Annotated in this window: 101 protein-coding genes, 2 pseudogenes and 2 riboswitches (1 of these 105 cut by a window edge); of the genes and pseudogenes, 52 read left to right on the forward strand and 51 right to left on the reverse strand. The window is 69.0% G+C overall.

Annotated features, from left to right (window positions below):
- The 9 genes and pseudogenes from ACFU5V_RS08590 to ACFU5V_RS08630 all read right to left on the reverse strand — a co-directional run.
- Positions 1–1407: pseudogene (locus ACFU5V_RS08590) on the reverse strand (ATP-binding cassette domain-containing protein); the annotation flags it as partial.
- 3 nt (positions 1408–1410) lie between these two features.
- Positions 1411–2268, reverse strand: a complete 858-nt coding sequence (locus ACFU5V_RS08595; RefSeq protein ID WP_378698450.1) for a branched-chain amino acid ABC transporter permease — start codon at positions 2266–2268, stop codon at positions 1411–1413.
- Between the two features lie 22 nt (positions 2269–2290).
- Positions 2291–3508, reverse strand: a complete 1218-nt coding sequence (locus ACFU5V_RS08600) for an ABC transporter substrate-binding protein (RefSeq protein WP_378698452.1) — start codon at positions 3506–3508, stop codon at positions 2291–2293.
- Between the two features lie 117 nt (positions 3509–3625).
- Complete coding sequence (locus ACFU5V_RS08605; protein ID WP_378698454.1) at positions 3626–4450, reverse strand: SDR family NAD(P)-dependent oxidoreductase; 825 nt, start codon at positions 4448–4450, stop codon at positions 3626–3628.
- A 63-nt stretch (positions 4451–4513) separates the two neighbouring features.
- The gene (locus ACFU5V_RS08610; RefSeq protein ID WP_378698456.1) at positions 4514–5572 is read right to left on the reverse strand and encodes a YbhN family protein; all 1059 of its coding nucleotides are present in this window, start codon (positions 5570–5572) and stop codon (positions 4514–4516) included.
- Positions 5573–5598: 26 nt separating this feature from the next.
- The gene (locus ACFU5V_RS08615; RefSeq protein ID WP_378698458.1) at positions 5599–6381 is read right to left on the reverse strand and encodes an SDR family NAD(P)-dependent oxidoreductase; all 783 of its coding nucleotides are present in this window, start codon (positions 6379–6381) and stop codon (positions 5599–5601) included.
- 64 nt (positions 6382–6445) lie between these two features.
- Entirely contained in the window at positions 6446–7330 is an 885-nt protein-coding gene (locus tag ACFU5V_RS08620; RefSeq protein WP_378433790.1) for a universal stress protein, read from the reverse strand.
- 46 nt (positions 7331–7376) lie between these two features.
- Complete coding sequence (locus ACFU5V_RS08625) at positions 7377–8912, reverse strand: CHAD domain-containing protein (RefSeq protein ID WP_378698460.1); 1536 nt, start codon at positions 8910–8912, stop codon at positions 7377–7379.
- A gap of 45 nt (positions 8913–8957) precedes the next feature.
- On the reverse strand, positions 8958–9857 hold the full coding sequence (locus ACFU5V_RS08630) for a pseudouridine synthase (RefSeq protein WP_378433792.1): 900 nt from the start codon (positions 9855–9857) through the stop codon (positions 8958–8960).
- A 96-nt stretch (positions 9858–9953) separates the two neighbouring features.
- On the opposite strand from ACFU5V_RS08630, the gene ACFU5V_RS08635 reads away from it, so the two are divergent.
- Positions 9954–12041: a CocE/NonD family hydrolase gene (locus tag ACFU5V_RS08635; RefSeq protein WP_378699059.1), complete on the forward strand. Its 2088-nt coding sequence runs from the start codon at positions 9954–9956 to the stop codon at positions 12039–12041.
- A gap of 40 nt (positions 12042–12081) precedes the next feature.
- Positions 12082–12960, forward strand: a complete 879-nt coding sequence (locus ACFU5V_RS08640; protein ID WP_378433793.1) for an oxidoreductase — start codon at positions 12082–12084, stop codon at positions 12958–12960.
- A 21-nt stretch (positions 12961–12981) separates the two neighbouring features.
- Here the strand turns inward: ACFU5V_RS08640 and ACFU5V_RS08645 are convergent, their stop codons facing one another.
- Both ACFU5V_RS08645 and ACFU5V_RS08650 read right to left on the reverse strand, forming a co-directional pair.
- Positions 12982–13404: an organic hydroperoxide resistance protein gene (locus ACFU5V_RS08645; RefSeq protein WP_378433794.1), complete on the reverse strand. Its 423-nt coding sequence runs from the start codon at positions 13402–13404 to the stop codon at positions 12982–12984.
- Between the two features lie 6 nt (positions 13405–13410).
- A pseudogene (locus ACFU5V_RS08650) lies at positions 13411–13857 on the reverse strand (MarR family winged helix-turn-helix transcriptional regulator); the annotation flags it as partial.
- 73 nt (positions 13858–13930) lie between these two features.
- A riboswitch (TPP riboswitch) is annotated at positions 13931–14035 on the forward strand.
- 49 nt (positions 14036–14084) lie between these two features.
- Here ACFU5V_RS08650 and ACFU5V_RS08655 point away from each other — a divergent pair.
- The 4 genes from ACFU5V_RS08655 (at position 14085) to ACFU5V_RS08670 (ending at position 18358) form a co-directional block, all read left to right on the forward strand.
- On the forward strand, positions 14085–14849 hold the full coding sequence (locus ACFU5V_RS08655; protein ID WP_378433796.1) for a 3-oxoacyl-ACP reductase: 765 nt from the start codon (positions 14085–14087) through the stop codon (positions 14847–14849).
- A 1-nt stretch (position 14850) separates the two neighbouring features.
- The gene (locus ACFU5V_RS08660; RefSeq protein ID WP_378698462.1) at positions 14851–16146 is read left to right on the forward strand and encodes an LLM class flavin-dependent oxidoreductase; all 1296 of its coding nucleotides are present in this window, start codon (positions 14851–14853) and stop codon (positions 16144–16146) included.
- Between the two features lie 84 nt (positions 16147–16230).
- Positions 16231–17676 (forward strand): CitMHS family transporter, encoded by a 1446-nt coding sequence (locus ACFU5V_RS08665; protein WP_378433806.1) that lies wholly within the window; start codon positions 16231–16233, stop codon positions 17674–17676.
- 340 nt (positions 17677–18016) lie between these two features.
- On the forward strand, positions 18017–18358 hold the full coding sequence (locus ACFU5V_RS08670; protein ID WP_378433799.1) for an Lsr2 family protein: 342 nt from the start codon (positions 18017–18019) through the stop codon (positions 18356–18358).
- Positions 18359–18436: 78 nt separating this feature from the next.
- Here ACFU5V_RS08670 and ACFU5V_RS08675 read toward each other — a convergent pair whose 3' ends face one another.
- On the reverse strand, positions 18437–18841 hold the full coding sequence (locus ACFU5V_RS08675) for a C40 family peptidase (protein ID WP_378433800.1): 405 nt from the start codon (positions 18839–18841) through the stop codon (positions 18437–18439).
- Positions 18842–19120: 279 nt separating this feature from the next.
- Here ACFU5V_RS08675 and ACFU5V_RS08680 point away from each other — a divergent pair, with 279 nt between their 5' ends.
- Entirely contained in the window at positions 19121–19342 is a 222-nt protein-coding gene (locus tag ACFU5V_RS08680; protein WP_378433801.1) for a hypothetical protein, read from the forward strand.
- On the opposite strand, the gene ACFU5V_RS08685 is transcribed toward ACFU5V_RS08680, so the two are convergent.
- Entirely contained in the window at positions 19339–21663 is a 2325-nt protein-coding gene (locus ACFU5V_RS08685) for an ATP-binding cassette domain-containing protein (protein ID WP_378698464.1), read from the reverse strand. The two genes, ACFU5V_RS08680 and ACFU5V_RS08685, sit on opposite strands and share 4 nt — an antisense overlap.
- Positions 21664–21795: 132 nt before the next feature.
- Here ACFU5V_RS08685 and ACFU5V_RS08690 point away from each other — a divergent pair, with 132 nt between their 5' ends.
- Both ACFU5V_RS08690 and ACFU5V_RS08695 read left to right on the forward strand, forming a co-directional pair.
- Positions 21796–22560: an ABC transporter permease gene (locus ACFU5V_RS08690; RefSeq protein ID WP_378698466.1), complete on the forward strand. Its 765-nt coding sequence runs from the start codon at positions 21796–21798 to the stop codon at positions 22558–22560.
- 102 nt (positions 22561–22662) lie between these two features.
- Positions 22663–24279 carry an FAD-dependent monooxygenase gene (locus ACFU5V_RS08695; protein WP_378698469.1) on the forward strand — a complete coding sequence of 539 codons (1617 nt, stop codon included), beginning with the start codon at positions 22663–22665 and terminating at the stop codon, positions 24277–24279.
- On the opposite strand, the gene ACFU5V_RS08700 is transcribed toward ACFU5V_RS08695, so the two are convergent.
- Positions 24248–26272 carry an APC family permease gene (locus ACFU5V_RS08700; protein WP_378698471.1) on the reverse strand — a complete coding sequence of 675 codons (2025 nt, stop codon included), beginning with the start codon at positions 26270–26272 and terminating at the stop codon, positions 24248–24250. The two genes, ACFU5V_RS08695 and ACFU5V_RS08700, sit on opposite strands and share 32 nt — an antisense overlap.
- Before the next feature lie 104 nt (positions 26273–26376).
- Here ACFU5V_RS08700 and ACFU5V_RS08705 point away from each other — a divergent pair, with 104 nt between their 5' ends.
- From ACFU5V_RS08705 to ACFU5V_RS08715, 3 genes are all read left to right on the forward strand, one after another.
- Positions 26377–27264, forward strand: a complete 888-nt coding sequence (locus tag ACFU5V_RS08705) for an arginase family protein (protein WP_378698473.1) — start codon at positions 26377–26379, stop codon at positions 27262–27264.
- A 151-nt stretch (positions 27265–27415) separates the two neighbouring features.
- Positions 27416–29869, forward strand: a complete 2454-nt coding sequence (locus ACFU5V_RS08710; RefSeq protein WP_378698475.1) for an ATP-dependent Clp protease ATP-binding subunit — start codon at positions 27416–27418, stop codon at positions 29867–29869.
- Between the two features lie 105 nt (positions 29870–29974).
- Positions 29975–30760, forward strand: coding sequence for an IclR family transcriptional regulator (locus ACFU5V_RS08715; RefSeq protein WP_276138126.1), 786 nt, complete (start codon positions 29975–29977; stop codon positions 30758–30760).
- A 36-nt stretch (positions 30761–30796) separates the two neighbouring features.
- Here ACFU5V_RS08715 and ACFU5V_RS08720 read toward each other — a convergent pair whose 3' ends face one another.
- The 4 genes from ACFU5V_RS08720 to ACFU5V_RS08735 are packed head-to-tail and all read right to left on the reverse strand — an operon-like array spanning position 30797 to position 35433.
- On the reverse strand, positions 30797–31792 hold the full coding sequence (locus ACFU5V_RS08720) for a 2-hydroxyacid dehydrogenase (protein WP_378698479.1): 996 nt from the start codon (positions 31790–31792) through the stop codon (positions 30797–30799).
- Positions 31789–32727 carry a hydroxymethylglutaryl-CoA lyase gene (locus tag ACFU5V_RS08725; protein ID WP_378698481.1) on the reverse strand — a complete coding sequence of 313 codons (939 nt, stop codon included), beginning with the start codon at positions 32725–32727 and terminating at the stop codon, positions 31789–31791. Before ACFU5V_RS08725 ends, ACFU5V_RS08720 begins: the two co-directional genes overlap by 4 nt.
- Positions 32724–33977: a CaiB/BaiF CoA transferase family protein gene (locus ACFU5V_RS08730; RefSeq protein WP_378698483.1), complete on the reverse strand. Its 1254-nt coding sequence runs from the start codon at positions 33975–33977 to the stop codon at positions 32724–32726. The genes ACFU5V_RS08725 and ACFU5V_RS08730 overlap by 4 nt, the downstream gene beginning before the upstream one ends.
- Positions 33978–34002: 25 nt before the next feature.
- Positions 34003–35433, reverse strand: coding sequence for a GntP family permease (locus ACFU5V_RS08735; protein WP_378698485.1), 1431 nt, complete (start codon positions 35431–35433; stop codon positions 34003–34005).
- Between the two features lie 150 nt (positions 35434–35583).
- Here ACFU5V_RS08735 and ACFU5V_RS08740 point away from each other — a divergent pair, with 150 nt between their 5' ends.
- Both ACFU5V_RS08740 and ACFU5V_RS08745 read left to right on the forward strand, forming a co-directional pair.
- A complete protein-coding gene (locus tag ACFU5V_RS08740) occupies positions 35584–36591 on the forward strand; it encodes an AraC family transcriptional regulator (protein ID WP_378698487.1) in 1008 nt (335 codons plus the stop codon).
- Between the two features lie 253 nt (positions 36592–36844).
- Entirely contained in the window at positions 36845–37933 is a 1089-nt protein-coding gene (locus ACFU5V_RS08745; protein ID WP_378432686.1) for a 3-deoxy-7-phosphoheptulonate synthase, read from the forward strand.
- Here ACFU5V_RS08745 and ACFU5V_RS08750 read toward each other — a convergent pair whose 3' ends face one another.
- The 4 genes from ACFU5V_RS08750 to thpD all read right to left on the reverse strand — a co-directional run bounded on the left by ACFU5V_RS08750 (position 37934) and on the right by thpD (position 42401).
- Entirely contained in the window at positions 37934–38581 is a 648-nt protein-coding gene (locus tag ACFU5V_RS08750; protein ID WP_378432687.1) for an alpha-ketoglutarate-dependent dioxygenase AlkB, read from the reverse strand.
- 158 nt (positions 38582–38739) lie between these two features.
- On the reverse strand, positions 38740–39045 hold the full coding sequence (locus ACFU5V_RS08755; protein ID WP_378698489.1) for a hypothetical protein: 306 nt from the start codon (positions 39043–39045) through the stop codon (positions 38740–38742).
- 121 nt (positions 39046–39166) lie between these two features.
- Positions 39167–41317, reverse strand: a complete 2151-nt coding sequence (locus ACFU5V_RS08760) for an MMPL family transporter (protein ID WP_378432688.1) — start codon at positions 41315–41317, stop codon at positions 39167–39169.
- A gap of 172 nt (positions 41318–41489) precedes the next feature.
- Positions 41490–42401 carry an ectoine hydroxylase gene (gene thpD, locus ACFU5V_RS08765; RefSeq protein WP_378432689.1) on the reverse strand — a complete coding sequence of 304 codons (912 nt, stop codon included), beginning with the start codon at positions 42399–42401 and terminating at the stop codon, positions 41490–41492.
- A gap of 145 nt (positions 42402–42546) precedes the next feature.
- Here thpD and ACFU5V_RS08770 point away from each other — a divergent pair, with 145 nt between their 5' ends.
- Both ACFU5V_RS08770 and ACFU5V_RS08775 read left to right on the forward strand, forming a co-directional pair.
- Positions 42547–43194, forward strand: a complete 648-nt coding sequence (locus tag ACFU5V_RS08770; protein WP_378432690.1) for a LysE family translocator — start codon at positions 42547–42549, stop codon at positions 43192–43194.
- Positions 43195–43415: 221 nt separating this feature from the next.
- Positions 43416–43841 carry a VOC family protein gene (locus ACFU5V_RS08775; RefSeq protein WP_378698491.1) on the forward strand — a complete coding sequence of 142 codons (426 nt, stop codon included), beginning with the start codon at positions 43416–43418 and terminating at the stop codon, positions 43839–43841.
- 12 nt (positions 43842–43853) lie between these two features.
- On the opposite strand, the gene ACFU5V_RS08780 is transcribed toward ACFU5V_RS08775, so the two are convergent.
- Positions 43854–44885 carry an AraC family transcriptional regulator gene (locus tag ACFU5V_RS08780; protein ID WP_378432691.1) on the reverse strand — a complete coding sequence of 344 codons (1032 nt, stop codon included), beginning with the start codon at positions 44883–44885 and terminating at the stop codon, positions 43854–43856.
- A complete protein-coding gene (locus ACFU5V_RS08785) occupies positions 44882–46069 on the reverse strand; it encodes a pyridoxal phosphate-dependent aminotransferase (protein ID WP_378698493.1) in 1188 nt (395 codons plus the stop codon). Before ACFU5V_RS08785 ends, ACFU5V_RS08780 begins: the two co-directional genes overlap by 4 nt.
- A 120-nt stretch (positions 46070–46189) precedes the next feature.
- Here ACFU5V_RS08785 and ACFU5V_RS08790 point away from each other — a divergent pair, with 120 nt between their 5' ends.
- Positions 46190–46789 (forward strand): carboxymuconolactone decarboxylase family protein, encoded by a 600-nt coding sequence (locus ACFU5V_RS08790; RefSeq protein WP_378698494.1) that lies wholly within the window; start codon positions 46190–46192, stop codon positions 46787–46789.
- Here the strand turns inward: ACFU5V_RS08790 and ACFU5V_RS08795 are convergent.
- On the reverse strand, positions 46764–47684 hold the full coding sequence (locus tag ACFU5V_RS08795; RefSeq protein ID WP_378698496.1) for a sigma-70 family RNA polymerase sigma factor: 921 nt from the start codon (positions 47682–47684) through the stop codon (positions 46764–46766). The genes ACFU5V_RS08790 and ACFU5V_RS08795 overlap by 26 nt on opposite strands.
- 277 nt (positions 47685–47961) lie before the next feature.
- Here ACFU5V_RS08795 and ACFU5V_RS08800 point away from each other — a divergent pair, with 277 nt between their 5' ends.
- Genes ACFU5V_RS08800 through ACFU5V_RS08835 form a run of 8 tightly spaced genes read left to right on the forward strand, consistent with a single transcriptional unit; the run spans position 47962 to position 56071 of the window.
- Positions 47962–49032 (forward strand): ABC transporter substrate-binding protein, encoded by a 1071-nt coding sequence (locus tag ACFU5V_RS08800; RefSeq protein WP_378432696.1) that lies wholly within the window; start codon positions 47962–47964, stop codon positions 49030–49032.
- A 38-nt stretch (positions 49033–49070) separates the two neighbouring features.
- Entirely contained in the window at positions 49071–50159 is a 1089-nt protein-coding gene (locus ACFU5V_RS08805) for an ABC transporter substrate-binding protein (protein WP_378432697.1), read from the forward strand.
- Positions 50156–50992 (forward strand): ABC transporter ATP-binding protein, encoded by an 837-nt coding sequence (locus tag ACFU5V_RS08810; RefSeq protein WP_378698499.1) that lies wholly within the window; start codon positions 50156–50158, stop codon positions 50990–50992. The genes ACFU5V_RS08805 and ACFU5V_RS08810 overlap by 4 nt, the downstream gene beginning before the upstream one ends.
- Entirely contained in the window at positions 50985–51860 is an 876-nt protein-coding gene (locus tag ACFU5V_RS08815) for an ABC transporter permease (RefSeq protein WP_378432699.1), read from the forward strand. The genes ACFU5V_RS08810 and ACFU5V_RS08815 overlap by 8 nt, the downstream gene beginning before the upstream one ends.
- 24 nt (positions 51861–51884) lie before the next feature.
- Positions 51885–53228, forward strand: a complete 1344-nt coding sequence (locus tag ACFU5V_RS08820; protein ID WP_378698501.1) for an LLM class flavin-dependent oxidoreductase — start codon at positions 51885–51887, stop codon at positions 53226–53228.
- Positions 53225–54445: an MFS transporter gene (locus ACFU5V_RS08825; protein ID WP_378698503.1), complete on the forward strand. Its 1221-nt coding sequence runs from the start codon at positions 53225–53227 to the stop codon at positions 54443–54445. The genes ACFU5V_RS08820 and ACFU5V_RS08825 overlap by 4 nt, the downstream gene beginning before the upstream one ends.
- A 13-nt stretch (positions 54446–54458) precedes the next feature.
- Positions 54459–55448, forward strand: coding sequence for an LLM class F420-dependent oxidoreductase (locus tag ACFU5V_RS08830; protein ID WP_378432703.1), 990 nt, complete (start codon positions 54459–54461; stop codon positions 55446–55448).
- Positions 55449–55507: 59 nt separating this feature from the next.
- Positions 55508–56071, forward strand: a complete 564-nt coding sequence (locus ACFU5V_RS08835) for a GNAT family N-acetyltransferase (protein ID WP_378432704.1) — start codon at positions 55508–55510, stop codon at positions 56069–56071.
- Between the two features lie 7 nt (positions 56072–56078).
- On the opposite strand, the gene ACFU5V_RS08840 is transcribed toward ACFU5V_RS08835, so the two are convergent.
- The gene (locus tag ACFU5V_RS08840; RefSeq protein WP_378432706.1) at positions 56079–56747 is read right to left on the reverse strand and encodes a DUF3239 domain-containing protein; all 669 of its coding nucleotides are present in this window, start codon (positions 56745–56747) and stop codon (positions 56079–56081) included.
- Between the two features lie 37 nt (positions 56748–56784).
- Positions 56785–58464 (reverse strand): DNA repair helicase XPB, encoded by a 1680-nt coding sequence (locus ACFU5V_RS08845; protein WP_378698506.1) that lies wholly within the window; start codon positions 58462–58464, stop codon positions 56785–56787.
- Positions 58465–58637: 173 nt separating this feature from the next.
- Here ACFU5V_RS08845 and ACFU5V_RS08850 point away from each other — a divergent pair, with 173 nt between their 5' ends.
- The 7 genes from ACFU5V_RS08850 to ACFU5V_RS08880 all read left to right on the forward strand — a co-directional run bounded on the left by ACFU5V_RS08850 (position 58638) and on the right by ACFU5V_RS08880 (position 68809).
- The gene (locus ACFU5V_RS08850) at positions 58638–59399 is read left to right on the forward strand and encodes a hypothetical protein (protein WP_378698508.1); all 762 of its coding nucleotides are present in this window, start codon (positions 58638–58640) and stop codon (positions 59397–59399) included.
- 147 nt (positions 59400–59546) lie between these two features.
- Positions 59547–60758 carry an ROK family protein gene (locus tag ACFU5V_RS08855; protein WP_378698510.1) on the forward strand — a complete coding sequence of 404 codons (1212 nt, stop codon included), beginning with the start codon at positions 59547–59549 and terminating at the stop codon, positions 60756–60758.
- 285 nt (positions 60759–61043) lie between these two features.
- Positions 61044–62111, forward strand: coding sequence for a PhnD/SsuA/transferrin family substrate-binding protein (locus tag ACFU5V_RS08860; protein ID WP_378698511.1), 1068 nt, complete (start codon positions 61044–61046; stop codon positions 62109–62111).
- Positions 62108–62977 (forward strand): ABC transporter permease, encoded by an 870-nt coding sequence (locus ACFU5V_RS08865; RefSeq protein WP_378698512.1) that lies wholly within the window; start codon positions 62108–62110, stop codon positions 62975–62977. Before ACFU5V_RS08860 ends, ACFU5V_RS08865 begins: the two co-directional genes overlap by 4 nt.
- A complete protein-coding gene (locus ACFU5V_RS08870; protein ID WP_378432714.1) occupies positions 62953–63684 on the forward strand; it encodes an ABC transporter ATP-binding protein in 732 nt (243 codons plus the stop codon). Before ACFU5V_RS08865 ends, ACFU5V_RS08870 begins: the two co-directional genes overlap by 25 nt.
- An 11-nt stretch (positions 63685–63695) precedes the next feature.
- Positions 63696–65057 (forward strand): LLM class flavin-dependent oxidoreductase, encoded by a 1362-nt coding sequence (locus tag ACFU5V_RS08875; protein WP_378698514.1) that lies wholly within the window; start codon positions 63696–63698, stop codon positions 65055–65057.
- On the forward strand, positions 65054–68809 hold the full coding sequence (locus ACFU5V_RS08880; protein WP_378698516.1) for an ABC transporter ATP-binding protein: 3756 nt from the start codon (positions 65054–65056) through the stop codon (positions 68807–68809). The genes ACFU5V_RS08875 and ACFU5V_RS08880 overlap by 4 nt, the downstream gene beginning before the upstream one ends.
- Positions 68810–68846: 37 nt before the next feature.
- Here ACFU5V_RS08880 and ACFU5V_RS08885 read toward each other — a convergent pair whose 3' ends face one another.
- Entirely contained in the window at positions 68847–69830 is a 984-nt protein-coding gene (locus ACFU5V_RS08885) for an alpha/beta hydrolase (protein WP_378432718.1), read from the reverse strand.
- Between the two features lie 147 nt (positions 69831–69977).
- Positions 69978–72296 (reverse strand): helicase-associated domain-containing protein, encoded by a 2319-nt coding sequence (locus ACFU5V_RS08890; RefSeq protein ID WP_378698518.1) that lies wholly within the window; start codon positions 72294–72296, stop codon positions 69978–69980.
- 60 nt (positions 72297–72356) lie between these two features.
- On the opposite strand from ACFU5V_RS08890, the gene ACFU5V_RS08895 reads away from it, so the two are divergent.
- On the forward strand, positions 72357–72545 hold the full coding sequence (locus tag ACFU5V_RS08895) for a hypothetical protein (RefSeq protein ID WP_015888783.1): 189 nt from the start codon (positions 72357–72359) through the stop codon (positions 72543–72545).
- A 67-nt stretch (positions 72546–72612) separates the two neighbouring features.
- On the opposite strand, the gene ACFU5V_RS08900 is transcribed toward ACFU5V_RS08895, so the two are convergent.
- From ACFU5V_RS08900 to ACFU5V_RS08910, 3 genes are all read right to left on the reverse strand, one after another.
- Positions 72613–73197: a transglycosylase family protein gene (locus ACFU5V_RS08900; protein WP_378698520.1), complete on the reverse strand. Its 585-nt coding sequence runs from the start codon at positions 73195–73197 to the stop codon at positions 72613–72615.
- A gap of 8 nt (positions 73198–73205) precedes the next feature.
- Positions 73206–73419, reverse strand: a riboswitch (cyclic di-AMP (ydaO/yuaA leader).
- Between the two features lie 234 nt (positions 73420–73653).
- A complete protein-coding gene (locus tag ACFU5V_RS08905; RefSeq protein ID WP_378442542.1) occupies positions 73654–74031 on the reverse strand; it encodes a YccF domain-containing protein in 378 nt (125 codons plus the stop codon).
- Between the two features lie 60 nt (positions 74032–74091).
- Positions 74092–74331, reverse strand: coding sequence for a hypothetical protein (locus ACFU5V_RS08910; RefSeq protein ID WP_378698522.1), 240 nt, complete (start codon positions 74329–74331; stop codon positions 74092–74094).
- Positions 74332–74500: 169 nt separating this feature from the next.
- On the opposite strand from ACFU5V_RS08910, the gene ACFU5V_RS08915 reads away from it, so the two are divergent.
- A complete protein-coding gene (locus ACFU5V_RS08915; RefSeq protein WP_378442546.1) occupies positions 74501–74911 on the forward strand; it encodes a cold-shock protein in 411 nt (136 codons plus the stop codon).
- A gap of 64 nt (positions 74912–74975) precedes the next feature.
- Here ACFU5V_RS08915 and ACFU5V_RS08920 read toward each other — a convergent pair whose 3' ends face one another.
- The 3 genes from ACFU5V_RS08920 to ACFU5V_RS08930 all read right to left on the reverse strand — a co-directional run bounded on the left by ACFU5V_RS08920 (position 74976) and on the right by ACFU5V_RS08930 (position 78004).
- A complete protein-coding gene (locus ACFU5V_RS08920) occupies positions 74976–75461 on the reverse strand; it encodes a DUF2771 domain-containing protein (protein ID WP_378698524.1) in 486 nt (161 codons plus the stop codon).
- Between the two features lie 6 nt (positions 75462–75467).
- On the reverse strand, positions 75468–77138 hold the full coding sequence (locus tag ACFU5V_RS08925) for an MFS transporter (protein ID WP_378435142.1): 1671 nt from the start codon (positions 77136–77138) through the stop codon (positions 75468–75470).
- Positions 77139–77209: 71 nt separating this feature from the next.
- The gene (locus ACFU5V_RS08930) at positions 77210–78004 is read right to left on the reverse strand and encodes a glutaminyl-peptide cyclotransferase (protein ID WP_378698526.1); all 795 of its coding nucleotides are present in this window, start codon (positions 78002–78004) and stop codon (positions 77210–77212) included.
- Between the two features lie 38 nt (positions 78005–78042).
- On the opposite strand from ACFU5V_RS08930, the gene ACFU5V_RS08935 reads away from it, so the two are divergent.
- From ACFU5V_RS08935 to ACFU5V_RS08945, 3 genes are all read left to right on the forward strand, one after another.
- Complete coding sequence (locus tag ACFU5V_RS08935) at positions 78043–78894, forward strand: DUF3027 domain-containing protein (RefSeq protein ID WP_378698528.1); 852 nt, start codon at positions 78043–78045, stop codon at positions 78892–78894.
- Between the two features lie 176 nt (positions 78895–79070).
- Positions 79071–81638, forward strand: coding sequence for an ATP-binding protein (locus tag ACFU5V_RS08940; RefSeq protein WP_378699061.1), 2568 nt, complete (start codon positions 79071–79073; stop codon positions 81636–81638).
- Positions 81628–82170, forward strand: coding sequence for a phosphatase PAP2 family protein (locus ACFU5V_RS08945; RefSeq protein WP_378698530.1), 543 nt, complete (start codon positions 81628–81630; stop codon positions 82168–82170). The genes ACFU5V_RS08940 and ACFU5V_RS08945 overlap by 11 nt, the downstream gene beginning before the upstream one ends.
- A 30-nt stretch (positions 82171–82200) precedes the next feature.
- Here ACFU5V_RS08945 and ACFU5V_RS08950 read toward each other — a convergent pair whose 3' ends face one another.
- A complete protein-coding gene (locus tag ACFU5V_RS08950) occupies positions 82201–82452 on the reverse strand; it encodes a DUF2530 domain-containing protein (protein WP_378698532.1) in 252 nt (83 codons plus the stop codon).
- 76 nt (positions 82453–82528) lie between these two features.
- On the opposite strand from ACFU5V_RS08950, the gene ACFU5V_RS08955 reads away from it, so the two are divergent.
- The 3 genes from ACFU5V_RS08955 to ACFU5V_RS08965 all read left to right on the forward strand — a co-directional run bounded on the left by ACFU5V_RS08955 (position 82529) and on the right by ACFU5V_RS08965 (position 86028).
- Positions 82529–83983 (forward strand): NCS2 family permease, encoded by a 1455-nt coding sequence (locus ACFU5V_RS08955; RefSeq protein ID WP_276143770.1) that lies wholly within the window; start codon positions 82529–82531, stop codon positions 83981–83983.
- 33 nt (positions 83984–84016) lie between these two features.
- Positions 84017–84448 carry a MarR family winged helix-turn-helix transcriptional regulator gene (locus ACFU5V_RS08960; RefSeq protein ID WP_015888795.1) on the forward strand — a complete coding sequence of 144 codons (432 nt, stop codon included), beginning with the start codon at positions 84017–84019 and terminating at the stop codon, positions 84446–84448.
- A gap of 248 nt (positions 84449–84696) precedes the next feature.
- Complete coding sequence (locus ACFU5V_RS08965) at positions 84697–86028, forward strand: MFS transporter (RefSeq protein WP_378435174.1); 1332 nt, start codon at positions 84697–84699, stop codon at positions 86026–86028.
- A 13-nt stretch (positions 86029–86041) separates the two neighbouring features.
- On the opposite strand, the gene ACFU5V_RS08970 is transcribed toward ACFU5V_RS08965, so the two are convergent.
- From ACFU5V_RS08970 to ACFU5V_RS08995, 6 genes are all read right to left on the reverse strand, one after another.
- The gene (locus tag ACFU5V_RS08970; RefSeq protein ID WP_378435154.1) at positions 86042–86896 is read right to left on the reverse strand and encodes an FAD binding domain-containing protein; all 855 of its coding nucleotides are present in this window, start codon (positions 86894–86896) and stop codon (positions 86042–86044) included.
- Positions 86893–89268 (reverse strand): xanthine dehydrogenase family protein molybdopterin-binding subunit, encoded by a 2376-nt coding sequence (locus ACFU5V_RS08975; RefSeq protein ID WP_378698534.1) that lies wholly within the window; start codon positions 89266–89268, stop codon positions 86893–86895. Before ACFU5V_RS08975 ends, ACFU5V_RS08970 begins: the two co-directional genes overlap by 4 nt.
- Positions 89265–89789, reverse strand: a complete 525-nt coding sequence (locus ACFU5V_RS08980) for a (2Fe-2S)-binding protein (RefSeq protein ID WP_378698536.1) — start codon at positions 89787–89789, stop codon at positions 89265–89267. Before ACFU5V_RS08980 ends, ACFU5V_RS08975 begins: the two co-directional genes overlap by 4 nt.
- A 96-nt stretch (positions 89790–89885) precedes the next feature.
- Positions 89886–91010 carry a VWA domain-containing protein gene (locus ACFU5V_RS08985; protein WP_378698538.1) on the reverse strand — a complete coding sequence of 375 codons (1125 nt, stop codon included), beginning with the start codon at positions 91008–91010 and terminating at the stop codon, positions 89886–89888.
- On the reverse strand, positions 91007–91900 hold the full coding sequence (locus tag ACFU5V_RS08990) for an AAA family ATPase (protein WP_378698540.1): 894 nt from the start codon (positions 91898–91900) through the stop codon (positions 91007–91009). The genes ACFU5V_RS08985 and ACFU5V_RS08990 overlap by 4 nt, the downstream gene beginning before the upstream one ends.
- A 61-nt stretch (positions 91901–91961) precedes the next feature.
- Entirely contained in the window at positions 91962–92801 is an 840-nt protein-coding gene (locus ACFU5V_RS08995) for an SDR family NAD(P)-dependent oxidoreductase (protein ID WP_378698543.1), read from the reverse strand.
- A 70-nt stretch (positions 92802–92871) separates the two neighbouring features.
- Here ACFU5V_RS08995 and ACFU5V_RS09000 point away from each other — a divergent pair, with 70 nt between their 5' ends.
- On the forward strand, positions 92872–93678 hold the full coding sequence (locus ACFU5V_RS09000; RefSeq protein ID WP_378435164.1) for a TrmH family RNA methyltransferase: 807 nt from the start codon (positions 92872–92874) through the stop codon (positions 93676–93678).
- A gap of 2 nt (positions 93679–93680) precedes the next feature.
- The gene (locus ACFU5V_RS09005) at positions 93681–93971 is read left to right on the forward strand and encodes a DUF2537 domain-containing protein (RefSeq protein ID WP_378699063.1); all 291 of its coding nucleotides are present in this window, start codon (positions 93681–93683) and stop codon (positions 93969–93971) included.
- A 12-nt stretch (positions 93972–93983) separates the two neighbouring features.
- On the opposite strand, the gene ACFU5V_RS09010 is transcribed toward ACFU5V_RS09005, so the two are convergent.
- Positions 93984–94769, reverse strand: coding sequence for a DUF6928 family protein (locus ACFU5V_RS09010; RefSeq protein WP_378698546.1), 786 nt, complete (start codon positions 94767–94769; stop codon positions 93984–93986).
- A 72-nt stretch (positions 94770–94841) separates the two neighbouring features.
- Positions 94842–95699 (reverse strand): septation protein SepH, encoded by an 858-nt coding sequence (gene sepH, locus ACFU5V_RS09015; RefSeq protein ID WP_378698548.1) that lies wholly within the window; start codon positions 95697–95699, stop codon positions 94842–94844.
- A 291-nt stretch (positions 95700–95990) separates the two neighbouring features.
- On the opposite strand from sepH, the gene ACFU5V_RS09020 reads away from it, so the two are divergent.
- Positions 95991–96476, forward strand: coding sequence for a nucleoside deaminase (locus ACFU5V_RS09020; protein ID WP_378435170.1), 486 nt, complete (start codon positions 95991–95993; stop codon positions 96474–96476).
- Between the two features lie 64 nt (positions 96477–96540).
- On the opposite strand, the gene serC is transcribed toward ACFU5V_RS09020, so the two are convergent.
- Both serC and ACFU5V_RS09030 read right to left on the reverse strand, forming a co-directional pair.
- Positions 96541–97662 (reverse strand): phosphoserine transaminase, encoded by a 1122-nt coding sequence (gene serC, locus ACFU5V_RS09025; protein WP_378698551.1) that lies wholly within the window; start codon positions 97660–97662, stop codon positions 96541–96543.
- Between the two features lie 41 nt (positions 97663–97703).
- Positions 97704–98834, reverse strand: a complete 1131-nt coding sequence (locus ACFU5V_RS09030) for a citrate synthase 2 (RefSeq protein WP_378698553.1) — start codon at positions 98832–98834, stop codon at positions 97704–97706.
- A 270-nt stretch (positions 98835–99104) separates the two neighbouring features.
- Here ACFU5V_RS09030 and pdxH point away from each other — a divergent pair, with 270 nt between their 5' ends.
- From pdxH to ACFU5V_RS09055, 5 genes are all read left to right on the forward strand, one after another.
- Positions 99105–99776 (forward strand): pyridoxamine 5'-phosphate oxidase, encoded by a 672-nt coding sequence (gene pdxH / locus ACFU5V_RS09035; RefSeq protein WP_378699065.1) that lies wholly within the window; start codon positions 99105–99107, stop codon positions 99774–99776.
- 42 nt (positions 99777–99818) lie between these two features.
- Positions 99819–101105, forward strand: coding sequence for an MFS transporter (locus ACFU5V_RS09040; protein WP_378431801.1), 1287 nt, complete (start codon positions 99819–99821; stop codon positions 101103–101105).
- Positions 101106–101157: 52 nt separating this feature from the next.
- A complete protein-coding gene (locus ACFU5V_RS09045; RefSeq protein WP_378698555.1) occupies positions 101158–102120 on the forward strand; it encodes an aldose 1-epimerase family protein in 963 nt (320 codons plus the stop codon).
- 428 nt (positions 102121–102548) lie between these two features.
- Complete coding sequence (locus tag ACFU5V_RS09050; RefSeq protein WP_124394967.1) at positions 102549–103844, forward strand: citrate synthase; 1296 nt, start codon at positions 102549–102551, stop codon at positions 103842–103844.
- Between the two features lie 47 nt (positions 103845–103891).
- Positions 103892–104254, forward strand: a complete 363-nt coding sequence (locus ACFU5V_RS09055) for an FKBP-type peptidyl-prolyl cis-trans isomerase (RefSeq protein ID WP_015888813.1) — start codon at positions 103892–103894, stop codon at positions 104252–104254.
- A 29-nt stretch (positions 104255–104283) separates the two neighbouring features.
- Here the strand turns inward: ACFU5V_RS09055 and ACFU5V_RS09060 are convergent, their stop codons facing one another.
- Together ACFU5V_RS09060 and ACFU5V_RS09065 are read right to left on the reverse strand one after the other, a co-directional pair.
- Complete coding sequence (locus ACFU5V_RS09060; RefSeq protein ID WP_378698557.1) at positions 104284–105624, reverse strand: sensor histidine kinase; 1341 nt, start codon at positions 105622–105624, stop codon at positions 104284–104286.
- On the reverse strand, positions 105621–106337 hold the full coding sequence (locus tag ACFU5V_RS09065; RefSeq protein ID WP_378698560.1) for a response regulator transcription factor: 717 nt from the start codon (positions 106335–106337) through the stop codon (positions 105621–105623). The genes ACFU5V_RS09060 and ACFU5V_RS09065 overlap by 4 nt, the downstream gene beginning before the upstream one ends.
- 82 nt (positions 106338–106419) lie before the next feature.
- Here ACFU5V_RS09065 and ACFU5V_RS09070 point away from each other — a divergent pair, with 82 nt between their 5' ends.
- A complete protein-coding gene (locus tag ACFU5V_RS09070; protein WP_378698562.1) occupies positions 106420–107337 on the forward strand; it encodes a mechanosensitive ion channel family protein in 918 nt (305 codons plus the stop codon).
- 29 nt (positions 107338–107366) lie between these two features.
- On the forward strand, positions 107367–108707 hold the full coding sequence (locus tag ACFU5V_RS09075; protein ID WP_378698565.1) for a cryptochrome/photolyase family protein: 1341 nt from the start codon (positions 107367–107369) through the stop codon (positions 108705–108707).
- Between the two features lie 21 nt (positions 108708–108728).
- Here ACFU5V_RS09075 and ACFU5V_RS09080 read toward each other — a convergent pair whose 3' ends face one another.
- Positions 108729–109937 (reverse strand): MFS transporter, encoded by a 1209-nt coding sequence (locus ACFU5V_RS09080; protein WP_378698567.1) that lies wholly within the window; start codon positions 109935–109937, stop codon positions 108729–108731.
- Positions 109938–110035: 98 nt separating this feature from the next.
- On the opposite strand from ACFU5V_RS09080, the gene ACFU5V_RS09085 reads away from it, so the two are divergent.
- A complete protein-coding gene (locus ACFU5V_RS09085; protein ID WP_378698569.1) occupies positions 110036–110602 on the forward strand; it encodes a TetR/AcrR family transcriptional regulator in 567 nt (188 codons plus the stop codon).
- Positions 110603–110606: 4 nt separating this feature from the next.
- Here ACFU5V_RS09085 and ACFU5V_RS09090 read toward each other — a convergent pair whose 3' ends face one another.
- Both ACFU5V_RS09090 and ACFU5V_RS09095 read right to left on the reverse strand, forming a co-directional pair.
- Positions 110607–112541, reverse strand: coding sequence for a propionyl-CoA synthetase (locus ACFU5V_RS09090; RefSeq protein WP_378698571.1), 1935 nt, complete (start codon positions 112539–112541; stop codon positions 110607–110609).
- Between the two features lie 63 nt (positions 112542–112604).
- The gene (locus ACFU5V_RS09095) at positions 112605–113642 is read right to left on the reverse strand and encodes an alpha/beta hydrolase (RefSeq protein WP_378698573.1); all 1038 of its coding nucleotides are present in this window, start codon (positions 113640–113642) and stop codon (positions 112605–112607) included.
- A 146-nt stretch (positions 113643–113788) separates the two neighbouring features.
- On the opposite strand from ACFU5V_RS09095, the gene ACFU5V_RS09100 reads away from it, so the two are divergent.
- Positions 113789–114004, forward strand: the 5' end (the start) of a protein-coding gene (locus ACFU5V_RS09100; RefSeq protein ID WP_378698575.1) for a GPP34 family phosphoprotein. The gene runs 459 nt beyond the window's last position; the window shows 216 of its 675 coding nt (coding positions 1–216); it begins with the start codon at positions 113789–113791; its stop codon lies off the right edge, out of view.

The raw sequence follows: 114004 nt of genomic DNA on the forward strand, positions 1-114004 counted from the left end.
CCACCGACCTGGCGACCTCGAGCAGCCTCCGCATTCCCAGGGGGAGTGCGGTCGCGGTCTCGTCGCGCAGATGCGACAGTCCCACGACGTCGAGTGCGCGTTCCGCCTCGGCGATGTCGGCGGCGCGGACCCTGTGATGACGGGGAAGCCGCAGCACGGTCGAGAACATCGATACCCGGTCGGTGCTGTACCGACCGGAGGCCACGGCCTCGAGGACGGTGACGCCGTCGGGGATGTCGGGTGTCTGGAATGTGCGTGCCACGCCGCATCCGGCGACCCGTTCCGGCGCCCTGCCCTGGACCTCGGTGTCACCGATCAGGATTCGACCGCTGTCGGGGCGGTAGAACCCGCAGATCATGTTCAGCATCGTGGTCTTTCCCGAGCCGTTCGGTCCGATCAGCGCGGTGATGCTGCCCGGTTCCGCTCGCAGCGACGCGTCGTCGAGTGCCTGGTTGCCGCCGAATGCCTTCGAGATGCCGTCGACGACGAGCACCTGCCCCGGCATCGGGTCCATCGCCGGTCGATCCGTGCCTGCGGGGCGAGCGCGGGTGCCACGACCGGTCAGGCCCGCCGCGCGGTCCAACCGCGCCGTCGCCTGTGTGGCGACCTTCGCGAGGCCGCCACTGAGGAGGACGCCGCCGAGGATCAGGAATCCGCCGTAGAAGACGAGGGCGTACTGCTGGAACTCGGACGACTGGTTCGGGCCGAGTTGCATGATCGCCGCCCCGACCGCCGCACCGTAGACGCTGGTCGCGCCCCCGAGGATGCATGCCGCGAGAACTGCTGTCGCGAAGGTGAATCCGAACGCTTCGGGGGAGACGTACAGGTCGATGTTCGCGAACAGGGCGCCCGGGAGGCCACCAGGTTCCGCAGGACCGCGAACCAGAGGATCGCGACGATGACGACCACCATGTAGAACCGGTCGGCATCCACGACTTCACCGAACAGGGTGGCCGGTTCGATCCCGCTGAGTCCGTTGCGGCCGCCGGTGGTGTCCCCGAAGACGGCGATGATGTCCGGGACGAGCAGGACGAGGAAGAACGACGTCATCGCCAATGACCAACTGCCGAGCCGCAATCCCGGGATTCCGGTCACGATGCCCACCGCGAGCGCGACCAGCCCGGAGGCGGTCAATTGCAGCACGATGTCCGTGTATCCGGCGATGGACATGAGCCCGGCGGTGTACGCCCCGGCCGCGTACATCGCGGCCTGGCCGAGCGCGAGTTCCCCCGCGTAGCCGAGGCTGAGATTGAGGCCGCTGACGACCAGCGCGAGGATGCAGGCGAGTTGCACCTGGCGGGACAGCGCGAAGCCCAGACCGAATTCCGGCAGGAACAGCACGAGGAGGCCGACGGCGAGCGGGAAGAGCCAGCCCGGAGCCGATCGAATCAGGCGCCACAGTGCCATTGGTTACACCACCCGTTCTCGCGTCCGGCCGAACAGTCCGGCCGGACGCACCATGAGGATCGCGATGAGGACGACGAAGACCGCGATGTTGCTGTACTGGCTGCCCAGTTCGAGAGCGGCGAACGACTCGACGAGTCCGACGGTCAGGCCACCGACCAATGCGCCGGGGAGCGAGCCGAATCCGCCGATCGCCAGTGCGACGAAGCCCTTGATCGCCAGCGCCGAACCCAGCGTGGCCACCGCGAATGTCTTGGGACCCACGAAGAGCCCGAGGAATCCGGCGAGCGCGCCGGAGAAGGCGAACGCGCCGAGGGCCAGCGCCCGGACGTTGACACCGCGCAACAGGGCGGCTTCGCGGTCCTCGGAGATGCCCAGGAGGGCGAGACCGGTCATGGTCCGGGTGCCGGCCCGGCCGAGGACGACCACCAGCACGACCGCCAGAATCAGCAGCGCGATCTCGACCGGATACGTGCGGCCGCCGAGGACCGTGATCGGGTCGTTCGAACCGAAGAACGGGACGGTGAGCGGTTCGCTTCCCCAGATCAGCTGCGTCGCACCGTTGATCAGGGTCGCCGCGCCGAGCGTGGTGACAAGCTGATTCTGGTGATCTCGGACCGGCCGGACCGCGACGATCTCCTCGATCCCGGCCAGGATCGTCACGGCGACCGTGGCCGTTACCGCGACGACGAGGATGGGCAATTTCAGGGTGACCAGGCCGGTGTAGGCGACGAAGGTGCCGACCATCATCAGCTGGGCCTGAGCGAAGTTGAACGTGTGGGACGAGATGAAGACGATGTTGTAGCCGATCGCCACGAGCGTGTAGACCGCCCCCAGCGCGAGGCCCGACCAGACGATGGTCACCGGTTTCTCCTGTGCTCGGGTGTCATGCGCTCGGGTTTCCGTACTGGCCGTTCAGGAGTGGGCTCGGCGGCACGAACTTGTACGCCTCGTCGCCGGGTTTCGACGCGTGCGAGTCGGCCGTGAAGTGATAGGACGGGGAGAACGCGGTCTCGGCGCTGTCGAGCACGTCCTGGTTCTCGAGCGCCTCGGCGAGGGCTTCGGGATCGGACGAGGATCCGGCCTTGTTCGCGGCGGCCACGACGAGCGGCAGTGCGTCGTAGTTGTCGGCGAGGATCAGCGTCGACGGGATGTCGCCCATCGCCTTCATGTTCTCGACCATGGTGTTGACGGCGGTGTCGTTCGCGTCGTAGACCGTGCTCGACAGTACGTGCATGACCAGGTTCGCCGTGGCCGGAGTGCCGAGCACGCCTTCCGGTGCAGCCTTCGAGACCAGTGACGTTCCCGCGACCGACGTGTTTCCGACGAGCGGAATGTTCCAGTCGAGCCGCTGAAGGCTCGCGAGGAGGTATCCGAGTGGTGCCCCGTAGGCGTCCACGACGAGCGCCTGCGTGCCCCGGGTCTTCAGCGACTGCAGTTGTGCGGTCATGTCGAGTGCCGCGGTGTCGTACTCCTGGGATCCGGTGCTGCTCACGCCTTCTCCGCCCAGCGCGTCTTCCATCGCCTGCCCGAACACTTCGCCGTAGGCGCTGCTCCCGTGGACGATGCCGACGGACTGGTATCCCTTGTCCTTGACGTATCGGGCGATGGTCTCGGCGTTCTCGGACGGTCCCGAGGCGAGGTCGAAGTTGAGTGGGTACTTCTCCGAGTTCGCCGAATCCTCGGTGGGCCCGATGTTGAACGAGAGGATCTTGTTCTGCGCGAGGATCGGCAGCGTCGCGGTGGTGATGGTCGACGGGCCGGAGTTGAGGAAGAGGTCGGGCTTCTTCCCTGACGCGATGGCCTCCCGCAGCGTGGACACGGCCGTGGTGGCGTCGCCGGCGTCATCGACCACGGTGATCTCCACCTGGCGTCCGCCGACGCCGCCCGCCCTGTTCACGGCGTCGGCGCTCGCTTTCGCTGCGAGCACGGACGTCTGCGCGTTGGCGGCGAGCGCACCCTGCCCGCTGATTCCGCCGGTCACGAGCACCCGGTAGGGGCCGCCGGCGGCGTCGGCGTCGTCTGCGCCCGCGCCGGAACACCCGGTGAGCGCGAGTGCGGTCGCGGCGAGCGCCGCTGTGAGAGCTGAGGATCGAATTCGCATGGGCGCCCCTTTGACGTAAGCAAGCAAGTGCTTGGTTCGGCAAAAGGTAGCAGAACTAACGGTCGATGTCCGCGGAATGTCTCACTCGGCGGGAGGATCTCGCCGAACGTGCCGATTTCAGCGAAACGACTGCCGGATCACCGGTTCTCGCCGTTCGAGGATGGTGGCGGTGTGCTGCCGGACCATGGCGTCGAGATGCTCGCCCTGCGGTGCGAGCCAGAAGTCGCCGCGGTCGATGCCCGCGAAGACCAACTCCGCGAACGTGTCTGCGTCGAGTCCGTCGGTGTCGAGCAGTTCGCGCATCTGCGTGACCATCCGGTCGACGGCCGGATGGGAGACGGCCCCGAACGGGTTGTCGAAGACGGAGGTGACGACCGGCCCGGGTGCGAGCACGCTCGCGGACACCGGGGCGTCGATCATGCTCAACTCCATCTGCAGGCATTCGGTGATCGCGACGACCGCGAATTTCGATGCGCTGTACGGCGACATCATGGGTCCGGGCGCGAAGCCGCCGACCGACGCCGTGTTGACGACGCGGCCGGTGCCACCCTGATCGAGCATCCGCGGAACGAACGCGCGGATCCCGTTGACGACGCCCGTGATGTTGACGCCGAGTGCGGCATTCCAGTCGGATTCGCCGAGTTGCCAGAGGAATCCGGCCCGCATGATGCCGGCGTTGTTGAAGAGCACGTCCACCCGGCCGAACGAGTCGAACGCGAGTTCGGCCAGGGCGTGGACGGATCGGGAGTCGGACACGTCGGTGACGCAGGTCAGGGCGCCGCCCAGGTCGGCGGCCGCGCGGTCGAGCGCGGCCGCGTCGATGTCGGCGAGCACCACCGCCATACCGCGGGCGTGCGCATGCCGGGCGATCCCCGCCCCGATTCCCGAGGCCGCGCCGGTGACGACGACAACCTGCTTCTCATCCGATTCCGGTTCCATCACCGCTCGAACGGTAGGACCGTCGCCGGCGCCCTCGGTCCGGCCCTCTCGCTCAGCGGGAGGGATTCACGTGCCGCGACCCCACAGCGGTTCGAGGTCGGGGCCCTCCTCGCCCTGCTGCGCACCCCGGAAGCGTGCCGCGAAGACGATCCAGCCGATGGCGGCCATCAGCAGGAAGCTGACCAGCCGGTACACGACGATCGCGGACACCGCTTCGGAGCCGGCCATTCCGCTGGCGGTCAGGGCGGGCACGAGCACGGCGTCCATGACACCGAGCCCCGCGGGCAGGAGGGGGATGGCGGAACCCGCGGCGTTCCCCGCCGCGTACGCGACAGCGAGGCCGGCGAACCCGGGATGGGCGCCGACCGCGTAGCACGCGAACGCGAGGCACGAGGCGTCGGCGATCCAGTTGAACAGCGACCACCCGAAAGCGCGGGCCGTGTCGCGGCGATCCATCCGGACGGCGCTCATCTGGTCGACGATGTGCTTCCACTGGCGAACCCCGGTCAGCGGAGGCTTCTTGCGCAGCGCGTTGACGCCGCGCAGCGCGGTGATGCCCACGCCCTCGAGCGCGTCGGGCCGCGACGCGGCGTACTGGGCCACGACGAGGAAGGCACACAGGCCGCCGAACGTGAAGATCAGCGAGAACGGGTTGGTCTTGGCTCCGACGAGCAGTGCGCCCGCGAGTCCGACGAGCGCCAGGCCGATCGCCTGGAGGACACCGGCCATCACCAGTTGCCACGTCGCGATCACCGGTGACGCACCCCAGAGCCGGGTCTGCCGGTACGTGAACGTCGTCGCGAGAACCGGGCCGCCTGGCAGCGTGACGCTCATCGAGTTGGACGCGAACGTCACCGCCAGCGACTGCCGCTGCCTGATGCGCACGCCCGCGACGCCCAGCAGGCAGCGCTGCACCCGGGCGAAGCTCGACATCGACGCCAGCGACGCAACGACGGCGGCGGCCACCCATCCCCATCGCAGGTCGCCGAGGTTCTGGACGCTCTCCGACAGGTCCGGCCAGATCAGGACGATCTCCACCGCGAGTACCACGACGAGCAACCCGCCGATCACCCATTCGACACGGCGCCTGCGGGGCGTCGGGCGGGTGTCGTCGGCGTCAGTCATACGCGTCCATTACACATGGCGGGTGATCAGACCGTGTATCCGCCGTCGACGTCGAGCTTCTGCCCGGTGACGAATCCGGCGCGGTCGCCGGCGAGGAAGCAGACGGCCTCGGCGACGTCGGCGGCGGTGCCGAACCGGCGCAACGGTATCCGGCTCATCGCGGCGTCGAGTGCGCGCTGATCGAGTTCTTCGGACGTGATCAGCCGCTCGGCCATGCCGTCGGTGAGCATTCCCGGGCCCACCGAGTTGAAGCGGACGCCGTAGCGGCCCTCCTCGGCGGCGAACCCCTTGACCAGTTGTTCGATCGCGCCCTTGGTTCCGGGGGAGAGGCCGTCGCGCACCGGGAAGCGGCTGGTGGCCGCGGTCGTGACGGCGACGACGGAACCGGACGCGTCCCGCAGCGCCGGCAGGGCGGCCTTGACGACGGTGAAGAACGCGACCGCCTCCTGCTCGAGATGCTCGGCGTAGTCGCGGGGCGCGACCTCGGACAGGTGGATCATCGGGACGTGTGGTCCGGCGGCATGGACCAGGATGCCGAGGCCGCCGAAGTGTTCGACGGTCTGCTTCACGACGCTCGCGACCCGGGGCTGGTCGGTGAGGTCGGCGGAGAACGCCTGCGCGGCGACGCCGCTGCCTTCCAGTTCGCCGACGAGGTCCGCGGCGACGTCCGCGTTGGATCGGTAGGTGATGGCCACGTCGTGGCCGAGGGTCGCGAGTTGCCGTGCGATGGCGGAGCCGATGCCGCCGGTGCCGCCGGTGACCAGAGCGGCGCAGGGACGTCGGGGGGTGCTGGTGGCGGGTGTCGCCATGGGGAACTCCAAGCGTGTGGGGGAATCGCGCCCCTAACCTAGCAACTGCTTGGTTCCGGCGCCGTCACTCGCTCCGGCAGATCATGACCGGGCAGGTGGCGTGATGGAGCAGATTCTGACTCGTCGAACCCATCAGCGCGCCGAGCAGCGGTCCCCGGCCGTGGCTGCCGACGACGATCAACTGCGCGCCTGCGGAGTGACGCAGGATGACGTCCGCGGCGGCGCCCTGCTCGGCCACCCGGGTGACGGACACGTCCGGGTATCGTTCCGCCTCACCCGCGAGGCCTTCGGAGAGCAGCGCCTCCTCTTCCTGCTTGACGGCGTCCCAGTCGACGAGCATGCCGGTGCCGCCGGCGCCGAGCGTGGGGGAGCCCTGCCAGGTGTGGACGGCGCTCAACGGCGCCTCGAAGAACGACGCGAACTCGAATGCGTGACCCACCGCTTCGCTGCTGAGGTCGCTGCCGTCGACCCCCACCACCACCGGACGCTGGTCCGGCGTGGTGACGTCGCCCCGGAGGACGGTCACCGGGCAGGGTGCGCGGTTGGCCACGTGCAGCGCCGTCGAACCGACCAGCACCGAACGGAACGCGCCGGCTCCCGTGGACCCGAGCACGATCAGCCGCGCCCAGTCGGCGGCCTCGAGCAGCGCGGTGCCTGCCGGACCGGGACTGATGGTCGTCTCGATCTCGAGACCGGGAAACTTCGGCCCCAGCAGCCTCTTCGCCGTCCCGATGATGGCCTCGCCGTCCTCGCGCAACTGACTGAGGAACTGCGATTCGAGCATGACCGCCGCCGGGCTGTACAGCGGACCGTCCTGCGGCAGCGCGTGCACCAGTGACAGCGTGGCACCCCACTTCGACGCGACGGAGGCGCCCCACAGGGCGGCGGCGGTGGAGGCGTCGGATCCGTCCAGGCCGACGACGACGGAATGACTGGCGGGTGTGCTCACGTCCGGTTCCCTTCGCTCACGCTGGTGGGTACTCCCCGACTGTGCCCTACTTCCAGACTTTTCGGGCCACCTTCTTCGCGCTCTTCCACTCCGGTTTCAGATCGGCTGCCAGTGCGTCGCCGCGATCGAGTTCGCACTGCAGCAGCATTCCGAGGCCCAGGCTCGATTCGGCGGAATGCTGATCCTCCGCGACGGCCGCGAGGATGTGCTCCCGTGCGACGACGGCGTCCTGGTAGTCGCCGAGCACGTCCTGAAAGCCCTTGAACTTCTTCTGTGCGCGGGCGGACGCCTTCGGTGCCAGTGAGCGCGTGGACTCGATCGCGTAGCGCAATCGTTTGGCGCGCTTGCGCGCTCGGTGCGTCAGTTCGTCCCGCTCGGCCCGGGTGGTCGCGGCCGCCGCCTTCCGCACGCGCCGGTGAACGGACTTCGACAACGTGCGCAGGGTTTTCGCGACGGTCTTCTTCGACGGGCCCGAGCCCCCGGACGCCTCGACGGCGGCGAGGAACGTGTCGAGTCCGGCGAGCAGGTCGAGGTAGCGCCGGGAGTTCAGAGCGGCCAGGGCCCCGGGCCGGGCTGCCGCGGCGAGTCCCGAGAAGTATTCGTCGAGGCGCGCCCGCACGACCTCCCGGTCGGGTATCTCCTCGGCCTCACCCAGCCGATCCACGAGCCGGCTCCACTGCACCTCGGTGTCCCGCGCCGGGCCGAGGGCCTGACCGACCCAGCGGAGTTCGGCGATCAACTCGTCGACCGTTTCCTGATCGCGCAGGCTGGATCCGTACACCTGGAGGACACTCCGGATCCGCCGGGCCGCGACCCGGAGGTCGTGGACGGACTCCTCGGGGTCGCGCCGCACGCCGAGGTCGGCCGTGACGAGAGAATCCTTCTGCTCGGCCAGATACTCCAGCAGCAGCGTCCGCGGCGCGGACTTCTTCTTCCCGCGCGCGGGGGGCGGGGTGCCGCCCACCGCGTCGCCGAGTGCCCGCCGCAACTTCGACGGCGCGTCCGAGCGGGTGATTCCGGCGTCGATCAGGCGGGAGTCTATGGCGTCGAACAGTTTTCGGTCACCGGCCGCGAGTTCGACTTCGATCTCCCGCCACACCCGCTCGTCGGTTCCGGTGCCCGTCTCGGGGACGGCGGCGATCACGACATCCGAGACGACCTCGGCGAGCGTCGTGCCCGCCGCGTCCACGAGCCGTTGGCGCTCGCGGTCGGTGCTGATGAGCGCGACCGGGTTCAGGGCGGCGCCGCGGGTGAAGGCCGTGAGCAGTTCCGCGAACTCGCGGGGCACCTCCGTCTCTGCGTGCTCGGGGTCGGGTGCCAGTTGCAGCTCGGTCCGTTCGTCCGCACCTGCCGGGAGCTTCAGATGCCAGCCGGCGTCGTCGCCGCCTTCCCGGCGGCGGAGCGTGATTCCGGCGCGCAGCAACAGCAGTTCACCCGTGTCGTAGTACAGGGCGGACAGCTGGACGGTATCGCGCCGGGGCTCACCGTCGACGCCCGGAAGCCCCGACAGCGCAGGGAGTTGCTGCTCGGATGTCGCTTCGTACTTGCGTTCCACTTCGGACACGGACGTCGCGGTACTCATGTCCCCATCCTTCCGGCTGAGTGCGCCGGGCGAAAGAAGCCGAGGTCACAGCGGCCAGTCGAGGCTCCGGACGCTCGTGAAGCGTCGCGTGACGCCGGAGCAGGGGTCGGCGAACTCGACGGAGCGGGCCAGCAGCCGCAGCGGCGTCGAATAATCGTCGGCGGCAACGTCGTAGAAATCGGGATAGAAGTTGTCGCCGTGGATCGGGATGCCGAGCGAACTCATGTGTACCCGCAACTGGTGCGTCTTGCCGGTGTGCGGCAGCAGCCGGTACCGGGCCGCGTCGCCGTGGACCTCGAGGAGCTCGATCCGGCTCTCGCTGTTGGCGGGACCGTCCGCCTCGTACGCCTTCAGGACCCCGCGTTCCTTGACGATTCGACTGCGGACCGTGGCGGGCAGGGCGAGATCGGGGTCATAGCGGGCGACGGCCTCGTACTCCTTGGTCACCCGGCGCTGATCGAACAGGGACTGGTAGTCGCGCCGGACCTCGCGCCGCACCGTGAAGATGAGCACCCCGGCGGTCAACCGGTCGAGCCGGTGCGCGGGTGTCAGTTCCGGGAGGTCGAGGTCTCGGCGCAACCGGACCAGCGCCGATTCGGCGATGTACGCGCCGCGCGGGGTGCTGGCCAGGAAGTGGGGTTTGTCCACGACGAGGAGATTGTCGTCGCGGTGGAGGATCTCGATCTCGAACGGCACCCGCTTCTCGACCGGCGGATCCCGGTACAGGAACACGAATCGGCGGGGTGCGAACGGCGTGGACTCGGTGATCGGCCGCCCGCGCTCGTCGACGACTTCGGCCGTGTCGACCTTCTCGCGCAGGCGGGTCTCGTCGTGCGGAAAACGTGCGACGAGGTATTCGAGCACGGTGGGCCACGCGCCGGTGTCCGGCATCCTCAGCCGCGTCGGGTTGAGGCCGTCGCGGACGGGAAGCGGGGCGTCGGGCACGTTCGTCACGGTAGTCGAGTGGCTGCGAAAACCCGTCGTTGACCGCAGGGGGACTCATGGTTACTATCCGGTAAGTTTGTGACGCGGGCCACCCTGATGGTCGCTGAGGCGCGTCATCGGAGGATTTTCACGGGGGTCGTGGTGATCGTGCGTCGATGGGCGTTTCGTCCGGGTGCGGTGGCAGTTGCTCTTGCGGTGGCGATGGGTCTCGCTGTCGTTCCGGCGGTGACGGCGTCGGCGGATCCGACGGGGGGAGCGGCGGCCGCCGCGTGGAATGCCGCGGTCGACGCGCCTCCCGAGTACCCGGTGATCGCGATCGACTGGGACGTTCCCATCACCATGAGTGACGGAACGGTGCTGAAGGCCAACGTCTATCGCCCCGCGGACGCCTCCGGCAAGCCGATCGACGCGAAGATGCCGTCGATCCTCAATGTCACCCCGTACACGAAGCTGGTCGGCAACGTCGTCGATTCCGTGCTCACGGTGCCCGGGCTCGACAGCACGGTCGTCGACATCGTGAACTCCTTCGATCTCGCGGGAACGCCGTTCGACGGCGTCGGCGAGTTGTCGAAGGTGCTCACCGGCGGTGGGATGCGCGTCTTCGGCGTCAACCGCGACCTCGTCCGGAACGGATACACCCAGGTGGTGGTCGATGCGCGCGGCACCGGCTTCTCCCAGGGCGAATGGCAGGCGCTCGGTCCGCTCGAGCAGCAGGACTCCGTCGAGATCATCGACTGGATGAGCAGGCAGGGGTGGTCCGACGGCACGGTCGGGATGGCGGGGGTGTCGTATTCGGGAATCAACTCGCTGCAGGCCGCGGGGCATCGGCCACCGGCGTTGAAGGCGATCTTCCCCACCGAACCGGGCAACGATCTGCTCCGCGACATCGTCGGGACGGGCGGTGGCCTCGGTGTGGGATTCATGCCGCTGTGGCTGTCACTCGTCAACGGTCTCAAGTTCGTTCCCGACGTCCAGGCGCTCGCGCAGGGGAACTTCGACGAACGGTGGCTGCAGGACCGGTTGCGCGATCCGCTGACGCTGTTCCCCGCACTGATCCAGGCGATGACCGCGTCGCAGATCGGCGATCTCGACGCCGGGACGCTGCGGGTGGCGCAGGACGGCCAGTTCTACGAGGAGCGGAAGGCGCAGGCGGGGAACATCGACGTGCCGACCATGCTCTACGGCGCCTGGCACGACATCTTCGCGAACAGCGAACCGCGGGTCTACAACGACATTCCGCTGCCCGCCGGCGAGAAGCAGCTGATCATGAGCGACGCCTACCACGTCTCGTTCGGGGGCGGCTTCGGCGAGCCGGGTGCGCCGCCGAGACTCGACGTCCTCGAACGCGCGTGGTTCGACAGGTGGCTGAAGGGCATCGACAACGGCATCGACGAGTACGGCCCGGTCACGCTGTATCAGCAGGGCAACGGCTGGACCACCACCGACCGGTTCCCGCGGGCCGGTGTCGACTACCAGCGGATGTACCTGTCGGGTGCCCCCAGCGGCACCGCCGGGCACGCCGCCCACGACGGCAGCCTGGTGCCGGCGACACCCGGCGACACGGCGAGGCTCACCGTCGCACCCGGACTCCGCGGGCTCTGCTCCCGCGACGGAACGCAGGGCACCGCCGGCGCGGCCGTCGTCTTCGGATCGGTGTGCAGCAAGGACTCCCGCTTCAACGAGGCCGAGGGCCTGACGTTCACCAGTGCCCCCGTCACACAGCCGACGGAACTGTCGGGTCCGGTCAATCTGCATCTCGAAACCGTGCTCGATGCGCCGGACGGATTCTGGGCGGTGACGCTGAACGACGTCGCACCGGACGGCACGTCGACCGCGCTCACCAACGGTGCGCTCACCGCCTCGATGCGGGCGGTGGACGATTCGAAGAGCACCAGGTCGGCGAACGGCGACTACACCGAACCGCACCACTCTCTGACGGTGGCCGCGCGTCAGCCGCTGGTTCCGGGTGAAGTGACGCCGGTCGACATCAACTTCGTGCCCACCGACGCGGTCCTCGCGCCGGGGCACCGGTTGCGCGTCGACGTGTACGCGGGCAGCGTTCCCCGGTATCTGCCGCTCGGACCGATTCTGGCGGACAGTCAGCTGAAGCCGCAGCACGTGGCATTGTCGCCGGACCGGCCGAGTTTCCTCAACCTGCCGCTGGTCGGGGCGCGGGCGTGGTGACGGGTTCACGCCGCGTCCCGGGATCCGTAGGGTTGACGGCATGACCAAGTGGACAGCTTCGGACATCGTCGATCAGAGCGGCCGTACGTTCGTCGTCACGGGCGCCAACAGCGGTCTGGGGGAGGTGGCCGCGCGGGCCCTGGGCAAGGCGGGAGCCCACGTCGTGCTGGCCTGCCGCAACACCCACAAGGGGGAGGTGGTCGCGCGGTCGATCGGCGACAACGCCGAGGTGCGACGTCTCGACCTGTCCGACCTCGCATCGGTGCGCGAGTTTGCCGCCGGTGTCGATTCCGTCGACGTGCTCGTGAACAACGCCGGGGTGATGGCGGTTCCGCAGCGCAAGACCGCCGATGGATTCGAAATGCAGATCGGCACAAATCATCTCGGACACTTCGCGTTGACCGGACTGCTGCTCGGCAAGATCACCGATCGGGTCGCCACGATGTCGAGTGCGGCACATCAGGCGGGAACGATTCATCTCGACGATCTCAACTGGGAACACCGCAAGTACAACCGCTGGAGCGCCTACGGCCAGTCGAAGCTCGCGAATCTGCTGTTCACGTACGAATTGCAGCGCAGGCTCGCCGCGGCCGGGTCTCCGGTGACAGCGGTGGCCGCGCACCCCGGCTACGCGTCGACCAATCTGCAGGCGCACACCGAGTCGGTGCAGGACAAGCTGATGGCCGTCGGCAACCGGATCTTCGCGCAGTCCGCGGAGATGGGGGCGCTGCCGATGTTGTTCGCCGCCACCGCCCCCGGCGTGATCGGCGGAAGTTACATCGGGCCGGACGGCCTGTTCGAGCAGCGGGGCCACCCGAAGGTGGTGGGCTCCAACAAGAAGTCGCGGGACGAGCAGACCGCGAAGGCGCTGTGGTCGCTGTCGGAGGACCTGACGGGCGTCGAGTACAAGTTCGGGTGACCCGACGCCCGCGCAGGATGCTCAGTCTTCGGTGACCTCGAGGGTGACGTCGATGTTGCCGCGGGTGGCGTTGGAGTAGGGGCACACCTGATGCGCCTTCTCCGTCAGTTCGAGCGCCTCTGCGCGCGGCAGGTGGGGGAGCGACACCTCGAGCGTCACGGCGAGGCCGAATCCGCCGCCGTCCGTGGAGCCGATCCCGACGCGGGCGCCGACGGCCGAGTCCGCGATGTTCGCCCCGGCCTGACGGCCGACCAGCTGGAGTGCGGAGTGGAAGCAGGCCGCGTATCCGGCGGCGAACAGCTGCTCGGGGTTGGTGCCGTCGCCGGATCCGCCCATCTCGGTGGGGATGGCGAGGTTCAGGTCGAGCCGGCCGTCGGACGTGCGAGCGTGGCCGTTGCGGCCTTCCCCGGTTGCGAGGGCTTCGGCGGTGTAGACGATCTTCATGGTTACTTCTCCTGTAGGGGTTGCGAAACTGTGGAGCGATTCGGTGAGGCGCGACAGGGTGTCGCGCAGGGCGACGAGTTCGTCGACGCCCATGCCCGTCGAGCGGGCGAGTGCGGTGGGGATGCCCTCCGCGGCGGCGCGGAGGCTCGCGCCCTTCTCGGTGAGGTGGATCCCGACCCGGCGTTCGTCGGCCGACGAACGCCTGCGTTCGACGAGCCCCAGCGCGTCGAGCCGCTTGAGCAGTGGCGACAGGGTGCCGGTGTCGAGATCGAGGGCGTCGCAGATCTCACGCACCCCGCGGCCGTCCTGTTCCCAGAGCACGAGCAGCACGAGGTACTGCGGGTAGGTCACGCCCAGCGCGTCGAGCATCGACCGGTATCGCGCCGTCATGGCCCGGGAGGCCGAGTACAGCGCGAAGCACACCTGGCGGTCGAGGGCGAGGTTGTCGGTCACCCCTGAATGGTTGCACACAACTAGGTTGTGCACAACCAAAAAGGTCATCGAGGAGATTGGCCTTACACTATTGGCCAGTGACACGGGGTGCTGCCTGGCGAGGATCCAGGCGGCTGAGAAGACACCCGTCGAACCTGAACTGGGTAATGCCGGCGAAGGGATGTCGCGGAGACGGCCGTATGCGCTCATCCGATGTCTCGTCGCCGACCGATCGGAAGGTGACAGCAATGCAGCTCGACAAGCAGATCGTCCTGGTGACCGGCGGTGGCCGGGGCCTCGGTTCCGCCATCGTGCGCTCGTTCGCGGCGCAGCACGCGCGGGTGGTCGTGAACTACCGCAACAGCCGGGAAGCGGCGGAGGAACTCGCGGCATCCCTCGGTGCGGACCGCGCGGTCGCACTCGGGGCCGACGTCACCGATGCCGCGCAGGTGGCGGCACTGTTCGCCGCCGCGGAAGAGCACTTCGGATCGCCGGTGACCACCGTGATCAACAACGCCCTCGCCGACTTCTCCTTCAACGGCGACGCACGCGCCAAGGCGGACGTCATCACGTGGGAGGCCTTCGACTCGCAGTTGCGCGGCAGCGTGCAGGCGACCCTGAACACCACGCAGGCCGCGCTGCCGGGCATGCGCTCGCTCGGGTTCGGCCGCATCGTGAACATCGGAACCAACCTGTTCCAGAATCCCGTCGTCCCGTACCACGACTACACCGCCGCCAAGGCCGCCGCGCTGTCGCTGACGCGCACCCTCGCCGCCGACCTCGGGCCCGACGGCATCACCGTCAACATGGTCTCGGGCGGGCTGCTGCGCACCACCGACGCGAGTGCCGCCACCCCCGACGAGGTGTTCGACCTCATCGCGGCGAGCACTCCGCTGCAGCGGGTCACCACCCCGGACGAGTTCGCCGACGCGGTCCTGTTCTTCGCGTCCCCGTGGTCGCGGTCGGTGACCGGCCAGAACCTCGTCGTCGACGGCGGACTGGTCAAGGACTGACATGACCGACACGAGGCAACTGCACTTCAACGCCTTCCTCTTCGGCTGCGGGCACCACGGCGCCGCGTGGCGGCACCCCGCCTCGCAGGTGGAGCGGCTCAGCGACATCGCCTACTACGAGGAACTGGCGCAGACCGCGGAGCGGGGTTGCCTCGACGCGGTGTTCTTCGCCGACGGGCATTCGGTGCGCGACCCCGCGTCCGGGGGCATGTGGTTCCTCGAACCGCTCACCGCGCTGTCCGCGATGGCACGGGCAACCGAGCGGGTCGGGCTCGTGACGACCGTGTCGACCACCTTCTACACCCCGTTCCACGCCGCGCGGATGCTGGCGTCGCTCGACCACATCAGCGGCGGCCGCGCCGGCTGGAACGTGGTGACGTCGATGTTCGACGCCGAGGCCCGCAATCACGGTCTCGAGGAGATGCCGCCGCACGACGACCGCTACTCGCGGGCCGCGGAATTCGTCGACGTGGCACTGGCGCTGTGGGATTCGTGGGAGCCCGACGCGCTCGTCCTCGACCGGGAGGGCATCTTCGCGGATCCGGCCAAGGTGACACCGATCGGGCATCGGGGAAAGCATTTCCTCGTCGCCGGCCCGCTGACCGTGCCGCACTCGCCGCAGGGGCGCCCCGTGCTGTTCCAGGCGGGCGCGTCCGACCAGGGCCGCGACCTGGCCGCCCGGTGCGCCGAGGGCATCTACGCCGTCGCCTACGACCTCGCGGCCGCGCAGAGTTACTACGGCGACGTGAAGCGGCGCATCCGCGCCGCGGGTCGCGACGCCGACGCGGTGACCGTGATGCCCGGTCTCGTCACCTACGTGGGTTCGACCACCGAGGAGGCGCGCCGGAAGAAGGCGGAACTCGACGCGCTCCTGCCCGTCGAACAGTCGCTGGCGCAATTGTCGATGTTCGTCCAGCAGGACTGCAGCACATGGGAACTGGACGCACCCGTTCCCGCGCTGCCGCCGCTGTCGGAGTTCACCGGGCCGCAGGGCCGGTACGACACGATCCTGCGGATCATCGAGAAGGACCGTCCGACCGTGCGGTCGCTGCTGGGCACGCTGGCGGCCGGCGGCGGGCACTGCACCATGATCGGCACCCCGGAGTCGATCGCCGACGAGATCGAGGTGTGGTTCCGCGGCGGCGGCGCCGACGGCTTCAACCTGATGCCGCCGCTCTACCCGCACGGGCTCACCGACTTCGTCGACGAGGTCGTTCCCGTCCTGCAGAAGCGCGGGCTGTTCCGCGCGGAGTATGAGACAGCGACCCTGCGCGACCATCTCCGGGGTCGCCGGTAGTTGCCACCACAAAGAACACAACCTTCTCTAAGTACGCAACAGTGACTGTGAGCGTCCCTCCCCCCGACACTGGCTGTTATCGCGATCACATCGCGGTGCAAGCTCGGACGAGGAGTGGCAATGCTGGTAGCACTCGGCTTTCTGATGGTGGCCGTGTTCATGTTCTTGATCATGTCCAAACGGGCCACTCCCGTGGTCGGGCTGATCGCCGTCCCGGTCGCATTCGGCATCGCGGCCGGGGCGGGCCTCGGCATCGGCGACATGATCACCGACGGGATCAAATCGCTGGCCCCGACGGCCGCGTTGCTGTTCTTCGCGATCATCTTCTTCGGGATCATGATCGACGTCGGCCTGTTCGACCCGCTGGTGAAACTCATTCTCCGGCTCGTCCGCAACGACCCCATGCGGCTCGTCGTCGGCACCGCGGTCCTGGCGATGGTGGTGTCGCTGGACGGTGACGGATCCACGACGTTCATCATCGTGACGTCCGCGCTGTTGCCGCTGTACATGAAGCTGAAGGTCAGCCCCGTCGTCCTCACGGTGGTCGCCGGCCTGGCCAACGGCGCGATGAACATCGTCCCGTGGGGTGGGCCGACGGTCCGGGCCGCCTCGGCGCTGGGCATCTCGCCGTCCGACGTGTTCGTCCCGATGATCCCGTCGCTGGTGGTCGGTCTCGTGGTCGTCCTGCTGTTCGCCGTGCAGCTCGGCTACAGCGAACGCCGCCGCATCGGCACACTCGAACTCACCGACGAGCGCCTTCTGGTCTCCGCGGGCTCCGGCCTCCGCCGCTCCACCTCGGGCTCGGGCTCCGGGGGCAGCGGTGACGCACCCCGGACGGGTGGCGGTTCCGGCGACGGCGGTTCGGACGACGGCCAGGGCTTCGTCGACGGCCTCGACCCCCAGCGGCCCACGCTGCGACCGAAGCTGTTGTGGTTCAACATGCTCGTGACCGTGGCGCTGCTCGTCGTGCTCGTGATGGACGTGCTGCCGATTCCGGTGCTGTTCATGGTGGCCGCGTCGATCGCGCTGACCGTCAACTTCCCGCGGGTCAAGGAACAGCAGGAAGCGATCACCCGGCACTCGTCGAGCATCGTCTCCGTCGTCGCGATGGTGTTCGCCGCGGCCGTGCTCACCGGCGTGTTCCAGGGCACCGGAATGGTCGAGGCGATGGCGCAGTGGCTGCTCGAGATCATCCCCGCCGCGCTGGGGCCGCACCTGGCCGTCATCACCGGCATCCTGAGCCTGCCGTTCACGTTCTTCATGAGCAACGACGCCTTCTACTTCGGCGTCATGCCGGTGCTCGCCGAAACGGCGTCCACGTACGGCATCGAGCCGGTCGAGATGGCCCGCGCCTCCATCACCGGCCAGACATTCCACATGCAGAGCCCCCTCGTCCCGGCCATCCTCCTGCTCGTCACCCTGGCGGGTGTCCCGCTGGCGGACCATCACAAGAAGGTGCTGTGGCGCGCGGCGCTGGTGTCGCTGTCGATGCTGGTGGTCGGTGTGGTCCTCGGGCAGATCCCCTGGTGACCTAGTCGTCCCCCGGTGACTTAGTCGGCGGAGTCGGTGTCGGTGGCGGGCCCCTCGGGGGTTGCGCCACCTTCGCCGCTTCAGTCGGCGCCGGAATCCTTGTCGTCCTCGGCCGGATCGGACAGCACGTCCTTGTCCGCGCCGGGGGCGCCGCTGTCGGTGCTCGTGGTCTTCGGTCCGGAAGCGTCCTTCGGTGTCATGTCCGACGGTTACCCCGACTGCGGGGTGCGCCAATCAGACGCTCGCGAGTCCGCACTGCGAAAACTCTGTCGGGGATTGGCAGGTGAACAATACTTCGACGTAGTGTTCCCCGGGTTATCGACGATGAAGGAGTGGAACTGTGGCGCGCAAAGTTGTTGTCGAACGCATCGACGACATCGACGGAACTCCGATCAAGAACGGTAAGGGGGAGACCATCCCGTTCTCGGTCGACGGCGTCGACTACGAGATCGATCTGAAGCTCAAGAACGCCAAAGAATTCCACAAGACCCTCGAGTTCTACATCGAGCATGCAACCCGGGTCGGGGGAAGGAAGCGCCGGTCCACCACTGCGGTGGATCCGTCGCAGGGCCGTGGGCAGGCGAAGGAAATCCGGGAATGGGCGACGGCACAGGGCTATGAGTTGTCCGCGCGCGGACGCATTCCCGCACAAATCGAGGAAGCGTACAACGAGGCGCACTGAGACCGCATCGTCGCGAGCGGTCGACGCCTCCGGCCACCCCTGGGCCGGGTCGGCTGGGGGCGGTCTCGGGGGCAGTCGTCAGTACCGCCGCGCTGCGTGAAACGACATGGAGTTCAAGGCCACTCGCGTGACCGGTCGCCCCGGGGCCGGGGCGTGGACGACGGTGTCGTCGCCCGCATAGATTCCGGCGTGACCGCCCCCGTAGAAGAGGACGACGTCACCGGGCTGCAGGTCGTCCCGGTCGACGGCGGTTCCGTGCAGGAGTTGCTCGTGGGTGGTGCGCGGAACCGACACGCCCGCCTGCTTGTATGCCCACTGGACGAGACCGGAGCTGTCGAAGGCGCGGTGGTCGCCGGCGCCGCGGGTGCAGGCGATGCCGATTCTGGAGGTGGCGGCGCGCAGGGCGTGGCGTCCCGGCCGCACCGGATCCGCGCGAAACGTCTGAACCAGGTGAAGTCCGTGGTTTCCGGTGTGGGGGTTCATGCCGTCGGTACTCCAGTGCGCTCGGTGTGGTGTCGCGTCTGCGGGGCGTGCTCTGCTTACAGGGTGACCCCGACACGGGCACGGCGCACCGGCTGAATTACCTGGATAGGTGCCTGTCTTCCCGCCTGGCCGCCGGGTGCGGGGGTCGTCGGCAGAACCATTCGATCCGGTCGGTTTGGTACTCGCGAGTAGTGCAACGCACCCCTTAACGTCGAGTGGGCGCATGTCAAGAGGAAAAGGTCCGCTATGTCCTGTGGGCTGGGATGGAGAATGCGGACAATGAAGATCCGGCAAACCGCGAACTGTGCATTCGGCGTCGCACGCCTGGCGTTCGATGCGGCAGCCGCCCTCCTGTCCGTTGCCGTGGCCGTGCCGGTCGCCTTCGTCGCAGGCGAGGCGAGGACGATGGCTCACACGGCGCGAGGCGACATCACGCCGGACCCCGCATCGTCGGACCGGGAGCACGTGCACGACCTGGGGACGATCGTCGAACTGAGCTAGCCGGCCCGGCGGGGACGGCGCAGCCGCAGCCGGGCGTAGGTGACGACCGCGAGCACAGCACTGATGAGCACCAGCATCGCGATGCTGAGCAGCCACCACGACGCGGCGTGCTGCCACAGGGTGTCGGGCTCGGTGCCGGTGGCATTGGTGCGCAGGTCCACCGTCGAGGCGGCGGCCGCGAACCCCCAGCGGGACGGGAAAAGCCACGACACCTGTTCGAGGACGGCGCGTCCGGTGATCGTGATCAGTCCTCCGCACATCACCAGCTGCACCATGATCGTGACCACCAGCATCGGCATCACCTGCTCGTTGGAGCGCGCCACCGAAGACAGCGCCAAACCGACGAGGACGCAGGAGCAGGTGGTGACGGCGATGTCCACGATCAGTTCGACGGAGGCGGAGGGAATCAGGCTGCCCCGGCCCGGAAAACCCTTGCCCACGAACACGATCAGCACCATGATCACCGACTGCACGATCGCGGCGGCGCAGAACACGACGATCTTCGCCGTCAGATAGGCGGACGGCAGCAGCCCGGCGGCACGCTCGCGGTGATAGATCATGCGCTCGCCGACCAGGTCGCGGATGGTCAGCGAGCATCCCATGAAGGCGGCGCCGAGGATCAGCACGACCAGGATCTGGGTGAGTTCACCGGATTCGTCGAGGCCGGACGGTCCGAACCCCGTGTCGCCGGGCACGAGCACCGCCAGCCCGCCCAGCACGAACGGCAGCAGCGACAGGAAGATCAGGTACCCGCGGTCGGCGCGGATCAGCCGCACCTGGCGGCGGGCGACGGTACTCAACTGCCTGCGCCGCGAGGTGTGCGCCGGACTGCCGAGAGGTCCCGGCGGGCTCGGGGCCGGCGCCTCCACCGACGGACGGGTGGCGCGGTAGTCGGCGAACACTCCGTCGGGGTCGGCGGCGACCCGGGCGAAGATGTCGGCCCAGTCGGTGCTGCCGAGCGCCGCCCCGACCCGGTCCGGCGGGCCCACGTAGGCGGTCTTGCCGCCCGGTGCGAGGAGCAGCACCTGATCGCACATCTCGAGGTACGACAGCGAATGGGTGACGATGACGACGACCCGGCCCGAGTCGGCGAGCCGGCGCAACGTCGCCATGATCTGCCGGTCCAGCGCGGGGTCGAGGCCCGACGTCGGTTCGTCGAGGATCAGCAGGGACGGGCCGGTGAGCAACTCCATCGCGACGGACGCACGTTTGCGTTGCCCGCCGGACAGCCGGTCGACCCTCGTGTCGGCGTGTTCGGACAGTTGCAGTTCGTCGAGGACCGTCGCGATCACCTCCTCGCGGTCCTCCCGGCTGGTGTCCGGCGGCAGCCTCAGCTCCGCCGCGTAGCCGAGCGCCTGACGGATCGTCAGCTGGCGGTGCACGACGTCGTCCTGGGGAACCATCCCGATGCGGGAGCGCAGCACCTGATATTCGGCGTGCACGCTGCGTCCCTCGAACTCCACCACACCCTCCGTCGGACGCTCCGAACCGGAGATGATGGTGGCCACCGTGGTCTTACCCGCCCCGGAGGGGCCGATCACGGCGGTGAGGCTGCCCGGCTGGGCGGTGAACGTGACGTCCTCGAGCAGGCGCCGCCCGCCTTCGATGGTGAGTCCGACGCCGTCCACGCGCAGACCGCCCGCGGTGGGAGCGACCACCCGACGGGGAACGAGTTGCCCGTCCCGCACGCCGAAATCGGTGTTGCCGATCGTGACGACGTCGCCGTCCGTCAGCTGCGCGCGCGACACCCGGGCGCCGCCGACGAACGTTCCGTTGACGCTCCCCAGGTCGTCGATCTCGAGGCCGGACGGCACGTGGTGGACGATCGCGTGATGGCGTGAGGCCAGCACATCCCGCACGACGATGTCGTTGTCGGGCGAGCGCCCCACGGTGAGGGACCCCGCCGGAGTCGCCTCGTGCGGCGGCTCTGCCGGGGCGCCGGGCGTCCCGACGCCGATCGTCGCCTCGTCCCAGCGGGCGCCCACGTCCTGCCGCGTCGCATCCGGATCCTCCACCGAGATCCGCACGATCGGACCCTCGGTCGCGTCACCCAGGCGGACGCGGACGGGGCTCGTGACGGGGACGTTCTCGCGGCGCTCGCCGTCGACGTAGATCCCGTTCTTGCTGCCGGAGTCGACGAGCTGCCAACCGTCGTCCCAGGTGAGCTGTGCATGTTCGCGCGACACCACGGGGTCGACGATGGTGACCTCCAACTGCGGATCCCGGCCGATGCGTACGGCTCTGCCCGCGCTGTGCGTGGTGCGGCCGTGGTCGGTCTCGACCACGACCCGCGGGTGTGCTGTGCTCGCCCGGTCGTCCATCGCCACGGCCTCCGGTCAGCGTCATCGGGCGTAGAGCGTCGACTCCTCCATGGTCGCACGCACTCCCCGGGCCGCGTGGGCAGAACGGGTACTCCCGAATCCCGGGGCCGCGCGTGAGGAACACTGGGCCGGGTGAGTACGTCCCTGGCGAATCCCGGTGTCGGACTGGCCGTGCTGTGCACCGTGATGGTTGTGTGCGCGGCCGTGGTGTACCGCTTCACCCGACTCGGCAGCCCACTGGTCGTGCCCGCCGCGGCGCTCCGGGGCGCCGCCCAGCTCGCCGCGGTGTCCCTGATCCTGGCCGCCGCTCTCGCCCAGTTGTGGTCCTCGATCCTCGTGCTGGTCGTCATGTTCGCGGCAGCGGTGGGAACGTCCGCCCGGCGCGCGAGGGCCGGACGGTCCGCGGCGTGGCTGGCGCTCTCGCTCGCGGCGGGAGTGGGCACCGTCCTGCCGTTGATGCTGGTGAGCCGGGTGGTCCCGCTCGACGGTGTCGCTCTCGTTCCGGTCGGCGGGATCGTGCTCGGCGGCGCGATGACGGCCACCTCCCTCGCGGCGCGGCGCGGGCTCGACGCCGTCGAACAGCGGTGGGGCGAGGTCGAGGCGGCGCTCAGTCTCGGACTCAGCGTCCGCGACGCCCGCCTGGACGTGGTCCGGTCCGCCGCCTCGGACGCGCTGCTCCCGGGGCTCGACCAGACCCGGACCGTCGGGCTGGTCACCCTGCCCGGGGCGTTCGTCGGGGTGCTGCTCGCGAGCGGGTCCGCCGTCCAGGCCGGCGCCGTCCAGATCCTCGTGCTGGTGGGGCTGCTGCTCGCGCAGACCTGCGCGGTGGCCGTGACGATCGAACTGGTGGCCAGGGAGGTCGTCCGCCGGCCGCGAGAGCATTCGATGTCCGCCTGAAAGCACCGGCTACTGCCTCCATCTGGCCCGAACCCCGGTCGATCCCGTGGTCGGTCCCGCATACTGGGCGGTGGTCGGTCCCTGCTGACGAGGCGGTGTCGTGTGGTGCATCCCGAGGTACTGGTGGTCGGAGCGGGTCCCGTCGGTCTGACGGCGGCGATCGAACTGCGCAGGCGCGGCGTCGCCTGCCGCATCGTCGATCCGCTGCTCGAGCCCCCGCAGTATGCGAAGGCGGTGGGAATCCAGCCGCGCACCCTCGAGGTGTTCGAGAGCATGGGTGTGCTGCGCAGCATCCTGGACGCGTCGATCGAGATGCTCGGGCAGATCGTGTACGTCAACGGCGACGAGGTCGCCCGGCTGGACCTGTCGCTCCCGGCGGACATCCCGTTCCAATTCATCGGGCTGCCCCAGTACGAGACCGAACGCATCCTCACCGAGCACCTGGCCACGTTCGGGACCACGATCGAACGCGGAACCAGGCTGACGGGATTCGAGCAGGACGACGACGGTGTCGTCGCCACGGTCACCGGCGCGGACGGCGACGAAACCGTCCGAACCCAGTACCTTTTCGGCTGCGACGGCGCCCACAGCGTGGTCCGCAAGGGTCTCGGCCTCACGTTCGAGGGCGGTGCGTTCGTCGAGCAGTACATGCTCGGCGACGTCGAGGTCGACTGGGCGATGCCGCGAGGCTACGGAATCCGGTCGATGCATCAGACGGACGGCGAGACCGACGACCTGCTCGTGTGCATTCCGCTGCCCGGGCGCCGCCGCTACCGGATGTCGATGCTGGTGCCGAGCGACCTCGCCGGCACCGGAACGCCGGCGGCCGACAAGATCGCGCACGGGTTCGAGGCCGGACCGGCACCCGAGCTGAGCCACATCCAGGCCGTGCTCGACCGGCTGTCGCCCGAGCCGACGCGGGCGTCGAATCTTCGCTGGTCGTCCGTCTTCCGGATCAGCCACCGCATCGTCGACTCGTACGGGCGCGGACGGGTGTTCGTCGCGGGCGACGCGGCGCACATCCATCCGCCGACCGGTGCGCAGGGCATGAACACCGGCATCCAGGATGCGCACAACCTGGCGTGGAAGGTCGCGCTGGCGGTGGCCGGTGCCGCGGCCCCCGATCTGCTGGACAGCTACGACGCCGAGCGGCGGCCCGTCGGGGAGGAGGTGGTGGGACGCACGGTGCGCAGCGCACGGGAGGGGATCGGGGCGGGGTCTTCGGATCCCGATTACGTGATCCGACGCGAGGCGCAACTCCTCATCAGCTACGCGGACAGTCCGATCGTCGGCCAACCGGCGACGAATGCGGGCCTTGCGCCCGGCAGCCGGGCGCCGGACGCCCGCGGGCTGACCCGCACCACCGTCGCGTTTCCCCTCCGGCTGTTCACGCTCCTCGCGGGATCGAACCACACGCTGCTGCTGTACGCCGACGACTCGGTCGACGCGCGCGGGCTCGAACTGCTCGAGGCGGCCGCGACGTCGGTGGACGCGGCGACCGGCGGACTCGTCGACACCTACCTCGTCGCGTCGCCTGCCGCGGAGGTCGGAGAGACGGTGCTGCCGCTGATCCGGGACCGCGACGGCGAATTCGCTCGCGCCTACGGTGCCGAGGGTTCCGCCGCGTTCGTCGTCCGTCCGGACGGCTATCTGGGATTCCGGCAGAGTCCGGTCGCCGTCGACGGCCTCACCGAGTATCTGAAGCCGACTTTCCGCTGAGCTCGACGGTCGTGGGCAGGCCCCGCCGGATGTCACCCGGCGCGGGCTTGCCGAGCGGCGCCCCGGCCCGGGTCGCCGAATCGAGCAGCCACGGCACGCTCGTGACCATCACCCCGGACGTGAACAGCAACCGGCCCTTGAGGCGCAGCGCATTCTGGTTGTGCAGCAGGTGTTCCCACCAGCGACCCACCACGTATTCGGGGATGAAGATGGTGACGACTCCGCCGGGAATCCGTTTCCGGACGGATTTCACGTATCCCACGATGGGGCCGGTGACTTCCCGGTAGGGCGATTCGAGGACCTTCAGCGGCACCGGAATCTCGTATTTCTCCCACTCCCGCTGCAGTGTCGTGGTGCCGGCGCCCAGTACGGTGACGGCCTCGAGCGTCGTCGGATGGGTGGCGCGGGCGTACGCCAGGGCGCGGGCGGTGGGTTTGTTGAGCACGGACACCAGCACGATGGTGTGCACCGCGGACGGGAGGGTGAAGCTGTCCTCGTCGACGACGAGGAGCGCCGCGGTCCGGTCGTAGTGCCGCCGAACCCCGCGCATCAGGAAGAACAGGATCGGCATCGCGATGACCACCAGGTAGGCGCCCTGGGTGAACTTCGTGACCGTGACGATGACCAGGACTGTGCCGGTGAGGAGGGCGCCGGTGCCGTTGAGCGCCCGCCTGCCGTGGATGCGACGACGTTCGCGGGAGTCGGATTCGGTTGCCAGCACACCGTTCCAGTGCCGGACCATGCCCGCCTGGCTGAGCGTGAAGGACGTGAACACGCCGAGGATGTACAGCTGGATGAGGTGAGTGACGGACGCCTCGAACAGGACGATCAGTCCGCCCGCCGTCACCGCGAGGAGCACGATGCCGTTGCTGAACGCCAACCGGTCGCCGCGAGTGTTGAGCTGGACGGGAAGGTAGCGGTCGCGGCCGAGCACCGACGCGAGCAGCGGGAAGCCGTTGTAGGCGGTGTTCGCGGCGAGCACGAGGATCAGCACGGTCGCGGCCTGCACGTAGAAGAAGCCGAAGTTGGTGGTGCCGCCGAACACTGCGGCCGCGATCTGGGCGATGACGGTGCGCTGCGGGTCGGTCTCGCAGTTTCCGGCGAACCCGATCAGATCGCACGGGTTCACCGCGACGTGCACCTTGGTGACGATGGCCAGCGCGGTGATTCCCGCGAACATCACGATCGCCGTGGCCGCCATCGCCATGAGGGTCTTCGCGGCGTTGGCGCTCTTCGGTTTACGGAACGCGGGTACCCCGTTGGAGATGGCCTCGACCCCCGTCAGCGCGGTACACCCGGACGAGAACGCGCGCAGCGCGAAGAACACGAGGGCCAGACCGGTCAGCCCGGACAGTTCCGGTTCGATGGTGTAGCCGGCGCTTTCGGCAACGGGCGTCGAACCGGCCGCGACGCGGATGAACCCCGTCACGATCAGGATCATCACACCGGCGATGAACCCGTACGTCGGGAAGGCGAACGTGGTTCCCGATTCGCGGATCCCGCGCAGGTTCATCACCGTCAGCAGCACCACGAACGCCACGGCCAGCGCCACCCGGTGCGTGTTCAGCGCGGGCACCGCCGAGATCAGATTGTCGACGCCCGCCGACACCGACACCGCCACCGTCATCACGTAATCGATGAGCAGCGCCGACGCCACCGTCAATCCCGCGGACGGGCCGAGGTTCTTCGTGGCCACCTCGTACGAGCCGCCCCCGCTGGGATACGCGTACACCACCTGGCGGTACGACAGGGCGACGACAGCGAGAAGCACCACCACCCCGACCGCCAGATACGGTGTCAGATAGAAGTACGCGAGACCGCCCAGCGACAGGATCAGCAGGATCTCCTGCGTCGCATACGCGACGGACGACAGCGGGTCGGAAGCGAAGATCGGCAGCGCCAGACGCTTGGTCAGCAACTGCTCCCCGAGATCGTCACTGCGCAGCGGGCGTCCCAGAGCCAGCCGCCGGACCGCTCGAACCAGAGCCACCACCAGTTCAGCGTAGAGCGAGGCGCTCCGCGCCTGTGCGCCTTTCTGGTTGTTCCCGCTACCCGGAAAGGCGCACGGGTGCGGAGCGCCTGCCGGATCATGGCCGTATGGACGCTGCCGGCTGGTTCCTGGTGGGTGCACCGTGGGATTGCTCCGGCTCGGCTCGTGGTGAACAGGTAGCGCCGCACGCGTTTCGGGAGGCCGGCCTGTCCGCGATGGTCGGCCGAGATCTCGGCGACGCCGCGACCGTGATCGACCGCACCGACCGGGACGAACTGACGGGCGTGGTCGCACTGTCCGAGACAGTGCGTGCAGCTCACGCGCTGTCGGGCGAACTGGCTGTCGCCATGGCGGACCTGCCGGGCCTGCGACCGCTGGTGGTCGGCGGCGACTGCAGCATTCTGCTCGGGATCTTTCCAGCGCTGCGCACGCACCTGGGGCCGGCGGGACTGTGGTTCGTCGACGGGCATCCGGATTATCTCGACGGACGGTCCTCGGACACGGGCGAGACGGCGGACATGGAGCTTGCGGTGCTCACCGGGGTGGGCAGCGAGGAATTGACCGCGCTGGCCGGGGCGTCCCCGATGGTAGCGGCGAGCGACACCGTTCTGATCGGTCATCGCACCGAAGGCCTGGACGCGGCGTCCGCCGCCGAACTGGTCGGGTTGCCATCCGACTTGCGCCGCATCGACGCGCCTACAGTCGTGCGAGATCCTGTCGCCGCAGGTCGGCAGGCTGTCGACTGGCTGGCAGGCACAGGCAACGGGGTCTGGTTGCACCTCGACCTGGATGTGCTGGACCCTGAGTCGCTCGATGCGGTGACGTACCCCCAACCGGGAGGCCTCGACTGGGATCAACTCGCCGACGTCGTCGCGCCACTGGCGCGGTCACCTCGACTCGTGGGAGTCAGCGTCGCCGACTTCCGCCCCGATCTCGATCCCACCGGCGACCAGGCGACTCGGGTGCTCGACTTTCTCGGACGCACTCTGCCGTGACAGGGAAGATCCGGGTTCCTGTCGTCGTTGGACTGGGTCGGCACCGTCATGGGCCCTCGTGACCGAGCTCACATCCGTCCGCTTCGGGAATTGATCGCAGGCTTGGCACGTTAGTTGAGTGAGTAACGCTCAACTTATAGGAGGCTGAGGAATGCCAGCATTCTTCGGGCCGGAGGGCCCAGGTCGCATCGACATCAGTCGGCTCATGAGTCGCTCCACCCAGGAGCTCATGGCTGCTGCTGCCCGCTTCGCCGCAGGTCGTGGCGACGCGGAACTCGATGCACTCCACGTTCTGCGCGTCATGACCGAACACGACCCCGTCGCCTCTCTGATGCGCCGCGCAGGCGCCGACACGTCGGCCGTCGCCGATGCCGTCGAACTGCGACTGCCTCAGGGCCGCGACACGTCGGGCTTCGCAACACCCGCACTGAGCGGTGCGCTGAAGACGGCGCTGCTCGAGGCACACCAGCTCGCGCGCGCTCTCGGTTCCACCTACATCGACCCCGAGCACCTCTTCCTGGCGCTCGCCGCCGATCAGGACCACGCCGCCGGACGCCTGCTCGCGTCCGAGGGCATCACCCCGGAACGCCTGCAGACCGCGGTGCAGGGCGGATCGGTGGAGGAGTCCCCGGACTCCGAGACCCCCACGCTCGACAAGTACGGCTTCGACCTCACCGAACGCGCACGCGGCGGCGGAGTCGACCCGGTGATCGGGCGCGCCGACGAGATCGAGCAGACCATCGAGATCCTGTCGCGCCGCACCAAGAACAACCCGGTGCTGGTCGGTGAGGCCGGCGTCGGTAAGACGGCGGTCGTGGAGGGCCTGGCCCAGCGCATCGTCGACGGCGACGTCCCCGATCGCCTGACGGGTAAGCGCATCGTGCAGCTCGACCTGTCGAGCATGGTGTCGGGCACCCGGTACCGCGGTGACTTCGAGGAGCGCCTCACCAAGGTGATCGACGAGATCTCGGCGCATTCGGACGAGCTGATCGTCTTCATCGACGAGGTGCACTCCATCGCAGGTGCCGGTGGCGGCGCCGACGGTGCGATGGACGCGGGCAACATCCTCAAGCCGAAGCTCGCCCGCGGTGAACTGCACATCGTCGGTGCGACGACGCTCGACGAGTACCGCAAGCACATCGAGAAGGATCCGGCGCTCGAGCGTCGCTTCCAGCCGGTGACGGTGGCGGAGCCAAGCATCGAGGATGCGGTGGCGATCCTGTCCGGTCTGCGTGACCGGTACGAGGAGCATCACGGTGTCCGCTACACCGACGAGGCGATCACGGCCGCCGTCGAACTGTCGGCCCGCTACATCGGCGACCGCTTCCTGCCGGACAAGGCGATCGACCTGATCGATCAGGCCGGTGCCCGGTTGCGGTTGCGGATGCCGAGCGTCGACGTCGAGGCCCTGCGGGCGAAGCTCGCGGAACTCGAACAGGCCAAGGAGCAGGCCGTCGCCGACGAGCAGTACGAGAAAGCCTCGAGCCTGCGCGACGAGGCGACGGAGGTCCAGGCGCGGATCGACGGGAAGGCCGTCGGAGTCTCCGACGTCCGCGGCTCGTCCGCGGCTCAACTGCGAGGCGCGCCCGAGGTGACGGCCGAGCAGATCGCCGAGGTCGTGTCGCGGGCAACCGGGATCCCGGCCAGCCAGATGACGGAGGAGGAGAAGGAACGTCTCCGCCGGCTCGAGGACGAACTGCACCGCCGGGTCGTCGGCCAGGACGACGCCGTGAAGGCCATCGCCCGGGCCGTGCGCCGCAGCCGCACCGGCATGAACGATCCCGACCGTCCCGTGGGCAGCTTCCTGTTCCTCGGACCGACGGGTGTCGGCAAGACCGAACTGGCGAAGGCGCTGGCCGCCACGCTGTTCGGTGACGAGAACAAGATGCTGCGGCTCGACATGAGCGAGTTCGGTGAACGTCACACGGTCAGCCGGCTCGTCGGTGCCCCTCCCGGCTACGTCGGGTACGGGGAGGCGGGGCAGCTCACCGAGCAGGTCCGCCGGAACCCGTACTCGGTGATCCTGCTCGACGAGATCGAGAAGGCGCACCCCGACGTGTTCAACACGCTGCTGCAGGTGCTCGACGACGGTCGGCTCACCGACGGTCAGGGCCGGACGGTGGACTTCAAGAACACCGTGCTGATCATGACCAGCAACCTGGGGTCCGACATCATCTCCAGCAAGTCGGGTGCGCTGGGCTTCAGTACCGGTGACGCGGAGGCGTCGGAGAAGCCGCTGCGGGATCGGGTGATGGGCCGGCTGCGCGAGTCGATGCGTCCGGAGTTCCTGAACCGGATCGACGAGATCGTGATCTTCCGCAAGCTCGACACCGATCAGCTGCACCGGATCACCGACCTGCTGCTGGACGACAGCCGGAAGCGGCTGCAGTCCAAGGGCATCGAGATCTCGTTCAGCGACGCCGCGGTCGACTGGATCGCCGAGCACGGACACCAGCCCGAGTTCGGGGCGCGCCCGTTGCGCCGGTCGATCCAGCGGGCCGTCGACGATCGGATCGCCGATCTGCTGCTCGACGACGTCCTCGTCGAGGGTGGCAGTATCGCGGTCGGCGTGACCGACGACGAGTTGGACCTCGTGGTCGGCTGATCCCCCCCAGGTGAGTGGCAAAGTGTGCTCCGGCACGCTTTGCCGCTCACGTGGGGGTAGCCGTACCCGCTCACGTGCTGGTGGGGGGCGACTATCGTCGTGGATATGCGAGCGGAAGACGGCGAATTGACCTCCAAGCACCAGCCGTTGCTGGTGCTGAGCAAGATCACGGAGATCCTCGACGCCTTCAGCCTGTCGCGTCCGTCGATGACGCTGGGCGAGATCCACCAGGCCACGGGCCTGCCGACGTCGACGGTCCAACGTCTGGTCAGCAACCTGGTGGCGCAGGAATTCCTCGACCGGTCCGGCGACCAGATCCGGATCGGCGTGAAGATGGCGTTCTGGGCGGCGACGGCCACCAAGGGGCTCGACGTGCTGGCCGTCGTCACGCCGGTGCTGAAGGAGATCCGCGACGCCACCGGTGAGACCGCCAGCTTCTTCCGGGTCGAGCAGGGTTACCGCGTGTGCGTGGCGATCGCGGAGACCGAGCACGCGCTGCGCCGGAACATGTATGTCGGAAAGATCGTGCCTCTGCCCGCGGGGTCGGCGGGCCGGGTGCTGCTCGCCTGGAACCCGGACCTCACCGAACAGGTCCTCGCCGGCCCCATCGAACCGATGACGGAGGGCACCGTCACCGACACCGACGTGCTGCGCGAACTGATCCACCAGGCGCGCGCCGACGGGTACGCCATCACGGCGGGGGAGCGGGAGGACAGCGCGTCGGGATTGGCTGCGCCCGTGTTCGATTCGTCCGGTGATGTGCTCGGCGCGCTGGCGATCAGCGGGCCCACGCTGCGCATGCCTCGCGAGCAGTGCGAGAAGTGGGTGGATCTGCTCGTCGGCAGCGCGGAGCAGGTCACCCGGACGCTGGGCGGCCGCTACCCGTCGTGAGGCGTGCTCGCGCTTCACGACGGGTCGCGGCGTCCGTCACGACGTCCACGCCTCCGGGTTGACCGGGTGCGGCGGGATCCGGTTCTGCGCCATGGCCACCGCGTTTTCGGCGCACAGCCGCGCCATCTCGGACCGTACGGCGACGGTGGCGCTGCCGACGTGGGGGAGCAGCACGGTGTTCGGCAGTTCCGCCAGTCCCGGTGCGAGCGCGGGTTCGTCCTCGTAGACGTCCAGTCCGGCGCCGGCGATCTCCCCGGATTTCAGGGCGGCGACGAGGGCGGTCTCGTCGACGACGGGTCCGCGCGCGGTGTTGACGAGGATCGCCGTCGGTTTCATCGCGTGCAGCACGCCCGCGTCCACCAGGTGCCGGGTCTGCTCGTTCAGTGGAACATGCAGCGACAGGAAGTCGCTGGTGGCGACGAGGGTGTCCCAGTCGGTGTGGGTGACGAGTCCGGCGAACTCGCCGAGTTCGGCGTCGGTCACGGGCCGGTCGCCGGGAGGCCGCGGGCAGAACTGCACCTGCATGCCGAAGGCCAGTGCCCGTTTCGCGGTGGCGCGGGCGATCCGACCGAACCCGGCGAGCCCGAGGGCTCTCCCCGAAACATCCTGGCCGAGTAGCAGGTTCGGTTCCCATCCGGTGAACTTCCCGGAGCGGACGAACGTGTCGGCCTCCACCGCCCGGCGCGCGGTGGCCATGATCAGCAGCATCGCGACGTCGGCGGTGGCGTCGGTGAGCACCCCCGGGGTGTTGCCGACGAGGATCTTGTTGGCGGTGGCCGCACCGATGTCGACGTTGTTGAACCCGACCGCGTAGTTGGAGATCCCACGGATCTTCGCGGCGGCCAGGAGGTCGGCGTCGAACGTGTCGCGGAGTTGGGACACCACGACGTCGTAGTCGCCGGACAGGCAGACCTCCCGCAGCCGGTCGGCGTCCGGAAGTTCTTCGGGCAGTTCGACGCTGCCCGCGGCGCGCAGCAGCGTGAGGGCGGGTTCGGGGATCGGGGTGGTGACGTAGAACCGGGCGCCGCTCATCGGCCGCCGCCGATGACCCACTCGAACGCGGACGCGTTGGAGCGCGCGCCCTGCGCGGCCTTGGACCGATTGGCTTCGCCGAGTTCGGCGAGGGTTTTCTCGGACAGTTCCACCAGCGAGCCGAACGTGCTGGGGTTCAGCCAGTCCGGGCGGGTGGCGAACAGCAGGTCCTCGCTGGCGGTGTTGCCGCTGGCGCCGGGCGCGAACGGGCAGCCGCCGAGCCCGCCGAGGGCGCCGTCGACGGTCATCGCGCCTGCCGCGACCGCGGCGAGACTGTTCGCGACGCCCAAACCCCACGTGTCGTGCCCGTGGAAGACGATGCCGCGTTGCGGGGTCTCGAGCCTCACCCGGGAGACGAGGGAGTACACCTCGGCGGGGACGGCTTGGCCGAGGGTGTCGCAGACGACGACGTCGACGGCGCCGTGGGCGCGCGGGTCGTTGGCGATGTCGATCACCCGCTGCTCCGGGACCCGGCCTTCGAACGGGCAGGTGAACGATGTCGCGATGCACAATTGGATGCTGCCCCCGACGCCTCGCGCGAGTGCGATCGCGGCGGGCATCGCGGCGAGGCTGTCCTCGGTGGAACGGCCGATGTTCGCCTGGTTGTGGGAATCGGACGCGGAGAAGCAGTACTGGAAATGGCGTGCGCCGGCGGCGGCGGCCTTCTCCACGTGCCGGGGCGTCGCGACCCACACCCAGCAGTGCTCCAGTTCCTCCGGGGTCAGCTCCGAGATCACCTCGACGGTGTTCGCCATCGGCGGGACGAGGTCGGGGCGGGCCATCGACCCGATCTCGAGCGCGGGCACGCCGAGTTCGAGGAGCCGCCGGGCGATCTCGAGTTTCCGGGCGGTGGGCAGCATCTTGCCGGTCAGCTGCAGTCCGTCGCGCAGGGTGACATCGCGGAGCAGAGCGCGTGATTCGAAGGATTGCGTCATGAGAGGTCACCTACCGTGTCGTTGACGAGGGAGTCGATCTGTTCCGGGGTCTTGCCGAGCAGCGTCTCGAGGACCTCCCGGGTGTGCTCGCCGAGGTCCGGTCCGACGTTGCGGATGGGCAGCGACTGTCCGCCGATCACCGGCACGATGCCGGGGAACCCGACCTGCTTCGGTTCGGCTTCACCGGTGTCGACGGTGAACTGCTGGATCATATTGCGGGCCGCGTACTGTTCGTCGCTGCAGATGTCGGCGGCGGTGTTGATCGGACCCGACGGCACCCCGGCGGTGTCGAGGATCTTCAGCGCGTCGTCGCGGGAGTACTGGATCGTCCACGCGCCGATCGCCGCGTCGAGTTCGTCGCGGCGCGCCCACCGTCCGGCGTTCGTGGACAGGTCCGGGTCGGCGCCGAGGTCCGGGCGGCCGATGGTGTCCATGTAGCGCTGGAAGATCGCGTCCCCGTTGCCGGCGATGATGATGCTGTTGCCGTCGTTGCAGGTGTACGCGTTCGACGGGGCGATGCCCTCCATCCGGCCGCCGACGCGTTCGCGTTTGATGCCGTACGCCAGGTAGTCGGGGATCAGCGACTCCATCATCGACAGGATCGATTCGTTGAGCGCGACGTCGATGATGCGGTGCGGCAGGGACGGGCCCTGCGTCCCGGCGACCTTCGCGGCCTCGCGTTGGAACAGCGCCATCACCGCCCCGAACGCCGCGTAGAGGCCGGCGATCGAATCGCCGATCGACACCCCCACCCGCACCGGTGGCCGGTCCGGGTCGCCGACGAGTTCACGGAACCCGCCGGCGGCCTCCGCGACCGCGGCGAACCCCGGCCGCTGCGACATCGGGCCGGTCTGCCCGAACGCCGAGATCCTCGTGATCACCAGGTCCGGATTGGCCTCGTTCAACGCGTCCGGTCCGATACCCCACTTCTCCAGGGTGCCGGGCCGGAAGTTCTCCAGCAGGATGTCGCAGCGGGCGGCGAGGTCGAGGACGAGTTGCCGGCCCTCCTCGGTGCGCAGATCCAGCACGATCGACTTCTTGTTCCGGTTGATCGTGCGGTACAGCATCGAGGTGTCGCCGGAGTAGAGGCGCCAGTTGCGCAGTTCGTCGCCGGTCTTCGGGCGTTCCACCTTGATGACCTCGGCCCCGAAGTCGGCGAGCATCCGCCCCGCCGTCGGTGCGGCGATGTAATTGCCCAGCTCGAGTACCCGAACGCCGTCGAGTGGCCGAATGGTGTTGTCGGAGAACATGGTGATCCTTAACTGATAGTGACGCTCAGAGAACGAGGCTCATGGGCAGGACGAGCAGTATTGCGACGACCGATGCCACCGATACTCCCACCGAACACGTCTTCAGCGTGCCTCGTGTGGTCTGACCCATCAAGGACTGCAGCAGCCAGAAGGTGTTGCTGGTGACGTGCACCGCGAACAGGGAACCGGCGCCGGCCGCGAGAGCGATGAGGACGGGGTCGAGCCCGAGGGTGGGGGCGATGGGTGCGAGGACGCCTGCCGCGGTGATGGCGGAGATCGTCACGGAACCGACGGCGATGTGCAGGACGGCGGCGATCACCCAGACCATCAGCAGGGGAGCCGCGTGATTGGCGGTGAAGTACTTGCCGAGGATGTCGCCGAGTCCGGCGGCGGCGATCGTCGCGGCGAGGGACCCGCCGACACCGGTGAGAATGAGGATCTGGCCGCTCTCGCTGAAACCGCTCGCGATCGCCTTCTGCACGCGATGCTGGCCGATGCTGAACCGGCCGACGAAGCTGGTGCCGATCAGTCCGATCAGCAACGCGATGAGCGGTTCCGACACGAACGAGACGACCGGGTTGCTGATCTCGGCGATGTCCAGGATGGCGCCGGTCGCGATGAGCAGGAGGGAGAGGAGCAGCGGAGCGAGGAGTAGGATCAGCGGACGGTCGTGCTTGGTGCGCTCGGTGGTGACGGTCGCGGCGCGTTGCGCCTGGGCGACACCGCCGCCCGCGTCCGGCCGAGGGGCGCTGCCACCGCTGCCGCCGTCGGTCCAGTCCTCTTCTTCGTCGTCGACGACCGTCTGATGGAAGTGCTCCTCGTCCTTCTCCGGGTTCCACCAACCACGGGTGAACAGGAACGACATGATGGCGACCGAGATCGCGACGGTCGGGATCACCAGGATCAGCCCGAAGATCAGCATCTTGCCGAGCGGCACACCGAGCAGTCCGGCCAGGGCGAGGGCGCCGACGCCGGGAACCATGAGGACGATGCCGCACTCGAGGCCGATGGCGAGGGCGGTGGCCATGCGGGCCGTCCCCACCCGGCCGACCTTCGGTGCGAGGTTGCGGGCGAGCGGAGCCGAGATGACGAGCAAAACGTCGAGGAAGATGGACTGCAGCAACGTCGCGATCGTCAGCGACATCGCATAGGGCATTCGTTTCGGCCCGAACACCCGGAGAAGTGTTCCGACCAGGCGCTGGATGGCGCCCATTTCTTTCAGCATGGCGCCCATCAGGACGCCGAAGGCGATCAGTAGTCCCACTTCGGCCATGATGTCGCCGAAACCGGTGCTGATGACCTTCACCGTCTCGGCCGTGCCGAGTCCCGTCGTGAGTCCGAGGTATGCGGATCCGACGACCAGCGACACCACGGGGTTGAACTTGAAACGCACGATCATCAGCACGACCGCCGCGACGGCGACCGTGGTGTTGATCAGGATTCCTACGTCTGACATGTGCGCGTCCTTCGAGGAGGCGGGCAGTGACTGGTGTCACAGGTACACCCATATTATGAGCACACACTCACGATATAAGCAATGCCGCCCCGTGTGCCTTTCTGGTTGTTCCCGCTACCGGAAAGGCGCACGGGCCTGGATACTCGACGCATGGTCGCGCTGGATCCGTTTGCGGTGGGACGGCCACCGGTTGCCGAGCGCAGGACGTCGGACGACTGGGACGAGATCCGGCACTGGTCCGACCGCGTCTACATGCCGTATGTCGTGCGTCCGCTCGGGGTCGGGCTGGCACCGAGGTCGAGCATGTACTCCACGAAGATCGGCGACATCACGGTCACCCGGTTCTCCTACGGCATCCCCGTCTCGGTCGGCGACTTCTCGCCCGACGCCGGAAACGCGCTCGTCCTCACGACCATCCGCGGGAATGCCCGGCACCACGTCGATCACGACGCCACCGCGGACACACCGGCCGGGGACACGTTCGTCGCCGACTGCAGCCGAATCGACTACCTCGTCGAGTTCTCCCCGGACCACGTGCAGCTCAATCTCACGATTCCGCACCGGGTGCTCGCTGACACGGCAGTGCGCTGGTGGGGATTCGATCCGGGAGATGTTCTCTGGCAACGCAAATGCGCCATCGGGGGCGGTGGGTCCGGCTGGCAGGCGCTGCTCGGGTACGCGATGCGGACGACCGCGGAGCTACCGGGACACGCCACGGACGGGCGTATCGGGCTCAACCTGCAGGAGTTGCTCGTCGGCCACCTGCTCACCGAGTGGGCGGCGCGGGCGGGAGTCGACCCGGACAGGACCACCGGACCGGCGGCGCCGGGCTACGTACGGCACGCGGTCCGGTACATCCGGGAGTGCGCCCGCGAACTGCCGACGGCCTCCGACATCGCCGACGCGGTGGGGGTCAGCGTCAGGACCCTGTCCGGATCGTTCCGGAAATACCTGGACACCACGCCGGCCGAGTACGTGCGTGAGCAGCGGCTTCGGGGCATCCGGGAGGAACTGCTCACCGCACCCCCCGGGGAGACCGTCGCCTCGATCGCCGGCGCGTGGGGGTACGTCAACCTGGGCCTGTTCGCGGCGTCCTACCGGCGGCGGTTCGGTGAGAATCCGTCGCAGACCAGGGCCTCCGGCCCCGTGAGTGGCTGACGAGTCCAGAGACTCGTCAACCACTCACGGGCGCGAAGCGCCACCGCCCGGGGTCGGTGTGGCGCCGATTCGGGTCAGCCGTTACTGTGGCCGTCATGCAGCGCGCATATTTCTGGTTTAGCAGGCCGGCCCCGGGTGGGCCGGTCGGCGTAACCACGCGCTGACCTCCTCCACCCCAGAGCCGGATTACAGACCGGCTCGCGGGAATCTCCACAGTCTTCGAGGGCCGGCCTGAGAACAGGAACCCGAACCCATGACTGTCACTCTCGACACCACGACCAGCAGTGATCGCCTGGACGCCCAGCGCACCGTGAGCATCAGCCCGCTGGTGGCGCCGTCTGTCGTGCGCCGCGAACACGCCCCCGACGACGTCGCGTCCGCGACCGTCCGCTCGGGCCGCGCCGACACGGTGAACGTGCTGAACGGCGACGACGACCGCCTGCTCGTCGTGGTCGGCCCGTGCTCCGTGCACGACCCCGTCGCCGCCATGGACTACGCCCGCCGGCTCGCCGCCAAGGCCGAGGAACTGCGCGACGACCTGCACATCGTGATGCGGGTCTACTTCGAGAAGCCGCGCACCACGCTGGGCTGGAAGGGTCTGCTCAACGACCCGCACCTGGACGGCACGTTCGACATCGACACCGGGATCCGTATGGGCCGCAAACTGCTGCTCGACGTGTCCTCGCTCGGTCTACCGGTCGGCTGCGAGTTCCTCGACCCGATCATGCCGCAGTACATCGCGGACCTCGTCACCTACGGCGCGATCGGTGCCCGCACCGCTGCCAGCCAGGTGCACCGGCAGCTGTGCAGCGCACTGTCGATGCCTGTCGGAATCAAGAACTCGACGGAAGGAGACGTGCAGGTGGCCGTGGACGGCACCCGCGCCGCCGCGGCGAGTCACGTGTTCCCCGGTACCGACCTCGACGGGCAGGCCGCGCTGATCCGCACGGTCGGCAACCCCGACTGTCACGTCATTCTCCGCGGCGGCAGCGACGGACCGAACTACGACGCCGAGACGGTCGCGGACACCCTCGCCCGGCTGCGCAAGGGCGGTCTGCCGGAGCGGGTCGTCATCGACGCCAGCCACGGCAACAGCAGCAAGAACCACGAGAAGCAGGTCGATGTGCTGGACGACATCGCGGCCCGTCTCGAGGCGGGCGAGAAGGGGATCGTCGGTGTGATGGTGGAGAGCTTCATCGAGGCCGGACGCCAGGACCTCACCCTCGGAAAGTCGGAGGAGCTCACGTACGGCCAGTCCATCACCGACGCCTGCATCGACTGGAACACGACGGCGGCACAGTTGGACCGCCTCGCCCAGGCGGTGGCCGCACGCCGGAAGTGATCACCGCACGCCCCGCGTCCGGAACTGGACGCTGATCCGCGGTCCGAGCGGGCGGGCACTCTTCGGTATGCAATGCTCCCAGGTGCGCTGGCAGGAACCACCCATCACCAGCAGGTCACCGTGGCCGAGCGAGTACCGGATCGAGTGCCCGCCGCCGCGCGGACGCAGCAGCAGCGGACGCGCGGCGCCGAGCGACAAGATGGCGACCATCGTGTCCTCCGTGCGGCTGCGACCGGTGTCGTCGCCGTGCCAGGCGACGCTGTCGGACCCGTCGCGGTAGAAGCACAGTCCGGACGTGGCGAATTTCTCGCCGAGTTCGCGCAGGTAATGCCGGCTCAGGGCGTCCCGCGCGGTGACCAGCAGAGGGTCGGGGAGCGGCTCGTCCTCGCGGTAAAACCGGACGAGCCGCGGTACGTCGACCACCCGGTCGTACATCTGGCGCCGCTCCGCCTTCCACGGCACCGTCTCCGCGAGCGTCGTGAACAGCTCGTCGGAACCGGTCATCCACCCCGGTCGCACGTCGACCCACGCCCCGGCCGTCAGCGTGCGGCGCCGCACCGTCGGCCCGAGCTCGCCCAGTTCCACACCGCCCGACGCGTCGTCGAACAGCGAAGCCTGGAGCGCATACCGCGCATCCGCGGAAGTCATGCGGCCATACTACCTCAAGATTCGAACGTATGTTCCCATTATCTCGAGAGGGCGGTCGCCGCTCGGACGCACCCCTTCTCGATTCGTGCTCGCCTTCTCGGGCGCAAGAAGTAGTGCGGTGACGGAGAAGTGGTGCGTCTGCCCGAAATGAGTGGCAGTTACTCGCCGTCGTCGCCGGACGCCGCCCCGTGACGGCTGCCGCCCGCCCGGTGGCGTTCGCAGATGAACCACGCGGCCGCGCCCAGGAACGGGACGATCCAGACAGCGATGAACCAGAGTGCGCCATGGAGCACGCGGGGTCTCGCCAGGACGATCGCGAGGGTCGCCGACATCGAAATAGTGAACGACATTCCGATGGTGACGAGCGCGAGAAGGAAGAGAAAGAGGAAGATGCCGAAGCCCGGCATGCAGTTCATGTTCGTCCGCCCGCATTCGCTGAGGCCGGATTCGGCGAGTGCGCTCATGGAAACGAGCGTAGTGATCGCCGCTCGGGACGCACGCCTTCTCGGTTCGTGCTCGCCTTCTCGGGCGCAAGAAGTAGTGCGGTGACGGAGAAGTGGTGCGTCTGCCCGAAATGAGTGGCAGTTACCGCGGCACGGCAGGCTCGCGGTCGTCGCCGGTGTCCACGACCGCCTTCTGCCTGCTCGGCCACCAGAAGGCGCGACCTTCGAGTGCCGACAGGCTCGGCACGAGCATCGGGGCCATGGCGAAGGCGGCGATGGCGACACCGATCGCGACGCCGAAGCCGAGTTCGGCGAGGTTGGCCAGTCCCGTGAGGGTCAGGGAGGCGAACGTCAGCGCCAGGATCAGACCGGCCGCGGCGACGGTCGGGGCGTCGTTGGCGACGGCGATCCGTGCCGCATCGCGAGGCGCGTACCCGTTGCGGAATTCCTCGCGCAGACGAGACGCGAGCAGGATGTTGTAGTCGGTGCCGATCGCGACGACGAACAGGTAGAGCACGATCGGAATGGAGAAGTCGATCCCGTCGTAGCCGAGGCCGTGCAGGAACACGAGCACCACGGCGCCGAGGGTGGCGACGAACGTGAGGGCCACGCACACCAGCAGGTTGAGCGGGGCGAGGACGGCGAGCAGGAGCACGGCGAGGATCAGTGCGATCGCGACGGCGGCGACGGGGAACACCCTGCGGGTATCCGCCGCGAGTTGGGCGCGGACGTCGACGAACGTGGACGTCTGCCCTCCCACAACGACTTCCGATCCGGGGACGGCACCGTGGGCCGCGTCGCGGATCGGGCCCTCGACGAGATCGAGGGATGCGTTCGAATAGGGGTCGTCGGCGAGCACGACGTTGACGAGCGCGGCGCGACCGTCCTGGCTCGGTCGCGGCGGCGCGACGGAGGACACGCCCTGCACTTGTGTGAGGGCAGTGACGAGCGGGGTCAGCGATGCGGGATCGAGTGGTCCGGGTGCCACGACGTATACCTGGGTGGGGCTCAGTGCACCCGCGGGGAAGGATCGGTCGAGGGTGTCGAATGCCTGCTGCGACGGCGTGTCGGACGGCAGTTCGCCCAGCGTGTTGTACGTCGACTTGTAGCCGGACGCGAAGGACGCGAGTGCGATCAGCACGACGCCGATCACGACGGCGAACACGGCCGGACGACGCCCGATCGCGGTGCCGATCGACGCGAACGGTGTGTGCGGGCTGTCGTGCCCCGGGCCGAGCGGCCAGAACAGGTGACGTCCCAGGACTGTGAACACGGCGGGAATGAGCGTCAACGCCGTCACCAGCATGACGGCCACGGCGACGATCAGGCCGGGCGCGAGCGTGGTGAGCGACCCGAGTTTCGCCAGCAGCAGTGCGGCGAACGCGACGATGACGGTGAGCGCGGACGACGCGACGACCCGCCCGACCACGTCGGTGGAGAAGACGAGCGCTTCGCGATGCGTGTCGGTGGTGGACCCCGCGGCGGCCTGCTGCCGCAGCCGTTCGCGATAGCGGAACAGCAGGAAGACGATGTAGTCGGTGCCGACGCCGAACAGGACGACCACGAGTATCGATTGCAGCGACGTGCTGACCTGGAAGTCGAACAGATCGGCGAGGACGGCGGTCAGGCCGGTGACCACGGCGAGCACCACGCCGATCACGGCGACCGGCAGGACGGCGATGACGGGACTGCGGAAGATCAGACCGAGCAGGGTGAGGATCACGATGACGGTGGCGATCGTGATGACCTTGTCCGCGTTGTCGTATGCGGCGGTCGTGTCGACCTGAATGGCGGCGTTTCCCGTCAGCCCGCTCACCAGTCCGGTGCCGTTCAGTTGCTGCTCCGCATCGCCGCGGATGACCGGCACGGCGGCGTTGACCTGGTCGTCGCCGGGTTGTCCGTCGAACACCACCTGCAGCGCGGCGGCTGTCCCGTCGGCGGACAGCGACGCAGGCGACCCCTGCACGCTGACGACTCCCGGGATCGCCGAATTCTGCAGCGACGTCGCGAGATTCAGTGCCGTCTGCTGGTCGGCGGGTGACAGCGGGGCGGCGTCGGCGCGGACGACCACCAGGCTGCCGGTTGCGCCCGACAGGCTGGGGAAATACTGGTTGCCGACGGCCTGCGCCTCGGAGGACTCGAATGAACTGGGCAGGAACGTCTGTTGATTGCCGGTGGTGTAGTCGTCGAGGCTGGGTGCGAACAGAATGACGGCAACGGCCGCGACCACCCAGGCCGCGATGACCTGCCACGGGTGTGCGACGACGGTGCGCGCGATGTAGGCAAACATCATTCCCCGTTCCGGGAGATGAAGGTTCGGCCTTCGCCCGGGGCCGGGCGGTCGAACCGTTGCCAAGCCATCGTCGCATGCACGGCGTCGCGAAGGCTACGGGTTTCGCCGTATCGACAGACCGCGGCCCCGTTCCGACATCAGGGAGCGGGGCCGCGGTACGTCATGGTGCTCGTTACCGCAAGGGGGTGAAATCCCGGCTACCGAGGTATTCGGGGCGCGGCGCGGGAGCCGAGAACGGATCCGTCAGGGTGTTCTCCACACTGTTGAACACGATGAAGAGGTTGGACCGCGCGAACGGCGTGATGTTGCCGTTCGAGCCGTGCATGCAGTTGGAATCGAACACGGTGGCGGAGCCTGCCGATCCGGTCATCGTGTCGATGCCGTATTCGTTGGCCATCCGGGTCAGTGTCGGCTGATCGGGCGACCCGGTGGGCGGAACGTAGCTGACCAGCGATTCCTTGTAGTAGTCCTCGGGCGTCTCGCCCGCGCACGAGACGAACGCGCGGTGCGACCCCGGCATGATCATCAACCCGCCGTTGTGCCCGTAGTTCTCGGTGAGCGCGATCGAGATGCTCGCGGCGCGCGGGGTGGGCATGCCGTCCTCGGCGTGCCAGGTCTCGAAGTCGGAGTGCCAGTAGAACGGGCCGCCGGTGAAACCGGGCTTGAAGTTGAGCCGCGACTGGTGGACGTAGACGTCCGAACCGAGGATCTGGCGGGCGATGCCCACCACCTCGGGGCGCCGGATGATCTCGTCGACGACGTCGCTGAGACGGTGCACGTCGAACACGGAACGGACGGCGCCGTCACCGTTCTCCCGCACGATGCGGTTGTCGCCGCGGAGAGTGTCGGTGTCGGCGAGGCGCGTCATCTCGTCGACCAGATCGAACACGTCGCGAGGCGGGATGATCGCGTCGGCGGAGTGATAACCGCGGGCGTCGTAGTCGGCAATCTGACTTGCGGTGAGCGGACCGGACCGGGCATCACCCCGTTTCGGATCGGACCAGGTGACCGGATCCCGACGGACGGTCATCGTGCACTCGTTGCGGTCCCGCGTGGGGTAGTTGTCGGCTACGGCCGTACGCATAACTCGTGTTTCACCCTTTCGGATTGGACAACGCTTTACTCTTCCGACGTTCTCACTGGTCGTCGACGAATGCAACCCGGACACAGGTCCACCGAGGCTGGACTGGACCGCGACGGCGCGTCGCCGCGATGGGATCGTGGCGAACATGATCGACTCGGCGGCGGTACTCGGTGTGGCAGCGATCGCTCTCGGTATGGTTCTCACACCGGGCCCCAACATGGTGTATCTGGTCTCGCGCAGCGTCACTCAGGGCAGGGCGGCGGGCCTCGTCTCGCTGGTCGGTGTCGCCCTCGGCTTCCTGTGTTATCTGACCGCTGCGACACTGGGCATTTCGGCGGTCTTCTCCGCCGTCCCGCAGGCGTACACCGCGCTGAAGCTGGCCGGAGCGTGCTATCTGGGCTGGCTGGCCTGGCAGGCGTTGCGGCCCGGTGGCCACACCCCGTTCGCTCCGTCACGCGTCCTGCCCCGGGATTCGTCCACCCGGCTCCTCGTCATGGGTCTGACGACGAACCTGCTCAACCCGAAGATCGCGGTGATGTACCTGGCGCTGATCCCGCAGTTCGTGCACCCCGGCGCCGGGCCGGTCTGGTTGCAGAGCCTGCTGCTGGGCGGTGTGCAGATCGTGGTCGCGCTCACCGTGAATGCGCTGATCGTCTGCGTTGCAGCAACTGTCGCGACATTCCTGTCGGGACGCCCGGTGTGGCTGCGGGCGCAGAAGTTCGTGATGGGAAGCGTCCTCGGCGGTCTCGCCGTCCACCTCGCGCTGGACCGGAGCCGGCCTGCGGTCGTCTGAGCCGGTCCTGCGACACGAAAATGATTGCTGTGGAGGATGTTCCGGTCCCCGAGCCCGGTCCCGGTGAAGTGCTCGTAGCGAGATCGTCCCGCTCGAGGACGTCGCGAAGGGCATCGAGAAGCTCGCGAACCACGAGGGAGATCCCGTGCGGATTCTGGTCGAACCCTGACGCGGACCGCGTCTCACCGGGATCTGTCGGTGCCCCGCTGTACCGTCGGGCCATGGGATACGAATTTCAAGTCACAGTGGACTCGGAGAACCCGCATACCCTGGCCAAATGGTGGGCTCGGACGCTCGGCTGGGAGGTGGAGCCGAGCGATGAGGAGTTCATCCGCGGGCTCGTGCAGGCCGGCCACGCGCAGGAGTCCGACACCATCGAATTCGAGGGTGTCCTGGTCTGGAGGGAGGGCCAGGCCATCCGCGACCCGGAGCACCCCGAGCGCCCGCGCGTGCTGTTCCAGCTGGTTCCCGAACGGAAGACGGTGAAGAACCGGCTCCACCTGGACATCAGGGTCGGGGACGCCCGCTACGAGGTCGCCGAGAAGCTCGAGCAGGCCGGTGCCACCGTGCTCCACCGGGGCCGTCAGGGGCCGAGCGAGTGGGTCACGATGACCGACCCGGAGGGCAACGAGTTCTGCGTCAGCTGACGCGCCGGCCACTCAGCGGTAGGAACTCGGGGTGCTGCCGGTCCAGCGCTTGAAGGCGCGACGGAACGCGCTGGGTTCGGAGAAGCCGAGCCGCGCCGACAGGTCCTCCACGGACTCGCCGCGCCGGAGCCCGGCGACGGCGGCGTCGCGGAGCACTTCCTCCCGCAGCTGGTTCAGCGACGTCCCGTCCTGCCGGAGCAAGCGGCGCAGGTGGGGGACGCTGATCGACAGCATCTCCGCGATGTCCTCGGCCGTCGAGGTGCGGCCCTTCATGCCGTGCTCGAGAACCCGGCGTACCTGTGCCGACGCCGTGCTGTCGTAATCACGCTCCGACATCAGCAGCGTCGGTGACTCGCGGAGATACTCCGCGAGCGTCTCCTCGGTCTGGATGATGGGCGCCCGCATCACGGAGTTGTCGAATTCGATTGCGGGAATGTCGGAATCGAATGTCACGGGGACACCGAAGATGTGATCGTAATTCTCGGCGAGCTGCGGCAGCGGCGCCGGATACGGCAGTTCCACCGCCAGCAACCGGACCCTCTTGCCCACGAGCCACGCTGCGAACCGGTGAAGAAGGATCAGCAGGAAGTCGGTGACGACGCGCACCGCCTCGACCGACGCCTGCCCGTCCCCGGTCGTCGGCGCCGCCGAGGCCGGGCGGATGTCGATGGTCATCCGGGTTCCGCCATGGACGCCGGGACCGATGTGCAACGGCGGCAGGGACGGCAGTGCGCGGAGAATGTCGGCCATCCGCTCGAGAGCGGCGGACAGGTCCGCGGTGTGGATCAGCGCGAGGCACACGAGCCGGAACGTGCCGCGGGGAACCGGTGCCGGGCCGAGACCGAACAATTCGTCGCCGGTGATCTGCCAGACGGCCTGCGTGAACGCGGTGACCTGGGCCGGCGTCAACCGGGCCAGCGGATCCCCCAGCGACGCCGTCGTGATTCCCGCCGCCGACAGCGCGGGGGAGAGGTCGGCCCCGCTGCGCGCCGACAGGTCGAGCGCCCGCCGCACGAAGTCGGCGGGGATGGTGCGGGCAGTCACGATCCGGGCTCCCCGAGGGTCCGTAGCCGCCGCGCGGCCTCCTCGAGCACGTGATCCTGTTTGCAGAAAGCGAACCGCACCAGCGGGTTCCACGGCTCCGGATGGTCGGTGAACACACTGACCGGCACCGCGGCCACACCGATGCGCTCCGGCAGTGTGCGGCAGAAGTCGATGCCGTCGCGTTCGCCGATCGCGGTGATGTCGGCGCACAGGTAGTACGTGCCGCCGCCCGAATGGACCTCGAGACCGGACGCGACGAGCGCGTCGTACAGCACGTCCCGCTTGGCCTGGAGACTGTCCCGCAGTTCCTTCACCCACTGCTGCTCGTGGCTCAGCGCGTGCGCCACCGCGGGCTGGAACGGACCGCCGCCGACGAACGACATGTACTGTTTCGCGGTGCGGACCGCGTCGATCAGTTCCGCTGGACCGCACGCCCAGCCGATCTTCCACCCGGTGACGTTGAACGTCTTCGCGGCGCTCGACACCGAGACGGTCCGTTCGTACATTCCCGGGAGGGTGGCCAGGGCGGTGTGCGTCCGGCCGTCGAACACCAGGTGCTCGTACACCTCGTCGCTCAGCACCAGCAGATCGTGCTCGCAGGCCAGTTCCGCGAGGGCGGCGACCTCGTCCGGGGTGAACACGGTGCCCGTCGGATTGTGCGGGGTGTTGATCACCAGCATCCGGGTCTTCGGTGTGATCGCGGCCCGCAGCGCGTCGAGGTCGACGACGAAGTCCTGTCCGGAGCGGGCGAGCGGCACGCTGCGCCGCACCGCCCCCGCCAGCGCGACCGAGGCCGCATACGAGTCGTAGTACGGCTCGATCAGCACCACCTCCTCACCCGGTTCGACCAGACCCAGGATGGCGGCGCTGATGGCCTCGGTGGCGCCGACGGTGACCAGCACCTCCGAGTCGGGGTCGTGGTCGAGCCCGTACCGGGCCAGACGGTCGGCCGCGACCGCCTGCCGGAGCACGGGCATGCCGGGGCCGGGTGGGTACTGGTTGAGCCCGTCCGCGATCGCTTGCCGCGCGGTGTCGAGCATGGACGCGGGACCGTCGGTGTCGGGGAAACCCTGACCGAGGTTGATCGCGTCGTGACGCACGGCGAGCGCGGTCATCTCGGCAAAGATGGTGGACGCGAACGGCTGCAAGCGCTGGACGGTGCGGTTGCGCGGCGTTGCGGGCATTACTGCAGCGTAGTCGGTGTGCCGGCGCCGGTTGCACAGGGCCGCGTCACGTTCTGCGAGGCTGCCTCGTCTTCTCTGTAGACGGCGCGCGAACGACGCCCGGTGACGATGGAGGACGCAATGCCCCGCATTCCCGCAGTGGCCCCCGCGGACGCGAGCCCGCTGGTGAAGGTCGCCTACAAATATGCTGCCCACAAGTTCGACGAGGTGCCCGAGCCGTATGCCGTGCTCGCCCATCACCGCAAACTGTTCGTCGCCTCCGCCCGGCACGAGTTGGCGGTGCAGAAGGCGTCGACCGTCCTCCCGGCGAACGTGCGGGAGATCGCCGTCTTCCGCGTGGCGTGGACGATCGGCTGCTCGTGGTGCGTGGACTTCGGCACGATGCTGCAACGCCTCGACGGCCTGGACGTGGAGCGGCTGAAGCACATCGCCGATTACGCCGACTCGCCCGCGTACAGCGAGGACGAGCGCGCGGCCATCGCCTACGCCGACGCGATGACGGCGACGCCCACCACCGTCACCGACGAGCAGGTGGCGGATCTCGAGCGGCGGTTCGGCCGGGCCGGGGTCGTCGAACTGTCCTATCAGATCGGTATCGAGAACATGCGCGCCCGGATGTACTCGGCGCTGGGCATCACCGAACAGGGGTTCGGCACCGATTCGTGCCGGGTGCCGTGGGCCGACGACACCGCCGTCACGACGGACGGTCCGGGAGCATGATCCCGGCGAACTTCTCCGGGTTGGCGATGTCGTACGCCGCGTAGACGAGACCGTCGCGGACGGTGAACCCACCCACTCGCGCAGGCGAGCTGCGGTGGGCATCGTCTCCGGTGAATCCGGCGGTGAAGTAACCGAGCTGGCCGTTGACCAGAACCAGCTCCATGGCGGTGAACACCTCCGGCCCGTACCGCTGGACGAGGCCGAGGAAGAAGCGGGCGAATTTGTCGGCGCCGCGGATGATGTTGACGGCGGTGCTCGTGGTGCCGTTGGCGTCGCCGATGACGAGGGCGTCCGGGTGCAGGGCCGCGACCACCGCGTCGAGGTCGCCGCCGGCGAGTGCCTCGAGCAGCCGCTGCACGGCGAGAGCATGTTCCTCGTCGGGAACGGCGGGTGTCGTTGCGGCAGCCGCCTTGCGGGCCCTCGACGCGAGCTGGCGCGCCGCGGGCGTCTCGATGCCGAGAATCCCCGCCACCTCGTCGAACGGCACCCCGAAGCCGTCGTGCAGCACGAACGCGACCCGTTGCGCCGGGGTGAGGGTGTCGAGCACGATCAGCGCCGCGAGGCGGTTGTCCTCGTCCCGGACGACCGCCTCCAAGGGGTCCGGCTCGGCGGACGGTGACAGCCCGGTGACGACCGGTTCCGGAAGCCATTGGCCGACATACTGTTCCCGCCGCACCGCGGCCGAGCGCAACCGGTCGAGGCAGATCCGCCCGACCACCGTGGTCAGCCAGGCCCCGAGATCACGGATGGTCGCGGCGTTCGCGTCGTCGAGTCGCAGCCACGACTCCTGCACGGCGTCCTCGGCGTCGCTGACACTTCCGGTCAGCCGGTACGCTACCGAGAGCAGATGCCGCCGGTGGGACTCGAATTCGTCGACCAGCGTCGCAGTGGGCATGCCGATATCCTACGTGCGGTCCAGACATAAAATCCGTCGTGTGCGTAACCGTTGACCCTGGTGGTGGGTCCGGACGTATGGTGTGGCGACCACACCACGTCCAGGGAGTCTGCCATGTTCCAGTGTTTCGGCTGTCGTAGCTGACCTGGCTTTTCCGCACCCCTTTTCTTCTGCACGTCCTGCCAACCCCCTCCGGCGACCGCCGGGCCGGCCGGAGTGCGCTCGCACGGCCCGCTGCTTCGTCGTTCGCGGGCATCACACACTAGGAAGACCTTCGATGATTCGTCCCCGTTTCGCGCGGACTCTGGCGGCCGCTGCCGCCCTCCTCTCCCTCACCAGTCTCGCTGTTGCCTGCTCCAAGTCCGAAACCACCACGACCGCCGACGGCAAGACCGTACTGCGCTACGAGGGCACCACGGGCCAGGTCTCGTTCCCGGAACTCGCGGCCGACCTGGGCTACTACCAGAAGGTCGAACTGAACTGGATCGGCGACACCACCAGTGGGCCGCAGAGCATTCAGAACGCCGCCACGGGCCAGACCGACTTCGGTGGGGCGTTCAACGGAGCGGTCCTGAAGCTCGCCGCGGCCGATTCTCCCATCACGTCCGTCATCGGCTACTACGGCTCCGACAAGGAGACGTTCAACGGGTACTACGTGCTCGACGGAAGCCCGATCACGTCGGCACGTGACCTGATCGGCAAGAAGGTCGGCATGAACACGCTCGGCGCGCATCACGAGTTCCTGGTGCGGGAGTGGCTGGCTCGGGAGGGCCTGACTCCGGACGAGATCAAGCAGGTCGAGCTGACCGTCGTGCCGCCGGTGAACACCGAGCAGGCGCTGCGCCAGGGGCAGATCGACGTCGGCACGCTCGGAAGCGTGTTCCGCGACAAGGCAGTCGAACGCGGCGGCATCCGACCGCTGTTCACCGACGAATCCATTTTCGGTTCCTTCACCTACGGTTCGCTGATCTTCCGCGACGACTTCATCGCGAAGAACAAGGACGCCGTCGCCGACTTCGTGCAGGGCACGGCCCGCGCCATCCGCTGGACGCAGGTGACGCCCCGCGACGAGGTCATCGCGAAGTACAAGGAGATCATCACCGGGCGCGGCCGCAACGAGAACACCGACCTCGTCGGCTACTGGAAGTCGCCGGGTGTCGCAGGCCCCGGTGGCGTGCTCACCGACCAGGAGATCCAGACGTGGATCGACTGGCTCGTGCGCAACGGGGAACTCGAGGACGGCAAGCTCACGACCGCCGACGTCTACACCAACGAATACAACCCGTACGCCAACGGCACGTACCCCGCCGACAGCGGCCCCGACGGACAAGCGCTGGCCGCCAAGTGAATTCCACCCCAGTTCCTTCCGAGAAGAAAGTGAAGTCGATGTCCCACTCCCGGTTCCGGCGAGGCGCCGTGCGCGCACTCGCGGCGACCGCAGCACTGTTCACGTTGGCCTCGGGAGTGGCGGGATGTGCCGGCTCGTCGGACACCGCCACCACCGAGGACGGGAAGACGGTCCTGCGGTACCAGGGGTGGGCCGGAGACGTGGGATTCCACGAACTCGCCGAGGACCTGGGGTACTACGACAAGGTGAAACTCGAATGGGTCGGCGACACCACCAGCGGCCCGCAGGACATCCAGTCCGCGGCCACCGGTGACGTCGAATTCGGTTCGGCGTTCAACGGAGCCGTCGTCAAACTCAACGCCGCGGGGGCGCCGATCACGTCGGTGCTGAGTTCCTACGGCGCGGATGCCGGCGAGTTCACGGGCTACTTCGTGCTGGACGGCAGCCCCATTCGCTCGGCGCGGGACCTGATCGGCAAGAAGGTCGGGATGAACACGCTCGGCGCGCACCACGAGTTCCTCGTCCGGGAGTGGCTGGCCCAGCAGGGCCTGACCCCGGACGAGATCCAGCAGGTGGAGCTGATCGTCGTTCCGCCGGTGAACAACGAACAGGCGCTGCGCGAAGGCCAGATCGACGTGGCCGCGATCAACGGCATCTACCGTGAAACAGCCCAGGAGCGTGGAGGAATCCGGCCGCTGTTCACGGACCGGGACCTGTTCGGCGCATTCAGCTACGGCACGTACGTGGTGCGGGACGACTTCCTGGCGAAGAACGAGGACGCCGTCGCGGACTTCGTGCAGGGCACTGCCCGGGCCATCCGCTGGACCCAGGTGACCCCGCGCGAGGAGGTGGTCGCACGGCTGAAGAACATCATCGACAAGCGTGGCCGCAACGAGAGCGACGAGGCCATCGACTACTGGCGCAGCTCCGGAATTCCCATCGCCGGGGCCGTGATCCAGGAGAAGGAGCTGCAGACCTGGATCGACTGGCTCGTCCGGAACGGTGAGCTCGACGAGGGCAAGCTGACCGCGACCGACCTGTACACCAACGAATTCAACCCGTACGCCAACGGCACGTTCCCCGCCGAGAGCGGGCCCGACGGAGAAGTACTGGAAGGACAGAAATGAGCACCACCGCCTCGAATCCCGACCGGGTTCAGACGCCCAAGCTCCGACTCGAGCACGTCACCAAGCAGTTCGACGTGCGCGGGTCGAAGGAAAAGTTCACCGCGATCGAAGACATCGACATCGATCTCGCGGACGGCGAATTCCTCGTCCTCGTCGGGCCGAGCGGTTGCGGAAAGTCCACGCTGCTCGACCTGCTCGGCGGGCTCAGCACCCCCACCTCGGGCCGGATCCTGCTCGACGGGCAGCCGGTGACCGGGCCGGGTCTCGACCGCGGCATCGTCTTCCAGCAGTACGCGCTCCTGCCGTGGCGGACGGCACGGCACAACATCGAGTTCGGGCTCGAGGCCAAGGGACTGCCGAAGAAGGAACGGCGCGAACTCGCCGAGCACTACCTCGAACTCGTCGGCCTGAAGGGGTTCGGCGACCGCTACCCGCACGAGTTGTCGGGTGGCATGAAGCAGCGCGTCGCGATCGCCCGCAGCCTGGCGTTCGACCCCGAGGTGCTGCTGATGGACGAGCCGTTCGCCGCGCTCGACGCGCAGACCCGCGAGTCGCTGCAGGACGAACTGCTCCGCATCTGGAAGGCGACCGGCAAGACCATCCTGTTCATCACCCACGGCATCGACGAGGCCATCTACCTCGGGCAGCGGGTCGCCGTCCTGACGTCACGCCCCGGCCGGGTGAAGACGTTCGTGGACATCGACATCGACCGCAGCGGCGAGGACGTCCGATCCAACGAGCAGTTCCGGCACTACCGACACCGCATCTGGACGCTGCTGCACGGCGAAGTGGAGCGTGCACAGGTAATCGAGAAGGAGGAAGCACATGTCTAGCGCACTCGCGACACCGGAAGTTCCCGTCGCCGCCGATCCGACTCGGACCGCGGCTCCGACGCCCGCTTCCACCCCGCCCGAGCCGGGTGCCGTCCAGCGGGCCGGCGCGGCGCTGCGTCCGCTCGCGTGGCGGATCCTGAAGCCGTCCATCGCGATCGTCGCGTTCCTGGCGCTGTGGGAGATCGCTCCCCGCGTCGGTCTCGTCGACGAGGTGTTCCTGCCCCCGTTCAGCACGGTGATCGAGGCGTTCTTCGACCTGCTCCAGAGCGGTGAGCTGTGGCAGCACGTGTCCGCCAGCCTCTCCCGCGCGCTGATCGGCTTCTTCGTGGCCGTCGTGATCGCGATCCCGCTGGGCATCGCCATCGCCTGGTACCGGCCCGTGTCGGACTTCCTGAACCCGATCCTGGAGCTGTTCCGCAACACGGCGGCGCTGGCGCTGCTCCCCGTGTTCATCCTGATCCTCGGCATCGGCGAGGAGTCCAAGATCGCCCTGGTGATCTACGCGTGCACCTTCCCGATCCTGCTGAACACGATCTCCGGTGTCCGCACCGTCGACCCGCTGCTGATCAAGTCGGCGTCCTCGCTGGGACTCTCGCCCGTGCGCCTGTTCCAGAAGGTGGTCCTGCCCGCCGCCGTTCCCACCATCTTCACCGGCATCCGCATGGCCGCCGCGTCGTCGATCCTCGTGCTGATCGCCGCCGAGATGGTCGGGGCCAAGGCGGGGCTCGGCTACCTGATCACGGCCTCCCAGTTCAACTTCCAGATCCCCAACATGTACGCGGGCATCGTCGCCATCTCGGTTCTCGGCCTGACGATCAACGCCGTTCTCGTACTGATCGAACGCAGGCTGTCCCGCTGGCGGGTCTAGTCCTTACCGGAAAAGAAAATCTACATGTCACAGGATTCCCAGTTCCACCTCAACGCGTTTCTGATGGGCGTGGGACATCACGAGGCGGCGTGGCGCCACCCCCGCACCGAGGCGCACCGCGTTCTGGACGTCGCGCACTTCCAGGAACTCGGCCGGATCGCGGAGCGCGGCAAGCTCGATTCGGTGTTCTTCGCCGACGGTCTCGCCGTCGGACCGCGGATCAAGCACAACACGCAGGCGATCTTCGAACCCGTCACGCTGCTCTCGGCGATCGCCGTCGCCACCGAACACGTCGGGCTGATCGCCACGGCGTCCACGAGCTACTCCGACCCGTACACCCTGGCCCGCAAGTTCACGTCGCTCGACCACATCAGCAGCGGCCGGGCCGGGTGGAACATCGTGACGTCGGCCGGCGCTGACGAGGCCGCCAACTTCGGTGTCGACGGCATCCCCGCGCACAGCGGACGATACGAGCGCGCAGAGGAATTCGTCGACGTCACGCTGGCCCTGTGGGACAGCTGGGAGGACGGCGCGGTGGTGCTGGACCCCGAGACCGGCGTGTTCGCCGACCCCGACAAGGTTCACACCATCGACCACGACGGACCGCGGTTCCGAATCAAGGGCCCGCTCAACTCGCCGAGATCCGCTCAGGGGCGGCCGCTGCTGGTGCAGGCCGGATCGTCCGAGAGCGGCAAGGAGTTCGCGGCGCGGTACGCCGAGGCGGTGTTCACCGCGCAGCGCACCCTCGAGCAGGGGCAGGAGTTCTACCGCGATCTCAAGGCGCGGGTCGTGAAGCACGGCCGCACTGCCGGCGACCTGAAGGTGCTGCCCGGCATCGTGCCGTTCATCGCCGACACCGAAGAGGAGGCGAAGGCGCTCGAGCAGTCGTTCACCGATCTGATCTCGCCCGAGTACTCGCTGCGGCAACTGTCGACGATGCTCGGGGTCGATCTCACGAAGCATTCCCTCGACGCGCCGCTGCCGCCGCTTCCGCCGCTCGACGAGATCCAGGGCAACAAGAGCCGGTACCAGCTGGTGAAGGATCTCGCGGCGGACGGATCGCTCACCGTCCGGCAGCTGATCGGGCTGCTCGGCGGCGGACGCGGGCACCGCACGTTCGCCGGCACCGCGGAACAGGTGGCGGACGAACTGCAGACGTGGTTCGAACAGGGCGCGGCCGACGGTTTCAACATCATGCCGCCGTACCTGCCCGGCGGACTCGACGACTTCGTCGACCGGGTCGTCCCGATCCTGCAGCAGCGGGGACTGTTCCGCACCGAGTACACGGCGACCACCCTGCGTGGTCACTACGGACTCGCGGACGTCGACAACCGGTTCGCGGGCGCGGTCGACGAAGCGAGCGCATGAGCGGCGGTCTGAAGCCTCTCGTCACCACCGTCTTCGTCCCCGCCGCGATCTTCGGCATCGGACAGGGCGCCGCAGCCCCGGTCATGGCACTGACGGCCCGCGAACTGGGTGCGTCGGTGGCCGTGTCCGGGCTGATCGTCGCGGTCGTCGGGCTCGGCGCGGTCCTCGGCGACCTGCCCGCGGGCCGGATCGTTGCGAGGTTCGGGGAGCGGCGGTCCATCATCGGCGGCAGTGCCGTCGGCGCCACCGGTGTGCTGGTCTGTCTCCTCGCGCAGTCACCCTGGATGCTCGGTGTCGGCGCACTGCTGACCGGACTCGCGAACGCCGTGTGGGGGCTGGCCCGCCAGAGCTATCTGGCCGATGCCGTGCCGATCGGGCTGCGGGCCCGGGCGATGTCGTCGTTCGCGGCGATGTGGCGGCTCGGCTTCTTCGTGGGCCCGCTGCTCGGTGCCGCCGTGATCCTGGCGGTCGGCGCGCGCGGCGGGTTCATGGTGCAGTTCGTCGGCGTCGTGCTGTCCGGGTGGCTGATGTCGCGGGTCCCCGACCCGCCGCGCCGCGGCCCGGCCGCCGTGGGCGGACACGCGACGCTGCCGTCGATCCTGCGTCGGCACCGGAAACTGCTGGCCACACTGGGCGCCGGATCGCTCCTGATGGGCGCGGCCCGCGCCTCCCGGGAGGCGGTGCTCCCACTGTGGGCCGCCCACCTCGGACTCGACGCCGCCCAGGTCAGCCTCGTCTTCGGTGTCGGTGCCGCCGTCGACCTGCTGTGCTCGTATCCGGCCGGACATTTCATGGACCGGTACGGCCGAAGGTTCATCGCAGTACCGTCGCTGCTGGTGATCGGCGTGTCCTACCTGGCGTTGCCGTTCTCGCACGACCTGTGGTCCATCGGGGCCGTCGCCGTCGTGATGGGAATCGGCAACGGCCTCGGCAACGGCGTCATCATGACGCTCGGCGCCGACATCGCCCCACCGGCCACGCGCGCCGAATTCCTCGCAGCGTGGCGGCTCACCCACGACACCGGCATGTTCGTCGGACCGTTCGGGGTCGGCGCGCTCGCCGCGGTGGTCCCACTCGGCGCCGCCGTCGCCGCGATCGGGGGAGCGGCGCTGCTCGGCGCCGGACTCCTGTTCCGGTTCATCCCGATCTATTCCCCCTGGCCACCGCCGCCCGCGGCGGAGCCGGATTCCTCACCGCTCGAAAAACAGGAAGCATAGGTACATTCGTTTCATGCGCTTCGGATTGTTCGTTCCTCAAGGTTGGCGTCTGGATCTCGTCGGAATCGATCCCGCGGATCAATGGTCGGTGATGCGCGACTTCGCGTTGCGCGCCGACCAGGGTTCGTCCTGGGATTCGCTGTGGGTCTACGACCACTTCCACACCGTCCCGGCACCGACCGAGGAGGCCACGCACGAGGCGTGGACCCTCATGTCCGCGTTCGCGGCCGTCACGTCGCGGGTGCGTCTCGGCCAGATGTGTACGGCGATGAGCTACCGCAACCCCGCCTACCTCGCCAAGGTCGCCGCCACCGCCGACCTCATCTCCGGCGGACGCATCGAGATGGGCATCGGCGGCGGCTGGTACGAGCACGAATGGCAAGCATACGGTTACGGATTCCCCTCCGCCGGTACGCGTCTCGGCCGCCTCGACGAGGGCGTGCAGATCATGCGCCAGGCCTGGACCAACGGAACCGCGACCCTCGAAGGCAAGCACTACCAGGTCGACGGCGCCATCGTCCGCCCACTTCCGCTGCAGGACGGCGGCATTCCGCTGTGGATCGCGGGCGGCGGCGAGAAGGTGACGCTGAAGATCGCGGCAAAGTACGCGCAGTACACCAACTTCGACGGCACACCCGACGGATTCGCGCAGAAGTCCGAGATCCTGCGGAAGCACTGCGACACCGTCGGCACCGACTTCGACGCCATCACCCGCTCGGCCAACTACAACGTCGCCATCGGCACCACCGAGGCGGAGGTCGAGCAGCGGTTGCTCACCCTGAAGGACCGGCTCACCCCCCACGTCGGCGCCGATGCCGCCGAGGGCGCGCTCGGAGCGTTCCGGGGCATGCCCGGCGTGGGAACGCCGGAACAGATCGTCGAGAAACTGTCGGCGCTGAAGGAACTCGGCATGTCCTACGGCATCTTCTACTTCCCCGAAGCCGCCTACGACACCTCGGGCATCGAACTGTTCGAGAAGGAGGTCCTGCCGGCGCTGCAATGACGGCCGGCCCTCCGGCCGGACGTGCTGGCGGCCGGTTCCCCGGGCATAGAGTGGCGGGCATGTTCGTCGTCACCCTCGCCGCCGACACACTGTGGCTGAGCCCGCCGGTCGTCTCCGACATCGACGCGATCTGCGCCGCGTGCGGCGAGGCGTCGATCGCCGAATGGACGACGATGCCCGACCCGTACTCGCGCTCGGACGCCGAGCAATTCGTGCGGCAGACGGTGCCGACCGGCTGGGCCGACCGCAGTCCCACCTGGGCGCTGCGGGAACGCGAGAACGGCCCGGTGCTGGGGATGATCGGCCTGATGGCGCGGGACATGACGGCAGCGGAGATCGGGTACTGGCTGGCACCGTCCGCCCGCTCGCGGGGACTGATGACGACCGCCGTGAACCTGGTGTGCGATTTCGCGTTTCGGCCGGACGGGATGGGCCTCGAACGCATCGAATGGCGCGCGTTCGTCGGCAACCGGGATTCGGCGGCAGTCGCTCGCCGGGTGGGCTTCCGGTTCGAGGGCGTCCAGCGCGCCGGGCTGGTGCAGCGCGGCGTCCGGCGCGATTCGTGGGCTGCCGCCCTGCTGGCCGGCGACCCGCGGGAACCGGCCGGGGACTGGCCCGGCTAGCGGCTCGTCAGCGCAGACCCTCCGGAAGGTCGTGCTCGGCCACCGCGACCCGCTGGTCGGGGCTGGTGCGGATCTGCTCCGACTCGGCGATCCGGCTCTGCAGGAACTCCCACTCGACCTGATCGATCGCGTCCTCCGCGCGGGACCGCACGGCCGCGTCGCGGGTGCCCCACGCGATCGGCATCGGGCTGACCATCTCCCAGGTGTCGGACGTGCTGTGGGTGCTGCGGTCGTTCAGCAGTGCGACGGACGGCACCCGGTCACCCACCCGCTGCTTCTGGCCGGTGCGGATCGGAACGTTGCGGGTGACGAGCGCGTACGACGGGCGGCCCGCGGACGGCTTCGCGACGTCGATCAGCGACAGCAGGGTCAGCGCGCGGGGATGGACCTCCGAGACGACGGCAGGCACCAGCGGACTCTTCGCGTACAGGTCCTCGATGCTGCCGACCTTCTTCGGCACCCAGAACGCCACCCACACGGACGTCAGCGCGGCGATCGCCACGACGGCACCGAGGATGATCGACCAGGGATGGGCGAGCAGAATCAGACCGACAGCCGCGGCCGCGAACAGCAACGCCACCACGATCGCAGACACCTGCAGGCGTCGCATGTCGGCGAACGTCTGGTTGACGGACTTCGCGTAGGGCCGGTCGACGGTGAACTCGAAATGTCGCACGGCCCCAGCTTAGAGCGCCCGCTCCGGCGGCAGGCGGCTACCCGATGGCCGGGCCCAGCAGGTCGTCGGCGTCGGTGATCCGGTACGCGTAACCCTGCTCGGCGAGGAACCGCTGCCGGTGCGCGGCGTACTCGGCGTCGAGCGTGTCCCGCGCCACCACCGAGTAGAAGTGGGCCTGGCCGCCGTCGTGCTTCGGCCGCAGCAGGCGGCCCAGCCGCTGAGCCTCCTCCTGACGGGACCCGAACGTACCCGAAACCTGCACGGCGACAGACGCTTCCGGCAGGTCGATCGAGAAGTTCGCGACCTTGCTGACAACCAGCGTCTGGATTTCACCCGCCCGGAAACGGTCGAACAGCTCCTCCCGCTCCTTGTTCTTGGTCGACCCCTTGATGACCGGGGCGTTCAACGCCTCACCCAGCTCGTCGAGCTGGTCGAGGTACGCGCCGATGATCAACGTCGGTGCGTCGGTGTGCCGTTCCAGGATCGACTTCACCACCGCGATCTTGGTGTGCGCGGTGGAGCACAGCTTGTACCGCTCGTCGGGTTCGGCGACGGCGTACGCCATGCGTTCGGCGTCCGTCAGCGTCACCCGCACCTCGACGCAGTCGGCCGGAGCGATCCACCCCTGCGCCTCGATGTCCTTCCACGGCGCGTCGTACCGCTTCGGTCCGATCAGCGAGAACACGTCGCCCTCGCGGCCGTCCTCGCGCACCAGGGTGGCGGTGAGGCCGAGGCGCCGGCGGGACTGCAGGTCGGCGGTCATGCGGAACACCGGGGCGGGCAGCAGGTGCACCTCGTCGTAGATCACGAGACCCCAGTCGCGGGAATCGAACAGTTCCAGATGCTTGTACTCGCCCTTCGTGCGCCGGGTGATCACCTGGTACGTGGCGATCGTGACCGGGCGGATCTCCTTGCGCTCGCCGGAGTACTCGCCGATCTCCTCCTCGGTGAGCGACGTGCGCGCGATCAGCTCACGCTTCCACTGCCGTCCCGCGACCGTGTTCGTCACCAGGATCAGCGTGGTGGCCTTCGCCTTGGCCATCGCCGCCGCACCGACCATCGTCTTGCCTGCACCACAGGGCAGGACGACGACGCCGGACCCGCCGGCCCAGAACGAGTCGGCGGCCATCTCCTGATAGTCGCGCAGGTGCCACTGGCCGTCCGCGGACCCGGGGGAGGTGCCGTCGAAGTCGAGATCGATGGCGTGCGCCTCGCCGTCGACGTACCCGGCGAGGTCCTCCGCCGGCCAGCCGACCTTGAGCAGCATCTGCTTGAGGCGGCCGCGCTCGCTCGGGTGCACCACGACCGTGTCGTCGTCGACGCGGGCGCCGAGCATCGGGGCGATCTTCTTGTGCCGGGTCACCTCGGTGAGGACCGCGCGGTCCAGGCTGACCAGCGTCAAACCGTGGGCGGGATTCTTCACCAGCTGCAGGCGCCCGTACCGGGCCATCGTGTCGACGATGTCGACGAGCAGCGGTTGCGGCACCGCGTACCGGGAGAAGTTGACGAGGGCATCGACCACCTGCTCGGCGTCGTGTCCTGCGGCGCGCGCGTTCCACAGTGCCAGCGGGGTGATGCGGTACGTGTGGACGTGTTCGGGCGCGCGCTCGAGTTCCGCGAACGGCGCGATCGCCTGGCGGGCGTCGTTCGCGCGTTCGTGATCGACCTCCAACAGCAGGGTCTTGTCGGATTGGACGATCAACGGTCCGTCGGTCACGGAAGCCTCCTCGAAAATGCGGTGCCGGATGTAGCCAGCCTGTCCATTGTCCTGATCCGGGCGGCGGTGCGCCACGTCGCGGCCCCCGGCAGGGCCGATACCTGCACATCCGGGGCGGTCGGGGCCTAAATTGAGGGGCAGCCGGATGGATCGACCCAGAGACGAGGCTCGCGATGACCCAGCCCCCCGACGACCCGAACCGCCCCGATCCGAGCGTCCCCGGCGAACCGCCGAACAACCCGCAGCAACCGTACCCGCAGGGTGGGCCGCAGCAGCCGTACCAGCAGGGTCAGTACCAGCAGCAGCCCTACCAGCAGGGGCAGTACGCCCAGCAACCCGGTCAGTATCCGCCGGGCGGGTACGGGCAGCAGCCCGGCCAGTACCCACCCGGTCAGTACCCACCGCAGCCGAAGAAGTCGCGGAAAGGGTTGTTCATCACTCTCGGCGTCCTCGCCGTGGTGATCCTCGCCGCCGTCGCCGCGTTCGGCGTGTACGCGGTGAAGAGCGCCGACGAGAACGCCCTCGACGTCGGCGACTGCCTGTTCTTCGAGTCCGCGTCGACCACCGCGGCCGACACCTCGCACGAGAAGCGGGACTGCTCCGACAGCGAGGCCACGTACGAGGTGGCGCAGAAGAACGACGGCGACGTCCAGTGCGGGGAGGACTACTTCTCCTACACCCTCGTCGGCGAGGACAAGGACGTGCAGACCACGCTGTGCCTCGTCCCGAACATGATCGAGGACTCCTGCTACCTGCTGGAGGACGACGGCCGGATCGTGCCGTCCGACTGCTCCGACATGCAGACCGTCAAGGTCGTCAGACGCGCGGACGGCCAGGACGACGAAACCCTGTGCAACGAGTTCGACAGCGCCTTCCCCATCGCCTTCTCCGAACCCCAGCGCACGTACTGCATCGAGGTCAATCTGGGTGGCTAGCGCCCCGTGAGTACTTGTTGACCGCGGGACGTCGACAAGTACTCACCGGGAGTTAAATTCACGGGAATCGAGTCCGTTGAACTGCACGTTCCCCTTCGCTAGCGTTCGACGTCAGGCCACATCACTGCGCGCGGCGAAGGGGGAACGATGGCGCGAACGCAGCCCGTCACCCGGCGCGGCGCCGGACGTTCCGGCGCCAGCGCGGGCACGGTGCTGCGCACGGTCCTCGACAACGGGCCGATCGCACGCAGCACCATCGCCCGCGTCACCGGGCTCTCACCCGCGACGGTAACCACGGCCAGTGCGCAGCTCGTCGAGCACGGCCTGCTGCGGGAACTGCCGGAGATCGCCGGTCCCACCGGACTGGGACGGCCACACGTGCCGGTGGACGTCGACGACACCCGGTACGTCGTGTACGGCATCCATCTGGCCATCACGCACGTGACCACGGCGCTGCTCGACCTGCGCGGGCAGGTGCTGGCACGGTCCCGCGATCCGCACTACGGGCTGGGACCGGCCGAGATCCTGCGGAACGCCGTGACGACGCTGGAGGCGCTGGCCGTCCGGCACGGTGAGCCTTCGATTCCGATCGGTGTCGGTTTCGCGGCGGGCGGCTGGATCGACTCCGAATCGGGTGTGGTGCGCGAGCATCCGATCCCGGGATGGAACGGGTACCCGGTCCGCGCGGACCTCGAGCACCGCACGGGTCTCGACGTCCGGATGGATTCGCACGCGCGCGCTCTCATCGACGCGGAGGTGTTGTTCGGGGAGCCGAGGGCGCGCGAGAGCGTGGTGCAACTCTTCGTCGGGAACGTGGTGGACGCCGCGTTCGCGACCGGCGGCGTGGTCCACCACGGCCCCCGCGCGGCGGCGGGGGCGGTGGCGCACGTGCCCGTCGAGAACAGTGTCGAGGAGTGTGCGTGCGGGCGCACCGGATGTGTGCAGGCCACCCTGTCGGATCGGGTGCTGGTGCGCAGGGCGATGGAGCTGGGCATCATCGAGCGGCCGATCTTCCGCGACCTCCTCGACGCGGGCCGTAGCCGGCACCCGGAGGCGCTGGCACTGTTCACGGAACGCGCGCACGGTGTCGGGGTGGTGGCGGCGCGCCTGCTGGATCTGTTCAATCCGGAGGTCCTCATCGTCTGCGACCAGAGCGTGAGCGGGATTCCCGGATGTCTGGACACGGTCCGGCGCGCGGTCGCGGAGTCGTCGGCGACGTGTGACGATCCGTCGTGGTCCGTGTTGTCCACCAGTTTTCCGGGGCGGGCACTGCCGGTGTCGGCCGGTTCCGTGATCCTCGCGGAGCTCTACCGGGCGCCGCTCACCAGCTTCGTGCGGCCGCTGGCCGGAATTTCGTGACGTGTATCACAGCATCGGAGTTAATTCGGTGGGAAGCAATGTTGACGGGGATTACGCTGGATCGCAAGGATATTGGTGTGAACACCTCTACGGCGGACAGCGTGCGTACCACCTCGTGTCGCTCCGGGTCCTGTTGTCGCCGCACGCGACCGGGTCGCGTCTGACGTCTCCGGCCTGACGTCTGCCGAAACATCGTTCCGTTCTTCCTTTCTCGCTCCTGCGTGGCACCCGACGTTCTGCGTCCGGGGTGCCCGACCGGAGACCACATCCTTCGAAGGATCAATCATGTCCAGTTCACTCGTGTCTTCCTCCGGGTACCGGCGCCTCACGCGCGCCGCCTTCGCCGGCGTCGTGGCGCTCGGGCTCGCGTCCTGCTCCTCCGGTTCCTCCGGCGGGCTCGCGCTCGATGATGCTGTGCCCGATCAGGTTCCGGAGGGAACCTCGCTCAATGTGTCGATCAAGACCACCCGGTTGCAGCTCGAGGCGACCGACCAGATCGCCGATCTCCCGTTCACCGTGTCGGACTGGCCGGACGTCAGTGCCGGACCCGACGTGATCCAGGCCTTCCGCGGCAACGCGGTCGACCTGGCCACCAACGCCGCGATCCCGCCGATCCAGGCGCACGCCACGGGGCTCGACGCGAAGATCGTCGCGGTCCGGGAGAAGGAACAGCCGCAGTACGTGCTGGCCACCGCCCCCGGCACGGACATCGCGGCACTGCCGGACCTGCGGGGCAAGAAGATCGCGTTCTCGCCCGGCCAGGCGCAGGGTGTGGTGATCCTGCGAACGCTGAAGGCGCAGGGCCTGACCACGAAAGACGTCCAGCTCGTCGAATTGCCCAGCCCGCAGTTCCTCACCGCGCTGCAGTCGAAGCAGGTGGACGTCGCGCCGCTGTCGGAGCCGACGGTGACGAAGTACCTGAACCAGTACGGTCCGGACGGAGCGAAGGCGTTGCAGACCGACGCCGTGGACGCGCTCACCGTGCTCTGGGCACCGGTGGAGGTCCTGCAGGATCCGGCCAAGGCTGCGGCGATCAAGGCGTTCATTCCGTTCTGGGCGCGCGGGGAGATCTGGGCGTGGGAGAACCAGGACGCGTGGATCCAGAAGTACTACGTGGAGAGCGAACAGGTGTCGGCCGAGGACGGCAAGCGCATCGTCGCCTCCGTCGGGCAGCGGCCGTCGTACCCGGTCAACTGGGACGCGGCCGTCGAGTGGACGCAGGACACCGTCCAATTGCTCTCCGACGCCGGCTACTTCAGTGAGTTCGACGCCAACGAGCTGTTCGACCGCCGATTCGAGAACATCGCCGCCGACGCCGTGCCGGCCGAGTACCGAGGCGGTGTGCAGCGATGACCAGTATTCTCTCCGCGCCCGCAGCCGTACCGGCGCGCACGACCGCCGCCGGTGCAAGCGGGTCCGGGTCCGGCGCCGCCGAGCGGCCGATCCGGCGACTGGGCCTGCGCAAAGGTTTCCCGTTCTCCCGGCTGGCCGGGGTGCTGCTCCTCCTCGCGGTGTGGGCGGTGGGCAGTCTGGCGGGCCTCATCGACCCGCGGAAGCTGTCCGCGCCGTGGACGGTGGTGACCACGGCCGTCGAGCTGATCTCCACCGGCATCCTGCAGGAGCACATCGCCGCGTCGTTGAGCCGCGCCGCCGTCGGGTTCGCGTTCGGCGTGGTGATCGGGACGGCGCTGGCCGTCGCCGCCGGACTGACGCGTTCCGGTGACGCCCTGATCGACGGGCCGATCCAGCTCAAACGGGCCATCCCGACGCTCGGCCTGATCCCGCTGCTGATCCTCTGGCTCGGCATCGGCGAGACGTTCAAGATCGTGATCATCGCGCTCGGCGTCGTCGTCCACATGTACATCCAGACACACAACTCGCTGACGTCGATCGACAACCGGTACGTCGAACTCGCCGAGGTCCTCGGGCTGTCGCGCGCCACGTTCATCCGCAAGGTGGTGCTGCCGGGTGCGATGCCGGGATTCTTTCTCGGACTGCGTCTCTCTGTGACCGGTGCCTGGCTCACCCTCATCGTCGTCGAGGGGGTCAACGCGGTGACCGGTCTGGGGAAGATGATGTACAACGCGCAGAACTACGGACAGTCCGACGTGATTCTCGTGGGGCTCGCCGTCTACGGCATCTTCGGTCTGCTGTCCGACGCCGTCCTCCGCTACGTCGAAAGGCGGTCGCTGTCATGGCGCAAGACACTCGCAGGATAGAACCCGCCGTGCAGGTGCGGTCCCTCGTCCGCGGATTCGGGGACAAGACCGTGCTCGACCACCTGGACCTCGACATCCCCGAAGGCCAGTTCGTGGCGCTGCTCGGCAAGAGCGGGTCCGGCAAGAGCACGCTGCTGCGCGCGCTCGCGGGCCTCGACTACGACGTCGAGGGCCGCGGCGGAACGCTCACCGTGCCCGCGGAAGTGTCGGTGGCGTTCCAGGACTCACGGCTGCTGCCGTGGCTGCGGGTGCTCGACAACGTGACGCTCGGGCTGGGCCGCGCCGGCACGAGCAGGGGTGCCTCCGCCCTCGCGGAGGTGGGGCTGGCCGGCCGTGAGAAGGCCTGGCCCAGTGAATTGTCCGGCGGTGAACAGCAGCGGGTGGCGCTGGCGCGGGCGCTGGTCCGCGAGCCCCAGTTGTTCCTCGCCGACGAGCCGTTCGGCGCCCTCGACGCGCTGACCCGGATCAAGATGCACGCGCTGCTGCAGGAATTGATCCGCCGCCACCGCCCCACCGTCCTGCTCGTCACCCACGACGTCGACGAGGCGATCGCGCTCGCCGACCGGGTGCTCGTCCTCGACCGCGGGCAGATCGTCGTCGACGAGATCGTCGACATTCCGAGGCCGAGAGCGCTCGGCGACAGCAGGTTCCACGAGTTTCGCAATACGCTGCTCGGCGCCCTCGGCGTCGAGGTAGCGGCACAGTGAGGAGTTACACCATGAGTTCGTCACCCCAGCGCCGGCTGCATCTCAACGCATTCCTGATGGCGATCGGACACCACGAGGCGGCCTGGCGCCTGCCCGAGAGCGACCCGAACGCCAACCTCGACATCAAGCACTACATCTCGCTGGCGCAGACCGCCGAACGCGGAAAGTTCGACTCGGTGTTCCTCGCCGACAGCCCGGTGCTGTTCAGCAACCCGGAACGCAGGCCGAGCGGCAAGCTGGAGCCGACCATCATCCTCACCGCGATCTCCGCGGCCACCGAGAAGATCGGCCTGATCGCGACCGCGTCGACCAGTTACAACGAGCCGTACAACCTGGCGCGGCGGTTCGCGTCCCTCGACTTCGTCAGCAGCGGCCGCGCCGGCTGGAACATCGTCACCACCGCCGGCGCCGACGCGGCGCAGAACTTCGGGCTCGACGACACCCCCGCCCACCGCAGTCGCTACGAGCGGGCCGCGGAATTCGTCGAGGTGTCCACCAAGTTGTGGGACAGCTGGGAGGACGACGCCATCGTCGCGGACAAGGACGTCGCGATCCACGCCGACTCCGCCAAGGTCCACGTCATCGAACACGAGGGCCGGTTCTTCAAGGTACGGGGACCGCTCAACGTGCCGCGGTCGCCGCAGGGATACCCGCTGCTCGTGCAGGCGGGATCGTCCGAGGACGGAAAGGATTTCGCCGCCCGCTACTCGGAGGCCATCTTCACCGCCCAGCCCACCCTGGACGAGGGGAAGGCGTTCTACGCGGACGTCAAGGACCGCGTCGCGGCAGTGGGAAGGGACCCGGAACAGGTGCTGATCCTGCCCGGCATCGTGCCGGTCATCGCGGACACCGAGGAGGAGGCCCGCGAACTCGAGGCCGAACTGGAGCGGCTGATCTCGCCGGAATACGCCCGGAAGCAGTTGGCGCAGCGGTTCAATCTCGAACCCGAGCAACTCCCGCTCGACGAGGAACTGCCCGACGACCTGCCGTCCGAGGACGAGATCGAGGGCGCGAAGAGCCGGTACACGCTGATCGTGGACCTCGCCCGCCGGGAGAAGCTCACCGTCCGGCAGCTGATCGGGCGGCTCGGTGGCGGTCGCGGTCACCGCACGTTCGCGGGCACCCCGGTCCAGGTGGCCGACACGATCGAGCACTGGTTCCGCAACGGCGCCGCCGACGGGTTCAACATCATGCCCGCCGTCCTGCCGTCCGGGCTGGAGAAGTTCGTCGACTCCGTGGTCCCGATCCTGCAGGAACGCGGACTGTTCCGCACCGACTACACCGAGACCACGCTGCGGGGGCACTACGGTCTGCCGCGGCCCACGAATCAGTTTGCGGTCGAAAAGGATTCCACGCTGGTGTCTGCGCAGTGACGACGGGAGCTCCGGAGAACACCGGCTGGCTGCGGTACCTGTTCGGCTACTGTCTGCGCCAGCGCCGCAATCTCGTTCTCGCGTACGGGGCGGCGGCGGTGGCGGCCGCGGCCACCGCCACCATCCCGCTGGCCGTCCGGCACGTGATCGACAACGCCGCCATCGACACGAATCATGCACTGGCACCGTGGATCGCGGTGCTCGTCGCCCTCGCGGCGATCCGCTTCGCCGCCGCCTACACGCGGCGGTACCGGTCCGGGCAGCTGTCCCTCGGCGTGCAGTACGACCTGCGCGGCGACGCCTTCCGATCCCTGCTGCGGCTGGACGGCGTCAAACAGGACGGGCTGCAGACGGGTCAGGTGGTGAGCCGGTCGATCTCGGACATCACACTGATTCAGATGCTCCTGCAGTTGCTGCCGCACATGGCCGGGAACCTGCTGATGTTCGCGATCTCGCTGGGCGTGATGGCGGTCCTGTCGCCGATCCTCACCCTGGTCGCCCTCGCCGTGCTTCCCGCGCTGTGGTTCATCTCCCTGAGAAGCCGCGTCGACCTGTTTCCCGCCAACTGGCATGCGCAGGAACAGGCGGCCGTCGTGGCGGGCGGAGTGGAAGCCGCCGTCACCGGGGTGCGCGTCGTCAAGGGATTCGGCCAGGAGCACCGCGAACTCGAAGACCTCGAGAAGCGGGCAGGCGAGCTGTTCCGGTCCCGGCTGCGCGTCGCACGGCTCACCAGCCGGTACAACCCGGCACTGCAGGCGGTCCCGATGCTCGGGCAGGCCCTCGTGCTGGCCTTCGGCGGGTGGCTGGCGCTGCACGGCACACTGTCGCTGGGCACGTTCGTCGCCTTCACCACGTACCTGGCGGCGTTCGCCTCGCCCGTCCGTCAACTCGCCACCCTGCTGACCGTGAGCCAGCAGGGGCGCGCGAGCGTCGAACGTGTCCGCGAGGTGATCGACAACGCGCCGGCCGTGACCACCGCACCCGACGCCATGGTCCTGCCGGACGGGCCTCTCGCGGTGGAATTCGACGACGTGGCTTTCGGCTACGACCCGTCGAACCGGCTGCTCGACGGGCTGTCGCTGCGAATCGCCCCCGGCGAGACCGTGGCGGTGGTCGGTGCCGCCGGATCGGGAAAATCGACTCTAGCCATGCTCGTTCCGCGGCTCTACGACGCCGATGCGGGTGCGGTCACCGTCGGGGGGATCGACACCCGCAGGCTGTCGCTCGAATCGCTGCGCTCCGCGCTCGGCGTCGTCTTCGAAGACAGCTACCTGATGTCCGAGACCATTCGCGCGAACGTCTCGTACGGCAGGCCGGACGTCGACGAGGCAACGGTGCGTGACGCACTGCGCGTGGTGCAGGCGGAGGAATTCGTCGACGCGCTGCCGGACGGCCTCGACACCGTCGTGGGGGAGCAGGGGGTGACGTTATCGGGTGGTCAGCGGCAGCGCATCGCCCTCGCCCGGGCACTGGTCACCGATCCGCGGATCCTGGTGCTCGACGATGCGACCTCGGCGGTCGACGCCCGGGTCGAGGCCGCCGTCCATCACGAACTGCGCGTCGCCACCCGCGAGCGGACCACCCTGATCATCGCGCACCGCCGGTCGACGCTCGCCCTGGCCGACCGCATCGCGGTGCTGGCGGACGGCCGCATCGTCGACGTGGGGACGAGCGCCGAACTCGACGAACGGTGCCCGCTGTTCCGCGCGCTGCTGTCGAGTGCGGACGACGTCGCCGCCCCGGCCCCGTCGCCGCCGCTGCCGGACGTCGACGGCGTCACCGCCGAACTGTGGCGCCGGGAGGACGGTGACGAGGCGTCGGGGGCTTTCGACGTCAGGGCCGCAGCGGCTTTCGCGACCGCGGCGGCCGGTGCCAGCGGACCGTCGCGCGGAGGCGCGGCAGGGGGAATCCTGTCGTCGGCACCACCCGGACCCGACGTGATGGCCAGGCTCGACGACCTGCCACCGCTCACCGGGGACCCGGACGTCGCCGCCGACGAGGCCCGGGCCGCCGACCCGGCGTTCGGGCTCGGCTCACTGCTGCGGCCCCTCCTGCTGCCACTGGTCGCGGGACTGGTGCTGGTCGGATTGGACGCCGTCGCGCAGATCGCGGTGCCCGTCCTCGTACGCACCGGGGTGGATCGCGGAGTGCTGCAGGGCGCCCGCGACCTGCTGCTGCTCGCGGCGGCCGCGACCGTGATCGTGGTGCTGCTCGACTGGGCCGTCAACGTCGCCCAGACCCGGGTGACCGGACGTACCGGTGAGCGGCTCCTGTACACGTTGCGGGTCAAGACGTTCGCGCAACTGCAGCGGCTCGGTCTGCAGTACTACGAGCGGGAACTGGCCGGCCGGATCATGACCCGCATGACCACCGACGTCGACAGCCTGTCCAACTTCCTGCAGACAGGTCTGGCCACTGCGGTCGTCAGCGGGCTCACCATCTCCGGTGTGCTGGTGGCACTGCTGGTGATCGACGCGGAACTTGCCCTCGTGCTGGTACTCGTCGTGCCCGTCCTCGTCGCCGCCACCGTCGTGTTCCGCCGGAAGTCGGTGCCCGCGTACGCCGAGGCCCGCGACCGCGTCGGAATCGTCAACGCCTACCTGCAGGAGAACGTGACGAACATCCGCGTCACACAGGCATTTCGGCGCGAGCACTACAACGCGGCTCAGTTCGCCCGGCGGGCATGGGACTTCCGGGAGTCGCGGCTCCGGGCCCAGCGGTACATGGCGCTGTACTTCCCGTTCGTCGAATTCCTGTCCGTGGTCGCGACCGGGCTCGTGCTCGCGGCGGGGACCGCGCGGATCCATACCGGAACCCTCACCGTCGGAACACTGATCGCGTTCGTGCTGTACGTCGAACTGTTCTTCGCTCCCGTGCAACAGCTTTCGCAGGTGTTCGACGGCTACCAGCAGGCGGTCATCGGGCTGGGACGGCTGCGGGGGCTGATGCGGACGCCGACCACCACACCGCAGGCCGGCGAACCGATCGTCCTCGACCGCATCCGCGGTGGCATCGTATTCGACGACGTCCACTTCGCATACGAATCCGGCAAGGGCGAGGCGCTGCGAGGGGTGGAGCTTCACATCGAACCGGGCGAGACGATCGCCCTCGTCGGTCAGACCGGCGCGGGAAAGTCGACGGTGCTCAAGTTGCTCGCCCGCTTCTACGACCCCACCGCGGGGGCGGTGCGCGTCGACGGCATCGACACCCGCGCCCTGGACCTCGCGTCGTTCCGGCAGCGACTCGGCGTCGTCCCGCAGGAACCGCACCTGTTCGGCGCCACCATCCGCGACGCCGTCGCCTACGGGCGCCCCGACGCGACGGACGCGGAGGTCGAGGCCGCCAGCAGGGCCGTCGGCGCCCACGACATGGTGTCCGGGCTGGCTCTCGGATACCTGCAACCGATCGGGGAACACGGGCGCAACCTGTCGGCCGGACAACGACAGCTGCTGGCACTGGCCCGGGCCGAACTGGTGGACCCCGACATCCTGCTGCTGGACGAGGCCACCGCCTCACTCGACCTGGCCACGGAGGACCGGGTCCGCCGCGCGACCGAGAACCTGTCCCGGCGGCGCACCACCGTCGTCGTGGCGCACCGATTGAGCACCGCGGCGCGAGCCGACAGGGTGGTGGTCCTCGACGGCGGCCGGGTCGCGGAAGTCGGAACGCACGACGAGTTGCTGGACCGGGGCGGCGTCTACCGGGAACTCTGGGAGGCCTATGCGGCTTCGCCACCCGTGAGTACTTCTTAACCGCGGGCGGTTAACAAGTACTCACGGGGCCGGAGGCCTATGCGCCGATCGACGCCTTCATCATCGGGAGCATGGCCCACAGCTGGTCCTGCCAGTAGCCCCAGCTGTGGGTCCCTGTCGCCGGGAAGTCGTAGTGCGCACCGATGCCGAGGGTGTCGAGCCGCACCTGGAACGCCCGGTTCTGGGCGAGCGCGATGGCCTCCAGACCCATGCCGGTGCCGACGTTGAAGACGTCGATCGCGGACTGCGGCTGATCGTGCGGTCCGGGGAGGCCTGCCCCCGCCGAGATCCACATCGGCAGCCCGCGCATGAGGGGAGCGGCGACGAACGGGTCGTTCCGCAGCCATGCGGGATCCCACGGCGGGCCCCACATGCAGTCGGCGTTGTAGCCACCGGAGTCGAGCATCGCGATGCGGATCGCCTCACGCATGCCCGGCGCCGACAGGTTCAGATACCCCGACATCGACCCGGCGAACGTGAACTGGTCGCGATGGTAGGCAGCGAGGATCAACGCCGCGTTGCCACCCATCGACAGTCCGGCGATGGCGTTGCTGGTGCGGCTGATGCCGTAATTGTTCGCCAGGAAGTCGGGCAGATTCTGGGTGAGAAACGACTCCCACTTGTACGTGTACGGCTGGTTGTTGGTGTTGCTGGGCGCGTACCAGTCCGTGTAGAAACTGGACTGCCCGCCGACCGGCTCGACCACGGTGATCCCGTGATCGGACAGCCACGCGGCGTTGGTCTCGTGTTCCCAGCCGCTGACGTCGTTGGTCGCGCGGAGGCCGTCGAGGAGGTAGAGGGCCTTGTTGCTGCCGTTGTTCGCGAGCCACATGCGGATCTTGATCTGCCCGACACCGCCGGGTGCGTCGACCCAGTGTTCGCGCAGCCGGCTGTACGGGTCCGCGGACGCCGTCCCGCCGCCGACGAGGACGAACGCGAGAGGCAGGATCACCACCGCAATCATCAGCCGGACGACGCCTCGTAACCAACCGTGTAACGGCTTCGTTGCTGTGACACCCATGGTTCTGCCTCCTGGTAAGTCGTCCCCGGCCAGGTACATACCAGCAACACGGTATTGCGCGGCCCGGAATTCCTCGGCGTTTGCGCAGAATCGTTATCCGACCTGTGAGTACTTGTTAACGTCCCGCGGTTCACAAGTACTCACGGGTCAGACGACGCGGGCGACCGACGTGATGCGGTGCAGGGTGAACCGGCGGACCGCGCCGCTCGCCGGGTCGAAGGCGTCGAGTTGGCCGCCGCCGACGCTGACGGGATCGACGATGCGATGCGTCGCCACACCCTGCGCGTCGACGTAACCGATCGTCACGCTGGAGCGTTCGCGCGCCGCGGCGTTGAGGAGGGCGATGGTCGCGGCGCTGCTGGCCCGCGACCCGTCGGACCGGATGCTGCCGGAACCCTTGGCCGACGCCGCCAGGTCACCGGCGCGCAACGTCCGGACGACCGCGTCGAGTTGGGCATCGGTCGCGACGGCCGGGGTGCGGCTCGCGGGGGCCTTGCGCCGGGTCAGGACGCGGGCGCCGCGCGGGCGCAGGTCGACGAGGGCGCCGGACGAGTCCTCGCCCGCCGGCGCGAACCCGGCGGCCCGCAGTTCGCCCAGCACTTCCCGCAGCGGTGCCTGCGACACCGCCACCGTCGGCGCCAGCGCGCGCAAAGCCAGGGCGGCGGCCACCGGCGACGCCAGGACCTCCGCGAGCAGCGTCGGATCCTCGCAGCGGACGAACGACGCCGCGACACCGGCCCGGAGCCGGCCGTGCCGCCGCGCGACGTCGTCGATCAGATACGACAGCGACTGCGGGACGGGGGTGCGCGACCGCGTCGCGAAGAGGCTGTGCAGTTCCGCCGCCGTCATCCCGACGTCGAGGGCGCGTCGCACGCTGTCCTCGCTGATCCGGTACATCGACGCCGCACCGGCGGACTCGATGTCCGCGACGAGCGTGATCTGTTCCAGTAGGTCCGGGGTCAGCGGTCCCGGGGCGACGACGGTGAGGTCGGCCTGGACGAGAACGTGGTCGACGGGTTCGGGCAGCGATGCGTGCATCTCGGCCTCGGCGTCGCCGCCGTGGAGGAGCGCACGTCCGGGCGAACTGAGTGCGCCGCGGGCGACGAGTCCGAGTGTCGCGGCCTCCTCGAGGGTGCGTTCCACCGCGTGGACCCGGAGCCGGGCCCCCCAGCGGGGTCGGCGCCAGGCCAGGAGGCGACTGACCTCGGCGGGGTCGGCCGAGTGCCCGCTGCCGAGTTCGGCCAGCAGCCCGAGGATCGCCTGCCGGTCCCGCGGCGCGGACGGCGCGCGCACCTCCTCGGACAGCGCGGCGACCGGTTTGTCGTTGGCGTCGCGCATGCCGATGAACCACGCCATGCGCGGCAGTTCCAGCCACGCCGCGGCCAGTGCATGCCACCGCCGGGCGACCGGGGAGGTCAGCCAGTTGTCGACCGCGGCGGTCGGGGCCCAGTAGTTCTCCCCGGTGTCGGACGTCGGCGCCGGGTCCGGGGTGCCGCTGGCGATCAGTCCGGCGGCCGACAACAGTTCGACGAGCAGGCTCAGCCGGTTCTCGTCGATGCCGGACGTCTTGGCGATCCGCCGCAGTTCCCGGACCCCGAGACCACCCGCCCGCAGCGCCGGTGCCGGGGCCTCGCCGAGCGCCTTGACGACGTCCTCGCAGTGGCGAACCAGCTCGAGAGCCTCACCGGCGGCGGCGGCGTTGATGTCGGCGGGCCTGTGTTTGCGGCCCGTCACGCCGGGCGCGGCCAGCGAGGTGGGGTCGAAGACGGCCTCCCCGCGCAGGACCTGCCGCACCTGGAACGGCAATTCGACGGTCTCGTCGTCCATCCACCGCAACAGCCCGGCGGCGAGGAGTCGCTGAACGGGACGGTCGGGGGGTGTCCCGGGAGCCGCGTCCCGGGTCCGTCCGATCGAACTCGACTTCGCCAGGGTCTCGAGGATGTCCCGTTCGGCGGTCTGCAGTCCCGCCAGCGCCGACGCGATCCCGGCCTCGTCGAGCGTCTCGACGGGTTCGGCGCTGCGGCCGACGCGCCACGGGATGGTGGCCACGACCGCGGGAACGATCCGCAGCGACGTCTTGTCGCCCCAGACGATCCCGACGGACCGCAGGCCGTCCAGGGTGGCGTCGACGGTCTTCTTCGTCGCCCGCGACCCCACCGCCTCCTGCAGGGTGGCCCGGGGCACGGGCACCTCGTCGGCACGCTCGAGCGCCAGGAGTTCGAGGACACCGAAGTCCAGGGACGTGAGGTTGTCGGCCGCACGGGCGACCGAGGCCCGTTGCTCGGCGCGGCCGGCGAGGACGACGATCGTGGCCGGAGGCGGGACCGCGAGGTCGGGGCGCCTGCGGAGCAGATCCGTCAGTTCGGCGTCGCTGCGCGCGGCCAGCCAGTCCGCGAGCGTCGCGGCGCCGCGCGGGGAGACTGCGGTGCCGTTGGTGCTCGCGGTGGTGTCGTCGGTGTCGGTCATCGACTATCAGATTAGAGACCTGGGCTGTACGTCGCCGAATGCTCCTGTCAAAATGGCACCGTGGCTAACAATTCGAAGAAGCAGTACGTGGATCCAGGGTGGCCCGAAACCGCCGATGGAGATCACGCCGTGACCGAACTGTCGTCGACCCGTGCGGGCGGATTGTCCCCGTTCGGCGAGGACACCGAATTCCCGTTGCCGGCGGAGTCGTTGCCGTACGCGCACCCGCACACGGTGATCAACCGCTGACCACGCGACAGAAGAGGGGCCCTGCACCGGATCGGTGCAGGGCCCCTCTTCTGTGAGTTGCGGGGGTCTACTGCGGGAGCAGTCCCTTGTTGGCGTCGATGAGCTGCAGGATCTGGGGATCGATGGCGATGCCCTGGGCCTTGACGGCCTCGATCGCGCTGTCGACGACGCCCGCGTACTGCGAGGTGCCGCCGTTGGTGCTGGGGACGCCGCCCGTGAGGTCGGGCAGTGCCGGCGCCGCGGGGGCCTCGGGCACGGTGGCGGGGGCGGTGCGCTGGGTGGGTGCGCTGCTCAGGCCGAGGCTCGAGGAGCAGGACGGCCATGCGCCCCAGCCCTGGGAGTCGAGGACCTTCTCGGCGACGACGATCTGCTCTTCACGCGAGGCCTGGTTGGCGGTGGCTGCGTACTGGGTTCCACCGTGTGCGTTCCAGGTGCTCGGGGAGAACTGGAGTCCGCCCTGGAAGCCGTTTCCGGTGTTGATGCCCCAGTTGCCGCCGGACTCGCACTGCGCGAGGCGGTCCCAGTCGGAGTCGGGTGCCGCGTTCGCGGTGCCCGAGAAGGCTGCTCCGGCGACGCCCATGATGGCGCCGGTGACGGCGACCTTGGCGACGGTGCGGCCGGTGGTGGTGGGCTTGCGATGGCGTCCGCTCATAGTGGTCGAGATCCTCTCCACACGCGCCTGCGAGGTCAGCTGTCGGGTTCGGGCTGAGAGGTCGCCCGGCCTCGCCTCTCCTGGCTGGAGAGGGTCTGGCTTCACCCCAAGATCCGACTGTGCGAGGCACATTCGGACCGGTGTCCGTCTGGAAACTTGCGTTCCCTGGAGGACTTTGGGTCCCCCGTCCTCGTCCCTGGAATGCTTCGTCGGGACTCCGGTACCCGCGGGACGAGGTTTGGCGCGGCGGGCCGGATGTGGCCGATGTTTCCTCGGCCGGTGACGACGGTAACGGGCCGAGGCCGAAGTGTCACCATTTGATAACGCGGAGTGTCTTCGCCTGTTGCGGGGCCTCATTGGGCGCGCCGGGACTCTTCCCAGCTAGTGGCGACGAGACGTGGCTATCGCCGTCCCGTTGCCCTTCCGTTACCGGGCCGTTATGTGAGTAAGCTCACATCACCGCGGTGCGTCGACGATGTCCTTGCCGAGGGGCATCAGCGAGATGGGAATCATCTTGATGTTCGCGACGGCGAGAGGGATCCCGATGATCGTGATCGCCATGGCGACGGCCGTGACGACATGTCCGATCGCGAGCCACAGACCTGCAATGACGAACCAGATGACATTGCCGATCAGGGAGGCGACACCGGCCGTCGGCTTGTCGATCACGGTCTTACCGAACGGCCACAGCGCGTAGACGCCGACCCGGAACGACGCGATGCCGAACGGGATCGTGATGATCAGGATGCAGCACAGGATTCCGGCGACGAAGTACCCCAGCGCCAGCCACAGACCGCCGAAGACCAGCCAGATGATATTGAGCAGAATTCTCATGATCGTCCCCTCGGTGGTTGGGAATGCCCGGTGGTCGGGAATGCCCGGTGGTCGGGTGTGTCAGCGCGAGCGTCTGCCCTGCCTCAGTGCCGCCACGATTCCGAGCAGGAATCCGATCGGGCAGGCAAGGGCGACGAGGTACAGAACGAGACCCGGTTCGGAATCGGACAGCGCCGGGGTCAGGAAGATCGCCACGATCGCGACGAAGCCGATCGCGAAGAGAGCGAGTGCGACCCGCAGGAGTCCGTCGCCCCTCCGGGGTGTGTGAGGAGTGCTCGAAGGAGTCGATTCGTGGGCCACACCAGCAACGATAGTGCCTGGAAACCCGAATGCCGGAGGGGGTGTCTGCAAGGTAGACTGTGGGCACTGCGCGTCCCGCACCAGAGGTGGGGCGCGCTGTTTTGCATACCAAGTGCAACCAATACCAAGTGCAACCAACTGCACTCCAAGTGATGAGCGGGTGAACGCGGTGCCGACCGGCAAGGTGAAGTGGTACGACGTCGAAAAGGGCTTCGGCTTTCTGTCGCAGGAGGAGGGGGAGGACGTCTATGTGCGTTCGTCCGCTCTTCCCGAGGGCGTCGAGGGCCTCAAGGCCGGCCAGCGTGTCGAGTTCGGCATGGCCGCCGGTCGGCGCGGACCCCAGGCGCTGAGCCTGAAGGTGCTCGACCCTGCGCCGTCGCTGCGTCAGAACGCCGCGCGCAAGGAGCCGTCCGCCAAGAAGCACACGCCGGACGAACTGCACGGCATGGTCGAGGACATGATCACGCTGCTCGAGGCGAAGGTCCAGCCGGACCTGCGCAAGGGCAGGTACCCCGACCGCAAGACCGCCCAGCGCATCTCCGAGGTGGTCCGCGCCGTCGCACGCGAACTCGACAGCTGATTCGTCCGACGAGAAGGGCCCCGCGCTGTGGCAGCGCGGGGCCCTTCTTCGTGGGCGTGTCGTTCTAGGCGGTCTTGATCGACCAGGCGGCCCGTGCCTGTGTGAGCCCCTGCTCGTCGATGACGGCGGACGGCAGCTGGATCTCGACGCCGGCCAGCTGCAGGTCTTCCGAGGAGGGCACGGTCACGGCGCGGGTCTCACCGGCGCGGTGCGCCTGTTCCTGGACGAGGAGCTGGCCCGACGAATCCTGGTAGACGACGAGCATGCGCCACGGCGCGTCGACGATCTCCGGCGGCAACGACAGCTGCAGCGACGAGCCGGGGGGCACGTCGAGTTGGGCGATGTCGCCGGTCTCGCAGTCCTCGAGATACAGGTTGCAGTAGCCGAGCGGCGCGATCTGCTCGGCCCGGTCGTGCGCGAATGCCGTGATCTCGGGCAGGCGGGGCGAGGAGTTGCGGACCAGTGTGTAGAGGACTCCGACGAAGGCCACCAGGACCACGATCAGCCCCACTGCAATCAGTGCCAGGATCTTCTTGGTTCGCGCCTGCATTCTCACTTACGTCACATTTCCTGTCGATCGGTCGGCCCGGTGGGTCGAGTGGTGCTCGGTCACTTCTTGTTCGGCCAGGTCGGGGCGTTTTCCTCCGAGTCCCGGCAGGAGGGTGCTGCCGCGGTACGTGAGCACGGTCTGGACGAGCCCGACGGTCATGACGGCGGAGACCACCGAGAACCCGATCCAGTATTCGGTGGGCAGCAGGACGCCGAGCGCGCCGCCCACGACCCAGCTCAGCTGTAGGACGGTCTCCGAACGTCCGAATCCGGACGCGATCGACTCCTCGGGCAGGTCGTGTTGCAGCGACGCGTCCAGCGACACCTTGGCCAGGGCGCTGGCCGCCGACGCGACGAGCGTGGCGAGTGCGGCGGTGAGGAGATTGTCGGTGATCGCGGCGAGGACGGCGATGATCCACACGGCGCCCGTGCAGCGCAGCACGATGAGGGCGGGGCGGCCCAGCTTGATGCGGGCGCCCGCCGCGTTGCCCGCGAAGTTGCCGATGCCGGCGGCCGCGCCGACCAGACCGAGCATGGCGGCCTGGACCAGCGGTTCGTGGTCGGTCTTCGATTTCGCGACGAACGCGATGTACAGGGTGAGGAATCCGGTGAGCACGCGGATGGTGCTGTTGCCCCACAACCCGGTGATGACCGCGCGGCCCAGCGGTTGCCTGCGTTTGCCGGACTTCGCGGTGGCGGGGGCCTCGGGCTGCAGCACCCGGGTGCGCCCGATCACCTCGGTCGGGTGTTCGTCGCCGTGGTACGTGAGGGTGGCGGGAACCTCGCCCTCGGTGACCTCGACCCACGACGGGATCCGCATGGAGAGGTACGCGCCGAGTGCGGTGATGACGGCCGCCAGCCACAGCGCGCCGACGGAACCGGTGGCCATGGCGAGACCACCCGCGAGGGCGCCCGCGCCGATGGTTCCGCCGAGCAGCCCGAACACGGTGAGCCGGGAGTTGACGCGCACGAGGTCGATCTCCGGTGGCAGCACACGTGGGGTGACCGCACTCTTGAGCACCGAGAACGATTTGCTGAGCACCATCATGCCGAGCGCCGCCGGATACAGCACCCAGCTGTCGAAGTTGAAGACGAGGACGATCGCCAGCATCGTCCGGAGTCCGAACGACGTGGCCAGCGCGACGCGGCGGCCGTGCTGGAGGCGGTCGAGCATCGGACCGATCAGGGGAGCGATGACGGCGAACGGGGCGATCGTGATCAGCAGGTACAGCGCGACCTTCGTCTTGTCCTCGCCCGTCGCGGCCGAGAAGAACAGCGTGTTCGCCAGGGCGACTGCGATGGCCGCGTCGGTCGCGTTGTTGGCCATCACCGCGTAGGTGAGCGCGGTGAGACCCGACTTGTCCGCACCGTCCGCCTTGGCGGCACGGTGGAACGTCGCGATGCCCTTGTTGGTGAGTTCCCGGCTGCGCATCGCCGCCACCCGGGTGACGGTGAGCTTGCGCGGCATCGGCGGCGCCTTGGGGGCGTCCGCCCGCTCCTCGTCGGACCGGGGACGCTGCCCGCCGCCGACCGGATGCAGGGGCGGCAGCGGCGTGCGCCGGCCTCCCGGGCGTGCCGCGGGCGGGTATTTGTCGTAGCCGGGATGAACGGGGGGCCCGGAATTCTCGTCAGGAGCCCGACCGCCGTCAGGCTCGGAGGGTTCGCGCGGTCCGGTCACTCCCTAATTCTGTCCTAGTCGGGAGACATGCGACCACAGCAACCCCGGCCGATGCTGGTCAGATCGGCCTGTCAGGGAACGAACCGCACCTCGAACATGGCCGGCCAGTACTTTCCGGTGACGAGGAACCGGTCCGTTCCCGGGATCTGGGCGATGCCGTTGAGGACGTCGACGTCCCGCGGGCCGGGCGGAAGCGCGTCGCGGACGGCAGTTGCGTCGATCTCCGCGGTGACCCGTCCGTCCGACGGATCGATGCGGACGAGGGTGTCGGCCGTCCAGACGTTCGCGTAGATCGCGCCGTCGTCGGCGCATTCGAGTTCGTTGAGCCGGGAGACGGGGTTGCCGTCCTGCACCGCCTGCACGGTGCGCCGGGGCTCGAACGTGACGGGGTCGCGGAACGTGAGGGTGGGGGACCCGTCGCTCGTGACCAGCGCGCCGGGCGTTGCGCAGATGCCCCACCCCTCGCCGTCGAACGGGACCCGCCGCTGTTCGGCGAGCGTCGCGCGATCCCGGACGACGGCGACCCCGTCCCGCCACGTCAGCTGCCAGATCGTGTCACCGCTCACCGTGATGCCCTCGCCGAACAGCGGGGACGGCAGTTCGGCGCGTACCCGGACCGTGCCGCTGTCGAGGTCGGTGGCCTGCACCCAGGATTCACCGGGGCGGCCGGTGCCCTCGAGCAGTTCGGTGCCGTCGATCTCGAGTCCCTGGGTGAACGCATTCGGGTCGTGGTCGACGGTGCGGACGATCTCGGCGCGAAGGTCCGCGCCGGGCGCGCCCGAGGCCACCGGACTCTGCGGGGAGCATGCGGTGACCACCCACGCCACCGCGAGCAGGGCTGGGACGAGGTGCCTCCGGCCGGTCATCGGACCAGCATGACAGCCCAGGTGGGCACGCGCTTGCGGTGGTGCGGCAAACTGGTGGTGTGAGTGTTGCTTCTTCCGACGAGCGCGCAGTGGCGCGTCCCGTACTGACCGACGCCGTCGAGCTCGCCCGAACCGCAGTGGTCGAACTGCAGGAAGGGAGAGTCGGCGACTACCTGGGCGTCACGTCCGAGGACGAGTGCGCCGCGACTCACCGTTTCGTTGCGGACCTTCCGGGCTACCGGGGCTGGCAGTGGGCGGTGGTGGTGGCCGCCGATCCCGAATCGGACCGTGCCACCGTCAGCGAACTCGCCCTCCTCCCGGGACCCGATGCACTGGTCGCACCCGAATGGATTCCGTGGGACCAGCGGATTCGCCCCGGGGACCTGTCCGCGGGCGACCTGCTGGCACCGCCGGCCGGTGACCCCCGCCTCGTCCCCGGCTATGTCGCGACGGGCGATCCCGAGATCGACGACACCGCCCTCGAACTGGGCCTGGGCCGTAAGCAGGCTCTGAGCCTCGAGGGTCGCCTCGACGCCGCCCAGCGCTGGCACGACGGCGACTACGGCCCCGATTCCGAGATGGCCAAGGCTGCGCCGTCGACGTGCGGGCTGTGCGGTTTCTACCTCCCGCTCGCCGGGGCCCTGCACGGGGCGTTCGGCGTGTGCGGCAACGAGATGGCCGCCGACGGGCACGTCGTCGACGTCACGTACGGGTGTGGCGCCCACTCCGACACCCTGCTGCCCTCGGGCGCCGGTTCGCCGCAGTACGACGCATACGACGACGGCGCCGTCGAGGTCGTCGAACGGGCCGCAACGGAGACGGGGGCCGACGCCGAGACGGCGGCTGCCGCCGAGGTCGCCGAGGCCGGGGAATCCGCATCGACCAGCTAGCCGATCCTTTCGGCACCGCCGCACTGAGGGATTCGACGCTCCTCGCGTGGCGCACGTCCCCGACCCGCCTGCGGGAGGACGCCGCGGCCGAATCCGACCTGGCCCGCGCCGGCTACCGCGACCGGCTCCTCACCGAGCTGGCGCAGAACGCGGCCGACGCCGCGGCCCGCGCCGAGGTGCCCGGCGAGCTGTCCGTGCACCTCGACGGACGCGTCCTCAGTGTGTCCAACACGGGCACACCGCTGGACGAGCCGGGAGTGCAGGCGCTGGTCGCGTTGCGGGCGTCGAACAAGTCCGGGGCCACCGTCGGCCGTTACGGCGTCGGCTTCACGGCGGTGCTGTCGGTGAGCGACGAGGTCGAACTGCGGTCGACGTCCGGTTCGGTGCTGTTCTCCGCGGACCGCACCAGGGCGGAACTGCGGGCCCTCGACGGCGCCGACCCGGGCGCGGGTGTGCCTGCCCTCCGGCTGGCGTGGCCCACCGAGAACCGCCCGGCCGCCGGTGCGGAGTCGGAAGTCGTGCTGACGCTGCGCGAGGACGTGGACGCCGAGTCGCTGCTCGCGTACATGGCCCGCGAAGCCCCCGACCTTCTGCTCGAACTCCCGGCGCTCGTCTCGATCACCGTGGGCGGCAAGCAGTTCCGCCGACGCGAACGACCACTCGATTCCGGGTTGACCGAGGTCGCGGTCGGCGACGACCGCTGGTGGCAGTACGAGTCCGGGCGGGCCCGCTGGCTCGTCCCGGTCCGGGACGGCGGCGTCGCACCCGTCACCGAGGACGTGCTGCGCGCCCCCACCCGGTCGGACGAGGAACTGTCGGTACCGGCGATCCTCGTCGCCGACATCGCCATGCAACCCGACCGCAGGCGCATCCTGCCCGGCGCCGCGATCGCCGAGTTGGCCACCGGATACGCCGAGTTCGTGGCCGCAGTGCCGCCCGACCAGCGACTGTCGCTGGTCCCCGTCCCCGCGTTCGCCCGCAGCGAGGTGGACTCGGCGCTGCGCGACCATCTCGTCGCCGAACTCCGCGAGCACCCCTGGCTGCCGACCGTCGACGGCACGGACAAGGCCCCGGGCCGGGCATCGGTGGTCCCCGGGCTGACCGAGGAACTCGCGGAACTGCTCGCCGAGATCGTCGACGGCCTGGTCGTCCCGGATCTGTCCGGCCCCCGCTGGGCGCCCGCGCTCGCCGCCGTCGACGCCCACCGCCTCGGCCTGGCCCGCCTCACCGAACTGCTCAGTGGCGTCGAACGGGCACCGTCCTGGTGGCAGCGCCTGTACGCGGCGCTCGAACCGCTGGCCGTCGACGCCCTCGCGGCGGAGGAACTGGCGTCGATCCCGGTTCCGCTGTCCGACGGCCGCACGGTGACCGGCCCGCGAACGGTGTTGCTGGGTCACGACATCGACGGAGTGCTCGGTGTCGACTGGACGAGGCTCGTCCACCCCGGCGCCGCGCACCCGCTGCTGTCGAGGCTCGGCGCGAAGACGGCCACGGCCGTCGACCTGCTCTCGGATCCGGCGTTGCGCGCCGAGATCGAGGACCTCGATCCCGACGACGCGGCGGCTGCCGAGGAACTGTCGGTCGCGGTGCTCGCGCTCGCAGGCCGCGTCGACCCGGGCGTCCTGCCGTCGTGGCTCGGCCTGCTGCCCCTGCCGGACGTCGACGGGGAGTTGCGCGGTGCGGACGAATTGCTGTTGCCCGGTGCGCCACTCGCCGAGGTCCTGGTGGACGACTCGCCGTTCGCGGGCGTGGACTCCGCGTTCGCGGAGCGGGTGGGGGAGGACGCTCTCCGCGCCGTGGGCGTCGGCTGGGGTTTCACCGTGCTGCGCGCCGAACTCCCCACCGGACCCGACCACGACCTCGACGACGAGGACCGCTGGTGGGACACGCTCGACGACGACCCCGACGTGATCGGGGCGGTGCGCGACCTGGACCTGGTGGACGAGGACCGCTGGCCGCAGGCGCTGACGATGCTCGCCCGGGACCCGGCGACGCGTCCGCTGCTCGCCGACCGCGCCGGGTACACGGCCTGGTGGCTGCGACACAACGCCGAATTGGACGGCCAGGTGCTCGGTCTGCTGCGCGACCCCGACGACGAGACGTTCGCCGGACTGCTCGACCCCGTCGAGCACCCGGAATCCGCCGTGTTCGCCGCCGCACTGGCCCCCGCGACGGTCGACTCTCCGGAACTCGCGCAGCTACTCCTGGACCGGCTGGCCGACCCGGATCGCGAACCGACCCCGGCGGTGGGCGCGCGGGCCCACAGCCTGCTCGCGTCGGCCGCGGCCGCGCACCTCCTCGACCTCGAGGACCTTCACCTGCCCGAACACGTGCGCGGCCTGACGGGCACCCTGGTCGACCCCGCCGACGCCCTGGTGCTGGACGAACCGTGGCTGGCCGCCGCGGTGCCGCGCGAGCGCCTGGTGGTCGGCAGCCTGGACACCGCCGAGTCCCTCGCCGATCTGCTGGACGTCCCGCTCGCCTCGACGGCGATCCGCGGCACCGTCACCGGCTCCGGACGGGACTCCTCGTGGGATCGCGAACCCGCCGCGGTCCTCGCCTTCGCCGCACTCGGCCGCGACCTGCCCCGCGGACCCGTCGTCGTCCATCCCCAGCTCACGGTGAAGCTCACGGGCGCCGTCGACACCGAGATCGCGGTCCCGTGGTGGGTGGACGAGCAGGGCACCACCCACTGTTCCGAGTCGTGGGCCGAGGGCACGTGGGGCGCCGCCGGTGTCGTTTGACCAGAGCATCCTCGACAGCGCGGTCGAGGAACGCACACCAGGGCTGATCGACGTCGTCACCGTCATCACGCACAGCGGCGGAACGGTCGCCGCCTGGATCGTGTCCACCGTCCTGACAGTGGCCCTCCTGCTGCAGGACCGCCGGCGGGAAGCCGTCCTCGTCGCCGGTGCGATGCTGTCCGGTCTGGCCGTGATGACCGCGCTGAAGAATCTGTTCGAGCGGCAGCGCCCGCCACTGCCGGATCGGCTGGTGGAGATCTCGTCGTTCTCGTTCCCGTCCGGTCACGCGATGATGACCGCGATCCTCGCGAGCGTGCTCGTCGCCGTCGTGCTCCGGGACGTGCTGATTCGGCACGTCCGGATCGCACTCGTCTTCCTGCTGGTGCTGTACACGCTGGCGGTGGGGCTGTCGCGGGTCTACCTCGGCGCGCACTGGATGACCGACGTCCTCGCCGGGTGGGCCTTCGGCGCGCTGTGGGCTGCGTTCTGGATCCTGCTGACCCGCACCCGGCCCCATCGCGCGCAAGCCTAGGACTGCATCACTCGAGCAGTCCCTGCTGTGTCACTGGAGCAGTCCCTGCTGTGCCCCGCGGCTGCCGCGCCGCGCCGCCCGCCGCTGCAACGCGAACAATCCGTACCCCAGAAATCCGACGACGACACCGGCTATACACGTCGGAAGCGCATCCGACCACCGGTCGCCCGTGACGATCACCACGACCATCGCGATCGCCCACGCAGAGGTTCCCAGTATCAGCGCAGGTCGCGGGTCGGCGAGGCGCTGAGTGAGGGGTCGGCGATCTGCGGTTTCGTTCACCGAATGAACGCTACCCTCGCCGTGGTGCCCTAATCTCCAAGGGCGACGCGCGACTTCTGGCGATGGGGACTGAACAATGGGTGCTGCTCCGAAACTGCTCGACAACTACTTCAAGATCACCGAGCGTGGTTCGACGGTAGGCGCGGAGATTCGCGGCGGTGTGGTGACGTTCGTCGCGATGGCGTACATCGTGGTGCTGAACCCGCTCATCCTCGGCAGCTTCTCTCCGGACGACGCCGTCGCCAAGACGGACGTCCTCGGCAACATCCTCCCCGTGAACCAGGTCGCCGCGGTCACAGCCCTGGTGGCGGGGCTGATGAGCATCGTGTTCGGGGTCGTCGCGAACTACCCCTTCGCGATCGCGGCGGGCCTCGGCATCAACAGTCTCCTCGCCGTCACCATCGCGCCGCAGGTCACCTGGCCGGAGGCGATGGGTCTCGTCGTGATCGACGGTGTCATCATCGTCGTGTTGGCGCTCACCGGTTTCCGGACGGCCGTCTTCAATGCCATTCCCGCCGAGCTGAAATCCGCCATCGCCGCCGGTATCGGCATGTTCATCGCGTTCATCGGTCTCGTCGACGCCGGGTTCGTGCGGCGCATCCCCGACGTCGCGGGCACCACCGTCCCCGTCGGTCTGGGCATCAACGGATCGATTTCGTCCTGGCCGACCGTCACGTTCGTGTTCGGCGTGCTGCTGATGGGTGTCCTGGTGGTGCGCAAGGTGCGCGGCGGTCTGCTGATCGGCATCGTCGTCACCACCGTTCTCGCCGCGATCATCGAGGCCGTCGCTGGTGTCGGACCGTCCCTGGGCGTGAACCCCCACGGGTGGAACCTCAGCGTCCCCGCCGCTCCCGATGTGCTGGCGGAACTTCCGGATCTCAGCCTCGTCGGCGACGTCAGCATCTTCGGGGCGTTCACCCGCATCGGCGTGCTCGCGGCCAGCCTGCTGGTGTTCACGCTCGTGCTCGCCAACTTCTTCGACGCCATGGGCACGATGACCGGGCTCGGCAAGGAGGCAGGCCTCACCGACGAGGACGGCAACCTGCCCAACATCGGACGGGCCCTGGTCGTCGAGGGCACCGGCGCGATCGTCGGAGGCGGGGCCTCCGCGTCGTCCAACACGGTCTTCGTGGAATCCGCGTCCGGTATCGCCGAGGGCGCTCGCACCGGACTCGCGAATGTCGTGACGGGACTGCTGTTCCTGGCCGCGATGTTCCTGACCCCGCTGTATTCGGTGGTACCGATCGAGGCGGCCGCGCCGGCACTGGTCGTGGTGGGCGCGATGATGATCGGCCAGGTCCGGGACATCGACTTCACGAAGTTCTCGATCGCGCTGCCCGCGTTCCTCACGATCGCCGTCATGCCGTTCACGTACTCGATCGCCAACGGCATCGGCGTCGGATTCGTCTCGTGGGTCGTCCTCAATGCTGCGAGCGGTGGTATCAAGAAGATTCACCCGTTGATGTGGGTGGTGGCGCTTCTGTTCGTGGCCTACTTCGCGGTCGGTCCGATCACCGACGCAGTAACGTAAACGGCGGCCGATCGGTCCCGTATTGTCATTCCCGTGACCACGGATACGCGAGCACTCGCCAGCGACCTCTCCCTGGCTGTCGTGCGCCTGACGCGTCACCTGCGTGGGCGTCGCGTCGACGCCCAGGTATCGCTGACCCAGCTGTCGGCTCTGGCCACCCTCGCCCGCGACGGCGCCATGACGCCGGGCAATCTGGCGGCCCGCGAGAAGGTGCAGCCGCCGTCGATGACCAGGGTCATCGCGTCGCTGGTCGAATTGGGATTGGTCGAGCGGGCGCCGCATCCCACCGACGGACGCCAGATCATCGTCACGCTGTCGGACGCCGGGCACGCGCTGATCGCCGACGAGACGCACGCCCGCGAGGCGTGGATGAACGAGCGGCTGTCCGGGCTCGACGAGTCTCAGCTGAAGACCCTCCGCGATGCGGTCGGCATCATCACGTCCATCGTCGCCGAGTCGGAATGAGCCGCCGCGGCTCATCGGCAGCTGCGCAGTAGTACAACGGCATTCGGCTCCACCCGGCCCGGTCCGGGTTTTCCGTTCCCGCGACGTCGCGGAGCAAACCATCTGCCGGAGAACGCAATCGGCTTCTCGGGTCGCCCGGCCGCCGCAGCGCGCGCAGGGGCAGGTCGAGGGCGCGCCGGTGTCGGGAGGAAGATGGAGGGGTGCCGCCCGAATCCGAGACCACCGCCCCAGACCAGCCGAAGACCGGCATGTTCGTCGCTCTCCGCACCCGGAACTACCGGTTGTGGGCGTCGGGGCAGATCGTCTCCCTCGTCGGAACCTGGATGCAGCGGGTGGCGCAGGACTGGCTCGTCCTGACGTTGTCGAACGGCAACGCGCTCGCCGTCGGGATCGTGATGGCCCTGCAGTTCGGCCCGACCCTGTTCCTGTCCGTGTGGGGCGGCGTCCTCGCCGACCGGTACGACAAGCGGCGCATCCTCATCGCGACACAGGTGTCGATGGCGTTGTGCGCGCTGGTGCTCGGCCTGCTCGACGTCGGCGGACTGGTAGCCCTGTGGCACGTCTATCTCATCGCGTTCCTGATGGGCTGCGCGTCCGCGATCGACGCGCCGGCGCGGCAGTCGTTCACGATCGAGATGGTCGGCAAGGATTCGCTGCCCAATGCGATCGCCCTGAACTCCATGACGTTCAACACGGCCCGGATCATCGGCCCCGCGATCTCCGGTGTGCTGATCACCCTCATCGGCACGGGCTGGGTGTTCCTGCTCAACGTCGGCACGTTCACCGGTGTACTGATCGCCCTGCTGATGATGAATGCCCGCGACCTGTTCACGGCACCCCAGGCGGAACGCGGGAAAGGGCAGGTCCGGGAGGGTTTCCGCTACGTGTGGAGTCGCACCGACCTGCGGGTGCTGATGGTGGCGGTCTTCATGGTGTCGACGTTCGGTCTGAACTTCCCGATCAGTCTCGCCGTCCTCGCCCGCAACACGTTCGATCGCGGCGCGGACGCCTACGGACTCCTGTCGACCACCCTCGCCGTGGGCACGCTGGCCGGCGCCACGATCGCCGCGCGACGCCGGACCCCGCCCCGGTTGCGCACGTTCCTCGGGGCCGCGGCCGCGTTCGGTGCGTTCGAGATCCTGGTCGGAGTGATGCCCACCTATGCGCTGGTCGCGATCATGCTCGTCCCGACCGGTGCGCTCACCCTGACGTTCACGACGGCGGCGATGAACATCCTGCAGATGTCCGTGCCGTCCGAGATGCGCGGCCGGGTGATGGGTATCTACATGCTCTGTTTCCTCGGCGGCACCCCGCTGGGCAGTCCCGTTCTGGGCTGGCTGGCCGACGTCCTCGACCCCCGCGCACCGCTCGTGATCGGCGGCGCGATCTCGCTGGTCAGCGGCATCGGCGCGGCGCTGTACCTGATGCGGCACCAGCGGGTGCGGCTGAAGGTGCGCAGACCGGACGCGGGCCGCTACCTCCCGGTGATCGAACTGCGCAACGTCCCCGAACCGCGCCCGGTGGTGGTCTGCGACGCCACCGAGCAGGCCGTCGAGGCGAGCCGCGACCCGCGGTCCTGACGGCCCGGACCGGTCAGACGCCGACCGCCGTCGCCACGGCCCGCCGGGTCAGCACTCTCGCGAGGTGCGTGCGGTACTCGGCGTCGGCATTGCCGTCGGTGACGGGGTCGGTGCCCTCGGCGGCGTGCTCGGCCGCCGCCCGGATCGACTCCGGGTCCGCGGCCTTGCCGACGAGCGCGTCCTCGACGCCGCGGGCGCGCACCGGCACCGACCCCATGTTGGTCAGCGCCACCCGCGCCTGCCGGATCGTGCCGCCGTCCACCTGGATCGTCGCGGCCACCCCCACGATCGACCAGGCCTCCGCCACCGTGTTGAACTTCTCGTACCGCGCCTCCCAGCCGGTGTGTTTCGGGATCCGCACGTCCACGAGGATCTCGTCCGGTCGCATCGTGGTGGTGTAGTAGCCCTCGAAGAAGTCGGCGACCGGAATGGTCCGTCGGCCCGCGGTGCCCGCCACGGTGAGGGTGGCGTCGAGGGCCAGCGCGGGTCCGCACAGGTCACCCGCCGGATCGGCATGCGCGAGAGCGCCGCCCAGCGTGCCGCGGTGCCGGATCTGCGGGTCGGCGACGGTGCGGCTCGCCTCGACGAGCAGCAGCGCGTGCTCGTGGACGAGCGGGTTGCGGATCACGTCGTAGTACGTGGTCATCGCGCCGATCACGATGCTGTCCCCGTCTTCGCGCACGCCGCGCAACTCACCGATCCGGCCCAGGTCGACGAGGGTGCTCGGCGAGGACAACCGCAGCCGCAGGACCGGCAGCAGGCTCTGCCCGCCCGCGAGGATCTTGGCGTCCTCGCCGGCCCCGGCGAGCGCGGCCACCGCCTGGTCGACGGAGGTCGGGGCGACGTAATCGAAGCTCGACGGAATCATCGGGCACCTCCCTGAGCGGAGTGGACGGCACGCCAGACCCGCATCGGCGTCAAGGGCATCTCGATGTCACGCACCCCGAACTGCCGGACCGCGTCGAGGACGGCGTTGACGACGGCCGGGGTGGACGCGATCGTCCCCGCCTCGCCGACCCCCTTGACGCCCAGCGGGTTTCCGGTGGCAGGGGTCTCGGTGCGGCCCGTGGTGAACGACGGCAGATCCGCCGCCGACGGCACCGAGTACTCGGCGAACGAACCCGACAGCAGCGTGCCCGACTCGTCGTACACCGCCTCCTCGTACAGGGCCTGCGCGATGCCTTGGGCGAGTCCGCCGTGCACCTGCCCCTCCACGATCAACGGGTTGACCACGTGCCCGATGTCGTCGACGCACACGTAGGAGCGGATGCGGGCCTTCCCGGTCTCGGTGTCGACCTCCATCGCGCACAGGTGCGTGCCGTGCGGGAACGAGAAGTTCTCCGGGTCGTACGCCGCCTCGGAGTCCAGGTTCGGCTCCACACCGTCGGGCAGATCGTGTGCGGCGAACACCGCGAGCGCGACGTCGGCGATGCCGACGGCCTTCTCGGTGCCCTTTACCCGGAACCGTCCCTCGGTGAACTCGAGATCGTCCTCGGCGCACTCCATCAGGTGCGCCGCGATGGGTCTGGCCTTGGCGATCACCTTCTCGGCGGCTTTCACCACCGCGATCGCACCGACCGCCAGCGAGCGGGAACCGTACGTGTCCATCCCCCGCGGCGACGTCTGGGTGTCGCCGTGCAGCACCTCGACGTCCTCGAACGGAACCCCGAGCTGATCCGCGACCACCTGGCTCCACGCGGTTTCGTGGCCCTGGCCGTGCGCGGAGGAACCGGTGACCACCTCGACCTTGCCGGTGGGCAGCATCCGGATCGCCGCGTGCTCCCAGCCGCCGGCCCCGTAGGCCAGCGCGCCGAGGGTGCGCGACGGCGCCAGCCCGCACATCTCGGTGAACGTGGACACCCCGATGCCCAATTGCACGGGGTCCTTCCGCTCGCGGCGCTCCGCCTGTTCGCGGCGCAGCCCGTCGTAGTCGAACAATTCCCGGGCCTGCGCGGTGGCGGCCTCGTAGTTGCCGGAGTCGTACGTCAGACCCGCGACCGTGTCGAACGGGAACTCCTCGTGGGTGATCCAGTTCTTCGCCCGCAACTCCAGCGGATCCAGCGACAGCTCGGTGGCGAGTTCGTCCATCATCCGCTCGATCGCGAACGTCGCCTCCGGGCGTCCCGCCCCGCGGTAGGCGTCGGTGGGCACCTTGTTGGTGAACACGTTGGTGCACGTGAAGTGATAGGCCGGGAACTTGTAGATGCCGTTGAACATGAACGCGCCCAGGATCGGCACGCCCGGGGTGACCAGCCGCAGGTACGCGCCCATGTCGGCGAGCAGTTCCACCTTCATGCCGGTGACGGTGCCGTCGCGGCGGGCGGCCAGCGTCAGCTTCTGGATCTGGTCGCGACCGTGATGGGCCGCGAGCATCGACTCGCTGCGGGACTCGGTGTACTTGACCGGTTTGCCGAGTCGCCGCGCGACGAGCAGCGCGACGACTTCCTCGGGCGTCACCTGCAATTTGCCGCCGAAACCGCCGCCGACGTCCGGGGCGACGACGCGCAGTTTGTGCTCCGGGATGCCGAGCGTCATCGCGAGCATGAGCCGCAGGATGTGGGGAATCTGCGTGGCCGACCACATGGTGATCTGCGCGCCGGTCGGGTCGACCACCACCGAGCGGGGTTCCATGAACGCCGGGATGAGCCGCTGCTGCCGGAACGTGCGTTCGACGAGCACCTCGGCGTCGCGGATCGCCTGTTCGACGTCGCCGCCGGTGCCGGCCTCCGCGGAATCGAACGTCCAGGTGGCGCTGACGTTCGTCTCGAGATCGGGGTGCACGAGGTCGGAGCCGTCGGCGGCCGCGGACGCAAGGTCCAGCACGACCGGCAGGTCGTCGTATTCGACGTCGATCGCCTCGAGTGCGTCGTGCGCCTCGTAGGCGCTGCGCGCCACCACGACCGCGACGGCCTCGCCGGCGAAGTTCACCCGGTCGACCGCGAGGGACGGGGCGGGCGGCGACTTCATGTCCGGGGTGATCGGCCAGGCGCACGGCAGGCTGCCCTGTTCGTCGGCGAGGTCGGCGCCGGTGAGGACGGCGACGACCCCGGGCAGTTCGCGGGCGGCGGACGTGTCGATTCCGGTGATGCGGGCGTGCGCGAACGGGCTGCGCAGGATCGCCAGGTGCTGCATGCCGGGCAGGACGAGGTTGTCGGTCCAGCGGGTGCGGCCCGTGATCAGATGTTCGTCCTCCTTGCGTGTGCGGGCCTTGCCGATTTCCGGTTCGGCGGTGGCGGTCATCGCACACCTCCCTGCGCGGTGTCGGTCTTCGCGTCCTTCGGTGTCTCGGCGGTGCTGCCGCCGCGCAACCGCTGCGCCGCGTCCTGGACCGCGCTGACGATGTTCTGGTACCCGGTGCAGCGGCACAGGTTGCCTTCCAACCCCAGCCGCACCGTCCGCTCGTCCGGGTCGGGTTCCTCGGCGAGCAGGTCGAGGGTCTGCATGATCATGCCGGGGGTGCAGTAGCCGCACTGCAGGGCGTGGTTGTCGTGGAACGCCTGCTGCACGGGATGGAGTTTCCCGTTGCGGGACAGGCCCTCGACGGTGAGGACGTCGCCGCCGTCGGCCTGCACGGCGAGCACCGAGCAGGACTTGACGCTGTGACCGTTCAGGTGAACGGTGCACGCCCCGCAGTTCCCGGTGTCGCAGCCGATGACGGTGCCGACCTTGCCGAGCCGGTCCCGAAGATAGTGGACGAGCAGTAGTCGCGGTTCCACGTCGTCCGTGTATGCCGTTCCGTCGACGGTGACGGTGATGCGCATCGCGCCTCCAAAGCCGAGAGCCTCAGGTGATACGTCCTACTCTGCGCCGACCGAGCGGAAACGACACCCGGAATCGGGGAACCGTGTCCGGATCGGTCATGTCCGGCGCGCCACCTCGAGCAGTTCCTGCAGCGTCGCGAGACTGTGGCCGGCGAGCAGCCGGTCGACGTACGGCAGCGCGGCGACGATCCCGGACTGCACCGGTTGGTACCCGTCCGCGCCCGCGTGCGGATTCATCCACAGCACGGCGTGGGCGAGCCGGCGCAGCTGAGCCATCTGCTCCGCGAGCAGGGTCGGGTCACCGCGCTCCCACCCGTCGGAGAAGATCACCACGACGGCGCCGCGTGCCACACCGCGCCGGCCCCAGCGGTCCAGGAACGCGCGCAGCGTCTCGCCGAGGCGGGTGCCGCCCGCCCAATCGGGCACGGCCCGGCCCGCGGCGGCCAGCGCCACCTCCGGGTCGCGGACCCGCAGTGCCCGGGACAGCCGGGTCATCCGGGTGCCCAGCGAGAACACCTCGGTGCCCGCCGGATTGCTCCGCGCGACGACGTGACCGAACCGCAGGAGCGCGTCGGCGTACGGGCTCATCGATCCGGACACGTCGATCAGCAGCACCATCCGGCGCGGCCGGGTGGCCTTGCGGTGGTGGCTCGGCCGCACCGGTTCGCCGCCCGCGGCCAGCATGCCCCGCACCGTCCGCCGCGGATCGACGGCGCCCCGGCGGGCGGGACGCATCCGGAGGGCCGGGCGGGTCGGGGGCCGCGGGCGCAGAGCGGCGATCAGCTCGGCGAGGTGCGCGCGCTCGGCCGCGGTGAGGTCGGCGATGTCCCGGTGACGCAACACCTCGGTGTCGTCGGCCGCGACCCGCAGCCGCGGCGCGTCCCCACCGGTGTCGCCGCCGTTCGTCGCGGTCAGGGCGGCGGACCTGGCCCGGCGGGGCTGCTCCCCGGACCGCGGCGTGTGCAACGGGACGGTACCGCCGAACCAGCCTTCGAACGCCGAGTCGTACCGCGGGATGTCGTCGGGACCGCGGCACAGGGTCGCGCGCCCCGCCCAGTACACCTGGCTCGGATCGCTCACATCCACCTGGCGGAGGGCCCGAATGAACGCGGCGACGGCGTCCGACGCGACCGGCAGTCCCGCCGCCGCGAGGGCGTGCGCGAACCCGGCGAACCCCACCAGCGGGTCGCCGGTGTCCGGGGTCGCGGGCACGGTGCTCACCCCGCCAGGAGCCGGTCCAGTCCCGCCCGGGCCACGCGCTCGAGGTCCTCGCGGTACTTGAGGACGGCGCCGAGCGTCGCGGCGGCGGTCTCCGCGTCCAGTACGTCCCGGTCGAGTTCCCGCAATGCGCGCGCCCAGTCCAGCGACTCCGCGACCCCCGGCGGCTTGAGCAGTTCCATCTCGCGCAGGGAGCGGACGGCATGCGCGACCTGGCCGGCGAGTTCGGACCCGATGCCGGGGATGCGGCGGCGCAGGATCTCGACCTCCCGCGCCAGATCCGGGTGTTCGAGCCAGTGGTACAGGCAGCGGCGTTTGAGGGCGTCGTGCACCTCGCGGGTGCGGTTGGACGTGAGCACCACCAGCGGCGGTGTCGCCGCCCGCACCTCGCCGAGTTCGGGGATGGTGACGGCGTTCTCGTCGAGGACCTGCAGCAGGAAGGCCTCGAACTCGTCGTCGGCGCGGTCGATCTCGTCGACGAGCAGCACACACGGGGCTTCGGTGAGGGCCCGCAGCAGGGGACGCGCCAGCAGGAATCGCTCGGTGTACAGGGAGCGTTCGACGGTGTCGGCCTCGAGCGATCCGTCGCTCGCCGCTTCCAGCGTCCGCAGGTGCAGCAGCTGCCGCGGGAAATCCCAGTCGTACAGCGCCTGCGCGGCGTCGATGCCCTCGTGGCACTGCAACCGGATCAGCGGCAGACCGAACGCCTCCGACAACGCGGCCGCGAGCGACGTCTTGCCGGTGCCGGGTTCGCCCTCGCAGAACAGGGGCCGTCCCATACGTATGGCGAGGAACGCGGCCATCGCAACGCCGTCGTCGGCGAGGTAACCGGTGGCGCCCAGCGCCCGCGCCAGTTCCGCGGGCGAACCGACCGTCGGCGTGGAATCACTCACGTTCGCGAGCCTAGATCAGTGCCCACGCCCCGGTACCCGACTCGGGCAACGGTGCGCGCCGTCAACCATCCGGCTCCACTCGGCCGCGGTCCTCGCTCAACCGCCGGAACATCGCGGTGGCACCGAACCTCGCGGCCACCCGCTCGGCGAGTCCCGGCGCGATCTGGGCCAGGGCGAGCAGCGGGCGGATCGGTGCTCCGCTCTCGACGACCTCGGGCAGGTCCCGCCGAATCGCCCGGATCACGGTGGCGACGACCTTGTCGGTGCTGGTCTCGCCCGTCATCCGGCCGGCCCGGATTCCGCGTTCGGTCATCCGCTGATACATGCCGTCGCCCGCGATGAATCCGGGGCACACGACGGAGAAGCCGACCGGTGCGCCCGCGTACTCCGCGCGCAGCGACTGGGTGAGACCGATCAGGCCGGCCTTCGTCGCGGCGTACGGCGCGCAGTACGCCGGACCGATCTTCGCCGCCAGCGACGACACGAACACCACGTGCCCGCGACCGCGGTCGAGCATCCCGGGTAGCACCCTGCGGGTGAGAAGCAGTGGTGCGGTGAGGTTCACGTCGACCATGGCGGTGAGCTCGGCGGGCTCGAGCCGGGTGAACGCCGAGACGTTCTCGACGCCCGCGTTGTTCACCAGGACGTCGAGGGGGCCGATGGCGGCCTCGGTGCGCTCGATCAGCGCATCGAGCAAGTCCAGTCGATTCAGGTCCCCGGGCACGGCCTCGGCGCGCACACCGAGCGCACGCAGTTCCGCCACGAGTTCCGCGAGTAGGTCCTCCCGCCTGCCGGACACCGCGACCGCGACGCCTTCGCGCGCCAGGGCCCGGGCGACGACGCGGCCGAGACCGCCGGAGGCGCCGGTCACCAGAGCCGTGCGTCCGTGCAGGTGCTTCATTCCTTCGAGCTTTCGCGCCCGGCGGAGGGGAGTCAACGCTGTGACGCCGCGCATACGGCAATATGGACCGGTGGTTCACGTCATCGACATAACAGATCCGGCCGACACCAGGCTGGACGACTTCCGCGATCTCAACTCCTCGGACCGGCGTCCCGACCTCCCCGAGGGCAAGGGCCTGGTGATCGCGGAGGGTGTGCTGGTGGCGCAGCGACTGCTGGCGTCCCGGTTCGACCCGATTGCGCTGCTCGGCGTCGATCGGCGGCTCGAGGAACTGGCCGACGACCTCGACGGCGTCGACGTGCCGTTCTACCGGACGACGGCGGACGTCATGGCCGAGGTCGTCGGGTTCCACCTCAATCGGGGTGTGCTCGCGGCGGCGCGGCGCCCCGCGCCCCTCGAACTGTCGGACGTGCTGGAGCACTCCCGCACGGTCGCGGTGCTCGAGGGCGTCAACGATCACGAGAACCTGGGCTCGATGTTCCGCAACGCCGCGGGGCTCGGCGTCGACGCCGTGGTGTTCGGCAAGGGCTGCGCCGACCCGCTGTATCGCCGGGCGGTCCGGGTGTCGATGGGGCACGTCCTCCGGGTTCCGTTCGCACACGTGACGAAGTGGCCGCACGATCTGGAAGCGTTGCGGGAGAGAGGTTTCCAGTTGATCTCGCTGACCCCGAACCCCGAGGCCGTGACGCTCGCGGAGGCGATGACGGGGGAGAAGGTGGCGTTGCTGCTGGGCGCGGAAGGGCCCGGTCTCACCGAACACGCCATGCGGGCCACGGACATTCGTGCCCGCATCCCGATGGCACCCGGAACGGACTCACTCAATGTCGCGACGGCGGCGGCGATGGCGTTCTACGAGCGTGTCCGCATGGGCCGGTGAGAATCCTGGACCCTCACTCCCCGTATCCGCCGCCGACGGGAACACCGTGGTTCACCGGGCTTCTCGTGGCAGCGTTCGCCGCGGCGGTGGTGGCCGTCGCGATCATGGCGTTCGGCTCGCAGCTCGCCCGGATCAATCCCGCGCTGGCGGTGTTCCTCGAACTCGTCGTGGTGGCCGGGGTCGCGCCGTCGGTGTGGCGGCTCCGCCGGACCCCGGTGTGGCGGTGGCTGGTGTACGGCGCGGCGGCCGGAGTCCTCGCCGGCTGGTCGGCACTGCTCATCGGGGCCGCCTGACTCCGTCAGGCGTCAGAAGCCGAAGTAGCGGCGGAGCAGTCCGCCCTTGCGGGCGGGCGGCGGCGGAGCGGGCGTGGAAACCGGATCGGGGGCGGGTCGTTCCACCTCGGCGGGTCGTCTTACCTCGGCGGGAGGCTCGACCTCCGGACCTTCGCCGGGCGGGTGGACGGTGAAACCGAGCACGGTGATCTTTTTCGGGTCGATCTCGGTGCCCTCGGGGGCGCCCGTGTACCGGAAGTTCAGCCATTCCCGGTTGGCGCCCTCGGCGAACTGCTGCGGGTGGAACGGCAGCGACTGCGGGTCGGGCAGCACGCCCGGCGGGTGTTCGAGCGGGAAGTCGCCCGCCCAGAACGGTCTCTCCCAGACGAGGGGGATGCCGAGGTCCTCGTGGATGTGGACCGGTGTCGCGCTGAACGAACGGGTCAGGTGCCCGTCCTCCCACATCGCGAACGAGCCCCACGCGATGTCGGGCTTGGATGCGACGTAGTACGTCTTCGCGGATTCGGTGGGCCGGATGCGGGTTCCGGGCAGGGTCGACGGCCGGGGAACGGCCAGGTCGGGCCCGCACACGACGGTGATGCCGGGGTAGGAGCCGATGTGCACGGTCCCGGTGGCGTCGAGTCGCGCGGCCTCGGCCAGCGGAACCGGGCCGGTGGGGGTGACCGCCAGCTCGGGATGGAGGCGGGCGGCGAGTCGCTTCGCCGCCGCGAGGTCAGGCTCGGGGTGAGCGCGCAGAACAGCCGCAGGGTCGGGGACGTCGACGTACCAAATCGTTGATACCTTGGCCCCCACGGTCATCCCCCTCTTCCGACGTCTTCCTGAAAGAGTACGACCCCGACCGGGTTCCCGGCTCGCTCACCGCGCCGACGGTCAGCGTCCGCTGCTGCGGACACCGAGCAGGACGTCGTCCCAGGAGGGGAGGGCGGGTTTGCCGCGCTTGTCCTTGTTGTTCGTCTGGTGCGGGGCGATCTTGGGGGCGGCCGGCTCGTCGGGCGAGGCGGGCTCGTCCTCGGGCTCCTCGGTGACGTCGGCCTCGATGATCTCCTCGGGCTCGATCGTCGGCACCTCCACCTCGGTGGGGAACTCGGCGAGTTCGAGCTGCTCCGGTTCGTCGGACGCCACCGGCGCCAATCCGCGCAGCGGACGGCCGAAGTCGGGGTCGATCAGGTCGAACGCGGTGTCGTCGAGCGCGACGATGGTGCCACCGTGCGCGTCCGGCTGGTACCGCCAGTGCGCCGAGTTGGTGGTCCGCCCGGCCTGCCACTGCAGCTGGGCTACCCAGTGATTGTCCTCGTCGCGCCACGCGTCCCACGCGGCGTCGTCGATGTTGTGTCCCCGCGCGCGGAACGCCTGCGTGACGATCTCGGCGAGAGTGGGAACGGCGGGTCCGTTGTCGCGCACCGGGTGTCCGCCCTGCGCCATCTCGGCCGCACGGGAACGTTCGAGCAGAACGGGATACGCGAATCGCTCCACCTTCGCCAGGGGGATGCCGGCCTCGTCGGCCACCTGTTCGACGGAGGCGCCGGCACGGATGCGGGCCTGGATTTCCCGGGGCCTGAGCTGACTGTCCATTTCGATCTCAATCTGGCCGAGTCGAGCGATGTCCCCGCGGGATGCGGCGCGGAGTTTGTCATCGGCGGGAAGCCGGAATTTTTCGCCGGTACTGGCATCTGCGCACACGACGTGCGAACCATCGGGCTCGAGACCGATCACTCGAAGCTCTCGCACGTTGACCTCCTTATCGCGCCGGCTCGCGACTCTGCACCCCGGCAACTGTAATTCATTCGTGACAGCCCGCGCGGCAGGACACGCGCGGGTAAATCCCGTCGCGGCGTCGCGTGCGCGCTACGCTTCCTCGTTTCCCGATCGATCCTTCCTGCGGGGTGTGCGGGTGACCTGGACGGGGGCGATCATGCCGGACAACTCCGTCGGGATCGGCCTCCAGGACCTCGCCGCGGCGCGCATACTGATCGACAGAGCCCGGGAACGGGGCGTCGGAACAGAAGTGGATCTGAGTCGATGAGCCAGAGCGATGTCGGCGACGTGGACCTAGCGCACCTGCGGCGAGCCATCGAACTCGCCGACGAGACGGGCGACGCGGGCAACAGGCCGTTCGGTGCGGTCGTGGTCGGCGCTGACGGGCACGTGATCAGCGAGGGCGCCAACTCCGTCGCGACGTCCGCCGACGTCACCGAGCACGCGGAACTCGACGCGATCACCACCGCCTGCGGTGAAGGCCGGACGGGCGACCTCGTCGGCGCCACCATGTACGCGAGCGGTGAGCCGTGCCCGATGTGCAGTGCGGCGATGGTGTGGGCGGGGATCACGCGGGTGGTCTACGCGGCGTCGTCCGCGGACTTCTCCCGGATCCTCCCGGACGGGCCACGGTTCACGCTGGGCTGCGCCGACGTGCTCGATGCGGCGAGCGTCGAGATCGAGGTCAGCGGACCGCATCTCGGTGACGAGGCGCTCGCACCGTTCCACCGTTTCCTCGACACGGACTGACCCCGGAACGCCGTCAGCCCCCGGCACTTCGGTGCCGGGGGCTGACGGGTGTAGGTACCGGGTCTCAGCCGAGCTGCGAGACGACCCAGTCGATGCTCTTGGTGAGCTGCGAGACGTCCTCGGGATCGATCGCCGGGAACATGCCGACACGCAGCTGGTTGCGGCCCAGCTTGCGGTACGGCTCCGTGTCGACGACACCGTTCGCGCGCAGGATCTTCGCCACCTGGGCGGCGTCGATCTTGTCGTCGAAGTCGATGGTGCCGACCACCTGCGAGCGGTGCGCGGGATCGGTGACGAACGGCGTCGCGTACTCGCTCGCCTCGGCCCACTGGTACAGGCGCGAGGACGAATCGGCGGTACGCGACGTGGCCCAGTCGAGGCCACCCTTGGCGTTGAGCCATTCGATCTGGTTGGCGAGCAGCAGCAGCGTCGCGACCGCAGGCGTGTTGTACGTCTGATCCTTGGAGCTGTTGTCCACGGCGATGGGCAGCGACAGGAAGTCGGGGGTCCAGCGACCCGAATCCTTGATCTCCGCGACCCGCTCGAGCGCCTTCGGGCTCATCAGCGCGATCCACAGGCCACCGTCGGCGGCGAAGCACTTCTGCGGCGCGAAGTAGTACACGTCGGCGTCGGCGACGTTCACCGGCAGGCCGCCGGCGCCGGAGGTGGCGTCGATGGCGATGAGCGCGTTCTCCGAGCCCGCGGGACGCGAGACTGGGATCGCGACACCGGTGGACGTCTCGTTGTGCGCCCAGCCGATGAGGTCGACGGACGGATCGGAGACCGGCTCGGGTGCGCTGCCCGGGTCGGCGGAGACGACGATCGGATCACCGATGAACGGGTTGTTCTTCGCGACCGACGCGAACTTGGAGCTGAACTCGCCGTTCGTGAGGTGCAGCGACTTCTCCCGGATCAGGCCGAATGCGGCCGCATCCCAGAACGCGGTGGTGCCACCGTTGCCGAGCACCACCTCGTAACCCTCGGGCAGGGAGAACAGATCGGCGAGGCCGGACCGCACGCTGGCGACGACGTCCTTCACGGGCTTCTGGCGGTGGCTGGTGCCGAACACCGAGGAGCCCACCTCGACCAGCGACTGCAGCTGTTCGGGGCGAACCTTGGAGGGTCCGCAGCCGAACCGTCCGTCGGCGGGCAGGAGGTCTGCGGGGATGATCGGTGTGGAGGTCATCGCTACTTTCTGTTCCTTACTGATTCAGGCGGGGGAGACGGTCAGCTGGTGTGGGCGATCTGGTCCCAGCCCTCGACGGACTCGGGGGTGCGGGGTGCCGGCCCGGTGTAGATGGCGGCGGGGCGGACGAGCTTGCCGAGGCGCTTCTGCTCGAGGATGTGGGCGCACCAGCCGGCGGTGCGGCCGCAGGTGAACATCGCGGGCATCATGTGCGCGGGGACCTCGGCGAAGTCGAGGATGACCGCGGCCCAGAATTCGACGTTCGTCTCGATGGCCCGGTCGGGGCGGCGTTCGCGCAGTTCCGCGAGGGCGGCCTGTTCGAGGGCGGCGGCCGCCTCGAAGCGGGGTGCGTTCAGGCGCTTGGCGGTGGCGCGCAGCACCCGGGCACGGGGGTCTTCGGCGCGGTAGACGCGGTGCCCGAAGCCCATCAGCTTTTCCTTGCGGTCCAGGATGCCCTTGACCAGGGCGCGGGCGTCGCCGGACTTCTCGGTGTCCTCGATCATCGGCAGCACGCGGGCGGGGGCGCCGCCGTGCAGCGGGCCGGACATGGCGCCGATGGCCCCGGACAGGGACGCGGCGACGTCGGCGCCGGTGGAGGCGATGACGCGGGCGGTGAAGGTGGAGGCATTCATGCCGTGTTCGGCGGCGGAGACCCAGTAGGCGTCGATGGCGGCGACGTGGGCGGGGTCGGGGTCGCCCTTCCAGCGGACCATGAACCGTTCGGTGACGGTCTTCGCCTCGTCGATCCGTCTCTGCGGGACGGCGGGCTGGTAGATGCCGCGGGCGGACTGGGCGACGTAGGACAGGGCCATGACGGAGGCGCGGGCGAGTTGTTCGCGGGCGGTGTCGTCGTCGATGTCGAGGAGGGGCTGGTATCCCCAGATGGGGGCGAGCATGGCGAGGCCGGCCTGGACGTCGACGCGTACGTCGCCGGTGTGCACGGGGAGGGGGAACGGTTCGGCCGGGGGCAGTCCGGGGCCGAAGCGGCCGTCGACGAGCAGGGCCCACACGTTGCCGAACGTGACGTGCTTGGAGACGAGTTCCTCGATGTCGACGCCGCGGTAGCGCAGGGCGCCGCCGTCCTTGTCGGGTTCGGCGATGTCGCTGGTGAACGCGACCACGCCTTCCAGTCCGCTGACGAAATCGTCCGGTATTGCCGCGCTAGCTGACATAGCTCGTGGACTCTCCTCGTTCGAGTGCCCCCGGTCAGAGCGGCACTGTCTCGGCGTTCGACAATTGCGCTGGGCGTGCATGCGGGATGGGCAGGCACCCTCGTCCGCGCAATCGCCGTGCCGTCCCCGGGCATCGCACGATCGCGGCTGCAATCCGAGGGGACGGGTTCGGTCCCCAAAACTTTAGCCGGTGTCACCGGAGAGCAGATCAGTGCATACCCGGGAGTAGCGTTCTCGGCTGTGTCTCCAGATGCAGAACAGCCGAAACCGGTGAACAAGGACCTCGCGGCGATGCGCGTCGGCTACGGGCAGCAGGGCGCCGACGGACGGTACGACGACGCCGATCTGGACGCCGACCAGCTGAGCGACGGCTGGCTTCCCCTGATGCGCCGGTGGCTCGAGGACGCAGTGGAGGCCGGGGTGCCCGAACCCAACGCGATGACGCTCGGCACCGTCGACGAGCACGGCCACCCGTGCACCCGCACCGTCCTGTGCAAGGGGCTGAGTGCCGACGGCGTGCTGTTCTTCACCAACTACGCATCGGACAAGGGCCGCCACCTCGAGGCGGTGCCCTACGCGTCGGTGACGTTCACGTGGGTGCCCGTCGCCCGGCAGATCACCGTCCGCGGCCCCGCCGGGCGGGTGAGTGCCGAGGTCACGGACGAGTACTGGCACAGCAGACCCCGCGGATCCCGGCTGGGCGCGTGGGCGTCCGAACAGTCGCGGCCGATCGCGTCGCGGGCCGAACTGGACGCGGCGCTGCTGCACGCGGGGGAGCGTTTCCCCGTCGACGTCGACGTCCCGGTGCGGCCGGACTGGGGCGGAATCCTGATCCGCCCCGCGGTGGTGGAGTTCTGGCAGGGCCGCGCCAATCGGATGCACAACCGCATCCGGACGTCGCTGGCCGACGGCTCGTGGACGGTGGAACGGCTGCAGCCGTGACCACCGGGGAATAGTGAGCATGGGAAACGAGCTAAGGGAAGAATGACCGACACCGTCACCGAGAAGAAGAAGCGGAGGCTGCTCGCCGACACGGCGCCGCTGCAGAACCGGGACTACCGGCGCCTGTGGGCGGCCGGGATCGTGACGGTGATCGGCGGGCAGCTCAGCGTCGTCGCCGTGCCGCAGCAGGTGTACGAGATCACCCGTAGCTCGGCGTACGTGGGTCTGACCGGTGTCTTCGCGCTGGTGCCGCTGATCGTGTTCGGACTGTGGGGCGGCGCCCTCGCCGACGTCATGGACCGGCGGAAGCTGCTGACGATCACCACCGTCGGACTCGGTGTCACGGCGGTGCTGTTCTGGGTGCAGGCGGCACTCGGCCTGAACAACGTGTGGCTGGTGCTCGGACTGCTCGGCCTGCAGCAGGCTTTCTTCGCGGTCAACCAGCCGACCCGCAGCGCGATCATCCCGCGGCTCATCCCGGTGGAACAGCTGCCCGCGGCCAACTCGCTCAACATGACGGTCATGCAGTTCGGCGCCATCGCCGGACCGCTGCTCGCCGGGGTCATGATCCCGGTGGTCGGGCTGTCCACGCTGTACCTCGTCGATTCGATCGCCCTCCTGGCCACCTTGTGGGCGGTACTCCGGCTGCCGGCCATCCCGCCGACGGGGGAGTCCCGGCGCGCCGGGCTGCGCGAGGTGTTCGACGGGTTCGCCTACCTCGCCACCCAGAAGGTGCTGCTCGCGTCGTTCGTCGTCGACATCATCGCGATGGTGTTCGGCATGCCGCGCGCGTTGTTCCCGCAGATCGCGCACGACACGTTCGGCGACCCGGCCTCCGGCGGTGTGGCGCTCGGCCTGCTGTTCGCGGCGATGTCCGTCGGCGCGGTGGCCGGCGGCGTGTTCTCCGGCTGGCTGCCGAGGGTCCGGCGTCAGGGCCGCGCCGTGATCGTGTGCATCGCGCTGTGGGGCCTGGCGATGGTGGGCTTCGGCGTCGTCGTGGGACTCGCCTCACCCGGAGGCAGTCCCGCGCTGTTGTGGATCGCTCTGGCGTTCCTCGCGTTCGGCGGCGCCGTCGACATGGTTTCCGCGGCGTTCCGCAGCACCATGCTCCAGCAGGTCGCCACGGACGAGATGCGCGGACGACTCCAGGGCGTCTTCATCGTCGTCGTCGCCGGGGGCCCGCGGATCGGCGACGTGCTGCACGGCGCCGCGGCTGCGGCAGTCGGAACGAGCGTCGCCGCGGCCGGTGGCGGCGTCCTCGTCGTCATCGGTGTGGTGATCGCCGCGCTCGCCTTCCCGGCACTGATGCGGTACAAGGTCACGCGTTAGGTTCCCGTGCGCCGTCACATATCTCGTGCAGATCTCGTGCACACTGAAATGCATGGGTGAATCGCAGTCGTCGAAGACGGACAGGCCTGCCACGGCTGGATTCGAGATCCGGGGCGGCGGCTACCGGGCCGGTATCGCGGCCACCGGTGCCGGACTCCGGCTACTCGAACACGACGGTCCGGACGGGCCGACGGCGCTCACCGAAACGTGGGACCTCGGCGCCCGGCCACCGCTGTCGGCCGGGCTGATCCTCGCGCCGTGGCCCAACCGGATCCGCGACGGCCGGTTCGTCTTCGACGGCATCGACCATCAGCTCGAGATCACGGAGCCGGGGTTCGCCAACGCGAGCCACGGATTCGTCCGCCGCCGGGACTGGCGTGTCGTGAATCACACGGACGACCGCATCGAGTTGTCGATCGACGTCGGCCTCCACAAGGGGTGGCCGTACCCGCTGCGGCTCACCGTCGACTACGTCCTGGGCGACGACGGCCTGACCGTGACGCACACCGCCACCAACACGGGAGCCATCCCGGCGCCGTTCGGGATGGGTTTCCACTCCTACGTCCGCGCCGGCGACTTTCCCCTCGACGAGTGCACGCTGCGCCTGTCCGCGGGCACCCGGCTGCCGCTCGACGAGCGGATGCTGCCCAGCGGCGGTTCGCAGGCCGTCGCGGGCACCGACTACGACTTCACCAGCCCACGACCGCTGGCAGGCGTGGCCCTCGACACCCCGTTCAGCGCACTGGATGTGGACGTCGACGGCAGGTCGCGGCACGAATTGCGTGCACCGGACGGCACCGGAACGGTCCTGTGGGCGGCCCGGGAGTTCGGCTGGCTGCAGGCGTTCGTCGCGGATCCCGACGCGGGCAAGTCGTACCCGGGCCGCGGCCGCGCGCTGGCGCTCGAACCGATGACGTGCCCGCCGGATGCGTTCAACTCCGGAATCGATCAGTTGGTGCTCGCTCCGGGACAGCAGTGGACCGGTGTGTGGGGCATGTCGGCGCTGGGGTCGTAGCGGTTCGATTTTCGACCGCCGGGTGCCCACTTGGTGAGACGGTGTAACACCGGTCGCGGTCCGGTCGATACGTCCGGCGGGGGTTCTTCCGTCGCGGCCGACGGTCTTTGTGCCAGCCTCTGTACTTCCCTCACCGCGTCGGGCGCCACGGCGTGCGTTCTCCGCCGTCCTCGGCATCGGTGCAGGTAACGAGGCCAGTCCAGTCCCGGGCAACTGGCCCTCACGGATTCCGGTCCCGCGCCGTGCGGGCAAATCGGACACTCGACCAACCCGTTCGCCGACCCTTCCCCGAGGTCGCTGCGCATCCCGCGGGGAGGCCGCGTCACGGCCCCTGAGCGGACCCGCCTTCGGCAGGCAGGCCAGAGTGGGACTAGTTTCTACCTGAATGAAGTTGTTACTCATTGGTTTGAGCTTGAGAGGGATGCTTCGTGCCTGACAATGACACAAAGCCCACGCTTACCTACCCTGGTGGTGAGCACACGATGTCCATTGCCAGGGCAACCGAGGGCAATGACGGTATCGAACTGGGCAAGCTGCTCGCCAGCACCGGGTACACCACCCTGGACCCGGGTTTCGTCAATACCGCCTCCACCAGCTCCGCGATCACCTATATCGACGGTGAGAAGGGGATCCTCCGTTACCGCGGATACCCGATCGAGCAGCTGGCCGAGAAGTCGACTTTCATCGAGGTCAGCTACCTGCTGATCTACGGTGAGCTGCCCACCGCGGCGCAGCTGGAGTCGTTCACCGACCGGATCCGGCGCCACACCCTGCTGCACGAGGACCTGAAGAGGTTCTTCGACGGGTTCCCCCGGAACGCACACCCGATGCCGGTGCTGTCCAGCGCCGTCAACGCGCTGTCCGCGTACTACCAGGACTCCCTGGACCCGGCCGACCCGGAGCAGGTCGAACTGTCGACCATCCGCCTTCTCGCGAAGCTGCCGACCATCGCGGCCTACGCGTACAAGAAGTCCGTCGGGCAGCCGTTCCTGTACCCGGACAACTCCCTGAACCTCGTCGAGAACTTCCTCCGGATGACGTTCGGCTTCCCCGCGGAGCCCTACGAGATCGATCCCGAGATCGCCAAGGCACTCGACATGCTGCTGATCCTGCACGCCGACCACGAGCAGAACTGCTCCACGTCGACGGTGCGCCTGGTCGGCTCCTCCGACGCCAACCTGTTCACCTCGATTTCCGGTGGCATCAACGCACTCTGGGGCCCGCTGCACGGCGGCGCCAACCAGGCGGTGCTGGAGATGCTCGACGAGATCAAGGCCAGCGGCAGCAACGCAGGCGACTTCGTCCGCAAGGTCAAGAACAAGGAAGACGGCGTGAAGCTCATGGGCTTCGGGCACCGCGTCTACCGCAACTACGACCCGCGCGCGGCGATCGTCAAGCAGACGGCGCACACCATCCTCGACAAGCTCGGCGGCGACGACGAACTGCTCGACATCGCGATGGCCCTCGAAGAGGCGGCGCTGACCGACGACTACTTCGTCGAGCGCAAGCTGTACCCGAACGTCGACTTCTACACGGGTCTGATCTACCGCGCGATGGGCTTCCCCACGCGCATGTTCACCGTTCTCTTCGCCATGGGCCGCTTGCCCGGGTGGATTGCACACTGGCGCGAGATGCACGAAGATCCCGCTACGAAGATCGGCCGTCCGCGCCAGATCTACACCGGCTACACCGAGCGTGACTACAAGGACGTCACAGGTCGCTGATCGCGAACACCTGTGCCGAACCATAGAGCCCTCATCGAGGAGGACACATGACCAAGCCCGAGATCGAGTTCCAAGAGGGACCCGCCCCGACCGACCTGGTCGTCAAGGACGTGGTTGTCGGAGACGGCGCCGAGGCCGTCCCCGGTGGCACCGTCGAGGTGCACTACGTCGGCGTCGAGTTCGAGTCCGGCGAGGAGTTCGACTCCTCCTGGAGCCGCGGCGAGTCCATCCAGTTCCCGCTGCGCGGCCTCATCAAGGGCTGGCAGGACGGCATCCCCGGCATGAAGGTGGGCGGACGTCGTCAGCTCACCATCCCGCCGGAGCTCGCCTACGGTCCCGCCGGTGCCGGACACCAGCTGTCCGGCAAGACGCTGGTGTTCATGATCGACCTGCTGGACGTGAAGGAATAGTCTTCACGGCCCGAAGGCCCCGCATCACCTCACGGTGAGGCGGGGCTTTCCGCTTTCCGGGTCGTGTCGGTGTGCAGCTCCACGACGAGCCGTGCGCCGCCGAGCGGGCTGACCTCGAAACGTGCGCTGCCGTTGTGCAATGCGGCCTGCTGGGCGACGAGCGCGAGGCCCAGGCCCGATCCGCTCTTCGTCGCGTTGGAACCGCGGTGGAACCGTTCGAACACCGCGGCCCGTTCGGCCTCGGGCACCCCGGAACCGTTGTCGTCGACGACGACGGTGGTGATGCCGTCGGCTGCTCTCAGTGTGATCGTCACCGCGGTGGCGCCGCCGTGCCGGACCGCGTTCTTGATGGCGTTGTCCAGGGTGAGGCGCAGCCCGCCGGGCATGCCGCGGACCGTCACCGGGGCCGCGTCGACGGTCACCTGCAGGCCGGGATTGTGACGCATCGCCTCCTCCGCGGCGAGGTCGCTGATGTCGACGAGGTCGCAGTCCACGAAGTCCTTGTCGGTGGACAGTTCGCCGCGGGCGAGGCGTTCGAGGTCGGACAGCGTCGATTCCACCCGGGCTTGTGAGCGGGCGAGGTCGCGGAGGATCTCGTGCTGCTGTTCCGGCGTCAGGTCGAGAGTGGTGAGGACCTCGAGGTCGGTGCGCATCGCGGTGAGCGGCGTGCGGAGTTCGTGCGCGGACACGGCGGCGAAGTCGCGGGCGGTGGCGAGGGCCGCGGTCGTCGCGTTCTGCGCCTCGGCGACGTCGCGCAGCATCGACTCGGCGGCGGACGCCAGTTCGTCGGCCTCCCGGACGCCGGAGGTCGTGGGTGTCAGTTTCGGTTCGCGGCGCACGATGCGGCCGGTCAGGTCGACCAGCGGTCGCACCGCACGACCACCGAACAGCCACCCGAGGCCGCTGGCGGCGGCGACGGCGAGGACCCCCACGAGCGCCACCTGCCGTTGCTGCTCGGACGTCACGTCCTGCGCCTCGGCGTACGGCACGGCCAGGGAGATCCGGGTGCCGAGGAGAGGCACGGTCGCGGTGTAGGCCCGGTACCAGGTGTCGTCGATCCGCACCGTCTGCGAGCCGGGGTCGAGTTCGGGCAGCTGGGTGGGGGTGCTGACGAGCACGGTGTCGCCGTCTGCCGAACGGATCGTGATCGCGAACGCGCCCTTGTCGCCGAGCGCCCCGAGGAACAGCCCGGCCGTGGCCGCGTTGGGCACCAGGACATCCGACGCCGTCTCCAGTCGCCGGTCGAGTTGCGACAGGTTGTTCCGGTTGATCGCCAGCGACACCAGGATTCCGAGCGCGACGACGATGATCGTCGCGCCCAGCGCCGTCGCCGCGGCCACACGGGTCCGGAGGGAGAACGAGCGTTTCACGACGGTTCCCGCAGCACGAACCCCACACCGCGAACCGTGTGCAGGATGCGCGGCTGACCACCGACCTCGAACTTGCGCCGCAGGTAGCCGACGAAGACGTCCACCACGTTGGTGTCGGCGACGAAGTCGTATCCCCACACCAGTTCGAGGAGCCGTTCACGGCTCAGGACGATGCCGACGTTGCGGGCGAGAACCTCGAGAAGTTCGAACTCCCGCTTGGTCAGCGTCACCTCCCCGCCCGCGATGAAGACCCGCCGTTCGGACAGCCGGATCTCGAGCGCGCCGATGCGGATCGGCGGGGACGCGGGCGAGTCGGCCGGCGCCGCGGCGGTCGTGCCGCGACGGCGCAGCATCGCCCGGATCCGGGCGATCAGTTCGGCGAGGACGAACGGCTTGACCAGGTAGTCGTCGGCGCCCGACTCCAGACCCGAGATGCGGTCGTCGACGGTGTCGCGGGCGCTGAGCACACAGATCGGGATGTCGTTGCTCATCGCGCGCAGCGCAGTGACGACGCCGGTGCCGTCGATGACCGGCATGTTCATGTCGAGCACCATCGCGTCCGGACGTTGTTCGCTGACCACCCGCAGTGCGTCGGCGCCGTCGACGGCGGTGAGGACGGTGAATCCGGACAGGCGCAGGCCGCGTTCGAGGGACGTCCGCACGTCCTCGTCGTCGTCGACCACGAGGACACTGGCTGAGTCGGTGACGGTCACTCCTGCATTGTGCCGTGGGCGCGACCACAGAGCGTGCGGATGGCAGTTGTGAGAGCGTGTCTCGTCCGTACACTCGTTGGGGATGTTTCCTTCGCTGCAGGCATTCGAACTGACCGAAACCAACCGTGACTGGCTGATTCACCGGCCGGCCGAGATCGCGGCCTACGTCGTCCTGGCGCTCGTACTGCGATTCGCGTTGCACCGGATGATCGAACGGATGACACGTCCCCGGGAGCCCTCGGACAAGCCGGCCATGCTCCGGCCTCTGCGGGAGCGCGCCCCGCGCGGCGTCAAGGAAGCCATGGTCAACGAGCGTCGCGCGCAACGCGCCCGGACCATCGGGTCGGTGCTCAAGTCGACGGTGTCGATCGTGGTGCTCATCTGGGTGGTGCTGCAGGTCCTCGCGGTCCTCGGGGTCAACGTCGCGCCGTTCATCGCGTCCGCCGGTGTGATCGGTGTCGCACTCGGTTTCGGTGCCCAGAATCTGGTCCGGGACTTCCTGTCGGGCATCTTCATGCTGCTCGAGGACCAGTACGGGGTCGGCGACGTCGTCGACCTCGGCGAGGCCGTGGGAACGGTCGAGACGGTGGGTCTGCGGGTCACCACGATCCGCGACGTCAACGGCACGCTCTGGTACTGCCGTAACGGTGAGATCGTGCGGGTCGGCAACATGAGTCAGGGGTACGCGGTCGCGGTGGTCGATCTGCCGATCGCGCACGCCGCCAACGTGCAGCGGGCGTGCGAGGTGGCGCTGGAGGCGGTCAACGAGGCGGCCAAGGGCGACGCGATCGCGGCCGACGTGCTCGAACCCCCGGAACTGCTGGGCGTGAACTCGGTGACCGCGGAATCGGTCACGCTGCGGATCACCGCGCGGACCAAGCCCGGCAGGCAGTGGGCGGTGCAGCGGACGTTCGCGCGCGCGGCGCTGTCCGCGTTCACGCACTACGACATCGACGCCCCGTACCTGTCGGTGCTGTCTTCGGCCCGCTCCACCAACTGAGCGGCCCGCGCTTCGTTACCGTGGCAGGTATGGACACCGCACTCGTCTGGTTCCGCCGCGACCTCCGGCTCGGTGACCTGCCGACGCTCCACACGGTCGCCGAGTCGGGGGCGCGTGCACTCGGCCTGTTCGTGCTCGACGACCGGCTGCTGACCACGTCGGGCGGTGCCCGCCGGGACTTCCTGTTCCGCAGCCTCGCCGCGCTGGACGACCAACTCGACGGCCGGTTGCTGGTGGTGAAGGGCGATCCCGTCGACGTTGTTCCGCGGATCGCGAAGAAGGTGTCGGCCGAAGAAGTGCACGTCAGCGCCGACTACGGGCCCTACGGTCGCGAGCGGGACGCCGCCGTCGCCGAGCACGTCGATCTGGTGGCCACCGGGTCGCCGTACGCCGTGGCGCCCGGCCGGGTGACCAAGGCGGACGGGGAATCGTACCGCGTGTTCACCCCGTACTTCCGGCAGTGGCTCGAGCACGGGTGGCGTGCGCCGATCGACACCGGTCCCGGGACGGTGGAGTGGATGGACCCGGACGACGTGAAGACGCGGCGGGTGACGATCCCCGAACCCGAATCCGACGGGTACGTCGCGGGTGAGGCGGCGGCGCTGGAACGGTGGGCGGAGTTCTGCGAGGACGACCTCGCCGGGTACGAGGACGCGCGGGATCGCCCCGGGCTCGACGCGACCAGCCGGATGTCGGTGTACCTGAAGTACGGCAACATTCATCCGCGGACGATGCTCCGCGATCTCGCCCGCCGCCGCAGCAGGAGCGCCGAGCAGTACCGGCGGCAGCTCGCGTGGCGGGACTTCTACGCCGACATCCTCTTCCAGCGCCCCGACAGCGCACGGGGAAACTACGACCGCCGGTTCGACCACATCCGCTACGACAGCGGGCCCGACGCCGAGGAGGCGTACGCGGCGTGGTGCGAGGGCCGGACGGGGTTCCCGATCGTCGATGCCGGGATGCGTCAGCTGAAAGCCGAAGGCTGGATGCACAACCGGGTGCGGATGATCGTCGCGTCGTTCTTCGTCAAGGACCTGCACCTGCCGTGGTGGCGGGGCGCCCGCTACTTCATGAACCAGCTCGTCGACGGCGATCTGGCGAACAACCAGCACGGCTGGCAGTGGACGGCGGGGTCGGGGACGGACGCGTCGCCGTACTTCCGGGTGTTCAACCCGACGACACAGGGGGAGAAGTTCGACCCCGACGGCGAATACGTGCGGCGGTGGGTGCCCGAACTGTGCGGGATCTCCGGGAAGGCCGTCCACGCGCTGAAAGACGGCCGCCCCGAAGACTATCCGCCGCCGATCGTCGACCACGCCCACGAACGCCAGGAGGCCCTGGCCCGGTACGGCGAGATCAAGTCCCCGTGAGTACTTGTTAACCGCGGGCGGTTAACAAGTACTCACGGGTGCGCGGCGCACGAGGGCCGCCGCGGCGAGGACGATGACGAGTCCGCCGTAGATGCGGGTGGTGTCGACGAGCCCGACCTGCCCGACGAGGTATCCGGCGACCAGCGCCGGAACGCTGTTGGCGAGGTAGGCGATCACGTAGATGCTCGAGAGCAGTCCCGCCCGCTCGTGTGGTGCGGCGAGCGGCATGACGGTGCGGATGGTGCCCTGGAAGCCGGCGCCGAACCCGATGCCCGCGACCGCGGTTCCTACGAGAATCAAGGGTGCCGAGGATGTTTCGGCGCCGAGCAGGGTGACGGCGACGCCGGCGACGAGGGCCGACGCTCCGACGACCAGGATGCGCCGTGCCGCGACGTTGCGCAGCAGGAACACCGCGAGTGCGCCGGTCCCGGTGAGCGTCGCGACCATGATCGCGCCGATCAGGGACGTGTGCACGTCGAGTGCGTTGCGGGCGAGTGACGGTCCGAGCGACAGGTAGAAGCCGCCGAGCGCCCAGACGGCGATCAGGCACGGTCCCGTGGCGACGAGCATTCTCCGTGCGGTGGACGGGACCGCGAGCGCCGGTCGCATCGACGCCAGCGCGCCCTTCTGCCGGACCGCCGTCTCGGGTGCCGCCCAGATGCCGAGGATCTCGACGACGAACAGCACGAGGAGCACCAGGAACACGGTGCTGGTGGGCCGGGGAAGGTGTTCGCTGATGAGGCTCGATCCGATGGCGCCGAGCGCGAGGCCGGCGGTGGGCGCGATGCTGTTGACGGTGGCGCCGCGTCCCGGTGTGCGTTCGAGGTCGAGGAGGGTGGAACCGAGGGCGCTGATCGCGGCACCGGTCGCGAATCCCTGCACCACCCGGGCGAGCAGCAGCAGTCCGATGCCTTCGGCGGTCGCGAACATGATCATCGAGACCGCCTCGAACGCGAGCGCGGTGATCAGGACGGGGCGCCGGCCGACGTAGTCCGACAACGACCCCACGGTGAGCAGCGCCAGCAGCAGGCTCACGGCGTAGATGCCGAAGACCAGCGTCGACTGCAGCGAAGAGAAGCCCCAGTTCGACTGGTACAGCTCGTACAGCGGTGTCGGTGCGGCGGACGCGCCGAGGAGGGTGGCGATCACGACCGCGACGAGGGTGAAGGCGGCGCCGCGGCGCAGCGCGGGTCGAGAGGTCGGTGGTGCTTCGGGTGCAAGGGTCGGCATGGGCGTACTCCCGGAGAACGTTAAAGCAAAAGGTTTGCGTTAATGGACGCTACGCCGCGGCCATTCTTAATGCAACAGCTTTGCGTTAGCATGGGGTCATGAGTCCGGCTCCAGGTCCACGCCCCGGTGGGCGCAGCGCCCGCATCCAGCAGGCGGTGCACGCGTCCACCCGCAAGCTCCTCGACGAGCGCGACCGAGCAGAGATCACCGTCCCGATGATCGCCGCCGACGCCGGGGTCACCCCGTCGACCATCTACCGGCGCTGGGGCGACATCACCGAGGTGTTCGCGGACGTTGCGATCGAGCGACTGCGTCCCGACGCGCCGCCGCGCGAAACCGGCAGTGTGCGAGGCGACCTCGTCGCCTGGGCACAGGAGTACCTCGAGGAGATGTCCTCGCCGGTGGGGCGGTCGGCGCTGCGTGACGTCGTGATGAGCGGCGACACCAATCCGCTCCAGTGCGCGACGTTCTGCCGCACCCAGATCGAGACGATCCTCGGACGCGGGGAGCCGGCCGGCCCGATTGGTCAGGGCGTGGTCGAGCACGTGATCGACCACGTGGTGGCGCCGATCGTCTACCGCATCCTGTTCGACCTCGATCCACTCGAAGCGGACCGCGTCGAAGTGCTGGTGGATCAGGCACTCGACGCGGCTGTCCGGGTCTGAGCGGTCAGCCGCCCAACTGCTTCTTCAGCGCGTCGAGGACGGCGACGTCCTCGATGGTGGACGGCACCGTGTACTCCTCGTGGTCGGCGATCTGCCGCATCGTCTTGCGCAGGATCTTGCCGGAGCGGGTCTTGGGCAGCGCCTGCACGACCGTCACGTCGCGGAACGTGGCGACGGCGCCGATCTGCTCACGCACCATCGCGACCAGTTCGGTGCGGAGTGTCTCGGGGTCGATGTCGACGCCGGCCTTGAGCACCACGTAGCCGCTTGGCCGCTGCCCCTTGAGTTCGTCGCGGATCCCGACCACCGCGCACTCGGCCACCGCGGGATGACCGGCGACCACGGCCTCCATGCTGCCGGTCGAAAGCCGATGTCCGGCAACGTTGATGACGTCGTCGCTGCGCCCGAGGACGAACACGTACCCGTCCTCGTCGATGTACCCGGAGTCGCCGGTGAGGTAGTAGCCCTCGAACGTGGCGAGGTACGACTTCACGTACCGCTCCGGGTCGCGCCACAACCCGGCCAGGGTCCCCGGAGGCAGGGGCAGGCCGATCACGATGTTGCCCTCGGCCCCGGCCGGAACCACGTTCCCCCCGCCGTCGACGACCTGCACCCGGTACCCGGGGACGGGGACGGTGGGGGAGCCGGCCTTCAGCGGCATGGGTTCGAGCCCGCGCAGGTTGGAGCAGATCGCCCAGCCGGTCTCGGTCTGCCACCAGTGATCGACGACGGGACGGCCCAGGACGCGGGTCGCCCACGCGTACGTGTCGGGGTCGAGGCGCTCGCCCGCCGCGAACAGCGTCTTCAGTGAGGAGATGTCGTACTTCTCGATCTCCTTCGCGTCCGGGTCGGCCTTGCGGACGGCGCGGATCGCGGTCGGCGCCGTGAACAGCGCCGACACACCGTGATCGGAGATCACCCGCCAGAACGCCCCCGCATCCGGGGTCCCGACCGGCTTGCCCTCGTAGAGCACGGACGTGGCGCCGGCCAGGAGCGGCCCGTAGACGATGTACGAGTGGCCGACCACCCAGCCCACGTCGGACGCGGTCCACCACACGTCACCCGGGCCGATGTCGTAGATGTTGCGCATCGACCACGTCAGCGCGACGGCGTGCCCGCCGTTGTCGCGGATCACGCCCTTCGGCTTCCCCGTGGTACCGGACGTGTAGAGGATGTACAGCGGGTCCGTCGCGGCCACCGGAACCGGTTCCGCGGGTGCGGCATCCGCCATCAGCGTGTCCCAGTCGAACCACGCCGCCTCGCCGCCCCGGTAGTCGGCGGCCGAACCGGAAACCTGCTCGCGGTCCTTGACGATCACCGTGTGCGGAGCGGTGGCGGACAATTCCAGCGCCTTCGCCACCATCGGCAGGTATTCGACGGTGCGCCCCGGTTCGAGGCCGCCCGACGCCGTCACCAGCACCACCGGTCCGGCGTCGTCGATGCGGGTCGCGAGTTCCTTCGCGGCGAACCCGCCGAACACCACCGAGTGCACGGCGCCGATACGGGCGCAGGCCAGCATTGCGATCGCCGCTTCGGGGATCATCGGCATGTAGACGATCACCCGGTCCCCGGCCACCACACCCTGGTCCCTCAGGACGCCGGCGAACCGGGACACCTCGTCGAGAAGTTCTGCGTAGGTGTAGGTGCGGGACGCGTCGGGCACCATCGCCGAGTCGTAGATCAACGCCGCCCGGTCTCCGTTGCCGTCGCGCACGTGCCGGTCCAGGGCGTTGAAGCAGGTGTTCAGCGACGCGTCCGGGAACCACCGGTACATCGGGGCGGCGGAGTCGTCGAGCGCCCGCGTCGGTGGCTGCTCCCACTCGACGGCCCCGGCCGCGGCGAGCCAGAATTCCTCGGGACTGTCGGTGCTCCGGCGGTACACCTCGGCGTAGCTGTGGCCATGGTCGTCGCTCGAAGGCGCAGTTCCCGGGGAACTCATCGATGCACGTCCTCTCGTCGTGGTGTGACCCGAAACACCCTATGCGACGTCGGGTGCGCCCGGTCAGACGCCGAGGGAACCGGCGATCATCGGCCAGGAGTTGTGCAGGTCGTCCTGCCAGTAGCCCCACGAGTGGGTGCCGGTGGGCCGGAAGTCGTACGTGGCCGGGATTCCCAGGGCGTTCAGCCTGTCGGCCAGGCGATGGGTGCATTCGTTGGTTCCGGCCTCGATGATGCCGCCCACGATCACCTGATTGGCGAGGACGCCGACATCTCCGTTGATGTCCGGGCCGTTGAGGTTCTCGTGGATGCCGGGCAGCCCGGTGGCGTTGCTGATGTACAGGTCGATGCCGCGTAGCTTCTCGGCGTTGATGACGGGGTCGTTTTCCACCCAGGCGGGGTCGTCGGGCGGTCCCCACATGTTCTCGACGTCTCCGCCGCGGAAGCTGACGACGAACGTGACGTAGTCCCGGCCCGGTTGGGTGCTCGTCTCGGCGCACCCGCTGAACGCACCGACGGCGCGATACAGCGAGGGGGCGGCCTCGGCGAGGCTCAGGACGGACGTGCCCGACATCGACAGACCTGCGATGGCATTGTCACCGTTGGTTCCGAGTGCGGCGTCGACGATCGGCGGAAGCTCCTCGGTGAGGAACGTAGTCCATTTGTTGACACCGAGGACGGGGTCGGGCTTCTGCCAGTCGGTGTAGTAGCTGTAGGCGCCGCCGACGGGGGTGACGACGTTGACGTTCTTGTCGGCGAAGAAGCTGACCACGTCCGTCCGCGCCTGCCACGTCGCCGAATCCTCGCCGCCACCGGCACCGTTGAGCAGGTACAGGGTCGGGCGGGGGACGCTCGTGTCGGCGGGACGGATGACCTCGAGGAGGATCACCTTCTCCATCGCCGCCGAGTAGACGAACATGTTCAGCTGACGGTCGTTGATCTCCTCGATGTGGTCGAGGACGGAGCCGTCCGCCGAGGCCGGCTTGTCGGCGGGAAGGGCCCGCCACTCGTCCGCAGACGCCGTCGCCACCTGACCGAACATGGCAGACGAGGCAATGACGGCGACCGCCAGGAGTGCCCGACAGTGTCCGATCGCGCTCATAGCCGCTCCTCGTGCTTGACTGCGGTGCCCGACAACCGTCCGCTGATATTCGGAAATATTTCCCCTTCACGGTAACCGGCAAACATTCCGCGGGGCGGCTGAACGGACACCGGACTTCGCGTTGCCGCCGGACCTATCGTGGAAGCATGACGCTGCTCGCCGAAGATCTGCTGTTGCTGCTGCTCGACGACGCGTCGGGCAAACCCGTCGTTGACGGGACCAGGTTGCCGCGCGTCCTCGCAGGCGCCGTTCTGCTGGAACTGGCTCTCGGTGACGTCGTCACGCCCGCCGAACCCGGTGAGGACGTGAAGAAGGGCCGCCTCGTCGTCCGGGACGGCGCGTGGCCGCAGGATCCGCTGCTC

It is taken from the genome of Rhodococcus sp. NPDC057529 (assembly GCF_042802055.1).
Classification (GTDB): domain Bacteria; phylum Actinomycetota; class Actinomycetes; order Mycobacteriales; family Mycobacteriaceae; genus Rhodococcus_F.

Excerpts from the sequence above, each read along its gene's own strand:
- ACFU5V_RS08600 (WP_378698452.1), bottom strand. The coding sequence starts at position 3,508 with ATGCGAATTCGATCCTCAGCTCTCACAGCGGCGCTCGCCGCGACCGCA.
- ACFU5V_RS08610 (WP_378698456.1), bottom strand. The coding sequence starts at position 5,572 with ATGACTGACGCCGACGACACCCGCCCGACGCCCCGCAGGCGCCGTGTC.
- ACFU5V_RS08615 (WP_378698458.1), bottom strand. The coding sequence starts at position 6,381 with ATGGCGACACCCGCCACCAGCACCCCCCGACGTCCCTGCGCCGCTCTG.
- ACFU5V_RS08625 (WP_378698460.1), bottom strand. The coding sequence starts at position 8,912 with ATGAGTACCGCGACGTCCGTGTCCGAAGTGGAACGCAAGTACGAAGCG.
- ACFU5V_RS08635 (WP_378699059.1), top strand. The coding sequence starts at position 9,954 with ATGGTCGCTGAGGCGCGTCATCGGAGGATTTTCACGGGGGTCGTGGTG.
- ACFU5V_RS08640 (WP_378433793.1), top strand. The coding sequence starts at position 12,082 with ATGACCAAGTGGACAGCTTCGGACATCGTCGATCAGAGCGGCCGTACG.
- ACFU5V_RS08645 (WP_378433794.1), bottom strand. The coding sequence starts at position 13,404 with ATGAAGATCGTCTACACCGCCGAAGCCCTCGCAACCGGGGAAGGCCGC.
- ACFU5V_RS08655 (WP_378433796.1), top strand. The coding sequence starts at position 14,085 with ATGCAGCTCGACAAGCAGATCGTCCTGGTGACCGGCGGTGGCCGGGGC.
- ACFU5V_RS08660 (WP_378698462.1), top strand. The coding sequence starts at position 14,851 with ATGACCGACACGAGGCAACTGCACTTCAACGCCTTCCTCTTCGGCTGC.
- ACFU5V_RS08675 (WP_378433800.1), bottom strand. The coding sequence starts at position 18,841 with ATGAACCCCCACACCGGAAACCACGGACTTCACCTGGTTCAGACGTTT.
- ACFU5V_RS08680 (WP_378433801.1), top strand. The coding sequence starts at position 19,121 with ATGAAGATCCGGCAAACCGCGAACTGTGCATTCGGCGTCGCACGCCTG.
- ACFU5V_RS08685 (WP_378698464.1), bottom strand. The coding sequence starts at position 21,663 with ATGGACGACCGGGCGAGCACAGCACACCCGCGGGTCGTGGTCGAGACC.
- ACFU5V_RS08705 (WP_378698473.1), top strand. The coding sequence starts at position 26,377 with ATGGACGCTGCCGGCTGGTTCCTGGTGGGTGCACCGTGGGATTGCTCC.
- ACFU5V_RS08710 (WP_378698475.1), top strand. The coding sequence starts at position 27,416 with ATGCCAGCATTCTTCGGGCCGGAGGGCCCAGGTCGCATCGACATCAGT.
- ACFU5V_RS08715 (WP_276138126.1), top strand. The coding sequence starts at position 29,975 with ATGCGAGCGGAAGACGGCGAATTGACCTCCAAGCACCAGCCGTTGCTG.
- ACFU5V_RS08720 (WP_378698479.1), bottom strand. The coding sequence starts at position 31,792 with ATGAGCGGCGCCCGGTTCTACGTCACCACCCCGATCCCCGAACCCGCC.
- ACFU5V_RS08725 (WP_378698481.1), bottom strand. The coding sequence starts at position 32,727 with ATGACGCAATCCTTCGAATCACGCGCTCTGCTCCGCGATGTCACCCTG.
- ACFU5V_RS08730 (WP_378698483.1), bottom strand. The coding sequence starts at position 33,977 with ATGTTCTCCGACAACACCATTCGGCCACTCGACGGCGTTCGGGTACTC.
- ACFU5V_RS08735 (WP_378698485.1), bottom strand. The coding sequence starts at position 35,433 with ATGTCAGACGTAGGAATCCTGATCAACACCACGGTCGCCGTCGCGGCG.
- ACFU5V_RS08740 (WP_378698487.1), top strand. The coding sequence starts at position 35,584 with ATGGTCGCGCTGGATCCGTTTGCGGTGGGACGGCCACCGGTTGCCGAG.
- ACFU5V_RS08745 (WP_378432686.1), top strand. The coding sequence starts at position 36,845 with ATGACTGTCACTCTCGACACCACGACCAGCAGTGATCGCCTGGACGCC.
- ACFU5V_RS08750 (WP_378432687.1), bottom strand. The coding sequence starts at position 38,581 with ATGACTTCCGCGGATGCGCGGTATGCGCTCCAGGCTTCGCTGTTCGAC.
- ACFU5V_RS08755 (WP_378698489.1), bottom strand. The coding sequence starts at position 39,045 with ATGAGCGCACTCGCCGAATCCGGCCTCAGCGAATGCGGGCGGACGAAC.
- ACFU5V_RS08760 (WP_378432688.1), bottom strand. The coding sequence starts at position 41,317 with ATGATGTTTGCCTACATCGCGCGCACCGTCGTCGCACACCCGTGGCAG.
- thpD (WP_378432689.1), bottom strand. The coding sequence starts at position 42,401 with ATGCGTACGGCCGTAGCCGACAACTACCCCACGCGGGACCGCAACGAG.
- ACFU5V_RS08770 (WP_378432690.1), top strand. The coding sequence starts at position 42,547 with ATGATCGACTCGGCGGCGGTACTCGGTGTGGCAGCGATCGCTCTCGGT.
- ACFU5V_RS08775 (WP_378698491.1), top strand. The coding sequence starts at position 43,416 with ATGGGATACGAATTTCAAGTCACAGTGGACTCGGAGAACCCGCATACC.
- ACFU5V_RS08785 (WP_378698493.1), bottom strand. The coding sequence starts at position 46,069 with ATGCCCGCAACGCCGCGCAACCGCACCGTCCAGCGCTTGCAGCCGTTC.
- ACFU5V_RS08790 (WP_378698494.1), top strand. The coding sequence starts at position 46,190 with ATGCCCCGCATTCCCGCAGTGGCCCCCGCGGACGCGAGCCCGCTGGTG.
- ACFU5V_RS08795 (WP_378698496.1), bottom strand. The coding sequence starts at position 47,684 with ATGCCCACTGCGACGCTGGTCGACGAATTCGAGTCCCACCGGCGGCAT.
- ACFU5V_RS08800 (WP_378432696.1), top strand. The coding sequence starts at position 47,962 with ATGATTCGTCCCCGTTTCGCGCGGACTCTGGCGGCCGCTGCCGCCCTC.
- ACFU5V_RS08805 (WP_378432697.1), top strand. The coding sequence starts at position 49,071 with ATGTCCCACTCCCGGTTCCGGCGAGGCGCCGTGCGCGCACTCGCGGCG.
- ACFU5V_RS08810 (WP_378698499.1), top strand. The coding sequence starts at position 50,156 with ATGAGCACCACCGCCTCGAATCCCGACCGGGTTCAGACGCCCAAGCTC.
- ACFU5V_RS08815 (WP_378432699.1), top strand. The coding sequence starts at position 50,985 with ATGTCTAGCGCACTCGCGACACCGGAAGTTCCCGTCGCCGCCGATCCG.
- ACFU5V_RS08820 (WP_378698501.1), top strand. The coding sequence starts at position 51,885 with ATGTCACAGGATTCCCAGTTCCACCTCAACGCGTTTCTGATGGGCGTG.
- ACFU5V_RS08825 (WP_378698503.1), top strand. The coding sequence starts at position 53,225 with ATGAGCGGCGGTCTGAAGCCTCTCGTCACCACCGTCTTCGTCCCCGCC.
- ACFU5V_RS08830 (WP_378432703.1), top strand. The coding sequence starts at position 54,459 with ATGCGCTTCGGATTGTTCGTTCCTCAAGGTTGGCGTCTGGATCTCGTC.
- ACFU5V_RS08835 (WP_378432704.1), top strand. The coding sequence starts at position 55,508 with ATGTTCGTCGTCACCCTCGCCGCCGACACACTGTGGCTGAGCCCGCCG.
- ACFU5V_RS08850 (WP_378698508.1), top strand. The coding sequence starts at position 58,638 with ATGACCCAGCCCCCCGACGACCCGAACCGCCCCGATCCGAGCGTCCCC.
- ACFU5V_RS08855 (WP_378698510.1), top strand. The coding sequence starts at position 59,547 with ATGGCGCGAACGCAGCCCGTCACCCGGCGCGGCGCCGGACGTTCCGGC.
- ACFU5V_RS08860 (WP_378698511.1), top strand. The coding sequence starts at position 61,044 with ATGTCCAGTTCACTCGTGTCTTCCTCCGGGTACCGGCGCCTCACGCGC.
- ACFU5V_RS08865 (WP_378698512.1), top strand. The coding sequence starts at position 62,108 with ATGACCAGTATTCTCTCCGCGCCCGCAGCCGTACCGGCGCGCACGACC.
- ACFU5V_RS08870 (WP_378432714.1), top strand. The coding sequence starts at position 62,953 with ATGGCGCAAGACACTCGCAGGATAGAACCCGCCGTGCAGGTGCGGTCC.
- ACFU5V_RS08875 (WP_378698514.1), top strand. The coding sequence starts at position 63,696 with ATGAGTTCGTCACCCCAGCGCCGGCTGCATCTCAACGCATTCCTGATG.
- ACFU5V_RS08885 (WP_378432718.1), bottom strand. The coding sequence starts at position 69,830 with ATGGGTGTCACAGCAACGAAGCCGTTACACGGTTGGTTACGAGGCGTC.
- ACFU5V_RS08890 (WP_378698518.1), bottom strand. The coding sequence starts at position 72,296 with ATGACCGACACCGACGACACCACCGCGAGCACCAACGGCACCGCAGTC.
- ACFU5V_RS08900 (WP_378698520.1), bottom strand. The coding sequence starts at position 73,197 with ATGAGCGGACGCCATCGCAAGCCCACCACCACCGGCCGCACCGTCGCC.
- ACFU5V_RS08905 (WP_378442542.1), bottom strand. The coding sequence starts at position 74,031 with ATGAGAATTCTGCTCAATATCATCTGGCTGGTCTTCGGCGGTCTGTGG.
- ACFU5V_RS08920 (WP_378698524.1), bottom strand. The coding sequence starts at position 75,461 with ATGCAGGCGCGAACCAAGAAGATCCTGGCACTGATTGCAGTGGGGCTG.
- ACFU5V_RS08930 (WP_378698526.1), bottom strand. The coding sequence starts at position 78,004 with ATGACCGGCCGGAGGCACCTCGTCCCAGCCCTGCTCGCGGTGGCGTGG.
- ACFU5V_RS08955 (WP_276143770.1), top strand. The coding sequence starts at position 82,529 with ATGGGTGCTGCTCCGAAACTGCTCGACAACTACTTCAAGATCACCGAG.
- ACFU5V_RS08965 (WP_378435174.1), top strand. The coding sequence starts at position 84,697 with ATGTTCGTCGCTCTCCGCACCCGGAACTACCGGTTGTGGGCGTCGGGG.
- ACFU5V_RS08970 (WP_378435154.1), bottom strand. The coding sequence starts at position 86,896 with ATGATTCCGTCGAGCTTCGATTACGTCGCCCCGACCTCCGTCGACCAG.
- ACFU5V_RS08975 (WP_378698534.1), bottom strand. The coding sequence starts at position 89,268 with ATGACCGCCACCGCCGAACCGGAAATCGGCAAGGCCCGCACACGCAAG.
- ACFU5V_RS08980 (WP_378698536.1), bottom strand. The coding sequence starts at position 89,789 with ATGCGCATCACCGTCACCGTCGACGGAACGGCATACACGGACGACGTG.
- ACFU5V_RS08995 (WP_378698543.1), bottom strand. The coding sequence starts at position 92,801 with ATGAAGCACCTGCACGGACGCACGGCTCTGGTGACCGGCGCCTCCGGC.
- ACFU5V_RS09010 (WP_378698546.1), bottom strand. The coding sequence starts at position 94,769 with ATGACCGTGGGGGCCAAGGTATCAACGATTTGGTACGTCGACGTCCCC.
- ACFU5V_RS09020 (WP_378435170.1), top strand. The coding sequence starts at position 95,991 with ATGAGCCAGAGCGATGTCGGCGACGTGGACCTAGCGCACCTGCGGCGA.
- serC (WP_378698551.1), bottom strand. The coding sequence starts at position 97,662 with ATGACCTCCACACCGATCATCCCCGCAGACCTCCTGCCCGCCGACGGA.
- ACFU5V_RS09030 (WP_378698553.1), bottom strand. The coding sequence starts at position 98,834 with ATGTCAGCTAGCGCGGCAATACCGGACGATTTCGTCAGCGGACTGGAA.
- ACFU5V_RS09040 (WP_378431801.1), top strand. The coding sequence starts at position 99,819 with ATGACCGACACCGTCACCGAGAAGAAGAAGCGGAGGCTGCTCGCCGAC.
- ACFU5V_RS09045 (WP_378698555.1), top strand. The coding sequence starts at position 101,158 with ATGGGTGAATCGCAGTCGTCGAAGACGGACAGGCCTGCCACGGCTGGA.
- ACFU5V_RS09055 (WP_015888813.1), top strand. The coding sequence starts at position 103,892 with ATGACCAAGCCCGAGATCGAGTTCCAAGAGGGACCCGCCCCGACCGAC.
- ACFU5V_RS09070 (WP_378698562.1), top strand. The coding sequence starts at position 106,420 with ATGTTTCCTTCGCTGCAGGCATTCGAACTGACCGAAACCAACCGTGAC.
- ACFU5V_RS09075 (WP_378698565.1), top strand. The coding sequence starts at position 107,367 with ATGGACACCGCACTCGTCTGGTTCCGCCGCGACCTCCGGCTCGGTGAC.
- ACFU5V_RS09080 (WP_378698567.1), bottom strand. The coding sequence starts at position 109,937 with ATGCCGACCCTTGCACCCGAAGCACCACCGACCTCTCGACCCGCGCTG.
- ACFU5V_RS09085 (WP_378698569.1), top strand. The coding sequence starts at position 110,036 with ATGAGTCCGGCTCCAGGTCCACGCCCCGGTGGGCGCAGCGCCCGCATC.
- ACFU5V_RS09090 (WP_378698571.1), bottom strand. The coding sequence starts at position 112,541 with ATGAGTTCCCCGGGAACTGCGCCTTCGAGCGACGACCATGGCCACAGC.
- ACFU5V_RS09095 (WP_378698573.1), bottom strand. The coding sequence starts at position 113,642 with ATGAGCGCGATCGGACACTGTCGGGCACTCCTGGCGGTCGCCGTCATT.